The sequence below is a fragment of the Sphingorhabdus sp. M41 genome (assembly GCF_001586275.1).
Lineage (GTDB): Bacteria > Pseudomonadota > Alphaproteobacteria > Sphingomonadales > Sphingomonadaceae > Parasphingorhabdus.
In genome coordinates, this window is record NZ_CP014545.1 from 3,008,999 (window position 1) to 3,124,341 (window position 115,343).

The window sequence follows — 115,343 nt, forward strand, 5'->3', positions numbered from 1 at the left end:
AGAGACAAGGGTTTTGCGGCGATAGGGCTTTGCCAATAGTCCGACGAACAAACCACCGACGATGACCAGAAACAGGGCGATTCCCGCGATCAGCTGGTAAGTTTTGAAGAGCGCGGGGCCGTGGCCCTTGTGCAATTCCATCATCGCATATTGGAATCCCGGCTTGTGCAGGGAAGCTTCGAAGCCGTCAGGTGTCTGGTTGATCCGCGCAAAGGTACGGGAGGTCGGCCGGGTGGTCATCTTGCCCCCGCGGCTGCGCACGCTTTCGATATCCAGATGGATATTCTGCGCGGCGAGAATAGTGCCGATATCCTGTTTCAGGGTGGGACTGTCCGGATTGATCTGCGTATCCGCCGGCAATACGATCGGGATATCCTCGATCGCCGGATCGACGCCGGCCAGCTTGAGCGCGCCGGTGATGCCGACCATCAGGAAGGACGGGGCCAGAAAGGCGGCAAGAAACAGATGAACCAATATCAGCAGGTTCCTGGTTTTGACTTTATTCACGCAAATTTTCCTTAACGCTTGAACCGACTGGTAAATTTGGTGAAGCCAAGATGCAGTTTCTGCCGGTCCGACCGACCGATCATTTCGCCGAGCAGGCCATGGAAATGATCGGGTTCGCGCTGTATCGCTGCCGTGGTGAGATCCAGCATCAGCATCTCGTCATAGCTTGTCTGCTGGCAACAGGGGCGGTGCACGGCCATCGCTTCGGGCCAGCAATCGCTCATCAGTTCGATGATATGGACAAAATGGCGAGCGGCGATTTCATCCCCCAATTGCCTGACCAGATAGGGTTTCGGATCCTGGCGTTTTCTCCACGCCAAAACGGCAATCCGCATAGCCACAACTATCCGCATCTGCGCAGGCGGCAAGGCCGAAATCTTGGGGGTCGCGGCCAGCGATTGCGCAAATGCGGATATCGGCTCCGCCATCAATATTCTGCTGATGCCGGAGCTGTCTGGGCAGCGGTTTGAACGGGTCGCTTGCTCGTGGCGTCCCGTATCAGCAACCGCGCTTCGTCGACCGCAGCAGTCTCGGTCAACTTGCCATCGGAAATTTCCGTGCCCATGGTCAACAGACGCCCGCTGATCACGGTTCCGGTTTGCGCCTCTTCCTCGACGGTCACGCCGCCATTGGCAGCGATTGCAGCATCCCATTCGGCCCGCACCTGTTCCCAGTAGCTACTGGTTTTCGTCCAATAGTCGTCGGCGGCGCTGACACTATAGCCGCCGAATTTTGTGTAGGTGTTGAGCACCGATTCCTGGACATAAGGCACGGCCTTTCCCTCGACCGTCTTCATCTTGGTGTTATCCTGCCAATGGATCCAGCCGCCGGGCATCGGCTGGTGCCGGTTGATCGCCTGATAATGGTCATAGACGGGATCGCGAACCGCATCGCGGCGGGCCAGTGGCCGGGCGGTCCAGTCGCTGGTCCAGCTGCGGATGCCGTTGACCGTCTGCCATTTGCCGACACCGCCGTAACGGGGGCTGTCGTCGACCTGCCAGACGGTTTGCGACCAGCGGCCCTGCCTTTCTGATGCCTCGACATCCCTGTTCACCCATTTGCCGGGTCCGGCATAGACCAGCACTTTTGCCGGTTCATAGACCCAGTCCTGACGCCAGTGTTTGATGATGAAGGTTTCGCCTTCATGTTCCGCGACCAGCAGATGCTGCAGGATGATCTCCCTGCCCGTATCCTTGATGACCCGAACGCTTTCATGACCGCCGGAGATCTTGGCCTCGATCGGTTCGTAATCGGCCCGCCATGACGTCGTTTCCCTCATGTCGAACCGGACCTTATAGTCCCCGGCCATCGCCAATATGTCGGCGCGATCCTGTTCGAAGGACGCCTGCGCAGCGGTTGCCGCAAGCTGCGGCTGGTCCCCAGCGGCCAGCGCCGGTGATGTCGCCATTGCCAGAGCGAACAGAGCCGCCCCCAGTCGCGTTGTCAGTTTCATCTTCATGTTAGTTTCTCCCCCAAGGATTAGAATGACAGGCTGATCGAGACACTGGCGTTGCGGCCCGGCTGGGTGAATGCGTCGAGGATGCTGGACGTCGCCGCCAGTCCCCTAACGTCGCTCCACAGCGCATATTTCTGGTCGGTGATATTGAATATGCCCGCCCGGATCTTCGCATTTTCGCTGATCCGGACAAAGGCGGTCGCATCGAGGATCGCTGATTCTTCCGGACGAAAACAGGTGGCGGAACAGACGCCGACGGTCTCGTTGAATTCCTTCTGGGCATTATAGCTCAGGATCAGTTCGCCACCGAATGCTCCTGTCGGCTCGCGATAGCCGAGACCCAGAATCGCGTTGATCGGATCGATCGTCGACAGCGATGCTGGCCGGCTGTTGGGCGATTTTACCGTGCCGTCGGCGAAGGCGATGGCAAAGCGGGCGCGGAAACCATTGTCGGCTTCGTAGCTGGCCTTGGCTTCGACGCCCTTGACGGTCACATTATCGAGATTGACGAACTGGTACAGGGCAGGATCACTGGGCGTGAAACTGCCGGAAACCTGTTCCTGACTGATAAAGTCGGAATAGTCGGCGGTAAAGGCGGTCAGCGATAGGCTGACAGCATCGGTGGCGTAGCGAATGCCTGCCTCGAAACTGTCGCTGGTTTCCGGGCCAAGGTCCGGATTGGCCAGCGATGAATAGCCAAAGGCGAGATTCTCGAAGAAATTATTGACCTGGCTCGGTGTCGGTGCCCGGAAGCCACGCGCATAATTGCCGAACAGGCGGACATCGCCCAGCTTGAGCACAGCGCCCAGCTTGGGGGATAATTGCGAACCGTCCTGACTGCTCGGCGTGAAACTCGGCAGCAGTGGGTCGATGGTCGGGTTCAGATCATAGAAATCGTAACGAATGGCAGGATAGAGAGTGAACATGCCGTCTGCGAATTCTATCGCGTCGCCGAGATAGAAACCGCCCAGGGTGAAGTCGGTCTTCGGAAAAGCACGGGTCGGGAAGACTTCTCCGAAGGGCGGCTCGGTACCATCGCGCAGACCGGCTTGCTCGGTCTTGCTGATGTCGCCACCGAAGGTCAGCGTGTGCCTGACCGAGCCGGTTGCAAAGCTGGACCGGAAGTCGGCGACCGCGCCGATGACCTCATTGTCGAACGTGTTCAGCCGTTCCCGGTCCGGGCGAGGAGTGGCCGAGGTTGGCGTCCGCTCTTCCAGGGCAAATTGCCGATCCTGTCCATCCTGCCAATATGCGGCGAGATGGGCATAATCGATAAAACCGGAGCCTTCTTCGCCCGCATCATAGGTATAATCGAGCGATACCCGGCTGCGTTTGGTTTCATCCAGCGCAGTGAGATTATCGACGATCCAGCTGGGGGTTGGCCCGAACAGAAATACGGGTCCGCGCCCTGACAAGATGTCGGAAGCCAGTTCCCGTTCGAGATATTCGCCGGTTAGGCGCACTTTGTGCGAGCCATTGCTCCAGACCAGCTTGCCGAGAAACGCATTGGACTCGCCATCCTGCGGATTGGGCGTGGTGCGGGTGGCGTCTTCGGTGTCGATCGCGCCCTTGTTGTCGAGCTCTTGAAAATCGCGGCGGGAATAAGCCAGCATCGCCGAGAAATCGCCGGCCTGTCCAGCCAGCGCTAAGGTCTCGGAAAATTCCTGGTCAGAGGAGCTATATTGCGCCCGGGCAAAGCCGCCAAAGCTGTTGCCCGCTTTGATAAAGTCGACCGGATCGGCAGTGATGAAGCTGACCGCACCGGACAGGCCGTCGCTGCCATAAAGCGCCGAAGCCGGACCACGGAGGATTTCGACCGCCTTGATCAGTCCGACATCGGTGGCATTGCCGCGCCCGACTTCCTGCGCGCCAAAGGTAAAGCCCTGGGGAGAGCGGATGCCGTCAACCTGAATCAACACCCGGTTGCCGCCGATACCGCGAATGTTGAAATCTTCGTTGCCCGCCCGACCGGTGGTGCCCAAAGCCGCGCCAAAACGTGCCGGTGCCCGGCGAACCGACACACCCGGTTCGAACCGCACGATGTCGCGAATATCGGTCGCCATTTCATCGGCAATCTGTTCCTGGTCGATCACGGTAACGGTAGCAGGAGCATCGATCACCTCCACGGGTGCCCGGGTGGCCGTGACGGTGATGGTATTGTCATCCTCGAAACCGGCTACACTGTCACTCGCGGCCAAGGCCGCCTGGGAAAAGCCTAGTGCCAGAAGACTGCAAGAAAGGGCCATTCCCCGCCGACAGAAATTCGAGTTCATATATAAGTCCCTGTTTAATGATAATGAGAATGATTCTCATTCTTAATTAGGGATTTTGAATGCGGAGTGTCAAACAATAATTGGAAATTCCGTAAAAAGGGCGAATTCTGGCGCGACAAAGCCTAAGCATAATGCCTTGCCGTCGGCCTTGCCGCTGATGCTACGACATCAGTTTAGTGATCCCGATGACTATCTCGGCGGACAAATGCTCATGCCGATCTGCCGGAAGTCAAAAACCCCCTACCAGAAACAAGCAATCCGGAAGCGCCCGCGCAATTGCGAATGTTAGGCCGGCACGAATTTGGGCCGCGTCCGGTTGGCAAAGGCGACCAGCGACAGCATCACCGGTACTTCCACCAATACGCCGACCACGGTGGCGAGGGCAGCGCCGCTGCCCAGCCCGAACACGCCGATGGCCACGGCCACGGCCAGTTCGAAGAAATTGGAGGTGCCGATCAGGGCACAGGGAGCCGCGACATTATGCGGCACTTTCCAGGCCCAGGCGGCGGCATAGGTGACGAAGAATATGCCATAGCTCTGGATAATGATCGGAACGGCGATCAGCGCGATCAGCAGCGGCTGGGTCACGATCGTCTGCGCCTGGAATGCGAATAGCAGCACCACCGTGAACAGCAGCCCGAGAATGGAAAGCGGTTTGACCCGCCCGGTAAAGGCGGTGATGGCCGCTTCCCCGTCACTTGACCGGGCGAGCAATGTCCGGCGAGTCAGCGCGCCGGCGACCAGCGGGATCACAACATAAAGCACGACCGACAGCAGTAAGGTTTCCCATGGCACGGCGATATCGGTGACGCCGAGCAGCAGCGCGACAATCGGCGCGAAGGCAAAGATCATGATGATATCATTCACCGACACCTGCACCAGCGTATAGGCGGGATCGCCTCTGGTCATTTGCGACCAGACAAAGACCATCGCCGTACAGGGCGCGGCGCCCAGCAGGATCAGCCCGGCGATATATTGCTGCGCATCATCGGCGGACATCAGCCCGGCGAATATATATTGGAAAAAGAGTACCGCCAGCGCCGCCATGGTGAACGGCTTGACCAGCCAGTTGACGACTATGGTGATGAACAGGCCTTTCGGCTTTTCGCCAATATGCTTCAAGCTGGCAAAGTCGACGCCGACCATCATCGGATAAATCATTGCCCAGATCAGCACCGCCACCACCAGATTGACCGAGGCATATTCCAGCCGGGCAAGACTGGCGACCGCATCGGGCGCGATATTGCCGATCAGCAGGCCAAGCAGGATCGCCGCAGTGACCCAGGCTGACAGCCATTTTTCAAACAGGCCCAGTCCGGCATCGGCCGGGGTTTCAAGCGGTTGCGTTGCCATTTTTCAAACCTCGGCTTTTTCTGCGCCAATTTCCCTGAGCCGGTTCTGCAGGCTCATTTGGTCGATGCTTTCCAGCGGCAGGGCCAGAAACAGGCTGATCCGGTTGAACATCATTCGATAGGCTTCGGCGAAGGCGGCGCGCTTTTCTGCTTCGCTGCCGGTTACCGCCGCCGGATCGGCTATGCCCCAATGGGCGGTCATCGGCTGGCCCGGCCAGACCGGACAGGTTTCGCCGGCGGCATTGTCGCAAACGGTGAAGACAAAATCGAGCCGGGGTGCTTCGGCTCCCGAAAATTCGTCCCAGTTCTTGGAACGCAGGCCTTCAATGGGGTGGCCCATTATCTTGAGCAGATCGAGAGAATAGGGATGAACCTTGCCAGCCGGATTGCTGCCAGCGCTATAGGCCCTGAAACGCCCCTGGCCTTCGCTCTGCAATATCGCTTCCGCCAATATCGACCGGGCAGAATTGCCGGTGCAGAGAAACAGGGCATTATAGACCCGGTCGCTCATGACAGGGCTGCTTTTGACGGCGCGCAGCAGCTGGTTTCGGACGCATTTTCCGATACGGCGGAAAGTTCGGGTGCATCGCCATAGACCACGGATTCGCCATTGGTGTAAAAGGCTTCCCAGACGACACCATCCGGATCGGATATCCAGCTCTTCTCGGACTGTGCATAGCAGCAGGTGGTCTGTCCCTCTTCCAGCAGCGGTGCATCGGCCTTGCGCAGACGGGTGAAAACCTGTTGCAATTCTTCCGGATTTTCGGCCTGGATGCCGAGATGTTCAATGCCCTTGGTCGCGTGATTTTCCGATGAAATGGCAAAATTGACGCGCGGATCGTCGAGCATCCATTTGGCATAATCATCTTTTGTCACCGTTGGTGCGGCATCAAAAAGCGTCGAGTAAAATTCTATCGAGGCGTCGAGATTGTCGACGCCGACATGAATGTGCATCCGTTTCATTGGCAGAGCCTTTCAAGTTGATTGGTAATGGGCGCGCAATCGTCACCGGAACAGCAATTTTCCAGCAGGAAGGCGATCAGGCCGTTCATCGCAGCAAGATTGGCGCGGTAGATGATCAGGCGGCTGTCGCGCTTTGAGGAGACAAGGTCCGCGCGCGACAGGGTCGACAGATGGGAAGACATGGTATTTTGCGGAACATCCAGCCGCTTGGCGATCTCCCCCGCTGGCAAGCCCGTCGGCTCATGGCGCACCAGCAGCTTGAAAACATCCAGCCGGGTATTTTGCGCGAGGGCGCCAAGCGCCTCTATTGCTTTAATCGAATCCATATATCGGTATATGTAGATATATGGATGGTTTGTAAAGAGGGATATTGGATTTATCTGTTGTCGCCCCGGTCTCCCGGATGAAATGAAGATTGTGCGCCCTCTGCCTTGACAGATGCTTGTCGAACCCCGCTGCGCCGATTAGAGGTAGAACTTAAATCTCCCTTTCCCGATGGAAACCCCGATGACCCTGAACGGCCCCGCCTCGCACAGCTATTTCTCCCAGCGACTAAAGCTCCATTATGCCGACTGGGGCAATGAGGACAAGCCGCCGCTGATCCTGCTCCACGGCGGCCGGGATCATTGCCGCAACTGGGACTGGACCGCGCAGGCGCTGCGCGATGACTGGCATATCATCTGCCCCGACGTCCGCGGTCATGGCGACAGCCAGTGGAGCACCGATGGCCATTATGCGACGATGGCGATGGTCACCGATCTGGCGCAGCTGATCCATCAGCTCGACCTGTCGCCGGTGACGATTGTCGCGCACAGCATGGGCGGCAATATCGCGCTGCGCTATACAGGCCTCTATCCCGACACGGTGCGCAAGCTGGTCGCAATCGAGGGGCTTGGCCCCAGCCCCGATATGCTCGCCGAGCGGGATAAGGTCGGTCAGGTACAACGGGTGCGTGACAGCATTGAAGAAAAGCGCAAGGCCGCCGGTCGTCAGGTCAAACGCTACCCGACATTCGAGGACGCCCTGAAACGCATGCAGGAAGCCAACCAGCATCTCTCCGACGAGCAGGCCCGGCACCTGACCACGCACGCGGTGATCCGCAACGAGGATGGCAGCTATAGCTGGAAGTTCGATCCCTATGTGCAGCACTGGGACAGCATCGATCTGTCACAGAAGACTATTCACGAATTGTGGGGCAATATCAGCTGCCCGACCCAGCTTCATTATGGTGCCGACAGCTGGGCCAGCAATCCGGAGAAAGACGGCCGGATGCAATATTTCGGCGACAATGTGTCGGTGAAGGAATTTGCCGATGCCGGCCACTGGCTGCACCATGACCAGTTCGCGCTGTTCGTCGAGACTTTAAACGAATTTTTGTGATTATTCGATCGATGTCTCGATCATTCCTCATGGTTACAGTGGCCTAATTTTTCTCATCGCCTGAAATCAAGTGCGCTGTCACCGCGCGTCTTTGGCTATTTCAATCAGACGTCACCGTAATTGACCTTAATTGCGTATTTGCAGCATGTTTGCAGTATAGGGTGAGGAGGCGATGAATAGTGAACGGCGCGATATTTTACGCAACCCGATATGGCAGCACGGCGCAATATGCCGACTGGATTTCCGATGCGACCGGGATTCCAGCGTTTGACGCGAACAAGACTGACGCCGATCCATCCCTTTACGACTTCGTCGTCATCGGCGCCCCGGTGATTTACCACAAGCTACCAATCCGGCACTGGGTCATGCAAAAAATGCTGTCCTTGGAAACCAGACCTGTCTTGTTCTTCACCGTTTCCGGCGCCCCGGCAGGGGCAAAGCTCGACCGCTGGATCGCCAACAGCCTGCCCGAGGCCCTGATTCAGCAAATGACCCATTTTGCCCTCCGTGGCCGTCAAAATCCCAGAGACCTCTCCTGGTTTGATCGCATCATGCTCGTCATCGGTGGTCTGACAAACCCGGATCGCGGCGCAGGCCGAGAGGAGTTGAAGGGCTTTGACTTTATGGACAAGTCTAGCATTGAGCCGATGGTACAGGCGATTCAGCACCTGCAATCGCGTGATGCGGTACGGCTGGAGATTGATAATGATCAACCACGAGAGATAAGAGGACAGATATGACTGCCACCCAAGCCCATGCGCGCTACGCCCGCCTTTCGATTTTTCTCCACTGGGCGATGCTGCTGCTGATCACGGCAGTCTATAGCTGCATCCTGTTGCGCGAATCATTTCCCCGGGGCAGCGACCTGCGCGAAGGCCTTAAGATGTGGCATTTCATGCTCGGTCTGTCGGTGCTGGCGCTGGTGATCATCCGGATCGTCGCCCGGCTGCTGACCACCAAGCCGCCGATCAAGCCCGAACCGCCTGCGTGGCAAATGCTGTTGGCCAAGGTAACGCATCTTGCGCTTTATGCTTTCATGCTGGCAATGCCGATTGCCGGCTGGCTGATCCTCAGCAGCGCTGACAAGACCATCCCATTCTTCGGTCTCGAGCTCCCCGCGCTGGTGGCACCGGACAAGGCGCTGGCCGAACAAATCGAGGAGTTGCACGAAACGGTAGGAACCATCGGGTATTTTCTGATCGGACTGCACGCGCTGGCGGCACTGTTCCATCATTATGTGGTCAAGGATAATACGCTCAAGCGGATGCTTCCCGGCAAGCGCTAGGCGTGGCAGCAAGACAACGATTTCTGTCTGATCTGCTAGAGTTCAGGAAATCATCCCCCGCAATGTAACAATCCTGTCCGCCTCTTCCGCCGGCTTGTCCTTGCGGATGCGGTGGATGCGCGGGAAGCGCATGGCGAGGCCGGATTTGTGGCGGCCGCTTTCGTGGATGGAATCGAACGCGACTTCCAGCACCAGCGATTTCTTCACCTCGCGGACCGGCCCGAAGCGGTTCAACGTGTTCTGGCGGACGAAGCGGTCGAGCCATTTCAGCTCTTCGTCGGTGAAACCGGAATAGGCCTTGCCGACCGGCAACAGTTCGCCATCCTCGGTCCAGCAGCCAAATGTATAGTCGGAATAGAAGGACGCCCGCCGCCCGTTGCCGCGCTGCGCGTACATCATCACGCAGTCGGCGTTCAGCGGGTCGCGTTTCCATTTATACCAGTGACCGGTAACCCGGCCGGCCAGATAGGGGCTCTCCCTCCGCTTCAGCATCACGCCCTCGATCGCCGCGTCGCGAGCCCCGGCGCGCATGACTTCCAGCGCGGCGAAATCGTCGACATCGACCACCGCCGACAGATCGAAATGATCCGCGTTGAGTGTGGGGACAAAGCGCTCGAGCCGCTGGCGCCGCTCGTGCCAGGGCGACAGGCGCAGGTCGTCTTCCCCGTCCATCAGCAGATCATAGACCCGGACAAAGGCGGGAAACTCCTGCCGCATTTTCTTCGAGACGGTCTTGCGCCCCAGGCGCTTCTGCAGCGCATTGAAACTTGCCGCCTCGCCGCCCTGATCGGTGCCGCGAACCAGCAGTTCGCCGTCGATCACACCGTCACGGTCGAATGCCTCGACTATATCGGGAAAAGACGCGCTGATATCATCGCCGCCGCGGCTGTAGAGCCGGGTTTCACCGCCGAGATGCACCGCCTGCACGCGGATGCCGTCCCATTTCCACTCAACCGCATATTGCCCAAGATCGAGACTGTCGCCTTCAAATGGATGGGAAAGCATGAACGGACGAAAGAAAGGCGTCGCCGAAAGATCCGGGCGATCACCACCCTGCTCCGCCCATTTAAACAGCGCCTCATAAGGCGGGTCGAGCGCGTGCCAGAGCTCCTCGACATCGTCGAGCGCCACGTCAAAGGCCTGCGCGAAAGCGGTCTTGGCTAACCGTGCCGAGACACCGACCCGCATCCCGCCGACCGCCAGCTTGAGCATTGCATAGCGGCTGTTGCTATCCATGCTGTCGAGCAGGTCCGCGACGATATCGGGAGCGGTCGCGCGATTGGCGGCTGACAGCGCCTGCACCACTTCGTCGATGGTCGGGTCGCTCTGCTCCCGCCCCTCCGCTTCCGGCCAGACCAGCGCCACGGTTTCGGCGGTATCACCGACATGATGGCGCGACAGGCGGAACAGTTCCGGATCGATCCGCGTTCCGGCCAGATTGCGGATGGTGGCGGATTTGACCGCCGGAAAGTCGAGGCTGTCGGTCAGCGCCGCCAGTGCCCAGCCGCGATCGGGGTCGGGCGTCTCGCGCAAATTGGTTGAGATCGCCGCCAGCTTGGCGTTGCGCGATCTGGTGTAGATCAGACTGTCGATCAGGGCGGCAAAGCGGCGCATCAACCGTCATCCCCTTCTTCGCGTCCGACCATCGCCAGCGCCCGCGCCCTGATCTGGTGCAGCTCGCACCAGCGCAGCAGGCCGTCCTCGCTGCCATGGGTGATCCAGGTTTCCTTCGGCGCCAGTTCGCGGATGGTTTCGGTCAGCTCGTCCCAGTCGGCATGATCGGAGATGACCAGAGGAATCTCGACCCCGCGCTGCCGCGCCCGCCCGCGCACCCGCATCCAGCCGGACGCCATGGCGGTCACGGGATTGGGCAGCCGGCGGCTCCATTTGTCGGTCAGCGCCGAGGGCGGAGCGATGATGATCTGGCCGCGCATCTCGTCCTTCGGCGTGTCCATCACCAGCCGCAATTCGCCCAGCGACACGCCAAGCTCTTCATAAAGTTCACACATCCGGACCTGCGCCCCGTGCAAATAGATCGGTTTGTCCCAACCGGCCCGGCGCAGCTCGGCAATCACCCGCTGCGCCTTGCCCAGCGCATAGGCGCCGATCAATATGCTGCTGTCCGGCTCGGCTTCCAGCCGCGCGAAGATCTTGGCGATCTCGCCCGCAATCGGGGGATGCTGGAACACCGGCAAACCAAAGGTCGCTTCGGTAATGAATATATCGCACGGCACCAGCTCGAACGGCGCGCAGGTCGGGTCGGGGCGGCGCTTGTAATCGCCGGTGACGACCACCCGCTCGCCCTGATATTCCATCAGCACCTGCGCCGAGCCCAGCACATGGCCGGCCGAATGCAGGCTGAACCGCACGCCGCCGCGCTCGAACCCCTCGCCATAAGCAATCGGCGTCCCCGCCTCGGTCCCATAGCGCAAGCCCATGATCGCCAGCGTCTCCGGCGTCGCCCAGACATCGCCATGACCACCGCGCGCGTGATCGGCATGGCCATGGGTCACCACCGCATTTTCCTTCGACACGGACGGATCGATCCAGACTTCGGCAGGCCGCACATAAATGCCCTGCGGATGGGGTTCGATCCAGTGTTTCGCTTTTGCCATGGTGTAAAAGCGTATTGGGTCGGGAAAGGTTCCGGTCAAGGGGAAGGGGGGAAGCAGGCCGCAATCAGCCCCTCCTCTTCAGAGGAGGGGTTGGGGTGGTGGCGATGCGCCAGCATCGCTCGCGCCAGCGAACATTTCTGGCCCCGACAGCAACGGAATCGGAAGGAAGGCTTTCCGACGAGAGAAACCACCCCAACCCCTCCTTTAAAAAGGAGGGGCTTGAAAGAAGTGCACTGTCACCGCGATAAATAATTACAAACCCTCGTTTCTATGGGCCAGCTTAGTAATATCAGGGAGTTTTAACCACCGACTGAGGGCGTTATCAGGCATGGAATCTCTTGCAATATTCCAATATTGTTCTTCATCTGAATCGTTTTTTTCAATTAACGAAACATACAGCTGGCAATAGGCTTTAACATACCGAACATTTTCGTCCATACCAGCAAGTTCGGGTTTGCTCAGATGATCAATAACGATATTGAACTGCTCTTTTGCACAGCCGCTTTTGCCATCTAAGATCAACAAAGTTCCCAAAAACGCACGATGCATCGAACTGAGTTCGGGAATTTTACCAAGCGAGTTCAACGCAGCGTTGACGTTTCCCTTATCACAAAAGGATTGAGCTCTCGTCCAGTGAAATGCTGTCGCAATTTTCTTTTTCATCAAAAGCCTATTAAATCACCTTTTCGCCAAGCGTCAAAGAATTGAGGTGACTTTGAAATTTGGGAATCTCGACACCAACCCTACCCGCCCCAAACAACAAACCCCCGCTTTCCTACATCACCCCAACAATGCTAAAACCCGAATATGAACAAAACACCTCATATCCGCCCCAAAACCGGCCAATGGCCGCTTTTATCAACCAGCAGATTTTCAATTCTATAACCCTGTAAAGTGTGTAAAGTTTGAAATATAATTTCGCACTCCGCCTCCCAGCATGTGACCCCAATGTGATATTCTCCCTAGACCAATCACATTGCAATGTGATAGTCGATTCGCAACATCACATTGAAAAGGCAAGTCCATGAGCAAGCTTCTTATAGATCAACTGATCGAACTGATCGATTCCGGCGAAGAAACCCGTGCGGGCCTCGCCCGTGCTGCCGGCCTCCATGCCAACAGCCTGCGCAGCCTGGGGCAGGATGACTGGAACCCGACGGCGGAAACGCTGGGCAAGCTGGAGGCTTATCTGGCGCGCGGCGGTAACAGTGTCATGGCGACGGCGGAAGAGATTATCAACGAGGCGCGCAACGGCCGCATGTATATCCTGGTCGACGACGAGGATCGCGAGAATGAAGGCGACCTGATCATCCCGGCGCAGATGGCGACCCCCGATGCGATCAATTTCATGGCCAAATATGGCCGCGGGCTGATCTGCCTGGCGATGTCGCGCGACCGGGTCGAGGAACTCGGCCTCGACATGATGAGCGCGAACAATCGCGGTGCCTATGAAACCGCCTTCACCACCTCGATCGAGGCGCGCGACGGCGTCACCACCGGGATCAGCGCCGCCGACCGCGCGCGCACGGTCGCCGTGGCAATCGACCGGACCAAAGGCAAGGACGAGATTGTCACCCCCGGCCATGTCTTCCCCTTGCAGGCCCGCAACGGCGGTGTGCTGGTCCGCGCCGGCCATACCGAAGCGGCGGTCGATGTGTCGCGGCTGGCTGGCCTCAATCCGGCTGGCGTGATCTGCGAGATCATGAAGGATGACGGCGAGATGGCGCGGCTCGACGATCTGATCGAATTTGCCCAGCATCACGGCATGAGAATTGGCACGATCCGCGACCTGATCGCCTATCGCCTGCGCCACGACCATCTGACCGAGCGCCGCGAAGAAGCGCGCTTCACCAGCCAATGGGGCGGAGAATGGAATGCAATGACATTCTATAATAGCGCAACCGAGAGCGAGCAGATCGTCCTGCAGAAGGGTCATATCGATCCGGACAAGCCAACATTGGTGCGGATGCATGCGACGGCGATCTTTCCCGACCTGTTCGGACAGGAAACCGGCCGCGCCAATATGATCCAGGAATCGATGAAGATCATCGGGGAAGAAGGCGCCGGCATCATCGTATTCATCAGCCCGCGGGTACCCGACCTCTATTCGCGGCAGGTCCGCACGCTCGGCGGCGGCAAGCCAGCGCCAATGGATCAGCTGCGTGACTATGGTGTCGGCGCGCAGATTCTCAGCGAACTGGGCGTGCATGATATGGAACTGCTGACCAATACCAGCCATGATATGGTCGGGCTGGACGCTTACGGACTACGGATTGTCGGTCAGCGCGCTGTACCGGCCGAGAATGCCGGCAAAGACAGCAAGCAGTTGGAGACGGCATAGCCATCAACACCCCCTCCTCTTCAGAGGAGGGGATCAAGGGGTGGTGGCGATGCGCAAGCATCGCTCGCGTAAGCGACCAACCATGGTGCCGCCGGAAATGAATGGAAAAACGAAGACCTGGTCTTTGACGAGAGAAACCACCCCAACCCCTCCTTTGAAAAGGAGGGGCTCTAGAAACAGAAAGACACATAAAATGGCAAAATTCCTGATCGTCGAAGCGCGTTTTTACGACCATCTCAACGACATGCTGATCGAGGGTGCGACCGAGGCGCTGAAAGCAGCGGGCCACGAACATGAGCTCCTCACCGTACCCGGTGCGCTGGAAATTCCCGGTGCTATCTCCATGGCGATCGACAGCGATCTCTATGATGGCTTTGTCGCGATCGGCGTCGTGATCCGCGGCGAAACCTATCATTTCGAGATTGTTGCCGGCGAAAGCGCCCGCGGGCTCATGGCCCTGTCAATGGATGGCGCAGCGATCGGCAATGGCATCATTACCGTCGAAAACGAAGAACAGGCGCTGGCCCGTGCCGACAAGACCCGCAAGAACAAGGGCGGCGAGGCCGCTCAGGCAGCGATTGCAATGTATGAATTGGCTTTGAAGTTTACGAACTGATGCGGCAGCGGGCACGATCACTCGTGCCCGCGACCACTATAGACAGAAGGCGTTATTGTGTGCCGGCGATTGCCGCTTTGAATTCGTCTTCGGTCATCGTGATGGAAACCTCGCCATCGGCCTGAGCCATGAAGGCAGCGACGGGCAATTTTACGGCCTGGCCGCCATGATCGACGGTCACATATTCGGCATCTTTCGCCTCAATGGTACCAATCACCGCAGCTCCGGTTACGGATTTGACTTCGGTACCCGGCGTCAGGCTGGCCAGCAATTGCGCCTTGGCGTCGGCAGCCGCTTTTTCTATCGCTGCATCCAGATCAGCCTTCGTCATCATGATCGACAGGCCAGTGTCTGTTTTCGCGAAGGCATTGGTCGCAAGCGCAGCCTTGTTCTTGCCGGTATCCACGACAACTGCGCCATCGCTTACCGAATCCACTGTACCAACGGCATCACCATTGGGACCGACAACCTTCATACCAACCTGGGCTTCGACAGCCGGAGCGGCTTCTTGTGCCATGGCCGGTGTCGCGGCGAGCAATGCTGCGCCTGTCATGAGGGTTAGAAAATTCTTCATATTTTATTCCTTAAAATTATAAAAATCGCATTATCCAATACAGGCTGATCGCTAAAAAACGGCGGCCAGCTTTGTTAAGGCGATTGAGGCAGGTTGAGCCATGGGCAGGACAAAAGGCGAGTGCGCCGCGATCGGCCACAAAAGGCCGGCTCCGCGAGAGCCGGCCCCTGCGTCAATCCCCGGACCGATCAGGCCGCTTTTTGTGTCCGCTTGTGGAGACCTTCCCGAACCTCCTCGATGATCTTGGCGCTGAACGCATCCAGATCACCGGGATCGCGGGAGGTGATCAGGCCGTTGTCGACCACTACTTCGCTATCCTCGAACCTGGCCCCGGCATTGATCAGATCGGTCTTGATCGATTTATAGCCAGTGACATTGCGCCCTTGCACCAGATCCGCCTCGATCAGCAGCCATGGGGCATGACAGATGGCGGCAATCGGTTTGCCAGCGTTGAAAAAGGCTTTCACGAAGTCGACTGCCTTGTCTTCCGCCCGCAATATGTCCGGGTTCATCTGTCCGCCGGGCAGGACCAGCGCGTCGAAATCGCTTTCGCTGGCCTTGTCCAAAGTCATGTCGACCGCGATGCTCTCGCCCCAGTCTTTCTCGTCCCAGCTTTTGATCGAGCCGGATTCCAGCGACACGATGGTGATCTCGGCACCCGCCTCACTAAGTTGTTTCCGTGGTTCGAAAAGCTCCGATTTCTCAAAACCGTCCGTCGCCAGGATTGCTATTTTTGCGTTTGAAATGTTCGTCATTTCTGTCGTCCTTTCGTTGGGGGTTACAACAAGTCTACGCAGCGGCGAGAGAATTGGTTCCGCTAAAATTGAAAGCCGGTGCCGGTGCTTCTTCCCCTTTCCTGCCTTCCCTGCTGGCTGCCGGATATTTCTGGCGAGCGGGCTGGTGACGCTCGTTTGGCGTGGCCTGAACGATGGCCCGCAAGGAACCAAATGAAGGTCGACGCGTAATCATTCTCAGGAACCGCGCTCCGCCAGTTCGTCGAGCGCATCAGAGAGAAAGGAAGACCATATGACTATTCAAACTGGAGATCTTCGCGAAATGAAGACCGACATTAAAAAGGTGGACCGGGCCGAAATGGCCGAGAAACTGGGGAAAGCCCTGGCGTCCAGCTATGTGCTCTATCATAAGACCCAGTCGGTTCACTGGAATGTTACCGGCCCTCAGTTTCTTGGTATCCACAAGCTGACCGAAGGCCAGTATGAAGACCTTGCCGCATCAATCGATGAAATCGCCGAAAGGATTCGGGCTCTTGGCGCGAAGACGCCGGTTGGCCTTTCCACCTATATCGAGAATAGCGCGATCGAAGACAAAGTGGAATGCGGCGATGTCAAAGCCATGCTCAAGCAGCTGTCAGGCGATGCGATCACCGTGGCCAACCAGATGCGGGAATTTGTAAAAACCGCCGAAGAGGCCGACGATGTTTTTACCGCGGATCTGCTGACCGCACGGATCGGCGTGCTGGAAGAATCATCATGGATGCTGTCGGCCAGCATCTAGCCAGCGCGCAATTCATCCCCGGCAAATATAAAATCAGGAACATTCTATGAAAAAACAGTTGGACAAGACCAGCGCCCGTCAGGGCTTTACCACCCGCCACATGATCATCGTGCTGGGCCTATCAACCCTGTTCGCGATCGTAGCGCTAGCCGCTGTCACCGGCTTTTTCTAACCGCGATCCCACGCGTTACCAAGTGCGCCTGCCCGCTCCTGCCTCGCGCCGGGGCGGGCCTTTTTCTAGCCCTCATTTCCCCGCATTATCCTGTTGTCCGGCACTTCTAGTGAACAATTCTCTACGCAGAGATTCTCGCAGCCGTGGAATCACTTGACCCTGCAACGTTCTTCTATAATTTAGAACAAATCATGAACAATATCGATTCGGATTCGGGGCAGGCTTTCAGGTCTCCGCCGGCCAACCCCTCTGCTGTGCCTCCGGCAACACCGGCAAAAGCTTCTGTCTTGCGGGCGCGTCTCGCCAAGATATTGGCGGCCTCCGGCGTAAAGCCGGCGGAGGATGACGGTATGCCGTCCCACTTCAGCTTTGGCGTCGACAGGATTGATGCGGCCTTGCGCGGCAATGCCGGAGTGGATGGCCTGCCGCGCGCGGCGCTGCATGAACTGCACGCGGCAAGCAAGGATGACCGGACCAGTGCAGCGGCGATGGCGCTGCTGATGGCGCAGCGCTGTCAGGATGACCGACCGATATTGTGGATCAGCGAAAGCGGCGAGGCCAGACGGCAGGGACGGCTCTATCCGCCGGGGCTGGCGGAACTGGGAATTGATCCGGACAATATCATCCATGTCGATGCGCCGGACAGTATCGCGGCACTGCGCGCAGCGGCCGACGGCCTGCGGTCTTCGGCCATGGGTGCGGTGATTATCGAATTGTCGGGCAAGAGGCCCAAAGGTCTCGACCTGACCGCCACAAGGCGCCTGTCGCTGTCAGCGCAAAAATCGGGCGTTCTCAGCCTGTGCCTGCGCACCGGCAGCGATGCAGAAAATCCCTTGCCGACCGCTGCCTTCAGTCGCTGGTCAGTGGCCGCTGCGCCTTCCATCGCGCTGGAGGCCAATGCTCCGGGCCATCCTGCTTTCGATATCAAATTGCTGCGTCATCGCAGCGGTCTTTACGGGCTGAGCGCCCGACTGGAGTGGAACCGTGACGATCAAGTCTTCCGCGAGCAACAGAGCGAGCAGAGAGCGCCGGACACTGGCTCTGTCCCTGCCCTGGCTGCCGTCCGAGCGGATCATCAGGGCACACGGGCCGCCTGACCATCCCTTTGCGCTGACCGAGAAAATCCGCGGCGCGATGGTGATCATGGCGGCGGACCGGCAGGCGGTGTCTTTGGGCCTGGGTCCCGGCATGAAGCTCGCCGACGCGCGGGCGCGGGTGCCCGACCTGCTCGCCTTTGACCATCAGCCGCTGGCCGATGCGGATCTGCTGTCGCGGCTGGCGGAAGCTTGCGAGCGCTATACGCCGATGGTGGCGGTAGAGCCGCCTTATGCCTTGATCCTCGACATCACCGGTGCGGCGCATCTGCACGGCAATGAGGAAAGGCTGGCGCAGGATGCCGAGGACCGGCTCGATGCGGTCGGCTATAGCGCCTGCTGGGCGCTGGCCGGAACCGCCGACGCGGCGCTGGCACTGGCGCGGCACGGTCTGAAGGAAGGTGCGGAGGCGCAGCTGCCAGTGTCGGCGCTGGCCATGGACGCAAAGACCCACCAGTCGCTGGAACGGGCCGGGCTCTATCATATTGGCGATCTGGCCGAACGGCCGCGCGCCAATCTGGCGGCGCGGTTCGGGATGGAGCTAACGGTGCGGCTGGACCGGATTCTCGGACTGGAAGATCGGCCGATCGACCCGCTGCGCCGGATTGGCAATGTGGTCACCGAGCGCCGCTTTGCCGAGCCTTTGACCCATATTGATGCTGCGCTGACATGCCTGTCCGAACTGTTCGCGGAAGCCTCCGAACGGCTCAACGAGCGCGGCCAGGGCGCGCGGATGATCCGGATGATGCTGTTCCGCTGCGATGGCGATGTCGCGCGGCTCGGTCTGGAGACGGGCACGCCGACCCGCGATGCAGCCCTTTTCCAACGCCTGCTGCGCGAACGGATCGAAGCGCTCAACGACGAACTCAATCCGGGCTTCGGCTATGATCTGATCCGGCTGAGCATTGTCGCGTCGGAAGCGCTGGCCCCGCAGCAGTTGCGGCTCGAGGGCGGCGAGGACCGGCGCGGCGATGAAGTCGCTCTGGTCAGCCAATTGAGCACAAGGCTGGGCCGCGACCGGGTGCAGAAATTTGCCCCCGCCAACAGCCATATTCCCGAACAGGGCCTGCTCGCCCTGCCCGCGCTCAACGCCCCCGCACCCGTCCCGTGGAAAGCAGAGTCTCCCGACAATCCGCCTATGCGCCCTTTGCACATGTTCGACCCGCCGCAGCGCGTGCAGGTGATTGCCGAAGTCCCCGACGGCCCGCCCTATCGCTTCACCTGGCGGCGCAGGACCCATCAGGTGATCCGCTATGAAGGGCCGGAGCGGATTGCCTCGGAATGGTGGCAACGCAAGGACGGTCAACAGCCCGGCAGGGGCGGACTGACCCGCGACTATTATCGCGTCGAGGATGCCCGCGGCCGGCGCTACTGGCTGTTCCGCCACGGGCTTTACGGCGAGGAGAAAGCGAACCCGGACTGGTATGTGCATGGGCTGTTTGCTTGATGGAGAATATCTGCTTTCCCAAATCCGTTCGTGTCGAGCGCAGTCGAGACACGGCTAGCGGCCTCTCGACTTCGCTCGAGGCGAACGGACGCAGCTCCTCGCAATGACGGCCTTCGCCGAACTCGCGGCCTCCAGCCATTACAGTTTCCTGCGCGGCGCCTCTTCCCCCGCCGACATGGTGATGCAGGCGATGGCTCTCGGCATGACCGGCATCGGCATTGCCGACCGCAACAGCGTTGCCGGGGTTGTCCGCGCGCATGGTGCCCTGCGCCGGGCGCGCGAGGATGCTACGGAGGAGGGGCTGGTGCTGCCGGATTTCAAGCTGATCGTCGGGTCGCGGCTGGTCTTTGCCGATGATACGCCGGAGGTGATTGTCTATCCGCTGGGCCGGCGCGGCTGGGGGCGGCTGACCCGGCTGCTCTCGGCCGGCAATTTGCGGGCGGAGAAGGGGGATTGTTTTCTCTATGCGGCGGATTTGCTGGAATGGTGCAGCGAGGACTGGGCGCTGATCATTTTAGCCCCTCCTCTTCAGAGGAGGGGTTGGGGTGGTGGCGAGGCGAAAGCCGAGCTTCGGCATCGAGCCGAACCTCGGCTATCCCACCCCAACCCCTCCCTTGAAAGGGAGGGGCTTATTCGGCAGCTTCACTCCCACACCCCCCATATCTGGCTGGGCGCCGCCATGCCGCGCTCCGGTCCCGACAAGCGCCATCTCGCCAGACTCCACAGTCTCTCCGAAGCAACCGGCATCCCCATCCTCGCCACAAACAACCCACTCTATGCAACACCCGAACAGCGCCCGCTCCACGATATCCTGACCTGCATTGCCGAGAAGACCACGATCGACAAAGCCGGCCGCCTGCTCGCCGCCAATGCCGAACGATTTCTCAAAGGCCCGGCAGAAATGGCGCGCCTGTTCCGCGACCATCCCGAAGCGCTGGCCGAGACGCAGAAGCTGCTCGATCTGGTCACCTTCACGCTCGACGAGCTCAGCTATCATTATCCCGAAGAACCGGTGCCCGCAGGCTGGACCCCGCAGGGCTGGCTCGCACATCTGACATGGACCGCCGCCCATGAACGGCATGGCGAGACGCTTCCCGAACGGTTGCGCGCCAAGGTCGAGGAGGAATTGCGGCTGATCGAGAAGATGGAATATGCGCCCTATTTCCTGACCGTCCACGATATTGTCAAATTTGCCCAGGATCAGGGCATTCTCTGCCAGGGACGCGGATCGGCGGCGAACAGCGCGGTCTGCTATCTGCTCGGCATCACCTCGGCCGACCCGATGGAACATGATCTGCTCTTCTCGCGCTTCATCTCCGAGGAACGGCGCGAACCGCCGGATATTGATGTCGATTTCGAACATGAACGGCGCGAAGAGGTGATCCAGTATATCTATGCGCGCTATGGCCGCCACCGCGCCGGGATTGCTGCCACGGTGGTCCATTATCGCTCGCGCAGCGCGATCCGCGAGGTCGGCAAGGCACTTGGCCTGTCGGAGGATATCACCAGCCGCCTGTCGAGCACCGTCTGGGGCAGCCATGGCGGCAAGAAGCCTGGCAAGCGCTTTGCCGAGACCGGTCTCGACCCGGACAATCCGGAAATCCGGCGGCTGGGTGATCTGGTGCAGCAGATACTGCAATTCCCCCGCCACCTGTCGCAGCATGTCGGCGGCTTTGTCCTGACCCAGGACCGGCTCGACGAGACCGTGCCGATCCACAATGCCGCGATGGACGACCGCACGTTCATCGAGTGGGACAAGGATGATATCGACACGCTCGGCCTGATGAAGGTCGATATATTGGCGCTCGGCATGCTGACCTGCATCCGCAAGGCGTTTGATATGCTGGAGAGCATCAACATCCTCCCTGAAGCGTCAGCTTCGGGGAGGGGGACCACGCGAAGCGTGGTGGAGGGGTCCCGGCTTCGACCAGATGCCCCTCCGTCACGCCTTCGGCGCGCCACCTCCCAAAAGCTGCTCTTCGGGGAGGAAAAATGGACCCTCCAGAACGTCCCCCACGAAGACTCCGCCACCTATGACATGCTGTGCAAGGGCGACAGTATCGGCGTGTTCCAGGTCGAGAGCCGGGCCCAGATCAACATGCTGCCGCGGCTGAAGCCGCGCGAATTTTATGATCTGGTGATTCAGGTGGCTATTGTCCGGCCCGGCCCGATCGAGGGCGATATGGTCCATCCCTATCTGCGACGGCGCAGCAGGATAGAGAAGGTAACGCTGCCCTCACCGAAACCGCCACATGATCCGGATGAACTGAAGTCCGTGCTCGGTCGGACATTCGGCGTGCCTTTGTTTCAGGAACAGGCGATGAAACTGGCGATCGTCGCCGCCGATTTCTCTCCCGCCGATGCCAACCGGTTGCGCCGCGCGATGGCGACCTTTCGCAATGTCGGCACGATCCACCATTTCGAAGCGAAGATGATCGAGGGCATGACTGCCAAGGGCTATGACCGGGATTTCGCCGAGCGCTGCTACAAGCAGATTCAGGGCTTTGGCAGCTATGGCTTTCCCGAAAGCCACGCGATCAGCTTTGCCCGACTGGTCTATGTCTCGAGCTGGATCAAGTGCCACCACCCGGCGGTGTTCGCGGCGGCTTTGCTCAACTCGCAGCCGATGGGCTTTTACGCGCCGGCGCAGCTTGTCCGGGACGCGCGCGAACACGGGGTGGAGGTGCGGGAACCGGATGTGAATTTCAGTGGCTGGGATAATCGGGTGGAGAGGAATACTCCCCTCCCGCTTGCGGGAGGGGTCGGGGGTGGGCCCGAGATCCAAGACAAACCCACCCCTAGCCCCTCCCGCAAGCGGGAGGGGGACGTCTCCCTCCGCATCGGGCTGCGCCAGATCGACGGTTTCCGCGAAACATGGGCCAGCCAGATCCTCGCCGCGCGGCCGTTCCGGACGATCGAGGAACTCGCCCATAAAGCCAATCTCCCGGCCCGCGCGCTGCGCCTGCTCGCCGATGCCGATGCCTGCCGGTCGCTGGGACTCGATCGTCGTCAGGCGCTGTGGGAAGTGCGCCGGACTCCGGTCAACACCCTGCCGCTGTTCGAGGCCGCGCAGGCGAAGGAACTGGGACAGGAAGCGGATGCGCATCTGCCCGCCATGACCAAGGGCGAACATGTCGTCGCCGATTACCAGAGCGTCCGCCTGTCGCTGAAAGGTCATCCGATGGAGTTTCTGCGCGCACGCTTGCGGGAGATGGGCGTGCTCAGCTGTGCAGAACTTGCGCAGGCCAAGAACGGTTCGCAGGCAAAGGTCGCCGGTGTCGTGCTGATCCGCCAGCGGCCCGGCAAGGGCAATGCGGTGTTCATCACGCTCGAGGATGAAAGCGGAGTCGCCAACCTTTTGCTCTGGGCCAGCCGCTTTGAAAAAATGCGCCGGCCGGTGATGGCGGCCCGGCTGATGCTCGCCACCGGAGAGGTGCAGCGCAGCGTCGAGGGTGTGACCCATTTGATGACCACGCGCGTGGAGGATTATACGTTCATGCTGGACGACATTTCCGACCGCGACCGACCGGACATGCCGATGGCCCGCGCCGACGAGGTCAGGCGGCCGGTCTATCGCAACGAGGACCGGCAGGCGGCAAGAGCCGCTGGATCAGCGCCGTCGCATGTTGCCAGCTCCAATGGCGGTCATCCGCGCAATGTCCGGATATTGCCCAAGTCGCGTGATTTTCATTGATCGGAATGATCGGCATCCCGCCAATTTAAATGGCAGCTCAAACGGCAGCTCAGCCGATGAGCGCGCCACGCCCAATATATGTTTCTGCCACCATATTTTGCTCTTCAATCTGTAACAGCAGATCGCTTGCGGTCATCGGCACTCCGAAAAGATATCCCTGAACCATATGCGTTCCCACCCGTTTCGCAATGATCAGCTGAAGTTCGTCTTCAACCCCTTCGAGGAGGCACTCCACGCCCAGTGTTTTGGCCATTCCGACCAGTGAATGGAGAAGCTTCTCTGTCATTGGATCCGCGACATTCTTCATGAAGGAGCGGTCGACCTTGAGCTTGCTGATCGGCAGCGTACGAAGATAGCTGAAGTTGGAATAACCGGTCCCGAAATCGTCAAGTGCCAGCGGATGTCCAAGGGCGGACAAGCGGAGCATATTGCGGCTGGCTTTGCTCGTATCCGCCATCATCGCCGTTTCGGTAACTTCAAATTCGAGCAAGGCCGGATTCAATCCGCTGACTTCGACCTGTTCGACAATCTGATCGATGATCGGATCGGAAATCAGATCATGTCCCGAGAGATTTATCGAAAGCGGAATCAGGTCATCCCGATCTTTGAGGAGAGCGATCGCCTGTTTCAGCACGGCAAGTGTAATATTGGCAATCAGGCCGCTTTCCTCGGCAACCTCGATGAAGCGGGCGGGCATTATGTCGCCAATGATCGGACTGCTCCATCGTGCGAGCGCTTCAGCGCGAACAATCCGGTTTTGTCCCAGATCAAATTGCGGCTGGAAGAGCAGTTCAATTTCGCTATCAAAATCGGCAACGCGCAGGGCTTGTTCTATCTTGAACCGTTCTGCAGCGACCCGCGCATGTTCCTCGCGGAAAACAATCACTCTATTCTTGCCGTGTTTTTTTGCATGTAAAAGTGCGTAATCAGCGTCTCGAATAAGCTGTGAGTCGCTTTCTTCAGGGTCGATCTGCTGACAACCGATAGAAGCGGAAATCTGAATAAGCCTGTCTTCGATCAGATATACGCGAGCGACATATTCCAGCAGTCCCTGGCACCAGGCGTCGACAATGGTCTCTTCCGCGCTGTGGGGAAGAATAATATTGAATTCATCCCCTCCCATACGGCTAACATGCGCCTCGTCGCCGCAATAGTCCTGCATCCGGGTCGCGACCATCTTCAACAGTTCGTCACCGATCAAATGACCGTAACCGTCATTCACCGCTTTGAAGCCGTCCAGATCGAGCAAGACAAGCCAGATAGAGCCGCCTGACTCCGCATCCTTTTTAATCTGCTGGAAAGATTCAAAAAAGGCCCGGCGATTTGGCAAGCCGGTCAGACTGTCCGACAGGGATAAATGGCGCATCTCCTCGCTAAGCAGTTGCGCTTCTTGAAGTCTTTTTTCCGCTTCGTTTCTCGCGAAAGCGGTTCGGCCGACCGCCCGGCGCAAGAAAAAGGTGATGGCAATCGCACTCATCGCCGCAGAAGATACGACGAAACTATAGTTGGTCACCTGCTCTGGCGCATTCTTCAGAAGCACATAAAATAATCCGGCAATTACCGCTACGATAGAGATGAGTGCCTGGTTCAGGCTGCTGCAGGCCAATGCGAAGACCATCACCATGATGATGAAATAGACGAGATTGGCCTGAGAAAAATCAATCTCCATCGCCACCATGACATTTGTAAGCATGAGCAGATTGGCAATGGTTGTAACAACATGAAGCCTTGCGATGGCGATAGGATTGCGAAGTCTGTACCAAAATATGGCGAGCGTTATGCAGGCAATGGTCGACACCGAAACAATGGCCAGTAGATTTGTTCCGCTGTGCACAAAGAGATGCATCACCGTCATCACCGCATAATAAGCGCCAGCAACTCCGAAATAGCCTCGGAGCATCGGCCGGTAAATTTTGGCAACGAACGGATTGAAATCCGCACTGGTCGAGATGGATGCAACGGTCATAATTTGCGGCTGTAAGCGTGTTCCCGACAATGTTGTTATCTTGTTATGCTGTAATTACGTCATTATCCTGCAAAAATTAATATGCGGTCTTCCAGCGAAACGCCCGCGTTCAACGGCCTTTGCAAGGGCTTCGGAAACGAGCCATATGAACGGAACAGATTACCAGCGAGCCGGATCCTCCGAAACGGACCGCCAACCCGCAACTGAAACTTGCAAAGCCGGCCACAACAGCCTATAGTATCTTTTGAAACTATATCGCGACTCCGCGCATATTATCTCGAGGAAATATTGTGGCTGATCTGTTTGAAAATCCCGTGGGCCTGGACGGCTTTGAATTTGTCGAATTTTGCGCGCCCGAACGCGACGTGCTCGAACCGGTATTCGCGGTCATGGGCTTTACCGAAATTGCCCAGCACCGCAGCAAGGATGTCCATCTCTGGCGGCAGGGCGGCATCAATCTGATCATCAACTATGAGCCCAAATCGGCGGCCTGGTATTTTGCCCGCGAGCACGGCCCCTCGGCCTGCGGCATGGCCTTCCGGGTCAAGGACGCGCGCAAGGCTTATGCCTATCTGCTCGAAAAAGGCGCGGAACCCGTCAACGTGCAAACCGGACCGATGGAATTGCATATCCCGGCGATCCGCGGCATCGGCGGCGCTATTCTCTATCTGGTCGACCGCTATGACGGCGGCGAGCGCGGCGAGAACCTGTCCATCTACGATATCGATTTCGAATATCTGCCGGGAGTGGACCGCAATCCCGTTGGCGCCGGTTTCCACACGATCGATCACCTGACCCACAATGTCTACGGCGGCCGGATGAAATATTGGGCGGATTATTACGAGACCCTGTTCAACTTCCGCGAAATCCGCTTCTTCGACATCAAGGGCGAATATACCGGCCTGACCTCCAAGGCGCTGACTGCGCCCGATGGCAAGATTCGCATCCCGCTGAACGAGGAAGGCGAAGGCGGCAAGGGCCAGATCGAAGAATTTCTGCGCGAGTTCAACGGCGAAGGCATCCAGCATATCGCGCTGATCTGTGATGATCTGATCGGCTGCTGGGACCGGCTCAAGAAACTCGGCGTCCCCTTCATGACCGCGCCGCCGAACACCTATTATGAAATGCTCGACGGACGCCTGCCCGGTCATGGCGAGGACGTGAACGCACTGCAGACCCGCGGCATATTGCTCGACGGGACCACAGAAGGCGGCGAGCCGCGTCTGTTGCTGCAGATTTTCGCCGAAGCGCAAGTCGGACCGGTTTTCTTTGAATTCATCCAGAGAAAGGGCGATGATGGCTTTGGCGAGGGCAATTTCAAGGCCCTGTTCGAGAGCATCGAACGCGATCAGGTTGCGCGCGGGGTGCTGAATGTAGAGGAGCCGGTATAATGGCCGCACCAAAGATCGATGGCATCCACCATGTCGCCTATCGCTGCAAGGACGCGAAAGAGACGGTCGACTTCTACCAGCGGGTGATGGGCATGGATTTCCAGCTCGCCTTTGCCGAAAATGAAGTCCCGTCGACCGGCGAACATGATCCCTATATGCACATCTTTCTCGATGCCGGTGGCGGCAATGTCCTCGCCTTTTTCGAGCTGCCCGAGCAACCGGACATGGACCGCGACCAGAATACCCCGGCCTGGGTCCAGCATATTGCCTTCAAGGTGGATACGCTCGACGATCTGATGGCGGCCAAGGCCAATGCCGAAGCCGAAGGGCTGGAAGTGCTCGGCCCCACCCATCACGGCATTTTCAAGTCGATCTATTTCTTCGATCCCAACGGCCACCGGCTGGAACTGGCCTGCGATATCGGCACCGAGGAAGAGATGGCCGAATTGCGCCGCGTTGCTCCCGCGATGCTCGAGGAATGGAGCCGGACGAAGAAGGCACCGCAACATGCCGCCTGGCTGCACGAAAAAGCGCGCGACGAGCATTAGCTTGCCTTGCGCCGCATAAGCTCCTTTATTACCGTTCGTGTCGAGCATAGTCGAGACACTGAGCCCACACGCACCGGTCTCTCGAATCCTGAGCTTGACGAAGGACTCGAGACGAACGGCAGACAGACCGAGGAACGCACATGAAACTCGCCACCCTGAAGAACGACACCCGCGACGGCCGTCTGGTCGTGGTCTCGAAAGATCTCACCCGCTGCTGCGAAGCGAGCAATATCGCCCCGACCCTGCAGGCGGCACTCGACGACTGGGAGCGATGCGCGCCCAAGCTCGAAGCGCTCTACCGCGACGTCGAACATGAGACGGTGCCCTGCGAACGCTTTCACGAGCGACTGGCCGAATCCCCCCTGCCCCGCGCCTATCAATGGGCCGACGGCAGCGCCTATATCAATCATGTCGAACTGGTCCGAAAGGCGCGCGGCGCGGAAGTGCCGGAGAGCTTCTACAGCGATCCCCTGATGTATCAGGGCGGCAGCGACGCCTTCCTCGGCCCGCGCGACGATATTCCGCTCGGCGATCCCAAATGGGGCTGCGACATGGAAGGCGAAGTCGCGGTCATCACCGATGATGTGCCGCCTGGCGTCAGTGCCGAGGACGCAGCCGACCACATCAAACTGGTCATGCTGTGCAACGATGTGTCCTTGCGCGGCCTGATCCCCGGCGAGCTGGCCAAGGGCTTCGGCTTCTTCCAGTCGAAACCGCCCTCGGCTTTCTCCCCGGTCTGCGTCACCTCCGATGAACTGGGCGACGCGTGGAAGGGCTCGGTCATCCATCTGCCGCTGCAGGTCGACTATAACCGCGAACCCTTTGGCCGCGCCAATGCCGGCAAGGACGCGACCTTCAGCCTCGCCGATCTGGTCGCCCATGCCGCCAAGACCCGGCCCCTGTCAGCCGGCACGATCATCGGCTCCGGCACCGTATCCAACCAGGGACCCGACGGCGATCCCGGCAAGCCGGTCAGCGAAGGCGGCCTCGGCTATAGCTGTATCGCCGAAATCCGGATGATCGAGACAATCAACGACGGTGCGCCCAAGACACCGTTCATGAGTGCAGGCGACACGGTCAAAATCCAGATGCTGGATGCGGATGGTCACTCGATATTTGGCGCGATCCGGCAGGATGTTGTGGCGGTTTGATCACATTAATCCAATGAACTGTCGCCACAAATTGGGCACCTCTTTCTGACAAATGGAGCGAAAAATCCACTACTCCACTGCAATAAGGAGCTATGCCCGCAATTCTTCTTTTTCGTCAAAACATAAACATAAAAACCAAAGCCCACGGTAAAATATATTGTTGAAAGAATAGCGAAAATGGAAACTTCGGGTTTTGTAAAGAGAAGGAAAATTACAATTGAAAAATATGAGTTAAGCAATAACAAGTTAGTTGCTTTCCTACCCAAATGCATTTCTCGATCCATATTTTTCACCGCTCTCTGATGGGTCGGGTTACCAAACTTTATTCTACGTTAAAAGATCCGGTTTTGCGACCAAATCTGCTCTAGCGTTGCGGATCACGTTCAAACCGGCACCGCAGTCTCATATTTGATCCGCTCCATCGCGAAGCTCGCCGACACATCGGACAAAGGCACCGCCTTGATCAGTTTCTTGTACACCCGGTCATAGTCGGCAACATCGCGGACCAGCAGCTTGAGCATATAGTCGACCTCGCCCGCCATCCGGTAGAATTCGACCACTTCCTCAATCGCCGACGCCGCTGCGGCGAATTTTTCGAGCCATTTGTCGCTATGGTCGCTGGTCCGCACGGCGACGAACACGGTCATATTCAGGCCGACCGCTTCCGGATCGACGATCACCACACGCCGGGCGATGATGCCGTCCGCCTCCATCCGCTTGATCCGCCGCCAGCAGGCATTGGTCGAAAGGCTGAGCTGCGCCGCGAGATTTTCCAGCGACAGGCTGGCATCGCGCTGCAAGGCTTTCAGAATATTACGGTCATTATCATCAATATTTTTGATTTCTTTGGTCATATCCAAAATATTATCACAACATCCGTGCAATAGCACCAATAATTGACAGGGATTTCCCACCCGTCTCGCTTCATATGCAGATGCAGATGATGACAAGGGAAAATATGATGCTGGATTTTGTAGGCCGGGCGCGCGAGGACAAGCTGCAGTCGCTGTCGGCATTGATCGGCAATACGCCGATGATCAGGATCCTGGCGCGCTGCGAGGGGCAAGATGTGACCGTCTATGCCAAGGCGGAGATGTTCAACCTGTCCGGCAGCATCAAGGACCGCATGGCGCTGGCGATTTTGCAGGATGCGATGCGGCGCGGCGATCTGCTGCCCGGCCAGACGATTGTCGAAGCGACCAGCGGCAATAGCGGCATCTCCTTTGCCGCCATCGGCTGCGCCCTCGGCCATCCCGTCACCATTTTCATGCCCGACTGGGTCAGCGCCGAACGGCGCGCGATGCTGGCTATCTATGGCGCGGATGTGCGTCTGGTCTCCCGCGAAGAAGGCGGCTTTCTCGGCTGCATGGCGGCGGCGAAAGAACTGGGCCGGCAGGGTGCCTATATGCCGCGCCAGTTTTCCAACCCGGTCAACGCGGACGAACATGCCGAAGGCACCGGCCCCGAACTCTGGCAGCAGGTAACTGCCGACGGCGGCACGCTGGGCGGCTTTGTCGCTGGCGTCGGCACCGGCGGCACCGTCATGGGCATGGGCCGCTATCTCAAGAGCCGCGACGCCAGCATCGCCGTGCATCCGGTCGAGCCGATTGAATCCCCCACCCTGTCGGTCGGCCACAAATGCGGCCAGCACCGGGTGCAGGGCCTGTCGGATGAATTCATCCCCGCCATCCTCAACCTGTCCGCGCTTGACGGGGTGATTGGCGTGCATGACGGCGACGCGATTCTGATGGCGCAGAAGCTCGGCCGCCAGTTCGGGCTCGGTGTCGGCATTTCCAGCGGCTTCAATCTCGTCGCCGCGATCCGCGTCGCCCTGCAGCAGCCGGTAGAAGCCGACGGCACGCGCAAGGCCGTCGCGACGATCTTCGCCGACAGCAACAGCAAATATCTGTCAACCGACCTGGCGAAGGAAGAGCCCTGCCGCGAGGCCTATCTGACGCCGCAAGTCGAATTTCTCGATATGCAGATTATCCGCTGAGCTTGGCGATATTGCGCTCATCCACGGCCGTTACGTCCACCGCCAGACCAATCAGGTCGGTATCTTCCGGCGCATCGGGCAGCACGCCAATGGCGGGCAGGCCTTGTTCGTCCTGCAGCCACAAGCTGGCCTCCCCACGGCTCGCCTTGCCATAAGGCATGGCATAGCTTTTGATCACCGCCTTGCCGGTGAAATAATGGTCTTCCTTGATATGGGCGGGTTTGAGGATCCGGTTGGGCTCGGCAATCCGGTCCGGTGACCATTGGTCCGCAACCGGCTGAGCCGCATAAATGCCGACCGATTCCTTGTTGATCACGCCGCCATTGGCCGAGATCATCCCCGGCTTGCTGCCGTCCTTGCGCAAGGCCTGAACCAGCGCGACCATGCCATGCGCGCTATAGCTGTTGCCGGGTCCGCCGAAAAAGCTGAGGCCGCCGGTCAGCGTATAGGAGGATAAAGACCGATCTGGTGAACCGAGCGCATCCATCGCCAGCGAAACAGCGACCGGGAAACAGCTGTAAATGTCGATCGGCCCGAGGTCGCCGGCCTCCACTTCCGCCAGTTCCAGTGCCTTCGGAAAGGCCGATTCCATGGCGGGAGAAATCGACAGGTCCGCCTGATGGCTCATCAGCGGCACGCTCGCGTCGGCGCCGCTGTGCAGATAGATTATCTTGTCTTCGGCGATGCCCAGTTCCTCGGCATGGCCCGCCGTCGTCAATATCACCGCTGCGCCCAGTTCGACCGCATCCTGCGCCACCATCCAGCGGCGATAAGGGTCGTTGAGCCGGTAATTGCCATGATCATCGGCGAGCAATTCTTCCGCCGTCCATTTCCGGGCAAATTGTGCATGTTCGCGAGTCAGCGACACTTCGGCAAAGGCCTCCCACAGCTCAGCCATGCTTTGCGCATAGCTGTCGCGATCCATCCCGAGCCGTGCGCGCCGGGCATTTTCGACAATGCCATAGGCCATCGGCATGTTGATGATGCCCTGCCGCCATTCATAGGCGGTGAGCATCTTGTCCTGATCGGTCTTGAGATCGATCATGTCGCGGGTTGCCGGCTGGCTCCAGTCGAGCTTGTGGCCGCTGCGCCGCGCGCGCTTGACGGTGCCGACATTTTCCGCGCTGGACAGGACTACCGCTTTATATTCACCGTCATGAACCTGACAGGCGAGCTTGTTGAGATGTTTCTGCGGGCTCTGGCCGCCGACATCACCATAGAGCAGAGTGGCGGGGTTGAGGCCCGATGCCGTCGCCACCGCTTCCGGGTGATTCTCCGGCGAACCGCAATCATGCGGCAGGCCGCTGTCATGGAACAGGCGAATCGATAGCAGGCAATCAATCGACGCGGCCAGCTTTGCCGCCGCGCCGCTGTCAGCCAAGGCTTCCCTGATCGCATCCGACGCCAGATCGACCGTCGAGGGCCATTCCAGCCCCTGCGATTCCTTCAGTTTCCGACCACTTGTCTCGCCAACGCCGATCAGGACCGGCGCCTTCTTGTCTGCCAAAGCCAATGGTAATTCCCTCAAAATAAACAGTTCATCAATCGATTAAACATGATAACAGACAGGGTGATCAATGCACCTAATAATTTGAGGACTAGTGAATGAGCGGATGGCCAGAGCTGAAATGGGAAACGGAACCGACAGGTCCACTCAAGGGACTCAAGATCGTCGACATGTCGACGGTTGTGCTGGGTCCCTTTGCAACGGTCAATTTTGCGGACATGGGCGCAGACGTCATCAAGATTGAAAATGGCGACGGTAAATTTGCCGGCGACATGATGCGCCATGCCGGGGACAGCCCGACCGGCGATCTCGGTCCGATATTCGCTTCGCTCAACCGCAACAAGAAATCGGTCACCCTCAATGGCAAGAATGCAGACGACAAGGCCGTCATCCTCGAGCTGCTGAAACATGCCGATGTATTTTTCCACAATGTGCGACTGGCCGGCATGGAACGGCTGGGGCTGGATTATGAAAGCATCAAGGCGATCAACCCCGGCATCGTCTATGTCCATTGCGCAGGCTTCGGCCAGGGTGGTGAATATGCCCACCGTCAGGCCTATGACGACCTGATCCAGGGCGCTTCCGGATTTGCATCGCTGTTCGAAATGCGCGGTGACAGCGGCCGGCCCTTATATATGCCGTCGCTGGTTGCCGACAAGACCATCGGGCTGTTCGCGGTCAATGCAACGCTTGCCGCCATGTATCACAAGGAAAAAACCGGCGAGGGACAATTTGTCCAGGTGCCGATGTTCGAAGCCTTCACCTGGTTCAACATGGTCGAGAATCTCTGGGGCGAAACCTATTTGCCCGGCAATGGCAAGCTTGCCTACAGCCGGTCGATCAACAAGAATCGCAAGCCCTATCCGACCAAGGACGGCTATATCGGACTGGTTCCCTATAATGATGCACAGTGGGAGAAATTTTTCGAACTGGGTGGCAAGCCCGGCGTGTTCGAGGAACCGCGCTTCGCCACCTATCAGGAACGCACGAAAAACATCACCGCTCTCTATGGCCTGATCGAGGAAATTGCCTCGACCAAGACATCTGAAGAATGGCTGAAGCTGCTCGACGAGCATAATATTCCGGCGATGCGCTATAATAGCATGGCCGATGTACTGGACGATCCGCATCTCCAGCAGGTCGGTTTCTGGGAGCAGCGGGAAAGCGAAAAAACCGGGAAATACCGGTCGATCAAGCACCCGGTTCTCTATTCCGCCAGCCCTGCCAATTTCTATGCCCATCCACCGACACTGGGCGCGGATAATGACGAAATACGCGGCGCACTGAATATGCCCGCCAACGACGAATGATAATGAAAAAAAGGACGAGGTTTGAACCATGAATTTTGATTTCTCTGACGACCAGAAATTTCTCCGCGACGAAGCGCGCAAATTTCTCGAAGCCCAATGCACCAGCGCCCATGTTCGCGAAGTGCTGGATGATGACAGCAAGAGCCACAATGAAGGCGTGTGGAAACAGATCATCGAAATGGGCTGGCTCGGCGCCGCCATTCCCGAAGAATATGGCGGGCTTGGCCTCGGCATGCTCGAGCTTTGCGTGATTGCCGAAGAACTCGGGCGCGTGCTGGCGCCCGTACCGTTCGGGTCCTCCGCCTATTTCTTTGCCGAAGCGCTGAAGCTTGCGGGCAGCGAAGACCAGAAACAGGCGCTGCTGCCGAAAGTGGCAGACGGCAGCCTGGTCGGCTGCATCGCGATCAGCGAAGGGCCGGGCGAAATCAAGGCCGGCAATATTGCGACGCGGCTGAAGGACGGCAGCATCACGGGCAAGAAAATCCCGGTGACCGATGGCGATATTGCCAGCCATGCGATCGTGCTGGTGAAAGACGGCAGCGGCGAAAGCCTCGTCATTGTCGATCTCAACGAGAGCGGCGTTTCGCGGGAACCGATCAAGACGCTCGAACCGACGCGCAGCCACGCGACGATCAGCTTCGATGGCGCGAAGGCGGAACTGCTCGGCGAAGCGGGCAATGGCATGGCGCTGCTCGACCAGATCAACGACCGGGCAGCCGTGCTGATCGCCTTCGAACAATTGGGCGGCGCTTCCCGCTGTCTCGAAATGGCCAATGCCTATGCCAAGGAACGGGTCGCATTCGGCCGCGCGATTGGCGGCAATCAGGCGATCAAGCACAAGCTTGCCGACATGTATGTGAAGAATGAGGTCGCTCGTTCCAACGCTTATTATGGTGCCTGGGCGCTTTCGAGCAACGCAGCGGAACTGCCGGAAGCGGCAGCTGCTGCGCGGGTCGCGGCATCGGAAGCCTTCTGGTTTGCCTCCAAGGAAAATATCCAGACCCACGGCGGCATGGGCTTCACCTGGGAGGTGGATTGCCACCTCTTCTACCGCCGCGCCAAATTGCTCTCCGTACAGGCGGGCAGTCCGGCGGTGTGGAAAGAGAAGCTGGTTAGCGCGCTCGAAGCGAAAAATGACTGAATCTTGGGCCCGTGCGCGGGTCAAAAAAGTGAAGGAATAGACTATGGATTTCAACGACACAGCAGAAGAAGCAGAATTTCGCGCCGAGGCGCAAGCTTTTCTATCACAGCATCTGAACGCCAAGACGCCGGGCGCGCTGCGCTCCGGTGGCCGCGAGGATTTTCTCGCCCGCGCCAAGGCCTGGCAGAAGACAAAGGCGGAAGGTGGCTTTGCACAGATCACCTGGCCCAAGGAAATGGGCGGTCGCGGCGGCACCGTGATGCAACAGGTGATCTGGGGACAGGAAGAGGCCAAATTTGACGCGCCGACCGGCCCCTTTGCCATCGGCCTCGGCATGTGCGTCCCGACCGTCATTGCCTTCGGATCGGACGAGCATAAGAAACGCTATGTCCAGAAAGCGCTGATGGGCGAAGAAGTCTGGTGCCAGCTCTTCTCCGAACCGGCTGCCGGGTCGGATGTTGCCGGTCTCAAGACAAAAGCGGTCAAAGATGGCGACGAATGGGTTATAAATGGTCAGAAAGTGTGGACTTCCGGAGCCCATTATTCCGATTTTGGTATCCTTTTGGTCCGCACCGATCCGAATGTGCCCAAGCACAAGGGCCTGACCATGTTCATCGTCGACATGAAACAGCAGGGCGTCGATGTCCGGCCGATCCATCAGGCATCGGGTGGCAGCGAGTTTAACGAAGTCTATTTCACCGATGTCCGTATTCCCGACAGCGATCGTCTCGGCGAACCCGGCATGGGCTGGAAAGTGGCGCTGGTCACGCTGATGAATGAACGGCTCGCGGTTGGCGGCTCCCCGGGACCCGACTGGAAGGAAATCATGGATTATGCGCGGTCCGCCGGCACCCTGTCCGATCAGGCCTTCCGGGCAAAGCTGGCCGACTGGTATGTCGCGGCTCAGGGTTACAAGCTGACCAAATTCCGTACCCAGACCGCCTTGTCCCGCGGCGAGACGCCGGGTCCGGAAAATGCGATCGGCAAGATCATTAACGCCAATCATCTGCAGGACATTTGCAACAGCGCGATCGAGATGCAGGATCATTTCGGCCTGATCGTCGACAAGGACGAAGCGCCATCGGACGCGATTTTCCAGGAAAGCTTCATGTGGGCTCCCGGTCTGCGGATTGCCGGCGGCACCGATGAGATCCTGAAGAATATCATCGCCGAACGGGTATTGGGTCTGCCGCAGGATGTGCGGGTCGACAAGGACAAGACCTTCGCGGAAATGAACTAGGACCAATAGAATGACTGACCTTCCCGTCCATGTTGTCGCCAATTTCACCGTGCAGGACGCGGCGAAATATCGCGAATATGAAAAGGGCTTTTTCCCGATTCTGAAAAAACATGGCGGGGAGTTCATCACCTTTGACGATAGCAGCGTCACCTTCGAAGGCGCTGCTCCGCCCGAAGGCCGGATCGTATTGCTCAAATTTCCGAGCCAGCAAGCAGCCACGGCCTGGTATGACGACCCTGATTATCAGGCGCTGTCCGAGCATCGCCGGGCCGGCACGACGCTGAATTTCCTGACCATGGTGCACAGCATCGCACCCCGAAATTAGCCGCCGCTCATAAATCGGCTTGCAGCGGACGCAGAAAAACTTGCGTGATCGAGACGGTTGCAACTGTTATCGATTGCGCAACGCATAGATAAGGAAATATCCCATGACCGCAGAGCTGCCCGCCTATACACCACCAAAAGTCTGGACTTGGGACAAGGAAAACGGTGGCCGCTTCGCCAATATCAACCGGCCGATATCGGGAGCCACTCACGAAAAGGAGCTGCCGATCGGCAAGCATCCGATGCAGCTCTACTCACTGGGCACGCCCAATGGCATGAAGGTCACCATCATGCTCGAAGAACTGCTGGCCCTCGGCCATGAAGGCGCAGAATATGATGCCTGGCTGATCAATATCGGCGAAGGCGCGCAATTTGGCAGCGATTTTGTCGCGATCAATCCGAACAGCAAAATCCCGGCGATGATGGATCACAGCACCAATCCCCCGACCCGCCTGTTTGAATCGGGATCCATCCTCATGCACCTGGCAGAAAAATTCGATGCCTTCCTGCCGCAGGAAGGAAAGGCCCGGGCCGAAACGTTCAACTGGCTGTTCTGGCAAATGGGCAGCACGCCATTTCTTGGCGGCGGCTTTGGCCATTTTTACGCCTATGCACCGGAGAAATTCGAATATCCGATCAATCGCTATGCGATGGAAGTGAAGCGCCAGCTTGATGTGCTCGACAAGCATTTTGCGGATAACAAGTTTTTCGCCGGTGACGAATATACGATCGCCGATATGGCGACCGCACCCTGGTATGGTTCTCTCGTGAAGGGTCTGGTCTATGATGCGGCCGAATTTCTGCAGGTGCAGGACTATAAAAATGTTCTGCGCTGGGCCGACGAGATTTTCGCGCGGCCGGCGGTCAAGCGCGGCATCATGGTCAACCGGACCTCGGGCCCGCCGGAAAAGCAATTGCGCGAACGGCACGACGACAGCGATTTTGATTTGCGCACCCAGGACAAGCTGGAACCGAAAGAAGAAGCGGCGGAGTAGAGGCCGCTATTAGCGGGTCAGGCTCGCATAAACGCGGCTGAGGAAGCTGGGCAGCATCATTTCATTGGCCTGAAATTCACTATCGAATTCCGCCGTTGGTTTCGCCGCCATGATGTCCTGCAATGACTTGCCGTCATCGATCAGCGCCTGCACGCGGCCCTGGATGATGGTCAGCACTTCGATATAGCGCGCCAGCTTCGCACGGTCGGTAACGGGGCCATGGCCTGGGATAACCGTCGTTTGATCGTCAATCGCATCGTGGACGGCCTGACAGAAAGCGATCATCCCGGCAAGGTCTCCGCCATTGTCTGCATCGATGAACGGGTAGCCGCTATTGTTAAACACATCGCCGAGATGGACGGCGTTCGTCCCGCGGAAGAGGACCGCCGTATCACCATTGGTGTGCGCCGGGCCGACGTGCAGCAGATCGATCTTCTGACCGTTGATATGAAACTGCATGGTCCGGTCAAAGGTGATATCGGACAGGGCATGTTCGGGATAAGCTTTCTGCTCGCCGGCAAAAGGCCCGAAATTGACGATATGATCGTCCAGCATCATCGCTCTGCTATTGGACTGGCTGACGATCCAGCTGCCTTCCTTGCCGAGCACTTGGTTGCCGTCGGCATGATCGAAATGCCAGTGGGTGTTGACCACGAAGTCAACGTCTTCGCTGCCGATATCTTTCAGTGCCGCCTTGATTTTGGGCATCAGCTGCGGGAACTGGTCATCGACAATCAGCGTTCCGTCCTTGCCGACCGACACCGCGATATTGCCGCCCAGTCCGAACAGGACATAGAGGCCATCGGCAATTTTCTGGGTCTTGATTTCCGCCTTGTCGAAATCCCAGCCAAAAGCGGCATAGACCTGATCCGGGTTCATTACCGGACCGTGCGAGGCGGCTTCCGGGCCCGTGCTGCCATGAGCGAGCAGTGGAGAAGCGATTGCGACGGTTAGGACCAATGCCAAACTTCCAAACGTCTTTTTCATAAGCTCGCCTCGCTCCGGATGGACTGTTACTTCAATATGCCCGCCATGATCAGGTCGACCGTCTGCTCGCGATAGGCATCGCGCATCCGCTCGTCAAAATCCTCCCGGCCATAGCAATATTTCCAGACCAGCTTGCCGGTAAAGAAGCGGTCGGCCGCGCCGGTGACGGCGGAATAGAAGAGGTCCGGATCGACGGTGCGGAATACGCCCGACTTGATTCCTTCTCCGACGAAAGTCTTGTAGGCTTCGGACAAAGGTTTGAGATATTTATCCGCTATTTTTCGAGCGCCTTCTGGCGGCAGTTCGCGAATCAACCGCATCGTCAGCCGGTTGAGATAGGGAAATTCATAATAAGTATCGATGACTGCGCCGATATGATGGCGCAGCTTGTCTTCCGGTGGCATGTCCTTTTTGATCAGCAAGCCGACCTGGACCAGAATATTGTCCATATCGCGCTCGAGAATTGCTTCGAGCAAGCCGTCCTTGTTGCCGAAATAATATTTGACGAGGGCGCTGTTGAGGCCGGAAAGGACCGATAGCTCGCTGAAGGAAATATCGATTGTATCGCCCTTGCGCATGATCTGGCTGGCGGTCTCGATCAGCTTGTCCCGCGCCCCTGCTTCACTCTCTTTGGCCACCAATTTATCGACGGTCATTTTTCTTCCCCTATACGCACAACGTCACATTTTTGTCACTTATAAGCAGGTTCTTCCCACCATGGAAAGCTGTCTGGCAAGTCGCTGGACACTTTATCCGGATAGACGGGACTGCGCTTCTCCAGAAAGCTTGCAATACCCTCTTTCGCGTCGGCGGATTTCGCCCGATTGTAGATTATCCGACTATCGACCTTATGCGCTTCCATCGGATGCGCGGCAGCGGGCAATTGCCACAGCATCTGGCGGGTTACCGCTATCGATACCGGCGCTGTATTATCGACAATTTCCCGCGCCAGAGCATAAGCCGCCGGAAGCAGGTCTTCGGGTTTGTGCAGCGAACGGACCAACCCGCCCTTGAGCGCTTCCTCTGCGTCGAAAACGCGGCCGGTCATGCACCATTCCAGTGCCTGGGCCCGGCCGACCAGATTGGGCAGGAACCAGCTTGCCGCGCCATCGGGAGCTATGCCGCGCCGGGCGAAGACAAAGCCGAAGCGCGCGGTTTCGCTGGCCAGCCGCATGTCCATTGGCAGCAACATGGTCGCGCCAACGCCCACGGCAACGCCGTTGACTGCGCCGATCACCGGCTTCAGGCATTGATAGATACGCAGGATCAGCAGGCCACCGCCATCGCGGACCCGGGGATCGGAATAATCTTCCACCGGATCTTCACTGGCAAAAGGCCCTCCCCCGTCTTCCGGAGTGAGATCGGCGCCGGCGCAAAAGGCACGGTCGCCGGCTCCGGTAACCACCACCGCACGCACATCATCGTCCGCATCGATACGGTCGAAGGCATCGGTCATTTCCCGGATGATCGTCCCGGTAAAGGCATTCATCTTTTCCGGACGATTGATCGTGATGGTCGCGATATTGTCAGCGACGTCATAGAGGATCTGCGTATAATCGGTCATCGACTTCTCCTGACGATAGAAAAAGGGCCGCGAGTTTCTCGCAGCCCTTCCCTGTTCAATTTTTAGCGCGGTGCCATCCGGATGCCGCCGTCGAGACGAACATCTTCACCATTGAAATATTGCGTTTCAATCATGCACATGGCGAGCGCTGCATATTCGTCCGGTTGTCCCAGCCGCGGAGGATGCGGAACCATGGCGCCCAGAGCGTCGCGCACATTTTGCGGCGCACCGGCGAGCAATGGCGTATCGAAGATGCCGGGCAGGATGGTGTTGACCCGAATGCCTTCGCGGGACAGGTCGCGCGCGATCGGCAAGGTCATGCCGACAACGCCGCCCTTGGAAGCGGAATAAGCCGCCTGACCAATCTGGCCGTCTTCTGCAGCCACCGAAGCGGTATTGACCATCGCACCGCGATCGCCATCTTCGAGCGGATCGAGGGTCAGCATGCCGGCCGCCGATTTGGCGATGCAGCGGAAGGTACCAACCAGATTCACCTGAATGATGAAGTTGAAGGCATCCATCGGGAAATGCTTGATCGAGCCATCTTCCTTGGAACGGCTGACGGTCTTGATCGCGTTGCCAATACCGGCGCAGTTGACGAGGATACGTTCCTGACCATTGGCGGCGCGGGCTTTTTCGAAGCCAGCGTCGACGCTGTCGTCTTCGGTGACATTGACCTTGCAGAAAACGCCGCCGAGTTCGGCTGCGAGCGCTTCGCCCTTTTCCTCGTTGAGGTCGAAAAGGGCGACCTTGACGCCCTTGGCTGCCAGACGGCGAGCGGTTGCCGCGCCGAGGCCGGATGCGCCACCGGTAATGACGGCTGAAATATTGCTGTTGAGTTCCATATTCTTGTCTTTCTTCTAATGATCGTCATGCTGAACCCAGTCCAGCATGACGATCTATGTTGATTAACCGAGACGTTCGATGATCGTTACGTTCGCCTGACCGCCACCTTCGCACATCGTCTGCAGACCATATTTCGATCCGCGGGATTCCATAGCGTTGAGCAGGGTCGCCATCAATTTGGTGCCGGAAGCGCCAAGCGGATGACCCAGAGCAATCGCGCCGCCGTTGACGTTGATCTTGTCACGATCGGCACCGACATGCTTCAGCCATGCGAGCGGGACAGGAGCGAAAGCTTCGTTCACTTCGTACAGATCGATGTCACCGATATTCATGCCGGCACGCTGCAATGCGCGGTCGGTCGCGAACAATGGTTCTTCGAGCATGATCACCGGGTCGCCAGCAGTAACCGTCAGGTTCACGATCCGTGCACGCGGGGTCAGGCCATGGTCTTTCAAAGCCTGCTCCGAGCAGACCAGAACCGCGCTCGAACCGTCGCAGATCTGGCTGGCGTTGGCAGCGGTAATCGCGCCGCCTTCCTGCAGCAGCTTCACCGCACCGATGCTTTCCCGGGTTGCGTCAAAGCGAATGCCTTCGTCCACCTTGTGCTGTTCCTTGCCTTCGGCGGTTTCGATTTCGATCGCGACGATTTCATTGTCAAAGGCACCGGATTCGACAGCCTTGATAGCCTTCTGGTGGCTTTCCAGCGCGAACTGGTCGAGGTCGTCACGGGTAAAGCCGTGCTTCTTGACCAGCATTTCAGCGCCCATGAACTGGCTGAACTGGATGCCGGGATAGGCCGCCTGCAGCCCTTCCGACATATTGGTGCCCAGACCGGCGTCCTTGAACAATTTGAACGTCGAGCCCATGGGTACGCGGGTCATGCTTTCGATGCCGTGCGCCAGAACCATGTCCTGGGTACCGGACATAACGCCCTGCGCAGCAAACTGGATCGACTGCTGCGAGGAACCGCACTGGCGATCGATCGAAACCGAAGGAATGCTGTCCGGCAGATTGGACGCGAGAACCGCGTTCCGGCCGACGTCGCCGGCCTGCTCTCCGCCCTGCATGACGCAGCCGGTGATTACGTCTTCAATCGCGCTCGCGTCGAAATCATTGCGGTCGGCAATCGCGTTCAGCGTGGCAGCACCCAGATCCACCGGATGAATGCCAGCCAGACGGCCGCCGCGACGACCACCAGCGGTACGAACCGCGTCAACAATATAGGCCTCTGCCATAATCTTATTCCTTTAATTGGTTGAGAGTCGAAAATTTAACTGACCGGTTAAACCGCGTAGCCGCCAGCGTCAAATGAAAAAGCCGACCATCACGAGAGCGATGGCCGGCTTGATCAAATCACATCAGTGGCGGTCAGGCAGCCACTTTGTCTTTCTTGACCGTGATCACCTGCGGATAGGTGAATTCAAGCAGGCCTTCCTTGCCATATTCGGCGCCAAATCCGGACTGTTTATGCCCGCCGAAGGGAGCAAAAGGCGACAGGTGGAGGAATTCATTGACCCACACCGTGCCGGTTTCCAGCTGTTCGGCAACGCGAACACCTTCATCGGCATTGGAGGTCCAGACAGCGCCGGCAAGACCATATTCACTGTCATTGGCACGGGCGATGGCTTCATCGGTGGTGCTGAATTTCATCAGTGGCATGACCGGGCCGAATTGTTCCTCGGCAACAATCCGGGCGTCTTCCGGCGGGTTGTCGAGGATCGTGATCGGCACATAATAGCCCGGAATGCTGTCGTCCTTCGCATCACCGCCGACAAGGAATTTATAGTCATTATCCTTGGCGTCCTGGATCAGCTCCAGCACCCGCTCATATTGTTTCTTGTTCTGGATCGGACCGACCGCCGTGCCCTGTTGCGCGCCGTCGCCGACCTTTACATTTTTGGCGAATTCGGCAATTGCCGCGCTGAGCTCGTCATAAATATCTTCGTGGATATAGATGCGTTTCGCAGCGACACAGATTTGACCGGCATTGGTGAAGCTCGACCAGAACAGCTGTTCGGCAACCTTTGCGACATCGGCATCGGGCAGAACGATCGAGGCGTCATTGCCGCCCAGTTCCAATGTGATCCGCTTGAGATCCTTGGAAGCGCCTTCCATGATCTTCTTGCCGGTCGCGGTCGAGCCGGTGAAGGTGATCTTGTCGATGTCAGGATGCGACGTCATCAACGGACCGAGGCTGTCTTCACCGGTGATGATATTGACGACGCCGGGAGGGGCGACATCCTTGATCAGTTCCGCAAGACGCAAGGTCGTCAATGGCGTGAACGGCGATGGCTTGAGCACGATCGTGCAACCGGACAACAGAGCCGGCGCGATTTTCTGCACTGCCATCATCACCGGGAAATTCCATGGCACGATGCCGGCAACCACACCGACCGGCACGCGGCGGGTGCGGCTGAAGCGCTCGTCCGAATCCTCGTTGATCTCGTCTTCGAGATCCAGCGTTGCCTGAGCCCCGGAGATATAGGCCGCGCCCATGATCTCACCCTGCGCCTGTGCATGCGGCTTGCCCTGCTCTGCAGTAAGCAGGCGAAACAGCTCGTCATTATTCTCGTTGATCACGGCAGAAATCGCCTGAACCACCTTGCGGCGTTCTTCGATCGGCTTCTTCGACCAGGTCTTGAAGGCAGCGCGGGCTGCGGAGACGGCTGTGTCGAGCTCGGCTTCCCCACAAGCGGGAACCTGACCGATCACTTCTTCATTGGCCGGATTGACGACGTCCAGCATTTGCGAGGTGCTGACCATCTCGCCATTGATCAAATTCTTGTATTGGGTAACCATTTCGCTCTCCTTTGGGGTCTGCCGTTCATTCTATTTGAGTCGCATATACTGCATTACAAGGCCTTGCGCGCCATTCATTTTGATAGACTATAGCGGATCGGCAGGGTCTTGAGCCCGCCGACAAAAGTCGATTTTGCGCGCACCGGTTCGCCGGCCAGTTCAAGCGTCTCGATCCGGTCGAGCAGCTCGTTGAACAGGATCTTCATTTCCATCCGCGCCATGTGCAAGCCCAGACATTGATGCGCGCCGGCACCAAAAGCTAGATGCCGGTTGGGCGATCGTGACGCATCAAACTTGCGCGGGTCGGGAAAGATGCTGGGATCGTGATTGGCGGCGATATAGCTGATCATCAGCCAGTCATCCTTGGCAATCTTCTGTCCGCCAAGCTCGGTATCCTCGGCAGCCGTGCGCATGAAATGCTGCACCGGGGTGGTCCAGCGGATCGCTTCCTCGACAATTCCGGAGAGCAGATCGCGGTCGGCCTTGAGCCGCGCAAATTGTTCGGGATCCTGGGCCAGCGCCATCATCGCACCCGCAGTCGATGCCGATGTCGTGTCATGGCCGGCGGCGGCCAGGATGATATAATAGCCAGCCATGTCGCGGTCGCTGAGATGCGCGCCATCGACTTTTGCATTGGCGATCACGCTCGCCACATCGTCGGTAGGATTGGCGCGTTTTTCCGCCGTCAGCTTTGCAAAATAGGCCTCGAAGTCGGCAACAGCGCCGACCACCAGCTGCATGATCTGCTCCGGTGTCATATTGGCCATGCCGGACTTGTTGAGATCTTCATCCTGTCCGCCAAACATCTGCTGGGTGAGAAACAGCATGCGCTGCTCGTCCGCTTCCGGCACGCCCAGGATCTGCATCACCACATGAAGCGGGTAAGGCGCGGACACCAGAGGTACAAAATCGGCTTCACCGCCTGCATCGACCAGCCGGTCGACGGTGACCTTGGCCAGCGCGCTGATCTCGTCTTCCATCTGGCGGATATTCTTGGGCATGAACCAGTCTTGCGTCAGCCGGCGATATGCCGGATGGGTCGGCGCATCGAGCGCGACCAGCGAACGAACCAGATTGGGATCGCCACCGGTGATCGACTTGACGAAGGCGCCGCTGTTCTTGTCGCTAAAGGTGACGCTGCGCGGACTGTTCAGGAACAGCTTGTTATCCTTGCTGATGCGCATGACGTCGTCATAGCTAGTGACCAGCCAGAAGGGATCGTGGATCTCGTCATTGACCACGCGCACCACCGGTGCCTCGCTACGAAGCCGGTCAAACCGGTCGAGCAATTGATCCCAATCGACATAATTCGCCGGATCAATGATTGCCAGCGCATCCTCGCCGACCAAATTTGCTTCTGCTTGCGTTGCCATCAGACTGTCCCGCTTTCCTGCTTGTTCCAATATTCGTCACGCAACAGCCGTTTGTAGAGCTTGCCTGTGGCATGGCGCGGCAATTCCGGACGGAAATCTATCCGCCGCGGGACCTTCACCCCGGACAGCGACTGGCGGAGATAGGCTTCCAGCTCCTGCGCCAGTTCCTCTCCCGCTTCCGCCATATCCATGGGCTGCACGACCGCTACGACCTTCTCGCCCATATCCTCGTCCGGCGCGCCGATGACGGCGGCATCCGCAACCTTGGGATGGGTGACCAGCAGATTTTCTATTTCCTGCGGATAGATGTTCACCCCGCCGGAAATGATCATGAAGCTCTTGCGGTCGGTCAGATAGAGGAAACCATCTTCGTCCAGCTTCCCGACATCGCCCAGCGAAGTCCAGCCCTTGGCGTGGGTGGCCGCCTTGGTTTTCTCCGGATCATTGTGATATTCGAACTTCGAGCCGCTCTCGAAATAGATCTGGCCTTCTTCACCAACGGGGACTTCTTCGCCATTTTCGTCGCAGATGTGGACCTCGCAATTGATCGGCTGTCCCACCGAACCCTTGTGCGCCAGCCAGCCCTCGCTGTTACAGAATACAAAGCCATTGCCTTCGGTTCCGGCATAATATTCATTGAGCACCGGACCCCACCATTCGATCATCGCTTCCTTGATCGGAATCGGCACCGGCGCCGCGGCATGAACCGCGCTCTTGATCGACGACACGTCATATTTGCTGCGAACCTCTTCCGGCAATTTCAGCATCCGGACGAAATGGGTCGGCACCCACTGGCCGACGTCGCATTTATATTTCTCGATCAGCTGCAAGGCATGTTCAGGATCAAATTTTTCCATCACAATGCTGGTACCGCCGAGCGCCTGGACGGCGATGTTCCAGCGCAGCGGCGCTGCATGATAAAGCGGCGCGGGGGAGAGATAGACGCAATCCTCGTGGAAACCGAAAATCATCTGGGCCAGTCCCGCAATGCCATTGGGTCCAGCGATATCTTCGTCCAGCGGCAAGGGAAGTTTTACACCCTTGGGCTGGCCGGTTGTTCCCGACGAATAGAGCATGTCGATGCCAGCCCGTTCGTCGGCAATCGGCGTCATCGGCATCGATTCGAGCGCCGCTTCGATATTCCGCTCGTCTTCCGCGCCATAGATCAACTGCTCGACATCGGGATTCAGCTTGCGCACCTGATCGATGACCGGCAGCATTTTCTGCGAACTGATCAGCAGCTTGGCCCCGGAGTCCTTCAGGATATAGCTGACTTCTTCGGGTGTCAGTCGGCTGGAAATGGCGACCTGAAACAGGCCGGAGCGCTGCGATCCCCAAGTGACCGGAAAAAATTGCGGATGGTTTTCCATGCAGACCGCGACCGTATCACCAATCTGCAGGCCGCGGCTGCGATAGAGCTGGGCGACCTGATTGGACAGCCTGTCCAACTCGCCATAAGTGATGATCTTTCCCGAGCTCGCCATGATCACGGCTGGCTTGTCAGGATTTTCCTTTGCGTGGACAGAAGGATGCATAATCTGGCGTTCTCCAAGATACCGATCGCCTGATTCGACGACTCGCTTTCCCGGCACCATGGTTTAATCGCACAGTTAAATCAATCGATAGTCACATCAATCGGCGATAGAAATGCGCAATAATCCCTCAATTCTCCACATAGATATCCACAGGCACGGCCAAATCGGCAAATATCCGGCCGATCGGGGCCATGCTGGTCGCGCCCTGTTCGATCTCGTTTTCGAGCATCGTCTGGCTGGCGGCACCCTTCAGCAGAACCACCACGGTCCGCGCTTCGCAAATCGCGGCCTTGGTGATCGTCACCAGCGGCGTGTCGCCATCATCGGGGAGCAGGCCAACGGCGATTTTCTCCGGCGGTCCGTCGAGCGCCTCTTCCATGTCGGCGCTTTCCATGATCCCGGCGGTGCTGCCGCTGGGGCCCATGCCGAGCATAACCAGATCCGGTGGCCATTTCGTGTCGCGCAGCCGTGCATCAGCAGCGGCTCCCGCCATGTGATAATCTTCATGCTCCGGTGCCAGTGGCAGCACGCGCGCACCCCGGGTCAGAAACAGTTGCGCCAGTTTCTTCACATGGCTGCGCGGGTCATCGAGCGGCACCAGCAGATCGTCAGTCGGGATGATCGTGACATATTTCCACTTGATCTGCTTTTCAGCCAGCGCTTCGAGCACCGGCATGGCTTCCTCACTGGCGGGCAAGGCCAGCAACGCATCGCCGCGCGCATCAAGAGCGCTCTCGATGATGAACTGGATATCGCCAGCGACGGCATCGACCATCTCGGCGCGATCATCAAAATCCCACCATTCCAGCATGGACTCTTCCTCTTCCGGAAGGTCTTCCATGTCGAAATCTTCTAATGCGTCTTCGAGTTTGCTCATTTTTCTGTCCGTCAGCCAAATTTTCTCGTGCTTCTAACCCGTGTTCCGGTCGAAACAAAGGTCAAACATAAGATTTTTCCTTACGCTTCGCTAGTTCGCAGGTGGCCCGGCCGGTGGCTCGTCGAGCAACAGTGCCGATGGCCGCAATATGGTCAGCGAGGCGGGGGCCCCGCTCCCTTCCTCGCGCGCGCTGATATCGACCTGGATGAAACTCTGGTCTTCGGTCAGCTTGGCATCCTGCGCCCATTGCCACTGCCAGCCGCCATTTTCGACCGATCCGCTCTGTTCACCCAGCGCTGGCGGGCGCGGATCGGTGAGGATCTCGACAGCGCGGTTGCGCACCACCGATTGCGCGACAACGCGCATTTCCAATTCGGCAGCATTGTGAGTCGTAAAGGCCTGCAGCCGGATCAGGGCGAGCGCAGCGAGGCTGAAAACCGACAGCGCGACCAGCATCTCGATCAGCGTGAATCCGCGCTCCCCGGATCCGGCAACACGGCATTTCCGCAATCTGATCATGGTGCCGCTCCAGCCAGCTTCACATCGCCCATCGGTGCAATCAGGATGCGACGGATTTGCTCATTGCCCCGCAAGACAAGCTCGGCCTGCTCGCTCGGCAGCCCCGTGCTTTCAAAGCTGATCATCATCGGCCCGGTCTCACCGGTTGCCGCAGTCACCCCGCTGGACCAGTCGGTCGACACAAACGGCTTGTCCTCGATCACCGCCCAATTGCCCTTGCGCCTTTCCAGAAAGCTGTAGCCGGAGGGCGTGACCTGCATCGCCATCGGCCGCGACTGCAAAATAGCATTGTCGCGCAGCGCTGCCGTGCGCGCCGCAAATCGCTGGGCATCTTCTTCAAGCGCGCTGCTTCCGCCCGGAAAGGAAAAGACGACAACCGACGCCATCAGTCCGATGATCAGCAGCACGACCATCAGTTCCACCAGAGTGAAGCCGGCTGTATGCTGAAATCCGGTTGGAGTTTTCTGTCGGATCATTTTCGTTCATTTAGCGAGTTGATCGGAGCGAGTCTTGCAGAATCCATTGTCGCCTGCAATGACAGTGGGATAAGAAAAGAAACGCTGGGAAAAGGAAATCTTGATGTCTGATGTCGCTCTCTACGAGAAAAATGACCGCATCGTTACAATCACGCTGAACAAGCCGGAAACGCGCAACGCGCTGTCAAAAGATCTGTGCGAGGCCTTGGTCGATGCGATCAACAGGGCGGATGCGGATGAAGGGGTTAGTTGCGTCGTGCTCGCTGCCAACGGCAAGAGCTTCTCCTCCGGCGGCAATCTCCACGAGATCAAGGCGATGACGGCTGAACAGAAAATGACGCCGCTGGAAATCGAGAATTGGTACAAGACCGGCATTCAGCGTATTCCGCTGGCTTTCTCGCAAATTTCCGTTCCGGTGATCGCCGCGGTCAACGGCCATGCCATTGGCGCCGGCAATGACCTGACCACCATGTGCGATATCCGTATTGCCGGTGAAGACGCGATATTTGCCGAAAGTTTCCTGCGCGTCGGCCTGATCCCCGGCGATGGCGGTGCATGGTTATTGCCCCGGATTATCGGGCAGGCGCGCGCCAATCAGATGCTGTTTACCGGCGAATTTATCGATGCTGCCAAGGCGCTGAATTATGGCTTGGTGTCGGAAGTCGTGCCCAACGAGACTTTGCTGAAACGCGCCTATGAACTGGCCGAAATGGTTGTCGGCCTGCCACCGCTGGCGATCCGCAAGACCAAGGAGCTGGTCCGCACCGCGCAAAGCGTGACGCTGAAGGAAAATCTCGATCAGGCCGCCTTGTTCCAGGGCGTTTTGCAGCAGCTCGACGATCACCAGGAAGCGATTGACGCCATACTCGAGAAGCGGAAGCCTGTATTCAAGGGGGCATGATATGAAGAAAATTGCTATTTCAATATTGGCCCTTGCCTCGGCCAATGCAGCGCAAGCCCAACCAGTCGCGGGGATCGCGACGGACTCTACCAGGGCTGCCAATGCCGAAGTCGCTGCAAGTCTGCCGATCGCCGACCAGACAGATTTTGAAAATGCCAAGCGCGGCTTTCTGGCCAAGATCGCGGAAGACAAGATTCTCAACGAAGACGGTTCCGTTGCCTGGGATTCGCGCCAGTTTGATTTTATCAAGGGCGCCGCCCCCGACACCGTGAACCCCTCGCTCTGGCGACAGGCGAAGCTCAACAGCATTCACGGCCTGTTCGAGGTCGTGCCCGGAATTTACCAGATTCGCGGCTATGATCTCGCGCAGATGACATTGATTGCGGGCAAGAGCGGCTGGATCATCGTCGACCCGCTGACCACGCCTGCACCGGCCAAGGCTGGTCTGGCGCTCGCGAACAAGACATTGGGCGAACGGCCCGTTGTCGCCGTGATCTTCACCCATAGCCATGGCGACCATTTTGGCGGTGTTGCCGGGGTCGCATCTGCCGAGGATATCCAGTCGGGCAAGATCGAGATCATTGCGCCGCATGGCTGGCTGGCCGAATCGATCGGCGAAAGCGTGATTGCCGGAACCGCGATGAACCGGCGGGTGCAATTTCAATTCGGAACCGCCTTGCCGGTTGGTACGACCGGCCATGTCGGCGGCGGTCTGGGCCAGAAATTGTCGAGCGGGGACGTTGCCCTTATGCCGCCAACCCGATCAATCAGCAAGAATGGCGAGACGCTGACGATCGACGGGATCAGCTTTGACTTCATGGACGCGAGCGAGACCGAAGCGCCGGCAGAGCTGGTCTTCTACCTGCCGCAATATAAGGCGCTGCACACCGCAGAAGTGGTGACCCGCACTTTCCACAATGTCCTGACTCCACGCGGCGCACTGGTCCGCGATACGCTGAAATGGAGCAAGGTGATCGATAATATGCTCGCCAAATATGGCGCAAGTTCGGACACCATGCTGGCCTCCCATCACTGGCCGACATGGGGTAGCGACAATGTCCAGCAAGCGCTGAAGAACCAGCGCGGCATCTATCGCTATGTCCATGACCAGACCATGCGTCAGGCCAATCAGGGCGCCACGATGCACGAGATTGCCGAGAATATCGGCGAACCGGATTTCGCCAGGACCGATTTTGGCGTGCGCGACTATTACGGGACGCTCAACCACAACAGCAAGGCGGTCTATCAACGCTATTTCGGCTGGTGGGATGCGGTGCCGGCCCATTATCATGAACTGCCGCCGGTGGAAGCCTCGAAAAAATATGTCGCGGCGATGGGCGGAGCCAGGAAGGCGCTGGCGGTCGGCAAGAAAGCCTTTGCCGCCGGTGACTATCGCTGGGCGGCCACCGTCTTCAACCATCTGGTCTTCGCCGATTCGGCGGATGAAACGGCTAGAAAATGGCTGGCCTCTACCTATGAACAGCTTGGTTTTCAAACCGAAGCCGGAACTTGGCGGAACATCTATCTGGTCGGCGCAAAGGAGCTGCGCGAAGGCAATAACGTCAAGAATCCGATCAGCACGGCCAATGCCAAGGTGCTCAGCGGCATCCCGGCAGTGGACCTGTTCGACGCCATGGCCACCCGCTTCAATCCGGCCAAGATGCAGGGCGATGGCGGCATCATCCGCTTCTGGTTCCCGGACCGGAAAGAGGCGGTCAGCATCGACCTCAGCAAGAGTGTGATGTTCCCGCGCGGCGAAAATTATGACATCACGGCAGTCGGATCAGATACGCAGATCACGATCAGCAGGGCCCTGTTCACCAAATTGCTGATGCGCCAGGCCAAGCCGCTGGAACTGATCCAGAATAAGGAAATGACAATCAGTGGCAATGCGGCCTTAATGGCAGCTATGTTCGGTGCGCTGGATGAGGTAAGTTCGCAATTTGATATTGTGACGCCGTGACCATCGGGGGACAGACCATATCCGTTTGTGCTGAGCCTGTCGAAGCACCTTGCCAGGTGCCCTTCAACAGGCTCAGGGCGAACGGCAAGAGTAACAAAGGCCCAAGACATGCAAAGATTTAACTTTCCCGTTGTCCAGCCCGATCCGGCGCTCGAAGAGTTGCGCAGCGAATTGCAGGCCTTCCTGAAAGAAGAGCGCGAAGCCGGGAATTATCGGCCGGAACCGGAATGCTGGATGGCTTCTGCCGATCCGGAATTCTCGAAAAAAATGGGCAAGCGCGGCTGGATCGGCCTGACCTGGTCGAGCCAATATGGCGGTCACGACAAGAGCGCGCTCGAACGCTATATCGTCACCGAGGAAACCTTGCGTTCCGGCGCGCCCGTGGGTGCCCACTGGATCGCCGATCGCCAGCACGCGCCGATGCTGCTCGCCCACGGTACCGAGGAACAGAAGCTCGATATCCTGCCGCGCATTGCTGCGGGGGAATGTTATTTCGCCATCGGCCTCAGCGAGCCGGGCGCGGGTTCCGATCTTGCCAATGTCAAAACCAGAGCCGAGAAAGTCGCTGACGGCTGGAAGATAAACGGTCAGAAAATCTGGTCGTCCGGCGCGCATATCTCGCATTATATGGTCGCTCTGCTGCGCACCTCACCAGCCGATGGCCGCAACCGCCATGTCGGCCTGTCGCAGATCATGATCGATCTCAGCCTGCCCGGCGTCACGATCAAGCCGATTGTCGACCTGTCGGGCGATGCCCATTTCAACGAAGTCTATTTCGAGGATGTGATCGTTCCCGACGACTGCCTGCTCGGCGAAGAGGGCGGCGGCTGGGCGCAGGTGACCGGCGAACTGGCGATGGAACGATCCGGGCCGGAACGATTCCTGTCGAGCTATATCACGCTGGAAACCGCGCTGTGGCAGTTGAGCGACAAGATGGGATCGGATTCCCATGCCCGCCTCGGCAAGCTGATCGCCAATCTGAGCACGCTGAAGGGCATGTCCTGGGGCATTGCCAATCTGCTCAGCCAGGGCGTATCGCCGGAAACAGAGGCCGCACTGGTCAAGGATCTTGGCAACCGGCTGGAAAATGACCTGACCCAGCAGGTCCGCGCGATGCTCAACGACCTGCCCGCCGAAGACTGGAGCCCGGACATGCGCCGGATCATGAATATCGGCGTGCTACGCTCCCCGCCCAACACCTTGCGCGGCGGCACCACCGAGGTCATGCGCGGGATCACCGCGCGGCAATTGGGGCTGAGATGATGTCAGAGCCCATGCATATCACACCGTTCGTCCTGAGCCTGTCGAAGGACCACCACCGGCAAGAGCCGCACTTCGACAAGCTCAGTGCGAACGGTTCTATTCAAGGCAAGCTGTTACCATGATAAACACCGAAGGCATGGTCGCCGAAACGGCCACGAAAATCTACACCGATCTGTGCGCACGCGAAGTCCCACACGAAGCCGAAGCGGGGAAATATCCGCAGGCATTGTGGGACGCGCTGACCGAAAATGGCCTGCCGCTGGCGTGGGTCAGCGAAGCCAATGGCGGCTTTGGCGCGGATTATGACGAGACATTCGGTGCGATCTGGGCTTCGGCGCAGGCGGCGTCTCCGGTGCCTTTCGCCGAGACGCTGATCGCCAACTGGATGCTCGACCGGGCGGGACTGGCACCGGCCGATGGCAGCGCCAGCTTTGCGCTTAGCGGCCACACGCCGAGCGCCGACATTCCTTTTGGCATGCACGCCGACAAGATTGTCCTGTTCGACGAGGCGCATCACGAAATTTCGCTGTTCGACAACCGCGCCGCCGTCCGCTCGCCGGAAGAATCCTTGTCACCCGATGGCATGACGCAGTTCATATTTTCCGGCCATGTGGTGGAGCAATCGGCCAAGACCGATATTTCCCGCCGGGCGATAGAAGCGCTGATCCTGACGGTACGTGCCGTGCAAATGGCAGCGGCGATGGAGACGGCCCTCAACCTTTCCATCGATTATGTTTGCCAGCGCGAGCAATTCGGCAGGCCCCTGTCGAAATTCCAGGCGATCCAGCAGCAACTGGCGGTCGCGGCTTCCGAATGCGCGGCTGCAACCATGGCCGCCACACAGGCGGCCAGCGCTATCGCCCGCCACGCCGATGATCCGGAACAGGCCTGGCACGAGGCGGTCATCGCCAAGGTTCAGATCGGCCATAGCGTCGAAGCGGTCACCGAGCCCTTCCATCAGGTGCACGGTGCGATGGGCTATACGCAGGAATATGATCTGCACCATTATACCCGCCGTCTGTGGGCGTGGCGCGACGCGCTGGGCAATGAATTTCACTGGTCAAAGCGACTGGGTGAAGAGCTTGCCCTAACGTCACCCGATCAAATCTGGAAAGGCGTCACAACAGGCGACTGGACGGGCGGCAAAGTGGTTGCTAGTTAATCGCGCAATTAAGATGATTCCCGGATGGAGCAACTATGCTTCCAATCCTTCCAAAGACAGGAGCATATTCCATGAAAACACGCATCACTGAGCTTTTCGGCATCGAACATCCGATCATCCAGGGCGGCATGCATTATGTGGGATTTGCCGAACTGGCCGCAGCCGTGTCCAACGCCGGCGGACTCGGTATCATTACCGCATTGACCCAGCCTTCTGCTGCGGCTCTGGCCGATGAAATCGCCAAATGCCGGGATATGACCGACAAGCCATTCGGCGTGAACCTGACCTTCCTGCCGGTCGTCAACGCGCCCGACTATGAGGGCATGGTCAAGGCGATCATCGAAGGCGGCGTCAAGGTCGTGGAAACCGCCGGCAACAATCCGGTCCAGGTGCTTCCTGCGTTGCATGATGCAGGGATCAAGGTAATTCATAAATGTACCGCTGTTCGCCACGCGCTGAAAGCCCAGAGCATCGGCTGTGACGCGGTTTCCGTCGACGGTTTCGAATGCGGTGGCCACCCCGGCGAAGACGATATTCCGAACATGATTCTACTGCCGCGTGCTGCCGATGAACTGGATATTCCATTCGTTTCCTCCGGCGGTCAGGCCGATGGCCGCAGCCTGGTTGCCTCGCTCGCGATGGGCGCAGAAGGCATGAATATGGGCACGCGCTTCATCGCCACCAAGGAAGCACCGGTGCACCAGAATGTGAAGGATGCGATCGTCGCCGCCAGCGAACTGGACACCCGTCTCGTGATGCGGCCCCTGCGCAACACCGAACGGGTGCTGACCAACCCGGCGGTCGAACGGCTGCTCGAAATCGAGAAAGAGAAAGGCGCCGACCTGCAATTCTCCGACGTTATCGAGCAAGTCGCGGGCGTCTATCCGAAGATTATGATGGAAGGCACAATGGATGCCGGTGCCTGGAGCTGCGGCATGGTCGCCGGCCTGATCAACGATATCCCGACCTGTCAGGAACTGATCGACCGGATCATGGCCGAAGCCGACCAGATCATCAATCAGCGGCTCAAGCGCTTCATAGCCAATTGATCTTGGAGCCATATCAGGTTCTCAGCCGCTCCATCGCCGGCAGGGTCGCCATCATCACCGGTGCGGCCAGAGGCATGGGACGGGCCACTGCCCATCTCTTCGCATCAGAAGGCGCGCATGTCGCGGTCACCGATCTCGATCAGGCAAAATGCGATGCCGTGGTCAGGGAAATCGCCGCAGCGGGATATGGCGGCAGCGCCAGTGCCTGGCCGCTGGATGTCAGTGATCCGGACGCGATCAAACGGGTCGTCGGTGCCATCGCCGACAATTTTGGCGCGATTGATATTCTCGTCAACAATGCCGGCTTCGCGATCCCCGCCGACATCGCGGCGGAAAGTTATGAAGACAGCTGGGCGCCAACAATGGCGGTCATGCTTACAGCGCACCAGCGGATGATACGGGCGGCATTGCCCCATCTTCGCAAGGCGGAACATCCCCGGATCGTCAACATCGCGTCCACCGAGGGCCTCGGAGCGACACCGGGCAACAGCCCTTATGCTGCTGCCAAACACGGCGTGATCGGCTTGACCCGTGGCCTTGCCGTAGACCTCGGCCGAGATGGCATCACCGTCAACTGCGTCTGCCCCGGACCGGTCCGCACCGGTATCACCGATGCGATTTCCGAAGAGCACAAGACCATTTATGCCAAGCGACGCGTGCCGCTGCGGCGCTATGCCATTCCGGAAGAGGTCGCGCATATAACATTATCCTGTGTCCTGCCCTCGGCAAGTTTTCTGACCGGTGCGGTCATCCCGGTCGATGGCGGATTAACCATCAAGAACGCCTGAAACCAAAAGCCCCCGAAATCACTTCCGGGGGCTCATGTTCACAGGGGAATGGTTGATCCTAACGAGAAATCGCGTTGCCGATAACCGCTCCGATAATACCGCTGGTGATCCCGATCAGCACGGCGTCATTGCCGGAACGGACCCATTGATAGCCACGCGGCGCGCTGGACAAGCGATAATCGCGGGGGTTGTTGATCACCCGGTAATTGGTTGCATAACGCCGGTCAAAACGCTGGCCCTTGGCCCAGTTCCGCTGACTGTGGTTCACTGCAGATCGCTTGTTGTTATAGCGTGCAGGAGCCGCCTTTTGCACCGTCACGGTCTTTGTCACAACGCGCTTGCCCTGCCGGTTGTCCACCGTCTTCTTCGCTGTCCGCTGAGTCGATTTCTGCACGGTCCTATAGTCGGATCGTTCGACATTGTTGCGCGGCGCGGCCTGAGCCTGAGCGGTTACCATCGGAGACACCGCCATGGTTGTCACTGCCATAGCCATCAGAAACTTTTTCATATTCAATTCCCTTTTCTATCTGGCGCCAACTGCGGCGTCAGAAACAGAAATAGGGGAGACCTGTCGCAGGCCTTTGTCAGATCGGCGGTTTTTTGTACTAGATTGTCGCAGAAACCCTGTCTGGTTCATCTGGCGATCAGCTAGCGGGTCATTATTCTCCCCAGAGCGCCAATACCGACCTTAGGGCCGTCACCAGAGCCAGCGGCTGGTCGAGCATCAGATGATGTTCCGCCTCCGGTATGGCGATCATCGGAATATGGCTGCCGCCGAGCTCGCGGAGATAAGCGGCGCTATCGCTGTCGAACAGCTTGCTCTTCTCACCATAGATGATCGCCAGCCGATGCTGCAGATCAGCGAGCCTCTGCGGCGCCTGCAGCCATTTTGCCTGATCACTCACGCTGCGATGGAAAACCATCGGATCAAATTTCCACGACCAGCCGCCGTCGACCCGCTTCATCGAATGATAGGCCATATATTCAAGCAGAAACGGTGCTTGCGCTTCCTGCGGCGGCGACAGGACAAAGCGTCCGCGCGCGGTTTCATAGTCCGGGTAAATATTATTCGGCTTGTCCGACTTGCCGGATCCGGGCGGGCCATTGGAACCCTGGAAATGGGCCTTCAGCTTTTCCGGTCGCATGATCATGAAGTCGCAGATGATCAGGCCGCCAAACCGCTCTGCCGCCAGCTCCATTGCGGTGAGGGCAACGCCGGAACCAAAGCTGTGCGCGATGATCTTTGGCTTTACCGGTCCGGAGAACAGGTCAAGCGCTTCGGCCAGGGCGACCATGCCAGCGGCGCGCGTATCACCATCATTGTCCGGCACCATTTCGCTTTCGCCCATGCCAGCCAGATCATAAGCGATGATATCATGTTCCTCGGCCAGAAACGGTGCGATAAAGGCAAAACAGCGCGCGTGGGCGAGAAAGCCGTGGGTCATCAACAGCGGTGGCTTGCCGCGCTTGCCCCAGCGGAAATAATGGACCTTGTGCCCGTCCACTTCGACAAAGGCTTCTTCGCGCGGCACAGCCATTGCCTGCACGAACCAGGCGGGCAGGTCTTGCGACGCTGCCCACTGGTCTACAATATCTGTGCTTGCCATAGGTTCGGCTTATTCACCCTTCCAGTCGGGCTTGCGCTTCTGGGCGAAGGCCAGTGAGCCTTCCTGCGCATCCTTGGAACTGAACACCGGCATGGTGATTTCGGCCTGTTTCTTCCACGCTTCTTCGCTGGTCCAGTCATAGCTTTCGTTGATGATCTTCTTGGTCGCCTTGAGCGCCAGCGGGCCGTTCGCCGCTACCGTTGTTGCCAATTCGATTGCTGCTTCCAGAGCCGCGCCCTCAGTGACGCGATTGACGAAACCGACTTCATAGGCGCGCTGGGCGGTGAAAAAATCACCAGTCAGCGCCCATTCCATGGCGATCCGTTTACCAACCAGTTGCTGGAGCTTGATGACTCCGCCAGCGGCTGCCACCAGACTGCGTTTTACTTCAGGGATGCCGAATTTCGCATTGACGTTGGCAACGCACAGATCGCAGGCCAGAGCCAGTTCGAGACCGCCGGCCAACGCATAGCCTTCGACCGCAGCGATCAGCGGCTTTTCCGGACCCTTTTCGGTGATACCGCCAAAGCCATAGCCTTTTACGGACGGAGTCTCTCCGCGCAAAAAGCCCTTGAGATCCATGCCCGAACAGAACGTGCCACCAGCACCGGTGATGATGCCCGCGTTTAGACTATTGTCATTGTCGAGCTGTTCCATCGCCGCACGAATGCCTTCGGCCGCAGCCTTGGTCATCGCATTCTTGGCATCGGGCCGGTTGATGGTTACGATGATGAAACCGTCCTGGATATCGGTAAGCACTTCAGACATTTTATTTCTCCTTGTTTTATCCGTTCGCACTGAGCATGTCGGAGGACGAACGGTAATTTTAATCCCTAGTCAAACAACAGGCTGGCCAGTTTTGACCGCTGGTAAGCCGCATCACCGATCAGGGCACCTGACAAAATCGCCTTGCGCCGGTGCAGTTGCGCGTCGCAATCATGGGTGAAGCCAAAGCCACCGTGGAACTGGATCGCCCGGTCTGCTGATGTGGAATAGCTCGAATGGGACTGGGCCGCCGCCATGCGGACAGCAACCTCGCCGCGTCCCTGCTCGCCCCAGCTATGGGCCGCGCTGTAGAGATGAGTGCGCGCTTTTTCATATTCGACATAATTGTTCACGGTGGGGTGTTTCAGCGCCTGATAGCTGCCGATAATCTTGCCGAACTGCTTGCGGGTCTTGAGATATTCCAGCGTATAGTCGATCACCGACTGCGCGCCGCCAGTCATTTCCGCGGCATGGATCAGGCCAGCGGCGAGTTCGATCTTCTCCAGCGTTTCACGCGTCCGACCAGCGTCGAACAGGGCATCGGCCGACACAATTACACCGTCAAGATTCACTTCGTAGCTGCGCGCTGTTTCGTCGATCACCGTCTCGCGGCGTAATGCATCATCACCGAGCGCCGAGCGTTCGATCAGGGCAAAGCGAACCGCCCCGTCGATCTTTATCGAAGCGATGATCAGTTCGGCGCTGTCGGCCCAGAGCACCAGCAGCTTCTTGCCGGACAGGGTCACCTTGCCACCGCTTTCCACGCCGGTTGCGTCGATGTTGGCCATATCCCAGTCGCCATTGGCTTCGCGCAAGGCGAGTGTTGCCGCTGCGCCTGCCGCAATCTTCGGCAACCATGCGGCTTGCTGCGCTTCGCTGCCGCCCGCCAGCAAGGCCTGTGCCGCCAGCGTGGTCGATCCGAAAGGCGTGCTCATCAGATTGCGGCCCATCTGCTCGGCAATCGGCACGACTTCGGCCATCGACAGGCCAACCCCGTCATGCGCTTCCGGTATCGCGATCGCCAGCCAGCCAAGCTCGCCGATTTCACGCCAGATGCCGGGATCATAGCCGAGATCATCGTCGATCAGTGCGCGGACCTTGTCGATCGGACTCTTGTCGCGGCAGAAATTGGTCGCCACATCCATCAGTTCGATCTGCTCTTCGGTTGTCCCGATTGTGCCTAGATTATCCATATATATCCTCAATTCCCAAATTGGTCGCAAGACCGTTCGTGGTGAGCCTGTCGAACCCCATCTCTCGTCGCAACAGGTCCTTCGACAAGCTCAGGACGAACGGCAGTTCACGGCTCCAGATTTATCTTGTTTTCGGCAATCCGAGCGCATGTTCTGCGACAATATTGCGCTGAATTTCCGAGGTCCCCCCGCCAATCGTGGCAGAGAAACTGTTGAGATAGCTGCGATGCCAATAGCCATCGTCAACCGCATTCTCATCGCCGACATAATAGCCCGCTTTTGTACCCTGAAACGCGAGCGAAAATTCGGTCAGCTCGCGGATCAGTTCGGTGCGTGCCAGCTTGTTCATCAACGGCAATCCCATCGGCCGATCCTGCATCAGCTGCGGCATCCGGCGGCGCGTGTTGTTCAGATTGAGCGCCTGGATATCGATCATATATTGCGTCATCTTGTCGCGCATCACCGGATCGTCGAGCAAGGGCTTGCCGTTGCGGACCGAATTTTTGGCCAGCTCGACAATCTCCATCACGTCCAGTTCTTTGACGAAGAAACCGCCGACCGGCTTGACCTTGGCACCGCGCTCATATTCCAGCGTCTTCATCGCCATCGACCAGCCATTGCCTTCGCCGCCGAACAGGCAGTCGGCGGAAATGCGGGCGTCGGTGAAGAACGTCTGGACGAAGCCATATTCGCCGGTCAGCTTCTTGATCCGGCTGGTGGTGATGCCGTCGATCTTCATCGGATTGAGGAAGAAGCTGAGGCCGGCATATTTGTTCGGCGCATCGAAATCGGTGCGCGCGAGCAGGATCATATATTTGGCGCGGTCGCCCAGCGAGGTCCAGATTTTCGAGCCGTTGAGCACATATTCATCGCCGTCTTTCACGGCCTTCAATTGCGCATTGCCGAGATCCGATCCGTTTTCCGGTTCGGAAAAGCCCTGGCACCAGATATCCTCGGCGCTGAGCATCGGCTTGATATATTTCTGCTTCTGCTCCTCGGTGCCGAGATCGAGGATCAGCGGCCCGGCCCAACCATTGCCGATCGCGTTGAGCATGATCGGCGCATCATATTTCTTCATCGCCCGGGTGGCGACTCGCTGAAATTCGCTGTGCAGACCACCGCCGCCATATTCCTTTGGCCAGCTGGCGCCGAGATAGCCCGCTTCATAGACCTTGCGCTGCCAGTCGCGGAGGAAATCAAATTGCTCGTCGGTCGACACTTCCATGAAGGTCAGCGGCAGCATGAAGCCCGGATCACGGACGGTATTTTCCTTGAACCAGGCGTCCGCCTGTTCGGCATAATCCTTGAGTTCGGCTGCACTCGGTTTGTCGGCCATAGGTCTTGCTCCCGTTTTCTTATCAATAGGGCCAGTGGCACGGTCCCATTGCCTGCGATATTGCTTGAATCACTAGCGGGTTAATTGAACGATTAAATTGCAAAAAGCAATGGTCGGGACCCGCTAATTTTAGCCTGTGGAGAGAAATATGGTCACCGAAGCATTTACCGGACAGAAACATGTGATGTGCCGGGCCTGCCACGCCCATTGCGGACTGATCGTCGATTTCGAGGACGGCGTTCCGGTGAAGACCCATGGCGACAAGGATAATCCCGAATTCGAAGGCTATAGCTGCATCAAGGGACGCCAGCTGGCCAATTACCACGCTTTCGATACGCGGCTGCTGACCAGCTATAGCGGCATGAAGCATGGCGAGAAACAGCCAGTGCACTGGCGCGATGCGGCGCGCGATATCGCCGCGCGGCTCGAGCGGATCGTCGAGGAACATGGCCCCGACAGCGTGGCCTCCTATGTTGGCACTTTCGGTTACAATAACGTCAACGCCCATGCCTTCATGCTGGCGCTGATGGAATCAATCGGCTCGACCTCGGTCTATGACAGCGTCACCATCGACCAGCCCGGCAAAGGCATTGCCCGCGCCCTGATCGGGCCGTGGCTTGCCGGCGCGCCACGGGTTGGAGACTGGGACGGGCTGATGCTGATCGGCACCAATCCGGTGGTATCGATGAACGGCGGCCTCGGTATGAACCCGGCAAAGAAGCTGCACGACGCGAAGAAGCGTGGAATGCAGCTGATCGTGATCGACCCGCGGGTGACCGACAGCGCGCGTCAGGCTGACATCCACCTGCAATGCCGCCCCGGTCAGGACCCGATCCTGCTCGGCGCCATTGCCAAGATCGTCATCAACGAGGAATTGTACGACAAGGATTTCGTCGCCGGCGATGTCGACGGCTTCGAGGCGCTGAAAAAAGCCGTGCAGCCCTTTGACGCCGGACCGGCCGCTGACCGCGCGGGCGTGGCGGCAGAAGATATCGTCCGCGCGGCGCGCATGTACGGCAGCTGGAAAAAGGCAAGCATCAGCGGCGGCACCGGCACCAATATGTCGGGCGGCGGCAATATCACCGAATATCTCAATCTCGCACTCACCTCGATCATGGGCCACTGGCTGCGCGAAGGCGATCTCAACCGCCGTACCGGCGTGTTCACCAAACCCGCCCCGCCGATTGCCGCAACGCCCGGCCCGATCCCCGCCTGGGGTTTCGGCCGCAAGTTGCACAGCCGCGATCTCGAGCAGAGCATTTCCGGCATGCCGACCTCGGCCCTGCCCGACGAAATACTGACTCCCGGCGACAAGCAGGTGAAGGCGCTAATCTGTCTGGGCGGCAATCCGATGCTCGCCTGGCCCGACCAGCTAAAGACGTTCGAGGCGATGAAGAAACTCGATCTGCTGGTCTGCATCGACCCGCGCATGTCGAAGACCGCCGAACTGGCCGACTATGTCATCGCGCCCAAACTGCATTATGAAGTGCACGGCAACACCGCGGCGCCCGAAATCTACGGTGGCTTCGGCGCCGGCTGGGGATTCGAGAATAATTACGCGCAGGCGAGCCCGCCGATCATGCAATCCCCTGAAGGATCCGACCTGTGCGAGGAATATCAGTTCATTCACGCCCTCGCTTCGGAAATGGGCAAGACGATCAAGGTCAAGTCCTGGGCGTTGCTCGCCCATCCCGACGAGCGCGAGGAAAAGGCCACGGCCTTCCCGCCCGGCGAAACCCCCGATCCGATCAGCGCGTGGAGCGCTTCGCTCAACGGCTGTCCCGCCGATATCGCCAGTCTCTACGAAGATGAAGAGGTGCAGAGGGGCAAGATCGTCGACGCCCAGGCGCTGCTGGTGCAACCCAAACCGGCCGACTGGGAAGGCAAGCTGTCGGTCGGCAACAGCGCTATGATGGAAGAGCTTTCCGAATATGCCGCCAGGCTGGGCGAGCCGGTCGAGGATGGCGAATTCCCCTTCCGGATGATCGGACGGCGGATGACCGAAATCCACAACAGCAACTGGCACGAGGATCCGGTCCAGCGCAAACGCGTGCCGCATCACCCCGCCTTCATGAACCCCGCCGATATGGAAGCGCTCGGCCTGTCCGAGAACCAGCCGGTCGAACTGGAATCGGCCCGCGCCTTCATCAGCTGCGTTGCCAAGGCCGACAAGACCGTGCGTGCTGGCTGCGTGTCCACGCCGCATAGCTGGGGCACCAACCCTGACGAGAAAGAAGACCCGCTGGGCGCTGGCGGAAATACCGGGCGCCTGTCGTTCAACGACCGCGACTTTGACAAGCGCACCGGTATTCCTCTGATGAGCGCTATTCCCATACGGGTTAGAGCGAAGCAGGTGGAACTAGAAGCGGCGGAGTAGTATATTTTCCTCTCCCGTGGGGAGAGGCAAGTGAAGCTTGCCAGCTTGCTGGCTAGCGAAACCAGGTGAGGGGTTGGACCAGCCGAGAGGGTAAACCCCTCACCGATTGCGCCTAAGGCAATGAATTGCCAAGGCTTGTTGCATCTCCCCACGGGAGAGGAAAACGTTGAGTTCCCGAGATAACAATGCCGGTCGGCGCTGATATCAACACTGGCACCATCAGTGGTCATCAGATTGACCTCCCGCAATTAGCCGTACCCCGCCAAAACTTGATGTCGGGAAGGATTTGTTGCACTCTGCGCGGATATTTCCATGGGGAGGAGATGTCATGAGCACAGGCGAACAGGCACAGATCGCGCCGGTCGCGGTCGCAAGCGATCTCACAATCAGTGATCTTCGCGGCGCACTGGCAGCGGGCTGGCGCGATTTCAGAGCCTATCCGGCATTCGGGCTGTTTTTCGCGGCCATCTACGTGAGCGCCGGAATATTCATCTATTTTGCCCTTTTCGTCCAGGGCGAGGTCGCCTGGCTGGTCCCGGCTGCAGCGGGATTTCCACTGCTGGCCCCCTTTATCGCCGTCGGGCTTTATGAAGTGAGCCGCCGCCGCGAAGCCGGTATAGCGATGAGCTGGCGCGCAGTCCTCGGGGCATTGCGCGGGCGCGGCGACGAGCAGATATTGAGCATGGGCGTTATCCTCTTTGTTGCATTCGGCTTCTGGCTGATGGTTGCGCACGGCATTTTCGCCATTTTTCTGGCGGAATCCGGCATAGGGTCAGAATCGATCGCACTGCTCGCCACCGGCGCAGGGCTGATGATGTTGCTGGTCGGCGGTGTCGTCGGCGGGCTGATGGCGCTGGCCTTTTACGCGATCACGGTTGTCAGCCTGCCGATGCTGGTCGATCGCAATGTCGATTTTATAACAGCGATCATTGTCAGCCTGGCATCGGTGCGATCGAACAAATTTGTGCTGCTGGTCTGGGCCATATTTATTGCGACTGCCCTGTTTGTCGCGATGCTCCCGCTGTTCCTCGGGCTGCTCGTCGTGCTGCCGGTCCTCGGCCATGCAACATGGCACCTGTATCGCCGCCTGACCGGTACACCCGGCGAGAAACATCAGCCAGCGCTTGAGCAGGAACTGGCCGGAATAGCTGGATGATCTTCCGCACGGGGGCACGCTGTCCCCGGATTTGCAATTTTGATCAAGCAACCGGTTGCTATATGCCGACGGCAAGCCGGTCATTTTTTGCCAGAACGGCAAGCGCCGAAATTTATCCCAACCGCTATATTATGTTGTATATGGCATTGATCGCATATGTTCGGCCCGCGGTCAGACGATCCGGTTGGAATTTGCAATATTCCGGCAGATAGGCAGATCATGAACGCCGAATGAAGCCGTACAGCCTTGGTTCATTGACGCAATGTCACCCGCTTCTTGCCATCACCTGACCGTGGCATTGTGGCCACTCTAGTTGAAGTATTCCAATTTATGTCCAGCTTTTTCAAACTCCAGTCTCATGATCTGGCGATCGACCTCGGTACCGCCAATACGCTTATCTATGTGCGGGATCGCGGCATCTTGCTCGATGAGCCGTCCGTTGTCGCGCTCGAGACCAACAATGGTGTGACCAAGGTGCTTGCGGTTGGCAGCGATGCCAAGCTGATGATGGGAAAAACGCCGAGTAATATCAAGGTCTTGCGGCCCCTGAAAGACGGGGTCATCGCTGATCTCGATGTCGCGGAGCAGATGATCAAACATTTCATTCATAAAGTACATCAGAAAAAGACCGGGATGTTCCGGCGTTTCGATATTGCCGTATGTATTCCTTCCGGATCCACCAATGTGCAGCGCCGCGCCTTGCGCGATGCTGCCTCCAATGCCGGCGGCTCCGGCGTGTTCTTCATAGAGGAACCGATGGCGGCGGCGATCGGCGCCGGGATAGCGGTTACCGAGCCGATCGGCGCGATGGTGGTCGATATCGGCGGCGGAACAACCGAGGTCGCGATCTTGTCCCTGCAGGGGCTGGCCTACAGCACATCTGCCCGCATGGGCGGCGACAAGATTGATGACGCCATTGCGTCCCATATTCGCCGCAAGCATAATCTGGCGATTGGCGAAACCACCACGGAACTGGTCAAACATGGTATAGCCAGTGCAGTGAGCCCGGTCGACAACGGGCGGACCATCCATATCAAGGGCCGCGACCTGGTCAGCGGCATGCCAAAGAAAATTGCGATCACCGAAGCCGAAATTGCCCATGCCATTGCCGAGCAAGTGGGGCAGATAGCCGAAGCCGTGCTCAATGCACTGGAGAATACCAAGCCGGAACTCGCGGCCGATATCATGGATCAGGGCATTGTCATGACCGGCGGCGGCGCTCTATTGGGGCGCATTGATGAATTTATTGCCGAAAAAACGGGGCTGGCAGTCACAATAGCCGATGATCCTCTGACCTGCGTCGCCATTGGTGCAGGCCGGGCGCTTGAAGATCCGGATTATCGCAACATGCTGGTGCCCGCCTAAACCCGGTGACAGGCGCCGGTAGAGGACAGAAGCATCTGTCTTTCCACGAGCCCGGCTGACCATCGCTGCGATGGTCACAGCATTGCTATCATCACTGATGCATATAAACGGCGCGTTCGTGGGAGAAGGCCTTGAACCCGAAATAGCCGTGATAGCTGCCCATGCCGCTCTGGTTGACGCCGCCAAATGGCAGGTTGTTTTCCAGATAATGCGAGAATACGCCGTTCACGGTCACGCCGCCGGATGAGGTTCTGTTCAGCACCTTTTCAACATTGGCCTCATTGTCGCTGAACATGTAGAGAGCCAGCGGCTTGTCGTGGGCCTCGATATAGCCGATCGCCTGATCCAGCGTTTCATAGGTCATCACCGGCAGCAGCGGCGCAAAAATCTCTTCCTGCAATATCGTCATCTGCGGCGTGACATCGGTCAGCATGGTTGGATGGACCGTCAGGTCGGCTTCATCGAACGTGCCGCCAACGGCGACGGTCGCGCCTTTTGCCACCGCATCGTCAAACAGGCCCTTCACCCGCTTGAAATTGCCCTCGTTGACGATCTGCGCGATCGCTTCCTTGTTGAACGTGCCGTCCTCGGCATAGAGATTCTGCTGGACATTGCTCCTGAAGGATTCGACCAGCTGCTGTTTCTGCTCTTCCTTCACGAACACGTAATCCGGGCAAATGCAGGCCTGACCGCCGTTGAACTGCTTGGCTCCGGCGAGGGCCGCACCGATCTTGTCGACATCCGCGCCTTCATCGATGATGACCGGCGACTTGCCACCCAGTTCCAGAGTGACAGACGACAAATGTTTGGCCGCTGCCGCCATAACCAGCTTGCCGACACGGGTGCTGCCGGTGAAGAAAATATGGCTGAACGGCAACTCGAGCAGATTCGTGGCGACACTGACATCACCCTCGAACAGCGCCACTTCATTTTCGTCAAACGCATCGCGAATGATACGACCGGCAATCGCGGCAGTCGCCGGGCATAGATCCGTCAGCTTGACCATGCAGCAATTTCCCGCAGCAATGGCTGCCGCGAGCGGACCGAAGGTCAGGCCGAGCGGAAAATTCCAGGGTCCGAGGATCAAACACACGCCGCGCGCTTCATAGACGATTTTCGCCTTGTCATCTGGGTTCATGGACGGAACGACATCGGTGGGCGTCATCCATTGATCGAGATTGTCGATGTTGCGCTGGATATTGGCGGTCACGTTCATGACTTCAGTCACCCGAATCTCCTGCTCGGGCTTGCGGGTATCTTGTTGCACCGCTTTGACAATATCGTCGGCATGCGCCTCGACTGCGGCTTTCAGTTTCTCAAGCTTGGCCTTGCGCTGCGCTGCCGTTGTCGCCTTTACATCCCATTGGTGGGCGCTCTGCAACGCAAATACCCGCGCGACTTCCTTCGATATATCTTGTCTATTTTGAGCGGGGCCGGCCATGATATCTCCTGTCTAAAATTAAATGGTGCTTATCTATTTTCTGTAAGCTCTACATACAATAATACATGAATTGAAAGAGATGCCAATCTTTAATCCGGCAGTGAAACTGTAAACATTCTGAGCCAATCCGCTACGATGGCGGAAATCTTGCGAACCTCGGTTTCTGTTCCGGTTGCTCGACCGGAAAACTGCCATCTTCCCGAAGGTGCTCGCCCGCGATTGACCATAGACATGGCGCGCCCTGAACAGCTTCTGGAATCCATCAATGTGTCGCTGGGGGAAAGCGCGCCTTCCCGAACCGATCTACGGCCGCGAAATCATGCCGCCGTCCAGCACGAGCGTCTGGCCAATCATCCAGGACGATGCCCGCGAGCACAGGTAAAGCGCGGTGCCGGCAATATCTTCCGGTGCCCCCATCCGGCCACGCGGTATCTGCGAAATCGCCATTTTGGTCATGCCGTCATTCTCGACAATCTGCTTGGTCATGTTGCTCGGGAAAAAGCCGGGGGCGATCGCGTTGACGTTGATATTATAAGGCGCGAGATCGGTGGCCAGATGTTCGGTCAGCTTGATCACGCCGGATTTGCTGGCGGTATAGGCATAGGTCGGCATGCCCGAATTGCGGATGCCGTTGATCGACGCGATATTGATGACCCGCGCCGGATCGTCCGCGGTACCTGAAGCTTTCAGCAACGGCAGGAATTTCTGGGTGGCGAAGAAGATCGACTTGATGTTGATGTCCATCACCTTGTCCCAGCCCTTTTCCGGGAAATCCTCGATCGAGGCGCTCCAGTTCGCACCGGCATTGTTGATCAATATGTCGATCTTCTCTTCGCGCTCGCTGATCGCCGCGACCAGCGCGTCAATGCCCTCGACATGGGACAGGTCGGCGGGGATGGCGATGCACTCGCCGAGTTCGGACAGTTCGGCGGCTTTCGCCATCAGTCGCTCTTCCTTGCGGGCGGTAATGTAGACCTTCGCACCATTTTCGATCAGGCCGCGCGCCATCATCGCGCCGATGCCACTGGAGCCGCCGGTCACCACGGCAATTTTACCCCGGACATCAAATAAGCTTTTCATCGACACGCTGCTTCTCCCGTTTGCATATTATCGGGCCCTCCTTTCACATCGGCTCGGCAAAGTCCACGCGCGATCGGATCAGTGGCGCCGACCATATCTTCCGGCACAAAATGGGATGTCCGTTCCTGCGTTCACGACAGACCGCAACAATCGCAAAAAAAGGGCCCCGGAAACGGTCCGGAGCCCCTTCATTCAAAATCAGATTCTTCGGCTTAGCCGACCACGATCATCACCAGTGATGTCGCGATCAGGGCCGGCGTCTCGATACCGTCAATCTCGACAACAACATTGTACGTCAGCAACCAGCGACCCGGCTGCTTTTCGACCGCATCAACCAATGTATGGCGTCCGCGAACCTTTGATCCGGCGCGTACCGGGTTGAGGAAGCGGACCTTGTCGAAGCCATAGTTGATACCCATCACCGTGCCTTCGAGGCCCAGGGTCGTGCCGGCCGACAGTTTCGGCAGCAAGGAGAGCGTCAGCAGACCATGAGCGATGGTACCGCCAAAGGGTGTGGCCTTGGCTTTTTCCTCATCAATGTGGATGAACTGATGATCCTCGGTGCAGTCGGCAAATGTGTTGATCCGGTCCTGACCGACTTCAACCCAGTCGGACACGCCGACTTCCTTGCCCTTCCAGGATTCCAGTTCGCTTGGTTTGATAGTTGGCATATTATTTCTCCTGTTCGCGGGTCTTTTAGCCCTTCATGACTTCCTGCATCCGGCGGAAGAATTTGCCGCCCTGACCGCCGCCATTGGCATATTCCTGCATCCCGGTTTCGTCGAGAATCTGGTCGATATTTTCGGCGATTCCTTCAGCGTTGCGCTGGTCTTCAGGCAACCAGATGCCTTCGGTTTCAAAAATTTTCGCCGCAGCAAAACCGCCGGCACCCGCTGTCAAGATGGTCTTCGACGGCGCGCCATCGCTGCACAGATAGACCACCGCCGGTGTCACGGCTTCCGGAACCAGCAATTTCAGCGCTTCTTCCGGCATGATGTCTTCGGTCATGCGGGTCGCGGCGACGGGCGAAATACAGTTGGTGTGAATGCCCTTGCCCGCGCCTTCCTGGTGCAGGCTGTTCATCATGCCGACCAGCGCCAGCTTGGCAGCGCCGTAATTGACCTGACCGAAATTGCCGTAGAGGCCGGTGGAAGAGGTCGTCATCACGATCCGGCCATATTGGCGTTCGCGCATATGGTCCCAGACCGCCTTGGTGCAGTTGGCGCTGCCGGTGAGATGGACATCCATGACAAACTGGAAATCTTCCATGGTCATCTTGTGGAAGCTCTTGTCGCGCAGCACGCCCGCGTTGTTCACAAGAATGTCGACATGGCCCCATTTGGCAATCGCGTCGGCGACCATTTTTTCGACCGCTGGCATGTCGGTGACGCTGCAGCCCGCTGCCATGGCTTCGCCGCCCTCGGCTTCGATTTCGGCAACCACTTGCTCGGCAACCGTAGCCGACCCGCCGGTGCCATCGCGTGCACCGCCAAAATCATTGACGACAACCTTCACGCCGCGCCGCGCCAGTTCCTTGGCATGTTCGCGGCCAAGACCAGCACCGGCCCCGGTGACGATGGCAACGCGGTCATTAAATTCTACTTTGCTCATGGAGAGTCCTTCTTTAATTGAACGATTAACGGAAGCGAATGCGCAATCAGGACCGGCGAGTCAAGCGGCAAGGCGGCTATTTTGAGGTCGATTTCATCCGGGCCCTGCCGGCCGTAGCGGCAGAGGATGCAACCCGCTTTTTCGGTTTTTTCGGTTGCTTGCTCTTCTTGGCCTTGGCCTTTTTCGCAGCCGAGGCTTTTTCCTTGGACGCCGCCCCCATCAGGTCGGCAAAGCTCCGGGAAATGCAGGTTGCGTAAAATTCCGGATCGGGCATGATATTGCGATCCGCCAGGAAGGTCAGGATGACGTTGCCGTTATAGCTGGTCACAACATGGAACAGCCCCTGCCCTTCGGCCAATATTCCCATACCAAAGCTTTTGACCAGCTTGGCCCCGGCAAAATACATGGGAACCATCGGTCCCGGAACATTGGTGACAACCGTATTCACCGCCGGATTGAGCCGTTCGACCAGACCGGCGCGAACCATCATCTTGGTGCCCGCCGCGGTCAGACCGGCCGGCATCGCGCCGGACAATTCCATCAGCGTCTTCGCACCCAGTGCCTGAGTCATGGCCTTGGACCGCCGGGTTTCCTCCATGATGAATTTCAGCCGCTCGCCCGCATCTGCGAGATGGGTACCAACGCCGACCTGCATCATCGTCACCTGATTGCCGGCGGCGTCCTTGTCATCATCGGTCCGGACGGACACCGGCGCGCCGATTTTCAGCGTCTTGTCCGGAAGATCATCCTTGGCTTTCAGATATCCGCGCATCGATCCGCTGACCACCGCGATCATCACGTCGTTGACCGTCGCGCCGGGAAAGGCTTCGCGGATCGTCTTGATGTCGGACAGGGAAAATTCACGCCCGTCAAAGACCCGGTGCGGACTCAGCTTCTTGTTGAAGCGCGTCTTGGGGATGCCTCCCTTTGCGTCATCACGCTGCCGATATTCGCGCTGCACGTCGAACAATCGCTTTGGCATCGGAATCAGCTTTTGCAGATTCTGCAAACCCCGCACCGGATTGGCGATATTGTTGAATTGCGCCTTGGCGAGCAAGGCAATCGGATTGGGATCCTTTTCCGGTTCGAACTGCATGTCGAACGTCCGCGGCTTCATCTCGGCGTCGAGATCGTGCAAGGCCAGAGTCATTTGCAGCCCGGACTGGCCGTCGATCGCGGCATGGTGCATCTTGTGCAGGACCGCAAAGCTGCCCTTGGGTACGCCCTCGACATTGTCCAGCCCTTCGATCACCGTATATTCCCAGAGCGGCTTGTTCATATCCATCGGCCGGGCGTAGATGCGCGCTGCCTGGATACACAATTGCCGCCAGTCACCGGGCTTGGGCAGGGCAATATGGCGGACGTGAAACTCGAGATCGAAATTGGCGTCGTCGACCCAATAGGGATGATCGAGATCAAGCGGCACCCGCACCAGCTTCTGCCGGAAAATCCGCGCCCCATCGAGGCGGCCTTCGATATAACGCAATATATCCTTGAACCCGACCTTGCCACCGGGCGCAGTGGACGGATCATAAATCAGCAATTGCCCGATATGCATCGGCGTGTTCGCGGTTTCGGTATAGGCAAACATCGCATCCAGTGCGCTTAGCTGTTTCATCGCAATTCCCTCAAGAGGTCCTGTTGGCTCTCAACATAATTGAAATTTGCCCAATAAGCGAATCAGTTAAGCATCGCGCACGCAGGGCAGCAACCGGCGGTTCCGGGATTGCCCCACGCCGGTCCGGTTTTATCAACAATATCCCAATAATATGGCTTAGACCTGCTGGCGCTTGCTATTGCAGCCTAAGCGCACAGGCCCTGCGCAGCACTTGAATCACCGCGCCATTTGCGATCAAAAACCGCGCCAGTGCTTGACCAGATATTGCGGTGGCATGGCGCGGCCCCAGTAAAATCCCTGTCCCTGATCGGCGCCAAGCAGACGTGCTTTTTCCAGATGCAAGGACGTCTCGATCCCCTCGACCACAGTCTTGGCACCCCGCATATGACAAAAATCAATGATCGAACCCAGCACCGTGATCGGCACGCGATCATTGCAAAAGGCCCAGAATATTTCCTTGTCCAATTTCAGTTCGGCAAAGGGAATTTCTGCGATCCGGTCGAGATTGCTGTGGCCGGTGCCATAATCATCGATCGACACGGTAAGGCCATAGCGGCCGAGCATCTGGCAAATTTCTGCTACGACCTTGATGTTGGCGACCCGGTTCTCCTCGGTAATCTCCATGATAACCAAGCCGCGCAAATTCCGGGACTTTTGCAACCGGGCAAAAAGCGCATCGACAAATTCACTTTGCGTTAGCAATATCGCGCTGCAATTGAAGGATACAGGCACGGTTTTGCGCGCTGCTCAAGGTCGTCCTGTAAAAAACGCGTAAACGCGCTTTCTTCGTCAATGACGAGGACCCGTTTTTTTGGCATGACGAGGGCTTTCGATTAATGAAGATCCGAACGCGTATCTTCAGGCAATTGCAACCCTGTCCGCTCGAGCTTTTCCTGCCTTGCCCGATCCTCAGTACGATATTTGGATAAATAGCTTATTCGCAACCCGGCCAGTCCAGACTTATCAATGGATTCTTGCCATGATAGAAATTCTTCAAACAAGAGATCATAGCGGTCGCATGCTTCCTCAAGGCTCAGCAAACCCCCATTTACAGCGGCGACGACTTCGGCTTTGCGCCTGATCACCCATCTGGTAGTGGTATTTTTCGGCAAGTCCTTGAGGCTCAGCGCCTCACCGAAAGGTCCGATAACTTTCTCCGGTTTTCTTTGCCGACCAATTTCCATATAATCTCCTACACATAGCGGCTTTACCGCTGATGCAACGTGCATAAGGAGCAACCGGAAAGTTGCTCCCCGTTACAATCATTTACATATGAGGCTCGAAATATTAACATTGGCTTTGAATATATGGTTAATATGCTAGAAATACTTGCACTATAAATAGACTATTACTATAAATTAATCACTTTCTTCTTCTATATTGTATTTGGAATTTATTTTTAAACAATACATGAAATATCGTTTTCATTACTTGTTTAAAAATCAGAGCGGATTCATCCAAAAAATAACCCCGGTGTAAGGGACACCGAGGTTTTCGAAAGGCTGGTTCGGCCAAAGTGCGGCCGCTTATTGGGGGTTTGCGGCTCTTGGAATCGTGCTTTAGTTGCTGATCACCATCGCAGTTTTTACGGGCGCGCCCGATTTTGCCGCAGCCATGATCGTCACGCTGGCACGCTGGGCCGAGGCATTTGCCTCATTCATGCAGACGCTGTGATCCTGCATATCGACCAGGCTTTTGGCATCATAGCTTCCACAAACCTTGCGAACGGCACCTTTCAGGCGGCCCTGCAGAGTTGATTGACCATCTTCGCTATTCAGATCGAGATCGGCATAGTCGACGACGGCTGTACGCACGACCCGGCTCTGGGCACTGGCGCTGGCGGAAAATCCAGTTGCGGTCACGGCGATCGCAGCAGCAGCACAAAGGGTTTTGGTAAAAATTGAATTCGACATTTTTTCACTCCTCAAAATATTCTTGGGGCGATGCCGGAATTGGGGGGACCAGCACTACCCGTTAGGGGGTGAGGTCGGGAGCGGAATATCCATCGGGCCGGGGAAGGGCTGTCTGGAGAGACGTAGGGTTATGCTCCCGCCTCGCATTCCTAGGTAGCTGAGTGATGCCGGACGAGCATCCCGCGTTCGATAAACCGCCATTTTGATCGGCAAACGGCAGCGAGCTTCGACCAACGACAATTGCTGATCGACGAATCTAACATCATGTAACTTTTGTTACGAATCAACTGGTTACAGATGACACCATATCATGCTGTATTAGAGTACTAAATCAGCCCGGACAGCGGACTCGAGGGGTCCGCGTACATCCGGCGCCCCATCCGGCCCGACAAATAAGCCTCCCTCCCGGCCTCGACCGCAAGCCTCATTGCCCGCGCCATCCGCACCGGCTCTCTGGCCTCGGCAATGGCAGTGTTCATCAGCACACCGTCACAGCCGAGCTCCATCGCGACCGCCGCGTCGCTTGCGGTTCCGACGCCGGCATCGACCAGTACCGGCACATTGGCGCCTTCGACGATCAGCCGGATCGTTACCCGGTTCTGTATACCAAGCCCGGAACCGATCGGCGCGCCCAACGGCATGATCGCGACGGCACCAGCATCTTCCAGTTGCTTCGCCCCGATCGGATCATCGACACAATAGACCATCGGCTTGAACCCTTCCTTGGCCAGCACCTCGGTCGCCTCGAGCGTTTCGCGCATATTGGGATATAATGTCTTCGCCTCACCGAGCACTTCCAGCTTGACCAGGTCCCAGCCACCGGCCTCGCGCGCCAGCCGCAGCGTCCGGATTGCGTCCTCGGCGTTAAAACAGCCGGCGGTGTTCGGAAGATAGGTGATTTTCTTCGGATCAATATAGTCCATCAGCACCGGCTGGTTGCGGTCCATGACATTGACGCGCCGGACGGCCACGGTAACAATCTCCGCGCCGGATGCTTCGACGGCTGCGGCATTTTCGGCGAAGTCCTTATATTTGCCGGTACCGACGATCAGGCGCGACTTGAATGTCCGCCCCGCCACCGTCCAGCTGTCGTCACCGGAACCGCCGCCTACGAAATGGACGATTTCCAGTTCATCGCCCTGCTCGACCATGACATCTTCGAGAATCGACCGCGTGACAATTTCGCGATTGCGCTCGACCGCCACCTTGGCCGGATCAAGGTCGAGCGAACGCACCAGATCGGCAATCGAGCAACCCGCAGCAATCTTGTGGTCATCGCCGTTCAACCGGATCTGAATTTCAGCCATTTCGGTAACTTTCATGTCTTTGATCTCGCTTTTCAAAAACGAGCCATATAAAGAGGTCGCTCCAGTCGCAACCAAAAGCCTGTGGGAAGGACCAATATCTTGGCGGCCAAGACCATCTTTGTATTGAACGGACCCAATCTCAACCTGCTCGGCATGCGCGAACCGGAAATCTACGGTTCGGAAACGCTCGACGAGATAGCAGGGCAGATTGAGGACCATGCACAGACGCTGGGCTTTGCCGTCGATATTCGCCAGAGCAACCATGAAGGCCATCTGGTCGACTGGCTGCATGAAGCTTCGGCCGAAGACGCGCATGCCGTGATCCTCAACGCCGGCGCGCTGACCCATACATCCGTTTCACTGTTCGATGCGATCAAGGCGATTTCCACGCCGGTCATCGAGGTGCATCTTTCCAATCCCGCCGCGCGCGAGGAATTTCGCCACAAGAGTTTCATCGCACCGGTTGCAAAAGGAAGCATTTGCGGCTTTGGTGCTTTCGGCTATCAGCTGGCGCTGGACGCGGCGAGCAAATTTTAACCACTGCATAGGGACACAATATGTCTGCAAAAAAAGAAACGGGCGAAGGCATGAATGTTGACATCAAGCTGGTCCGTGATCTGGCCGCCATTCTGGAAAAGGCCGGCCTGACCGAGATTGAAGTCGAGGATGGTGACCGCAAGATCAAGGTTGCGCGCGGCGGTGGGACATATGTCTCCGCTCCTGTCGCCATGGCCCCTGCAGCTGCCCCCGCCGCAGCCGCCCCGGTTGCAGAAGCTGCTGCCCCAGCGGACGATCACGCTGGCGCACAAAAATCACCGATGGTTGGCACCGCATATCTGGCTGCCGAACCCGGTGCAGCCAATTTTATCAGCATCGGCGACAAGGTTGCCGTAGGCGACACCTTGCTGATAGTCGAAGCAATGAAGGTGATGAACCCGATTACCTCCGAAAAAGCCGGCACGGTAAAGGCAATCCTGGTAGAAAATGGCCAGCCCATAGAATTTGACCAGCCTCTGGTCGTGATCGCTTGAGGCTCGCAGCGTGACCATTGAAAAAATCCTGATTGCCAATCGCGGGGAAATCGCTCTGCGGATACTTCGCGCGGCGAAAGAACTCGGCATCGAAACCGTTGCCGTCCACAGTACCGCCGATGCCGACGCGATGCATGTGCGGCTTGCTGATCAGGCGGTCTGCATTGGTCCGCCGCCAGCAGCCGACAGCTATCTTTCGATCCCGGCGATCATTTCCGCTGCCGAGATCAGCGGTGCGGATGCGATCCACCCGGGCTACGGCTTCCTCTCCGAAAACGCGCATTTTGCCGAAGTCGTCGAGGCGCATGGCATCAAGTGGATCGGCCCCAAGCCGGAACATATTAAAATCATGGGCGACAAGGTTGCCGCCAAGAAGACGGCCGGCGATCTGGGCATCCCGCTCGTCCCCGGTTCCGATGGTGCGGTCAGCGAGATCGAAGAAGCCAAGCAGGTTGCCAGGCAGGTCGGCTATCCGGTGATCATCAAGGCGGCATCCGGCGGCGGTGGTCGCGGCATGAAAGTGGTCAACAGCGAGACCGAGCTGGAAACCCAGATGAAACAGGCTGGCACGGAAGCCAAGGCGGCCTTTGGTGACGCGACGGTCTATATCGAGAAATATCTCGGCGATCCGCGCCATATCGAATTTCAGGTGTTTGGCGACGGCCGCGGCAATGCCATCCATCTCGGCGAGCGCGACTGTTCGCTGCAGCGCCGTCACCAGAAAGTGCTCGAAGAAGCGCCTTCACCGGTGATCAGCGCCGAGCAGCGCGAGAAAATGGGCAAGGTCTGCGTCGACGCGATGAAGGGCATGTCCTATCGCGGCGCCGGCACCATCGAGTTTCTTTACGAGAACAATGAATTCTACTTCATCGAAATGAATACCCGCCTGCAGGTCGAGCATCCGGTCACCGAGATGATCACCGGTTTCGATCTGGTGCGCGAACAGATCCGCATCGCCGACGGCCGCGACCTTTCGGTCACGCAGGACGAACTGGAGTTCAAGGGCCACGCCATTGAATGCCGGATCAATGCGGAGAATCCGAAAACCTGGGCCCCCTCGCCCGGCAAGGTCACCAGCTATCACGCGCCCGGCGGCATGCATGTGCGCGTCGATAGCGGCCTCTATGCCGGCTATTCGATCCCGCCTTATTACGACAGCATGATCGCCAAGCTGATCGTCTATGGCCGCACCCGCGACGGCTGCATGATGCGACTCGCCCGCGCGCTCGACGAATTTGTCATCGAAGGCGTCCAGACCACGATCCCGCTCCACCAGAAACTCGTCTATGACGAGGAATTCCAGTCCGGCGAATATACGATCAAATGGCTGGAAGAATGGCTGGAGAAGGATAATCTGAAGGATTAGGCTTTTGCCTGTGCATGGGCGAAGGCCGCAGTCCATCTCCCGACCTCTGAGAATCACGAGCGTTACAATCGAACACCCTACTTGTGGAACGATGCCAAACTCAGGCTTTGCTTGCTGTATATTAGAGGGGTCCCCGCCTGCGCGGGCATGGCATGCACAGGAGTCTTGTTCAGGTTAACTCCACCTTTCCTGAATATAACAAGTCAGTTCAGGAGTCTGACAGGGTTAATAAACTATGACCTGTTGCACAGATGCGGCAAATGGAGTCGCCAGCAACAGGAGTAAGCCATGCGTATATTTTTAATCACCGGCCTGATGGCGGCCACTATGTTGACGCCCGCTGCGGCATCAGCCGCCGAAATCGCCCCGAATCTCAATAGCGCGCCGGGACTGGTTCAGATTGATCTCACCGGCACCGCCGCCTTGCAGCGCGATGGCCTGAGCGAACGCCGCGGCAACCGCGGTGAGCGCAGCAACAATCGCGGCAGTGGCCAGCGTCAGGCACAGCGGGCCGAAAATCGCAACAACCGGGGACAGGCGCAGGTAAATCCGCAGACCCGCGGTGATCGCGCCGAAACCCGGCAGAACCGTCGAGTGGACCGTTCTGATCGCGATTTCAGCAACAGAAATGCGCAGCGCCCCGCGCGTCAGGACCGCAACGTGAATCTCGCAACCGAGCGAAATCAGCGGGTGGACCGGCAACGCGATAGCAATCGCAGGGTGACGCAAAACCGGCAAGTTACCCAGCAACGCGCTGCTCGCCGCGGCGACAGCAACCGGGATGGCCGGGTAGACCGGCGTTTCGATCGTAACCGCGATGGCCGAATTGACCGGCGCTATGATCGCAACAATAATGGACGCGTCGATCGCCGGGTAGACCGTAACCGCGACGGACGGATTGACCGGCGCTATGATCGCAACGACAATGGCCGGGTCGATCGCCGTTATCGGGATAACCGCAATGCTGCGCGCAGCAGCCGCAACTGGAACCGCAGCTGGCGCAACGACCGGCGCTATGACTGGCAGCGCTACCGCCAGACCCACCGCAATCATTACCGCTTGGGGCGCTATTATTCCCCCTATCGGGATTATCGCTACCGCCGCCTGAATATCGGTATCTATCTGGGATCTGCCTTCTACGGCTCGCGCTACTGGATCAACAACCCGAGCTATTATCGCCTGCCTGCGGCTTATCCGGGAACACGCTGGGTCCGCTATTATGACGATGTCCTGCTGATCGACACGTACACAGGCGAAGTCATCGACGTGATCTACGACTTCTTCTGGTAATACCGGATAAGGAAAACAAGAAACCCGCTGCCTTGCGAAGGCGGCGGGTTTCTTGCAATACAATATTAAGCCGTGTTCCGCCTGATCAGTTCTTTTCAAAGGCGACGTGAATTTCCAGTTCGACGACATCCGACACCAACGGAATGGCCGTATCTATGCCAAAATCGCTGCGCTCGATCGTCGTGGTCGCGGAAAAGCCCAGAGTGAGCTTCTTGTTGTACGGATTATTCCCTGCACCGGTAAATTCGGCATCCAGCGTCACCGGTTTTGTGATGCCATTCAACGTCAGATTGCCGTCGATTTTTGCGCTGTTGCCGGATGCGCTGACGCTGGTCGATACGAAGCGCGCATCGCTGGGATCGGGGCCGAAGAAATCGGGCTTCGCGCCGTCCTTGCCCGCACGCAACAGGTGATCGGTCAGTCCGGCACTCGCAGTCGTCACCTTGCCAACCGGTATCGTCACATCGACGCTGGCTGCGGAAAGATCTGCCGGATCTATCGTCAAGGTCCCTGCCACATCGCCGAACAGTCCGATATAATCGCTAAAGCCGAAATGATTGACCTCCCACGCGATCAGCGAATGGGCAGGGTCGGCAGTATAGCTTCCGGCGACGACGCGGGTCGCATCCATTTGTCCCGGTACCTGGGGGGCAGACTGCGCAAGCAGGGGTGCCGTCGCGGCTAATGCAATTAGAGCAAGGGGGAGGCGCATGATATAATTCCTCAAAATGAAAGGGCCAGGGATACAATCAGTGAAATCATCGTTGAGCCAACGGCTTTTGTCAATTGGCGGCCCATCGAGTCCGCATCGGCTTTGGCTCTCTTGGTCTACAATGATGCCCCCGACAAAAAGTTGCTGACCATGTAACCCTTTCCTGTTGCAACTTGGCGAACGGCCAAGCAAAAGCGCATCAAAGAACAGGAGAAACTGGATGATACGCGCACTCGGGCTGACAATATCGACTCTGGCACTCGGAATGTTGCCGGCCGGGGCCATCGCCCAGGACCAGATCATCCGGGTCGGCAATCTGCTGACCGATGCCGCCTCATCGCTGAGCGGGCCAGCCACCATCATCGTCCGCGATGGGAAGATCGTCGAAATCCGGCGCGGATCGGATGCAGTGACCGATGCTGACGCCACCATCATCGATCTGAGCACCAAGACCGTGATGCCCGGCCTGATCGACCTGCACGTTCACCTGACCGGCGATCCCGGCGGCGATTTCTGGAAGGAAACCACCGAGCCGACCGAATGGGGCGTGGTCGTCGGTGCCAAAAATGCGCTGATTACGGCAAAAGCCGGCTTCACCACCGTGCGCGAGGCCGGCTCCTCGCAATATTCGGCCTTCTCGCTGCGCCGCGGTACCGCCGAGGGCATCATCCCCGGTCCCCGCATCATCGCCGCCGGACCGGCGCTGGCGATCGTCGGCGGCCATGGTGACGTGTCCGGCTTTACCGAGGATGTGAACGACCTGCTGACCAGCGGCTATAGCTGCACCGGTGCGGTTGAATGTGCGGAGAAAGTGCGCAAGGCAAGCCGCGCGGGCTCCGATATCATCAAGATTACCGCGACCGGCGGTGTCCTGTCGCAACAGGGTCGCGGACTGGACGCACAATTTACCAGCGAGGAAATGCAGTCCATCGCCGACACCGCCCATTCGCTCGGCCTGAAAGTCATGGCCCATGCCCACGGCGCGCGCGGCATCGAGGCAGCGGCGCGGGCCGGTATCGATACGATCGAGCACGGAACCTTCGCTGACGAAGCTGCGCTGAAAGTCATGAAAGCCGGCGGCACGGCGATGGTGCCGACGCTGATGGCATTCAAGGGAGTGAGCGAGCGGCTCGGCAAGGGCATTTATACACCAGTGGTCGAAGACAAGATCCGCATGACCATGGGCCGCGTCGGCAAGGCTGTCACCCAGGCAAAGCAAATGGGCGTGCCGATTGCCTTTGGCACCGACGCCGGTGTCTTTGACCATGGCCGCAATGCCGAGGAACTGCAGCTGATGGTCGATGCCGGCCTGACTCGGCGCGAAGCCATCGCCAGCGCCACCACTGTCGCGGCGAAAACGCTCGATATGGAGAATGAAATTGGCCGGATCGCGGTTGGCTATTCCGCCGATCTGATCGCCATCGACGGCAACCCGCTGGACGATGTCCGCACACTCGAAAAGGTCGACTGGGTGATGGTGCGCGGTCGCATCATCGACTAGGTTCCGGCCATGGCCAGGGTCTTTTCCAAAAAGCAGATTGAGCGTTATACCAGCCCCCGCCGGATGGCCGCGCTTGGCCAGCAGGTCACCGATACGCTCAACGCCCATCCCCGGGTGCAGTGGCTGGAAAGTCCGTTTGTGCAGCTCTACGTCTACCAGAATTTTCTCAGCGAGGCTGACTGCGACCTGCTGATCACGATGATCGACAGCAACAGCCAGCCTTCGACCCTCTACGAGGGTACGGAGCGCGAGGGCTATCGCACCAGCTACAGCTGCAATGTCGATCCCGCCGATCCCGATATCCGCCGCATCGACAAATCAATCTGCGACCTGATGGGCCTGCCGCAAACGCACAGCGAAATATTGCAAGGCCAGCGCTATCAACCGGGACAACAGTTCAAGGACCATCACGACTATTTTCACGAAAGCGAGAAATATTGGCAATATGAAGGCCCCAATGGTGGCCAGCGCAGCTGGACCGCCATGGCCTATCTCAACCAGCCGGAACAGGGCGGTGCCACTGCCTTCCCGCAATTGCAATATGAGGTCGAACCACGCCGCGGGATGCTGCTGATCTGGAACAATATGAAGCTCGACGGGACCCCCAATATCGACACGCTGCACGCAGGAAAGCCGGTCGAGCAAGGCACTAAATATATCATCACCAAATGGTTCCGGCTCAACCAGTGGCAGAAAGCCTGACCCCCGGAACGGCGCGTTCTCCGATCAACCGCCAACCGGTTTCGACCAACGACGTCACAGGTCCGGCGAAGTCGTTGCGAGCGATACTTTACCGTGTTAGCTGGGCATAACAGTTTTTGGATAGGAATAGAAAATGATCAAGAAATCGCTCGCCCTTCTTCTCGGCACCAGCCTGCTCGCCACCGGCAGCATCGCGATCGCCCAGCCGCTGGCCGTGACCAGCGCAGCAGCGATGGAACATCACGAAGAAGCGAAGATGACCGAGGGCCAGAAGATGAAGGCCCTGTTCGCCAAGAGCGATGAGGAAAATCTCAAGCGCAATCCGATCGGCGCGCTGTTCCGCGGTGACGAACGCTATGCCGATCAGCTCGGCGACTATATTTCGGATGAATATTTCGCCAAGGAAAAAGCCGCCGAGACCGCAGAACTGGCGGCGCTGTTGAAGCTCGATCGCAGCAAGCTGAGCGCCACCGACAAAATCGCTTATGACGTTTTCAAGCGCGACAAGGAGCAGGCGCTCAAGGGCTATTCCGACGAAATCATGGCCCTCACCGTCGTCCGTCCGGTCAATCATTTCAGCGGCTTTCACACATTCTATCCCAATTTTGCTTCCGGCAAGGGCGGCGCGCCGTTCAAGACGGTGAAAAATTACGAAGATAATCTGAAGCGCCACAAGCAGTTCATCACCATCGGTGACCGTTCGATCGGCCGTTTCCGCGAAGGCATGGAAAGCGGCGTCGTCGAGACCAAGCTGACGATCACCAATGTCATCGAACAGCTCGCCACCCAGATCGGCCTCGGTCTGGAAAACAGCCCGTTCATGGCCCCAACCAAGAATTTCCCCGAGGATTTCAGCGACGCCGACAAAAAGCGCCTGACCAAGGAATATGCTGCGGCGACCACCGATATTTTTGCCGGCTATCAGCGGATGCATGATTTCCTGAAAGACGAATATCTCGCCGTAGCGCGCGACGAAGTCGGCCTGTCGGGCATGAAGGGCGGCGCGCTTCTCTACGAGAATATGATCGAAAATACGACCACCCTGCCGCTCAAGGCCGACTATATCCACAATCTCGGCCTCAGCGAAGTCACCCGGATCAAGACCGAAATGGAAGCGATCAAGGCCGAGGTTGGCTTTGACGGCACCTTGTCCGAATTTTTCGAATTTCTGCGCACCGACGAACAATTCCACCCCGAATCCCGCGAAGCGCTGACCCAGGCCTATTATGACATGGGCAAGACGGTCGACGCGAAAATTGGCGAGCAGTTCAAGGTGCTGCCGAAATCGCCGCTGGAAATTCGTCCCTATGAAGAATCGATCGAGAAATTCCAGGCTGGCGGTTCCTATCAGAGCGGCACGCCCGACGGCTCGCGTGCCGGCGTCTTCTATTTCAACGCCTATGACCTGCCGTCGCGCAATACCTCGGGCATCACCACCCTCTATCTGCACGAAGGCGCGCCAGGCCATCACTTCCAGATTTCCCTCGCTCAGGAAAATACCGACCTGCCGAACTTCATGCGCTTTGGTGGCAACACCGCCTTTGTCGAAGGCTGGGCGCTCTATGCAGAGAAGCTGGGCTTCCCGATGGACCTCTATAACGATCCCTATCAGCGCTTCGGCCATCTCGACGACGAAATGCTCCGCGCAATGCGTCTGGTCGTCGACACCGGCCTGCACAGCAAGGGCTGGACCCGCGAACAGGCGATCAAATATATGCTCGACAACAGCAGCATGGGCGAAACCGATGCCACCGCCGAAGTCGAACGCTATATCGCTATCCCCTCGCAGGCTTTGGCCTACAAGATCGGCGCGCTGACCATCCAGCGTCTGAAGAAAGAAGCCCAGGATACGCTCGGCGACAAGTTCGACCCGCGCGAATTCCACGATCAGGTACTCAACACCGGCGCGCTGCCGATGACCGTACTGGAAAGCAAGATCCGCGACTGGATCAAGTCGCAGGCGTAGATTTTTTGCTGCACCTTCTCCCGTGAGGGAGAAGGATACAAAGCCTTATCGCTTTAGCGATTAGGCGGCGTTGGATGAGGGCATTCTGCGTGCGAGATTGTACACCCTCATCCAGCTCCGACTAGCGAACAAGTTCGCAAGTCTGCACAACCTTCTCCCTCACGGGAGAAGGCCCCTCACCCTGTCATTGCGAGCGTAGCGAATAAGCCTCGCCAAATCCCACCCCCGCCCCCTCCCTTGAAAGGCAGGGGCTTGATAAATTTTCCTGTCCTACATCGCGCATAATATGATAGTCGTGCCCCATGGCAAATCCGAAATCCTCATCCAAAAAACCGCCAATTTACGCCAATTTGAGGCCAGTCCGCCTTTTTTCCTTTAACACTGTAAAGTTTGTAAAGTTCGGAGCCCCATGACCAACGCCCTTGTCCCCACCGCCCGCGATATTCTTGCCAGGTTGATCGCCTTCGACACCACGTCGCGGAACAGCAATTTGCAACTGATTGCATGGGTCGAGGATTATCTGGGCCAGCACGGCGTCACATCAACCCGGGTCGTCAATGACGATGCCTCCAAGGCCAATCTCTATGCGAGCGTTGGCCCTGCGGTCGAGGGCGGGATCATCTTGTCGGGCCATAGCGATGTCGTGCCAGTCGACGGGCAGGACTGGCAAAGCGATCCGTGGACGGTGACCGAGCGTGACGGGCTGCTGCACGGCCGCGGGACCTGCGACATGAAGGGGTTTATCGCGCTGGCGCTGGCCGCCGTGCCCCTGTTCAAAAATGGCGCGAAGCCGGTGCATCTGGCCTTCAGCTATGACGAGGAAATCGGCTGTCTCGGCGCGCCGGCGATGATCGACGATATGGCGGCGAAACTGCCGAAACCGGCGCTGGCGATTATCGGCGAGCCTACGATGATGAAGGTCATCACCGGGCACAAGGGGATCACGGTCCACGAAGTCGAGATATTGGGTCATGAAGCCCATAGCAGCCTGACCCATCTCGGTCTGTCCGCCAATATGGTCGCTGTGGAGCTGATGCATGATCTCGCGGAACTGGCCCGCAATCTGTGGGAGAATGCCGACCCGGCCTCTCCTTTCATCCCGCCGCACGCGACGCTGACCATCGGCAGGATGGAAGGCGGCACCGCCGCCAATATTCTCGCGCGCCGGGCCCATTTTGTCTTTGATCTGCGCTGCCCGCCGGGAGTCGATCCCGAGGTCATATTGGCCCCGTTCAAGACCAAAATAGCGGCTCTCGACGGTGAAATGCGCGGCGCCTTTCCCGAAGCAGGCGTCACCGTCACCCGCCTGTCCAACGCGCCGCCGATGACACCGGCCGGCTCCGCGGAAGCCGAAGCCTTTGTCCGCCGTCTGACCGGCGACAATGGCCCGTCGGGGGTGGTCTCTTATGCCGCCGAGGCCGGACAGTTCCAGCAGGCGGGCTTTGCCACCGTGATCTGCGGCCCCGGATCGATCGAACAGGCGCACCAGCCGAATGAATATCTGGCGCTCGAGCAATTTGCGCGCGGCGCGGATTTCATGGTCCGGCTGGCAGAAGCGCTGGCCTAGTGCGGGAATAATTGTCCGCACTTCGGGATAACGCTACGGCATCGCCAACATTTGTAAAATCCGCAGAAAACAGCTATATTGAAGGGAGAAAAGGATCGCATCATGCCCGCCGTAAAAGCCGCCAGACCCAATGACATATTCACCCGTGAACAGTGGAAGGCGCTGACCAGTGTTTCGCGCTGGCACGGCCTGTGGCTATCGCTCCACGCCTGGCTGATGGTGGCGCTGGTCACCGGTTGCACGGCGCTGCTCTGGCAATGGCACTGGCTGGCCGGGCTGGTCGCGACGCCGCTGGCGCTGGTGCTGGTTGGCGGACGGCAACTGGGCCTGTCGATCCTGATGCACGAAGGCGCGCACGGCCTGCTCCACCCGAAGCGCAAGACCAACAATTTCGTCGGCCAGTGGCTGACCGGCGCAGCGACCGGCAGCGACCTGCACAGCTATCGCGCCTATCATCTGACCCATCACCGCTTCACCCAGCAGAGTGAAGATCCCGATCTCGGCTTGTCCGCGGCTTTCCCGACCACGCCCGCCAGCATGAAGCGCAAGGTCATCCGCGACCTGACCGGACAGACATTTTTCAAGCAGCGCGGCAACCAGTTCGCAGTCGCGTGGAAGGGCCTGAAGGCTATGCTGTCGGGCACGAGTGACACCACCCCAGCGGCCAAGCGCGACACATCGGCGGGAACCCCGATGAACCGCAACGGCGCGGCGGGCGTGGCCGCTCCGGTGGTCGATCTCGACGGCGCCAAACGGACGACACGCACGGTGGGTCGCTTCCTGCTCATCCAGCTGGTGGTGCTGCTGGTCAGCCTAGCGACGCTCGGCATCATTCCCTTCCTGATCTGGCTGGTCGCGCTGGCAACCACCTTCCAGCTGATCCTGCGGATCCGCAATATCGCCGAACATGCCTGCACCACCACCGGCGGCGATGACCCGTTCAGCCACGCGCGCACCACAAAAGCCAATATGCTGATGCGGATGACGCTGGCGCCCTACTGGGTCAATTTTCACAGCGAGCATCATCTGTTCATGGGCGTGCCCTGCTATAATCTGCCCGAGGCACATGATCTGCTGATCGCCAAGGGCTATGGCCCGCGGATGACAATCGCCAACAGCTATGGCGAGGTCTTGCGGACGGTGACCCGGCCGGTTGCGGCCCAGGTCTAGCGGCAGGAAAATCAGCCGGCGCGTTTTACCGCTGCCTTGATCTCGACCAGATCGGCTTCGATGCCGGTGACCTTCTCGAGCATCAGCAGGTCCATTTTCTCGTGCAGGCGAATGATATCGATTTCCGCCCGCAGATTGACTTCATAATCGTGCGCCGCCGCTATCCGGTCCTTGTTCGCTGCCCGGTTCTGACTCATCATGATAATCGGCGCCTGGATCGCGGCCAGCGTCGACAATATCAGATTGAGGAAAATGAAGGGATAGGGATCAAAGGCGGCATCGAACCGGGCCAGGACTTCCGAGTTCAAAACCATCCAGCCGAAGAGGACAAGCGCAAAGGCAATGATGAAGCCCCATGAACCGCCAATGGCAGCGACCCGGTCGGAAAGCCGTTCGCCGAAACTGGTCTGCTCGTCCGCCAATATGCCGGCATCGTCGGCAACGATCTGCCGGGAGACAATCGCTTCGAGAACGCCCCGCTCTTCGGGGGAAAGCGCCGCCAGTGGCTTGTCGAGCAATTGCTCGCTCAGTTGTTCAACCGTCCGCCTTGCCATTCCAACCTCCCGTTGCCGCGGTCCTGTATCTGACCCGATCCTAGTCGCTGAGAAACCGGTGCGCCGCACGATCCTTGTGCGTTTTCGCCGGATCGAAGACTTCGCCATTCATCGCAATATAGACGCCATGCGGCAGGGTCTGGGTCGCGGCGAGAGCAAAGCCGACGTTGAACTGGGCATCGCTGATCCGCAGCGACGCCGGCTGCATCGCGCCGGTCAGCACGATCGCCTTGCCGCTGATGTCGGAAAGCACCCGCGCCGTGTCGACCATCGTGTCGGTGCCATGGGTCACGAGTATCTTGTCGGCATCGCTTGCCGCGACCGCCTCGTGGATCGCCACCCGGTCCGCATCGGTCAGTTCCAGACTGTCCTTGCGCATCAGCTGTGTCACCCGGTGCGCGACAAAGACATTATTCTCCTGCAACATATCGGGCAGCGCCGTCGCACCGATCTGATATTCGGACAGGGCGTCGAAATAGACCTTGTCGATCGTGCCGCCGGTGGTGAAAATATCGATCATTACAAAGCAAGCGCTTCGGCGATCAGTTTGCGGCTATTGGACACACCGTAGAGGGCAATGAAGCTGCCCATACGCGGTCCCTGCGACGAGCCGAGCAACGTCTCGTACAGCGCCTTGAACCAGTCGCGTAGGTTGTCGAAACCGCCTTCCTTGCCGATGGCATAGATGATATTCTGGATGTCCTCTGCCGCAGCATCCTCGGCCAGTGCGCCCAGTTCACTGTCCAGCCGCTCCAGCGCCGCCACTTCGACGCCTTCCGGTTTCCGCCGGTGCAGCGTCGGGGCAATGAAGTCCTTGTGATAGGCCATGGCATTGCCGATAAGTTCGTCGAGATCGGGGTAGCGTTCCGGCGTGGCGTCCGGCGCATATTGCCGCAAATAGCCCCAGATCTGCTCGCGATCGGCATCGCCCATCACACCGACGAGGTTAAGCAGCAAGCCAAAGGTGACCGGAATCGTATCTTTTGGCACATCGCCATTATGGACATGGTGCACCGCATTGCCGAGTCGCTTTTCCGGTGTCTGCTCATGCCAGAGGGCACGGGACTGGAAATATTCGTCGACCGCTTTGGGAATTACGCCCATGTGCAGCTGCTTGGCCGATTTGGGTTCGCGGAAAATATAGAAAGCGAGGCTGTTCTCGGAACCATAGCGCAGCCATTCCTCGAGACTGAGGCCATTGCCCTTGGACTTGGAAATTTTCTCGCCCTTCTCGTCGAGAAACATCTCGTAGATCAGCCCTTCCGGCTTGCGCGCGCCCAGAACCTTGGCGATCTTGCCCGACTGCACGCCACTGTCTGTCAGGTCCTTGCCGTACATTTCATAGTCGACGCCGAGCGCGGTCCAGCGCATCGCCCAGTCGACTTTCCACTGCAGCTTGGCGCCGCCGGTCAGAGCATTATGTTCGATCATCTCGCCGTCATCCTCGAACCGGACGATTCCGGCTTCGGCATCAACGATCTCGACAGGCACCTGCAAGACATGGCCGGTCTTGGGGCTGATCGGCAATATCGGCGAATAGGTCGCCTGCCGCTCCTTGCCCAGGGTCGGCAGCATGATGTCCAGTATCTGCTGGTTGCGGGCGAGGACGAGCTTCAGCGTCTCGTCAAAGGCGCCGCTCTGATATTGCTCGGTCGAAGAGATAAATTCATAGTCGAAGCCGAACTGGTCGAGAAAATCCCGCAGCATCGCATTGTTATGCGCGGCAAAGCTCTCGAACTTTTCGAACGGGTCGGGAACCTGGGTCAGCGGCTTGTGCAGATGTTCGGCCAGCATCTCCTGATTGGGGACATTGGTCGGCACCTTGCGAAAGCCGTCCATGTCGTCGCTGAACGCGATCAACCGGGTCGGATTGCCGGTCAGCGTTTCATAGGCATGGCGCACCATAGTCGTCCGCAAGACCTCGTTGAAGGTGCCGATATGCGGCAGGCCCGAAGGACCATAGCCGGTTTCGAACAGCATCGGTTCGCCACCGGGCTTTGACGCCGGCGCGCCGCGCTCGCCGCGATAGCGTTTGAGCAGCTTGCGGGCTTCCTCGAACGGCCACGCTTTGGAATTTTCAGCTGCTTCACGATAATCGGTCACAATTTGTCCTTCTCAGTCAATGCTGCGCAAATAGTAGCCTTAGCCTATATGGCAAGGTAGAACGCAACAAAAGCGGGAGATTGAACATGGCAATGCTGATCACGGGGGTTCTGCTGTGGAGCCTGGTACATTTGATGAAGTCGGTCACCCCGGCACTGCGCGCCGCGATCCAGGGCGCTGTCGGCGAAGGCCCGCACAAGGGCCTGGTCGCGCTGTTGTTGCTGGTTTCGCTGGCCCTGATGATCTTCGGCTGGCGCACGACTCCGGCAGAATTTGTCTATGATCCGCCCGCATGGGGTCGCCATGCCAATATGGCACTGATGTTCGTCGCGATCCTGCTGCTCGGCGCGGCGCAAGGGGCCTCGCGGATACGGCAGTGGCTCCGCCATCCGATGCTGACCGGTGTATTGATCTGGGCGATCGGTCATCTGCTCGCCAATGGCGACAACAAGTCGCTGGTACTCTTCGGCGGGCTCGGTCTGTGGGCGCTGATCTCGATCATCACCGTGTCGCGCAACGAAGGCGCGTGGGTGAAACCCGCCAAGGTCGCAACCGCCGGTCGCGAGCTGTTGAGTCTGGTGATCACTGCCATATTATATGCCATTCTGATGTTCCTCCATCCATGGTTCGCCGGCGTACCGGTAATCGCTGGCTAAATGACCAAGCCGCTCCCCTATCCCGCGCTTCATGCCAGTCATAGCGGCATCTGGATCTGCAGCAGCGATGGCGAAACCCGTGCGATCGGCAAGGGCGAGGCGATTGGCCGTGTGGCCGAAACGCCGCATATCCTGCTCAACGCTCCGCTTCTGGGACAAAGGCTGGGCTATCCGGATCTGTCCGGCCTCGATCTGCTGGAGCTGTTCGCTTTCATCCATCCGGCCCAATTTGTGGTTCCGACACCATCTGGCCTCGCCAAGACGCTCGGCCTGAGCCCGCCCGATCAGGAAGCCGATATTGCGGCTCTTTATCGGCAAGCCGCAAGCTTGCTATTGGATGGATTGTCAGCGCCCTACTGGAAAGAGCGGGAAGGCGCGTGGAGCAGCGCGCAGGCGCTGTACCGACTGCGCTGGCCCTGGGCGCAGGAAGTGGGACAGAAACTGGAAAAGCCGGTCCAGGCCGAACGCTGGCTGTTTTCAAAACTGGATGAATGGGAGGAGGAGGTGCCGCGCCCCGCTCCCAGATCAATCACCGTGAACAAGGACGAAACACTCGCCACACTGGACGTCCTGACCGGCGAAGGCTCGGAAGAACGTCAGGGCCAGAAAAACTATGCTGCAGCGGTGACCCAGATTTTCAATCCGCGAAAGATCAAGGGTGCGCCCAATATGTTGCTGGCCGAAGCGGGTACCGGCATCGGCAAGACGCTCGGCTATCTCGCGCCTGCTTCTCTATGGTCGCGTCAGGCCGGCGGTGCGGTGTGGATTTCAACCTTTACCAAGGCGCTACAAAGGCAACTCGACCGGGAAACCCGGCGCATCTATCCGGACGAAGCGACCTTTCGCAAGAAAGTCGTCGTCCGCAAGGGGCGGGAAAATTATCTCTGCCTGCTCAATCTGGAAGATGCGCTGCAGGGCGGATTTACCGGACGGGCGGCAATCCTTGCCCATCTGGTTGCGCGCTGGGCCGCCTATAGCAAGGATGGCGACATGGTTGGCGGCGACCTGCCCGGGTGGCTGACCACTCTGTTCCGCCGCAATGGCGCGACGGCGCTGACCGACCGCCGCGGCGAATGCGTCTATGCCGGTTGCCCGCATTATCGCAAATGCTTCATCGAGAAAGCCGCCCGGGCCAGTCAGCAGGCCGACATTGTCATCGCCAATCATGCGCTGGTCATGGTCAACGCGGCGCGGGGACGCGAACAGCAGAACCGTCCGACGAGACTGATTTTCGACGAAGGCCATCATCTGTTCGACGCCGCCGATTCGATGTTTGCCGCCCGACTTTCCGGACAGGAAGCAATCGAAATACGGCGCTGGGTGATCGGACCGGAATCAAAAAACCGGGGTCGCCGTCGCGGACTCGCGGCGCGGCTCGCCGATCTCGCATCCTATGATGAAGAAGGCGGCCGGGCGATTGAAAGCGCCCGCCATGCTGCCGAGGCACTGCCGGGAGACGGCTGGCTCCAGCGGATCGGTGAAGGCGAGCCCTTTGGTCCGATCGAGGCCCTGCTCCACGAGGTCCGCGCCATGGTCTTCGCGCGCGACGAAAGCCAGAGCGCCGACGCCGGCTATGGGCTGGAAACCGAGTTGACCGATGTCGAGGGTCCGATGATCGATGCCGTCGCCACCGCGGCAGAGGCGATGGACGCACTGCTCCGGCCTCTGGTCCGCCTCGGGCAGCGGATCGAACATCTGATCGAGGAAGGCCCCGACTGGATGGACGCTCCGGCCCGGGCGCGGATGGAAGGTGCCCTGTCGAGCCTTGGCTGGCGCTGCGATACTCTGACCGGCTGGTTGTCGCTGCTATCGCGCATCGGCGGGCCAGCAGATCCCGACTTCGTCGACTGGCTGATGATCGACCGGTTCGAGGGCCGCGAATATGATATCGGCATCTGCCGTCACTGGCTCGATCCGACCATCCCGGTCACCGAAGTTGTAACCAAGCCTGCCCATGGGGTGATGATCACTTCTGCGACGCTGAAAGGCGGTGGCGGCTGGGAGACTGCCAGAGCCCGCAGTGGAGCGGTGCATCTTGCGCATGCTCCCCAGGAATTCGAAGTCGCCAGTCCGTTTGACTATCCCAATCAGGCGAAAGTCATCATCGTCACCGACGTGAAACGCGGCGATATGGCGGGGCTTGCCGGTGCCTATGCGCAACTGATCGAAGCATCCGGCGGTGGAACGCTCGGCCTGTTTACCGCGATCAGACGCTTGCGCACCGTCTACGCCCGCATCGCCGACCGGATGGCGCAAAGCGGACTGCCCATCTATGCCCAGCATGTCGATCCGATCGATACCGGCACCTTGGTCGATATTTTCCGTGATGACCCGAAAGCCAGCCTGCTCGGCACCGATGCGCTGCGCGATGGTGTCGATGTTCCCGGCCAGAGCCTGCGGCTTGTGGTGATGGAGTCGGTCCCCTGGCCACGCCCCAATATCCTTCACCGCGCCCGGCGGCTGGCCGGCGGCGGTACCGCCTATGACGACCGCATCATTCGCGCGCGGCTGGCGCAGGCCTTTGGCCGGATCATCCGCCGCGCCGATGACCATGGTCATTTTGTGATACTTTCGTCCGCCTTCCCCTCGCGGCTGCTTTCTGCCTTCCCCGAAGGGACCCCGGTCGAACGCATGCCGCTCGATCAGGCGCTGGCGGAAATCCGCAAGGCAAAATCCGAAATGCCACAATCCGGTCTTCCAACTGAAACAAGTTTGATGCATGACAATCCGCAATGAAAAAACTCACGCTCCTGCGCCACGCCAAATCCAGCTGGGATGATCCGGTCGATCGCGATTTTGATCGCCCCCTCAACGAAAAGGGCAAACGCGCGGCAGCGGTTATGGGCCGCTTCATCCAGCGCAATGGATTGACCTTCGATCAAATCCTTGCCTCTCCTGCCGTGCGGGTAATCGAGACATTGGAAAATGTCGAGGAAGCAAGCGGACTGGCGATGGAACCGACCTGGGACCGGAAAATCTATCTCGCCTCTTCAGCGACCCTGCTTGACGTCTTGCGCGGTGCCAATGCGGATGCAGGTCATGTTCTGATGGTTGGCCATAATCCGGGTCTGGAAGACCTGATTTTCGATCTCGTTCCCGATGATGGAAGTTCGCCAGCCCGCGACGAGGTTGAAACCAAATATCCGACGGCGACGCTGGCGGAAATGACGCTCGCTATCGACAACTGGGCTGACATTACCGAGAAATGCGGCACGCTCGACCGCTTCACCCGGCCGCGCGATCTCGATCCGGCACTGGGACCGAATTACGACTAGCCATGATTGTCCGACGTCGCGGAGAGACTATGCCTCGTTCAATGCGTGCGACAGCTGATCGCGGATCGATTTGAGTTCCGCCATGATCCGACCATTATCCTCAGGCTTATGCTCCGCCAATGGCAGCGCATCAGCGACGGATTGCGGTGCATCCTCGGCCATATCCGGACGCTTGCGCCGCGAGGCCAGAAACTTGCGGGCCCCCTTGATTGTATAGCCTTCTTCGTTGAGCAGGCGGTTGATCGTCTTGACGATCTCGACGTCTTCGGGGCGATAATGGCGCCGCGCACCGGCGCGTTTTAGCGGGGTCAGCATTGCGAACTGGTCTTCCCAATAGCGCAAAATATGAGGTTTGATGCTAAGCTCTTTAGACAGCTCTCCGATGGTCCGGAAAGCCCCTTGTTCCTTGGTCATACTCTACTCTCCCGGTTCGCCGGGTCCATTAACCTGCGGCGATAATCCTGTCACGCATCGTTTGGCTGGCGCGGAAGGTTAATACCCGGCGCGGTGCAATAGGCACTTCAATCCCGGTCTTGGGATTGCGGCCGGTGCGTTCGCCCTTGTCCCGCAATACGAAGGTTCCGAATCCCGAAATCTTGACATTTTCCCCATTGACCAGCGCCTCGATCATATGGTCCAGAATCGATTCCACCATGACAGCGCTATCGGCACGCGAAAGGCCAACCTGCCGGTTCATTGTATCTGCAAGATCAGCGCGAGTCAGGGTGTTGGTATAGCTCATCACAATATCTTTCACTAAGAGATTGAAAATTCAACAAAGCTATAGAGCAAATCCTTGCTTTTGTAAATGTCGGCCGCAAACTTACCAGTAGATTTCAGTCGACTAGCCCGATAAGCCGAACGGATGACCGATAAACATACTCAGCCCGTCGCCCTTTCCGAACTGCTCGATCAATGCGGGCCCGGTGGCCCCGATCATCCTGTCGTCCTGCCGCAGAGCTGGACTCAGGGCCGCACCGCTTTCGGTGGCTTGTCCGGCGCGCTTGCCTATCATGCCGCCAGCCATATCGAAGAGGATCTGCCGCCCCTGCGTTCGGCGCAAATTGCCTTCACCGGCCCGCTATTCGGCACTTTGACGGCGGAAACCGCCATGCTGCGCCGCGGCAAAAGCACGGCATTTGTGCAGTCGGAGATATTTGGTGACAAGGGCCTCGGACTGCATTGCAATTTCATTTTTGCAGCGCCCCGGGCCACTGAAATAAAGACATCAGACATTGGCCAGCCCGACTTTCCCCCATTACCCGGTGAAGCGGACCTGCACAGCGGCCCACCGCAATTTTTCACTTCGAACATGGAATATGTCGGCAAGCGGATCGACACCAGCAGCAAAACCAACCGTCTGACCCGCTGGATGCGGCTGAAAAAGCGTACCGCCCTCGACCCGATGGCAGAAATAATCTGCATGTGCGACAGCTTGCCGCCTTCGGTCATGGGACTGCTTGATCAGAACGCGATGGTCAGTTCGATGAACTGGCAGATCAATATCATTGCCGAAGAGCTGACAACCCAGGACGGCTGGTGGCTGATCGATTCCCATACCCACCATGCCGATCACGGTGCGAGCAGCCAATATATGAGCATCTGGAACAGCCGCCGCGAATTGATAGCAACCGCGATGCAAAGCGTGGCCTATTACGCTTGATGGACCCGGACGCAAACCACCGGCACAAGCCCAGCCTCGCCGTCATTGGCACGGGTATCGCCGGTCTGTCTGCGGCCTATCTGCTGAAGGAAAAATTTCGGGTCACGGTTTTCGAAAGCCAGAAGCGCGCCGGGATGGGCGCGCATAGTGTCGATTATGTCAGCAACGGCATCACCCGGAAAATCGATATCCCGCTGCGCATATTCTGCCGCGGCTATTATGAAAATCTGTTGGCGCTTTATGATCATATCGGCGTCGAGATAGTGACCAGCGACCATAGCGGAATATTCTCCGATGAGACGGACCGTGTCATGCTGCATTATGGCAATGTCCATTGGGGGCCGGCGCATTTCTCTCATCCGAAGGGCCGGAGCTGGCTAAGCCCGAAGGCCTGGGCGATCGGCTTGCAGAGCCGGCGTTTTTTCACCCGCGCGAAGCGGGATATGGGTCAGTTAAATCTGGCAGACCTGTCGTTCGGCGAATATTTGCAACAATCCGGGGCGGGCCGCGACTTTGTCGAGACCGTCCTCCTGCCGATGATGTCGGTAACCTGTACCTGCGATTATCAGGCAGTGCGCGCCTATCCCGCCGATATCATGCTCGAATATCTGACTTGCGGAGTCCGCGAAATCGGGATCATGAGCGCCGCAAAGGGAGTGGACGATATTGTTCCGCGCATGCTGGTCGAAGCAAACCTGAGAACAGATTGTCCGGTCGCCCTGATCGAACCGCATGGCCAGCAGCTTCGGGTGGTGACAAAAGACGGCGCGGACGAGCGCTTTGACCATGTTGTCATCGCGGCCCAGGCGCAACAGGCCGCCGCCATGATATCCGGGTTTGATGAACGCCGGGCCCTGCTCGACCGCATTCCGTTTGAAGCTTCGAGCATGAGCGTGCACACCGATCAGACCATTCTGCCGGCACCGGCGCAAGGCCTCTCCCCGGTCAGCTATCATATCCCGCAGGGCAGCAGCCGTGCCGAAGTGTCGGTCGACCTGACCAAGGCCATTGCCCGCCTGGCCGGTCAGGAAACCATATTCCAGACTTGGAACCCGATGCGCAGAATTGCCCCCAACCGCGAACTGGCGAGAGTAGATTTCACCCGCCCGACAGTGACCCGGGACAGCCGCAAGGCGGTAAACGCTCTGCGCGAAAGCCAGGATCAGGCCGGCAACAGGCTTTGGCTCTGCGGCTCCTATATGGCCGAAAAAATTCCGCTGCTCGAAGCGGCGGTCGATTCTTCGGTTGCTGTGGCCGAACAACTGGGCGCTGCCATCCCCTGGAAAGCCAGCGCCGCCACTGCGGCCTGAGCGATGGCCGAATTTCACGATCTGGCAGAACTGGCGCTCAACCGCGACGGAGAATCCTGGGGTAATCTCGGATATTGGAAAAGCGAGACAGACTATTCGGATGCCTGCCGCGCGCTCGCGCTTCTGCTTGGGGAACAGGCCGGACTGGATGACCAGGCGGTCGTTTTTGACGCCGGCTTTGGCTGTGGTGACCAGTTGCATCTCTGGCTCGAGCATTTTCGCGTGGCGCAGCTTCATGGCGCCAATCTGTCACGGATCCAGACTGACCATGCCAAAGCCAGGCTGGCAGAATCCGGTTTCCCGGCTGCCGCGACTGCCATCGTGCAGGGGGATGTCAATGACCCGAAAGTCTGGACTACCGCGCTGGGCAGCAACCAACCCAGCCATGTGCTGGCGCTGGACTGCGCCTATCATTTCACCAGCCGGGTCGACTTTTTCAGACTGGCGCGGCAAAATCTCGCACCGGCGGGCCGGCTTGCGTTGACCGACTTCATGCTTGCCGAGCCGCATGGCAGCGGTTCCCTGGTCTACTGGCTGTTGCGCTGGATGCTGAAGCGCTCGCATATCGCGGAAGCCAATATCGTGCCCCGGGACCGCTATCTGTGCCAGTTGGCAGAAAGCGGTTTTGGCGAGTCGCAAATCGTCGATATCAGTGAGCATGTCATGCCCGGCTTCGCGCGCTCGATCCGAAGATTGCGGCAGCAGAATGCCGTCACCGGCAGCAGGAAGATATTGGGGTGGTCCGGACTGGTCAAATATACGGTGACCGGCCGGTTTCTCGAATGGGCCCATCGTCGGTCGATTCTGCGCTACTGCGTCATCAGCGCCACCAAAACCGGCTGACTCCCCCGCCGGGCGATCCGGATCAAATTTTTCACGCTATGGCTTGCGAAACGGCGATCTGCCAGCCATCCTCCCTGATGACAGCAGCCGGGATTGGACGACAGCAACAGCACCACAGCGGGGCCTGGCTGCAGGAAAGGAAAAACGCGCGATGAGTGAAGAAGAGCTGCTCGAAAATTATCGCCGCGCCTATAACGTAAAAGTCGGCTTTGGTCAGCGACCAGCCCTGATCCTGATCGACTTTTGCCAGGGCTATTTCGACCCTGATTGCGATCTATATTCCGACGTAGAGGATGCGCTATCCTCGGCCCTGCGCGTACGGGAAGCCGCCCGGCTAGCCAGAATACCCGTGATCCTGACGAATGTATCCTATCATGTCAGCGGCATCGACGGTGGCCGCTTCTTCGAAAAAGCCGCGCCTCTCCGCTATTTCATCGAGGGTCACCCAATGGGTGCCTTCGCCGAAGGGCTGGAACCACGGGAGGATGAGCTGGTCATCAGCAAACAATATCCCAGCGCGTTTTTCGGCACGTCACTCGCCTCGACTCTCACGGCAATGGGCATCGACAGCGTGCTTTTGACCGGCCTGACCACCAGCGGCTGCGTCCGCGCAAGCTGCGTCGATGCCATGTCGCACGGCTTTCGCACAGCGGTTGTCGCCGATGCCTGCGGCGACCGTCACGACGCGCCGCATCAAGCCAATCTGTTCGACATGAACGCCAAATATGCCGATGTCGTCAGCGAGGAAGAAATATTGCTTTTCCTGCAGCGGCTTGGAAATGAGCAGCCTGCCCTGGATAATTGAGGTGCCGTGAGTATAAATGATTCCAGCGGCACGCCCCAAGACGTTGGTGCGGCAATGGCCGCGAAACGCTCTATGGTGCCAGAAGAGGACTCGAAAGCCCTACCTAAGTTAATGAAATAATTTACATTATATTATTCGACTTCAAAACTGGCCCCCAATATGGCCCCCAGATGATAATGCTGGGGAAGAATCCGTAGCCAATGAATACGAACCGTCCGCAGGCAAAACCGCGATTAAATCTGCCCACCGGCATTCTTAAATTTTGCAACAAATTCTGACACTCGTTGAAATACCACATCCTTCTTTGTCAAATACTCAGGATTCAGTGGGCTCATCTTAGGTAGAGTTTGGTTCAGGTCATTCCCATTGTCACTAGCGAATTCTCGTCTAATCGAATTGCTGACATAACGCCGGGTCGCTTCCCGATTAAGGCCCTCTGTTTCCACAAGCTCATCAAATTCCCGGCGCTGTTCCTCTCGTGCAAAGTTATAGAAGCTCTCGATTACTCCCTCTTTGCCATCAATCTCATCCAAGTTGGTTTGATTGATAAAATCGACGATTAAATTTTCCTTTGCCCGATTGCCTAAACTCGCTCGAATGACACGACGTGCTTCGTCGATCAGATCGCTCTTGTCCTCGGTGCTACGATTCTTCTCGAAAATGAGCTCAAGAATATAGTCTAGATTGATCTCTTGAGATTTCAGGAGGTCGACCTCAAAAACTACATCATCCCAATCAAGCATGGATTCATCAGTTTCAGTCGCTGTCTTCTCTCGCCTTAACCAGTCACGAATGTCGTTGTAGGTAGATTTATAATCCTGTATCTTGCGTTCGGATGGTAGCTGTATGGCCGCCAGTTCTTCAACTTCAGTGTCGCCTAGATGGTGAACATGCTTGAACGCTTCGACAGCCGCTTCATCAGTCTGGTCAATATCTTGGAAGGCCTTCAGGGCGACGAACTCGTCGAAGTTCTGCAGGATATTTTCAGCCCTTAGATACTCACCAAATAGCTTTGCAAATTCCTTCTTGTCCGCCTCCTTGACGATTTCGCCCGGATCAGGGAAATTCTGCTCTAGCTCATCAAGGATGGTCACGAACCCTCGACGGGCTGAACCTGAGGCTATATCAGAGAAGCCTTCCATGTATTCCTGGTAGCTCTTCTCAATCACGACGTTTTTCGTGTTGCTGTCACCGAACAACGTAATCGCATCGATGGTTGCTTGTTCTAGATCGCGAAAAGCAACGATGTTCCCAAAGGTCTTGGTCGCATCGAAAATTCGATTGGTGCGAGAATAAGCCTGTATGAGGCCGTGGAAGCGCAGGTTCTTATCGACGAAAAGCGTGTTAAGCGAAGGAGCATCAAAGCCGGTCAGGAACATCCCGACTACGATCAGGAGATCGACTTCCTTTGACTTCACCCGATTGGCGAGGTCGCGATAATAGTTCTGAAAACCGTTGCCGTCCGTGGTGAAGCTCGTGCCAAACATGGAATTATAGTCACGGATAGCCGCGTTCAGAAACTCTTTGCCGCTGCTTTCCAGCGCGGAAACATCAAAGGATTCGTCCCGGATTTCACCAATAGCATTCTGCTCTTCATTCGCGGCGAACGAAAAGATGGTAGCAATTTTGAGCGGCTTCACGCTGCCCCGCTGGAGCTCGTTCAATGCCTCGTAGTAAAGCTTGGCAGCATCCACACTGCTTACTGCGAACATCCCATTAAAGCCACCGCCGCCCGGATTTGTGCGATGGGTCTTCTGGCGAAAGTTGCCCAGAATATACTGAGACACTTCACGTATCCGCTCGGGGTGAAGCAATGCCTTCTTGTTTTCGGCAGCACTGAGTTTCGCCTCATCCTGCTCGGTCTCAATGGCCCTGAACTTCGGTCGAACATCATTATAGTCAACTTTGAACTTGAGAACTTTCTCGTCGCGAATAGCGTCGGTAATCACGTATGAGTGTAATTCACGGCCAAAGACGCTGGCGGTCGTCTCTGACCCAGAAGCGTTCTGCTGGAAGATGGGCGTGCCTGTGAATCCGAACTGATAGAAGCGCTTGAACTTCTTTTTCAGGTTCTTCTGCGCTTCACCAAACTGGCTGCGGTGGCACTCGTCGAAAATGAAAACCACCTGCTGACCATAAACTGAAAGGTCGCCTTCCCTCTTCATTAAATTGTTCAGCTTCTGGATCGTGGTGACGACGATCTTGTTATCGTCTTTGGCCAGATTGCGTTTGAGAGCAGCCGTGTTTTCAGAGCCGTTCACGCTATCTGGCGAGAACCGCTGGTATTCCTTCATCGTCTGGTAGTCGAGGTCTTTGCGGTCGACGACGAAAAACACCTTGTGGATGAAATCCAATTCAGTTGCCAGCCGCGCGGCCTTGAAGCTTGTCAGCGTCTTTCCTGATCCGGTGGTGTGCCAGATATAGCCGCCACTCTCTGGCTTGCTCCAGCTCTTCGTATTATAGGAGCTCTTGATTTTCCACATGATCCGCTCGGTCGCCGCAATCTGGTAGGGCCGCATGACCAGCAAGGTGTCGCTGACGTCGAAGACCGAATAGTGCAGCAACACGTTCAGAAGCGTGCGCCTCTCCAAGAAGGTGGCGGTAAAGTCTTTCAGATCCTTGATCAGTCCGTTATCGGCCTTCGCCCAGTTCATGGTGAAATCGAAGCTGTTCTTGTCGCGCTTGGTTGTGTTGGCGAAATAGCGCGTGTCGGTGCCGTTTGAGATTACGAAGAGCTGAAGGAACTTGTAGAGCGAATTGTCGCTGTTGAAGCTCTCTTTGCTGTAGCGGTGGATTTGGTTGAACGCCTCGCGAATGGCCACACCGCGCTTCTTCAGCTCGATCTGCACCAATGGCAGGCCGTTGACGAGAATTGTCACGTCATAGCGATTAGCGTGCAGCCCAGCCTGCTCGAATTGCTTGATGACTTGCAGTTTGTTGCGCGCGATGTTTGCCTTGTCGAAGAGGTAGATGTTCTGAATGCGCCCGTCGTCGAACACAAAGTCGTTGATGTAGTCATCGTGGACCTTGCGGGTCTTGTCGATGATCCCGTCGCTAGGGCTGTCCAGATAGGTCATAACGAAGCGCTGCCACTCCTCATCGGAGAAGCGCACGCTGTTTAGGTCTTCCAGCCGCACACGAACATTGGCCAGCATGGCTTCGGGTGAGGTCAGGTCAGGCAGGAATTCATAGCCCTGATTACTCAGGTCCTTGATCAGCTCGCGCTCGAGTTCGGCCTCGCTCTGGTAGTGGTCCGCAGCGGTCCAGTCGCTGGTGTATTTGTCGAGAACGATGAAGTTCTTCGATTCCGCTATCGGCTTTGTCTGCTCAACCATCTTGCGCTTCCTGCTGCCAATAGCCGTAGTTGTTTATGAGGTTTTGCAGCAAAATCGCCACATCCTCCTTTTGTTGCTCCGTTGGTTCTGCAATTTCTTCTGCTGAAAGCTCTCGGTGACTGTAGTGATTTATGACCTTTTTTAGATAATCGGTCCGCTCATCTGGCGCAGTTTTGAGCAAGTCGGTCCAATGTTTATAACCGAGGAAGTTTGCAGTCTTTTCATAGAGATTGCGCAAAAGGCTGAAATGGAACTTCTCAACCGAGCCTTCTGCGATTGCGTTCTCCAATATGCCTTTGAGATGGTGGTGGTATGAAAAGCTCTTATTGGCCGCACCGTCCTTAGGAACCAGGTCCAGAAGCCCATCTTGATTGCGCTTCAATAAGTAACAGGCAGCACCGCTTAGCTCTTTACAAAGGACATTATAAAAAAGCGGGTTGTGGGTTGTGATGACAAACTTCACACCTTGGCCGTTTTGGAAGCGACTTCTGGCAATCAAGCCCGCCAAGTCGACGGCCAGCTCGATCAGATGGTTCTCATCTAGCGAACTGACCGGATCGTCGATGAAAACATATGTGAGGTTGTCATACTCGTTGTCGTCGCGCTTAGTTGGGTCAGCTTCGCTCAATAGGTCCACCACCTCCTGAAGCAAGGTGAAGAAAATGCTCCAGATCAGGTTGCTTTCTTCGCCCTTAGATATTTTAATCCCCTGACTGCTTTCTGTGCCTCGGTCATGGGAGAAAGTGATCGCAGGGTATTTGGTCTTGTTCTCCCTCTTACCGTCCCGGTTGGTGACCTGTTCGACCTCTGGAACAAAGGCCGGGGTCAGCTTGTCATCGGTGTAGCGCTGAAAATTGGCGATGATGTTTTGATCTTGGCCGCGCACACCCAATATCCAGTCGGTGAAGCTATTTGCCTTGATTTCTAGACGGTATTCTTCATCATTCTCTAGGTCGTTATCCCAAGAAAACAGGTCTTCGGTGAAGGCGTTGTAGTAGAGAATTTTATTTCGCGATGGCTCCGCCGCTGCATGATCCTCAGGTTTCGGAGCAATCTCATTCTTCAATGCTCTGGAAAGTCGAGTCTTGCCTATGCCGTTGAAGGCGTAGATCAATTGGACTTTCTTATCCGCAGCGGTCAGCTCTTTGGCCTTAGCAGCGAGATTGTCATCTTGCTCGCTCATGCCTCAACCGCCTGGGCAGCTTTGGGGAAACTCAGGAGTAGGTGACGGTAATATTCATATTGCTGTTGCCGCAGCGCGATTTCGCGCGGCAGGCCTTCGCTGAGCGAGGTTGTGAGCGTGTCGAATTTGTCGAGTATTACTACGATGCGTTCCTGCTCACCCTCCTTGTGTGGGACCGGGATTTCTATTTTCGCTAGGCTATCGGCATTGACTCGTCTTACCTTCGTGCCGGTGATGTATGCTCGCTTCTGCTTTTGGAATTGTTCGGTTTGAAAGAAATACGAAACGTATTTTGGGTTAAGATTGTGCGAGTAGAAACAGGCATCGCTACTTACGGCGATGTCCTCTTCGCCAAGCCAAGCGACGGCTTTGCAGACGTCATCATCGTTCTCGCTCGTTGTGGCGATAACCAAGTCCCCTTTTTTGGCTTTGCGCGCCTTTTTCGCAAAATCGTCCGAGACATAGCTTTTGGTTGAGCGCGCAAAAGTACCGTAATGGGTATAAATCTGGCCGTAGTGAATGCAACCAACGCCCTGCTCGACAAAGTCCTTCTTCTGCAACCCGCCACCTCGAGTGAATGAACCAATTCGCTCATCGCCAAGCGCCAAGAATTCGGCCTCACTATCATCAAAGCAAAAAAGCTCTTCGCGGTAGTGGTTGTATTGTTTCTTGCGCGCTGCCAGCTCAGCGGTCAGCTCAGCGGTCAGCTCAGTGAAGCTTTCCAGTATCCGAACAATCTCCGCCTGTATCGCCAGCGACTTCTCCGGCTCCTTCGGGCAGGGGATTGGGACTTCCAACGCTTGAATAAGCTGAGAATTGAGATTGCTAACGGAGCCGCTGTTGATCTTGGTTAACCAGTAACTCTGGACGGCGTGAGATGAGAGATAGTGATACAAAAAATCGGAATTGAGCGCATCCTGATAATCGCTTACCGATGCCCAGCCATCGTGAATCGCGCCATCAAGAGCCAATATGTAAGGACGCCCAAAACTCATCGAGTTTGAGATGATAAAGTCGCCCTTACTCAGCCTGCGCGATTTTTCCGCACCGCCGGCGGTAATCTTTTGAGCAGTTTTCGTAACATATTTTGAGCCGGGCTCGGTATCCCCAATCTTTATCCAAGGCACGCCATCTGGATCGTCAGTGATAAACTTCGAAATTGGTCGAGGGGATGCGCCACGCTGCACTTTGGCTACATCGCCGAGCGGCTTCCACTCGACCTCCGCACCGTCCAGTAGATTATTAAGAAAGCTCAGATCGCTCACGCCTCGATCTCCGCGACAATCGCATCAATATCGCTGCGCAGCCGGTCAATCTTGGCGACAGTAGTTTTCAGTTCGGCGTTGAGTTCTACGATGTTGGTCTCAACCCGATTATCCTTCGGCTCAACGAAGGCGCTGACCGAAAGGTTATAGTCCGCATCGATCACTCGCTGCTGCTCCACCGTCTCAGACACGTTCTCGACATTCTCCTTGCTGGCGAACATCTCGATGATCCGGGCCACGTGATCGTCGCTCATCTCATTGGTGTTGGTCTTCTTGGCGAAGAACTCCTCTCCGCTCGCATCGATGAACTGAATCTTTGTGTCGGTCTTGTTCTTCGCGAGCACCAGAATGTGGACCGCAATCGTCGTGCCGAAAAACAGATTGGGCGCGAGCGAAACCACCGTTTCCACGACATTGCTGTCGACCAGAAATTTGCGGATTTTCTGCTCTGCCCCGCCGCGATAGAAAATGCCCGGAAAGCACACAATCGCCGCGCGTCCCTTGGCCGAAAGATAGTGCAGCGCGTGCAGCACAAAGGCGAAGTCTGCCTTTGATTTTGGGGCAAGCACGCCAGCGGGCGCAAACCGGTCATCATTGATCAGCGTCGGGTCTTCATCCCCCTTCCACCGGACCGAATAGGGTGGGTTGGAGACGATGGCATCGAAGGGCCTTTCATCAAGAAAATGCGGATTTTCGAGCGTGTTGCCGTTCTGGATGTTGAACTTGTCATAGTTCACATTGTGCAAGAACATATTCATGCGGGCGAGGTTGTAGGTGGTGTAGTTGATTTCCTGCCCGAAGAATCCCTCTTCGATGAAATGATCGCCGCAATGCTTCTTGGCCTGCAACAGCAAGGACCCAGACCCGGCGGCTGGATCGTAAATCTTGTTGATGCTGCTTCGCCCGTGAACAGCCAGTTGCGCGATCAGCTTTGATACGTGTTGCGGCGTGAAGAACTCGCCGCCCGATTTTCCTGCATTGGCCGCGTAGTTCGAGATCAGGAACTCATAGGCATCACCAAAGAGATCGTTTTCGTTCTCCTCGAACTTGAGCGGCAGGCTTTCGACACCCTTCAGCACCTTGGCCAGCCGGGCGTTCTTGTCCTTCACCATATTACCCAGCCGGTTGCTGGTAGTGTCAAAGTCTGAGAACAGGCCCTTGATGTCCTCTTCGGAAGGATATCCGCTGGCAGAGCCTTCGATTTCCTTGAAGATTGTCGCCAAGTCGGTGTTCAGACTCTCATTGTTGTTGGCGCTGGCCGCGACATTGGCAAAGAGCTGGCTAGGGTAGATGAAGTAGCCCTTGGTCTTCACTGCATCGATTTTCGCCGCGTCTGGAATGGCGCTGTCATCCAAGCTGGCGTAGTTGATGCTATCATCATCGGCTTCGATGTAGTTGGTGAAGTTTTCGCTGATAAATCGGTAAAACAACGCGCCCAGCACGAACTGCTTGAAATCCCAGCCATCAACCGCGCCTCTGACATCGTTAGCGATGGCCCAGATTTGGCGGCGCAATTCATCACGTTGTTGTTGGCCTGTCATTCTTGGTCCTCTTCACCCTGCATATTAGCGCATGATGTATCCTTTATTCTGAATTGAGGTTCAATCAACCTTAGTCCATGATTTAATAGAACTATCTTACGAAGCTGTGTGTTGCTTTTTCTCGCGTTCTTTTTGTCCCTTTTTCACCAATTTGTCATCAATTTGACGGAGCGATTTATTTTCGAACTTTCCGCTGGATTGTAAGAGCAGGATCGCCAAGCAAAATCGTTCATAGCGCTCACTCGGTGAGTTCCCCGGGTTAGTTACTTTGGGCAATCTCCCCTCAATTTTCGCCTTGACGCCCAATTCGGCCAGACTGTCCAATATCGGAAAGATATCCGGGCGATGGAAATGTAGGTATTTGGAAACAAATGATGCGCGTGAATGCACCTTCCTATGTCCTCCCGCTTCCGCGAGCTGCTTACAAAGATGCTGATCGAGCTTACCATGGACTTCGACAATCTGGGCAAGATTCGCTCTGGAAAATGACAGCCCGTCTAAGCCTGCAAGCAAGCGGTCCAACGCCAGTTTTTTGTTACAAAGCGCTTTTGCCACCAAATCCCAGTCCTTGCCCAGATTGCGGCTGACTTCGTAAACTTTTGCAATCATTCGCGCTTTGCTGTGCACTATATTTTTATCAGTATGCGATGGCTCTTGAGCGCACATGATATATAGAATTTTGTTTCCGTAACCGCCCGCCGCGTCATTACATTTTGTCTCATTCCCCATTGTTCTGACGTAGGCCCCACAGCCAGCGAGCGCAAAGACTAATAGCGTCTCTGAAACTCTCGAACGGTTTTCGCCAAAATGGTGGCTAATTCCTGATCACCATCTGTTGCTTTCGATTGGCTAAGCCCCTTTATCAATTCCGCCTGCTCTTCGGGAGGAACATCACCGTAGCTCGAAAATGTCGTCATCATGTTGCTGTGACCCAGATTTTTTGACCAAGCCTTGTAAGCCCGGATAGACAGGCCAAGTTTCTGACCAAACCGTGCCAATGTTTTCCTCACCGAATGTGGGCTGTGATATTTTAAGCCAGCAGCTTCGAAAGCCTCTCTAAAAATCGTTCGGACCGGTCCGGCGTTGCTCCAACATTTTGGGTCTACCCCACTCGCTTCAAATCCATTGTTGCCGACCTTTACCCTTGTCTGGGGAAATAGCGGATCATCGTCTCCAAAAAGCAGGTCTTCGCGCAAATGACGGACCCAATCTGCAATGATCTCGGCTGCGTCTCCGCCAACCGGGAAAAACCATGTCTGGAAAGTCTTGGAAAATTTGGTTTGCACTTCACGGGCATCCTGATCCAGCCGCTGCTCGGCAACATCAATATGTTTCAGCTTTAGCGAAACAAGAGCGCCATCGCGCACACCGGTCAGAAAGATCAATGCAACAATTGCACGATTGCGTTGTTCTATGTCACTTGTGGCTGGCATCGATGAGATCACATGATGCATTTGCTCCATTGACGGCACAGGCTGCTCGCGCGTGGCACGACTGATCCGCAAATCCTTTTCCGAGACGCTGAAATAGTGAGAATCTGAATAATTGAGCTTTGATTTGTAGTGCGGCTGGCCAGCAAGCCATTCAAAGAATTTCTGCAATGCCCGCATTGTGGAGGCAATCGTTGCCTTACTGAGCGGCTTGCCAGTTTGTTCGTTGATCTGTTCAACCAACCGACTTTTGAAAGCCATTGCCTGCGCCTTGTTAAACAGTTTAAAATCCCGGAACTTGGTCGAGACCTCAAAGCGGTTGATCGCCTTGGCTACGACATCTAGCGACTTTTCATCGCGGCCTTTTGCTTCCTTCAAATAAAGGAAATATTCGCGCTTGATCCGTTCGTTCGCTGCATTGTGTTTTGCCATTGTTTCTTATCCCTGCTTCAAGTCACAGTTTGAGGGGAGTTCGGCCCGCCCACTTATGCTTGATTGACACTCCACAAACTGGATAGCGATTCCTGGCATAGTGGCAGACAGATGTGCGACGGTGGCATTGCGGTTGATTGGCCGTTCGCACGTCTCACATAATGCTTTTAGGCATCCGCTGCGGTCAGTTTTAGGGACATAATCCACCATGCCCATGGCAGGACGCCTCGGCTCTCTGCATTTGAGGCAGTAAAACTCACCGGGGCCGCATGGACGTTTTGCCGATTTGCGCTTTTCGGCGAGCCAGCTTTTCAAATCACTGCCCAAAACCAACATTGGTTTGCAGTCATCGATCACAGGAAGGCCTTTTGCAATCCAGTCGCGAACGGTGTTTTTGTGAACGCCAAGGAGGCGAGCGATTTCATCCACCGTATAGTTGCGATACTGCTTTACCAGCCGATAATTGATCCGTTTTCCGGACATCGTTGGTCGAGTTACGCCCCGTCAATCAAGCGGCGGATAGATTCGGTTTTGATCAAATGCCGCCGCCCGAACTTGACCGTTTCCAGCCGACCTTCCTTGATAAGCACATAAATTGAAGTACGGCCTAAGCCCAAAGCTTTCGCCGCGCCGGTAATTGAGATTGTAACCGGTTCCATAACCTTTTCTCCAGTTTGACCGCTCACGTTCAAGCGGGTTCTGGAGTCAGTTTCTACGGACGGCGCGAATAGTTTTCCGCCGATAAGAGGCGATAAGGGGCGGAAACTAGTTTTCAGCCACTTCCAGCCGTTGCCAAAGCAATCTAGCGCGTTTTCGAACAGTACTATCTGCCGCTGAATGTCCGTTACTTTCCAACCAATCCATCATGGCCTTTTCGATATCGGCCTGTCGTTTTGGATTAAGATCGCCTTCGTAAAGCAACGTGGCAATCGTAGCCCACATTTCATCCCAGTGCTCGGCGGCTGGCCTGCCACCCTTGTTTTTTGTCACTTCGTTTTTCGGCATCAAAGCCGACCGTTTTTCAGATAGGCCAAAGCTAGCCATGTCAATTGGTTCGGGCCTAGTGAAACTATATCGCCGCAAATCTTTAAGGCGCTTTAGTTGGCCCTCAACTGATAAGAATTGGAGATTGATGGCGTTAGCAACGGCGGAATTGGGATTACCCGTAGTACAAACCCCGTAAATATTGTCGTCTTTCAAGTTTCGCCTCATCATTGTCGAAAGCTGCATATGGCCTTCTTCGTATATAGCAAAAGCTTCCATTTCCATCGATACGTCAGCAATTGCATCCAGCGTGCTAGACACATAACTTTGGCCGACTGTATCAAAAATCTCGACGTGTCGCTTTAGGGTAGCGCCGCTATTCAAACAGCCTTTCGCCGCATGATCAGTGTGAAGATGGCGGACTTTTTCCCGGATATCCTTTTCCGCACGCAACAAAGCATCGGCAAGAATTAATCGTATCTGTTGGCGTTGTTCAGAGTTCACCAGATATTGATATTAAATTGTCGACTAGAAAGCCAGTCGTTTCAATTGTGATTTACACTCGGAAATTGAACAACCTCCCCGCCGTCCCGCAGAGTTTCTAGATAGTCACTCCACCATTGCGCCATTTGCACTCGCTCATCCCAATGCTGGCCGCGATGGTATGCGCCGCGCGTTGCATTCCCATCCTTATGGGCCAAAGCACGCTCGATAGCATCGGCACTCCATTTCCCACTTTCGTTTAACAGTGTGCTGGCCATGGAGCGAAAGCCATGCGCCGTCATTTCTTTGCCTGAATATCCCAGCCGCCGGAGCGAAGCATTGATTGTATTTTCGGACATCGGACGATTGCCCGGATAGAGCGACGAGAACACATATTGTTGCCCTTCGCTGATGACTTTTGCTGATTCCAGCAATTCCAATGCCTGCAATGAAAGCGGAACAACGTGCGGGTCACGCATTTTCATTTTTTCGGCTGGTATCGTCCAGATTGCCTTTTCCAAATCAAACTCTTGCCATTCGGCGCGTCGCAATTCACCCGGACGCACGAACACATGGGGGGTCAGCTTTAGGGCAATGCATGTGAGCGGTTGGCCTTGATAGCCGTCGATGGCGCGCAACAATTCGCCAACCGCCTTCGGTTCCAATATTGCGCTATGATGCGTCACTTTGGGGGCCACCAATGCGCCTCTCAGCAAATTGGAAGGATCGGCGGTCGCGCGTGATGTTGCCACCGCATATCGAAATACTCTGCCCGCAAATGATCTCATCCGGCGGGCTGTTTCCAAATGTCCTTTGGCTTCAACCTTTTGCAGAGCTTCGAGCAAGTCGGCTGGTGTGATATCGGTTATCGGTCGATTTCCAATAGCGTTTTCAAGCAGCGACAACAGCCAGCGCGTTTTCTTGATGGTAACAGCCGCACGGCCTTCCTTTGCCGATTTGTCGATATATTCGTCGGCGATTGCCTTGAACGTGTTCGCTGCATTTCGTTTGGCTGACTTTGCCTGTTCAAGTTTGACGCTTGCAGGGTCCGCTCCGTTTGCCAGCAACGTCCTTGCTTCGTCGCGCCTTTTCCGGGCCTCTTTCAATGTAACATCTGGATAGACGCCCAACGAAAGCTTCTTTTCCTTACCCAATATCCGGTATTTCAGCCGCCAAAGCTTTCCGCCACTAGGCTGAAGCAACAGGAACAACCCTCTTTCATCAAAAAGCTTGATCGGTTTCGGGCCATGTTTAGCTCCTTTAATTGCTGTATCAGTCAATGCCATCTGGGGGCCACTCCTATTGGTTCAAATACCAATGGCCCCCAACGTGGCCCCCAAAAGATCGTGATTGCTCACGAACACGGGCGGACGCCAACGGTCATTTAGGAAGAGTTTTTAGCAGTTTTACGGGAGTTTAGCAAGCTTTGACGAACACTTGCGAACGTATATCTGGTGCCCAGAAGAGGACTCGAACCTCCACATCCTTGCGAATACATGCACCTGAAGCATGCGCGTCTACCAATTCCGCCATCTGGGCCCATGCAGGCGGTGATCATGTCGATACCACCTGATAGAGGCGGGCGATTAGCCGCTTGGTGGTTCTGCTGTCAATGATTCATATGGGGTTTCATATCCATAAAAGCAGATCGTCCCGGCTCGCTGTGGCTCGGCGAAGTCGAAACCGCGGGGACACGGCATAAATTATGCTATGCCAAGCAGGGAATCGGCTGTTGCTTCACCCGCCCGCCTGAGGCAGAGGCAAAAAGATCAACCTAGGCACGAGTGGAAGATGGACATGGATCTCGACGGACAATTGATTTGCATATTTGGCGGCGGCGGTTTTCTCGGCCGCTATATCGCGCAGGCCCTGCTGGAACGCGGCGCGCGTCTGCGTATTGCCGAGCGCAATATCAAGAATGCCATGCACATCAAGCCACTCGGTAACCTCGGACAGACGCAATTTGCCAGCGCCGATGTGACCAAGGCGGAAAGCGTTGCCCGCGCGGTCCATGGCTGCGACGGAGTGATCAATCTGGTCGGCATATTGAACGGCAATTTTGAACGCGTGCATGTCGAAGGCGCGCGCAATGTTGCCGAAGCCGCAGCAGCGGCGGGATGCCGCACGTTGCTGCACCTTTCGGCCATTGGCGCGGATAGCGCCTCCCCTTCCCGCTATGGCCGGAGCAAAGGCGACGGCGAACAGGCGGTTCTACAGGCCTTTCCCGGCGCAATCATTCTCAGGCCGTCGATCATATTCGGCCGGGAAGACCAGTTCATCAATCGCTTTGCCGCGATGATCGCGATGATGCCGGTCGTGCCGGTAATCGGTAGCACTACCAAATTCCAGCCGGTGTTCGTCGGCGATGTTGCCGATGTCGTCGCCCGGGCAATGAGCCAGCCGGAGCTTTATGCCGGCCAGACATTTGAGCTGGGCGGTCCGGAAGTGATCAGCATGGGTGATCTCAACCGGCGCATTGCGGGGCTGACAGGCCGCGAACGGACTTTTATCGACGTCCCGGATTTCGCTGCCAGAATATTGGCGATGCTCCCCGCTTCTCCGATCACATCGGATCAGTACAAGATGTTGCAGAAAGACAATGTCGTGGCGCAGGGAGCCAGGGGACTGGACGCCTTCGGCGTCGCGCCGACCCCGCTCGCTGCGGTCGCCAGCGGCTGGATGGAGAAATATACCGCTCATGGCCGCTTTGGGGCTCGCGCCAAGGCTAGCTAGCAACGCCTGAAAAAGCGGGCCTAGAAAAGGGCGAGCAGAGCAATGCCCATGGCGACGCGGTAAACGACAAACACCATCATCGACGCCTTGCGCAGAAATTGCATCAGGAAGGTCATCGTCGCCAGTGCCGCGATAAAGGTCAGCACGCCGGTGATCAGCGCTTCCTTGAGCAATTCGCTGCTGGCACCCATCAGATCAGGAATGATCAGCACGCCGGCGCCAGCCACCGCCGGGATCGACAGCAGGAAGGAAAAGCGGGCTGCCTCGACCCTTGTATAACCGAGGAAGCGGGCCGCGGTCATGGTGACACCGGAACGGCTGGTACCGGGGATCAGCGCCATCGCTTGCGCCAGACCGACGATCAGCCCGTCTTTCAGGGTCAGGTCCTCGAACGACTTGACCTGCCGTCCGAACCGGTCGGCGATGCCCAGCAATATACCGTAAACGATGAGGTTGACGGCGACCAGCGTGGTGCTGCGGAAACCGTCGAGATAGCCACCGGTCTTCAGGAACAGGCCGACGATGACGGCCGGAATCGTGCCGATGATGATCCACCAGAACAGCCGTCGCTCGGCTGGCGCCTGGCCAATGCCGATCGTGGCGAGGCCGCCTTTTCCCAGCGACCAGACATCCCTGAAGAAATAGGTGATGATCGCGAGCAGCGAACCGACATGCACGGCAATGTCGATCATCGGCCCCTGATCGGCATAACCGGTGAACACCGGCAGCAGGATCAGATGACCCGACGAGGATATCGGCAGAAATTCGGTAACGCCCTGCACGATCGCGAGGAGCAGCATTTGAATGAAGGTCATGGGCAGCCTGTATTATGGTTTGTCGCGCAATAGCGTTTCATCTTCAGATTGTCGTGAGGAAAATATAGGTCCGATAAATTACTATATAGCCTTGAAACTGCGCACCCTTCCGAATTGAGCGCGTCGCAGAACAGGTATTAGGACAATGTAACTGTCCTATAATGCAGATTTTGCGTGACTCCTGCCGTTTATGTGGCTATTTCTGTCGCCATAACTGACCGGAAAGGTCATTGGTTACAATCATAAATCACTGGAAACGAGTATCTGGCATGGCAAAAAGCCCGCAGAAATTGGAAATGCTGAAATTTGTCGAGGAGGGCCAGGCCTATCCCGAAAAACGCGCACCCAGCCTGCGCGCCGAGGATTTTCAGGAAATCGCCAACCGATACGCGCCCGAGAAAGCCGCCGAACAGGCTGCCCGCTGCTCGCAATGCGGTGTGCCTTATTGTTCGGTCCATTGCCCCCTGCACAATCATATCCCCGACTGGCTGCGGCTGACCGCCGAGGGCCGGCTGCGCGAAGCCTATGAAATGTCCAATCTGACCTCGACCATGCCGGAAATCTGTGGCCGCATCTGCCCGCAGGACCGTCTGTGCGAGGGCAATTGCGTGATCGAATTTTCCGGCCATGGCGCGGTCACGATCGGTTCGGTCGAGAAATATATCACCGACACCGCCTGGGAAGAAGGCTGGGTCGAACCGCTGCAGCCGGGACGCCCCAAGGGCCAGTCGGTCGGCATCATCGGCGCCGGACCTGCCGGCCTGACCGCCGCCGAATATCTGAGGGTCGCCGGATACGAAGTGCATGTCTATGACCGCCACGACCGCGCCGGCGGATTGCTGACTTACGGCATTCCCGGCTTCAAGCTGGAAAAACATGTCATCATGCGGCGGGTGCAGCGGCTGAAGGATGGCGGCATCCAGTTTCACGAGAATTTCGAAGTCGGCCGGGACGCGACACTGGAAGAATTGCGCAACCAGCATGACGCGATCCTGATCGCTACCGGCGTCTACAAGGCGCGCGCAATCCAGATGCCGGGCGTCGGCGCACCGGGGGTCGAGGAGGCGCTCGATTTCCTGATCGCCTCGAACCGCAAGAGTTTCGGCGATGATGTACCTGAGTTCGACAGCGGCCGCTATAACGCCCACGGCAAGAATGTCGTCGTCATCGGCGGCGGCGACACCGCGATGGATTGCGTCCGGACATCCATCCGGCAAGGCGCGAAATCGGTAAAATGCCTCTATCGCCGCGACCGCGCCAATATGCCCGGTTCGCAAAATGAAGTGCGCAACGCCGAGGAAGAGGGTGTCGAATTTGTCTGGCTCACTGCCCCCAAGGCGATCGAGGGTGCCGATCATGTGACAGCGGTCAGAGCAAACAGGATGCGGCTCGGCGCGCCCGATGCCAGTGGCCGACGTTCGCCGGAAGTCGAACCGGACAGCGACTTTACCGTCGACGCCGATCTGGTGATCAAGGCCTTGGGTTTCGACGCAGAAGATCTGCCAGGCCTCTTTGGTTCGCCCGATCTCTCGGTCACCCGCTGGGGCACGTTGCGGGTCGATCACAAGTCGATGATGACCAATCTGGAAGGCGTGTTCGCCGCTGGTGATATCGTCCGCGGTGCCAGCCTGGTCGTCTGGGGCATCAGGGATGGGCGCGATGTCACCGAGCATATGCATCGGTTCTTGCGGGAAAAGAAATTGGCCGAAAAGGTGGCGGCATAGGCCGCAGACGGAGCATGAACATGAAGCTATTATTTTCAACATTTGCAGCAGCTTTGGCGCTTGTCTCAAGCGTTCCCGCAGCGGCGCAAGATACAAGGGCTACAGCAAGCGACAGTGAGCAAGCGGTTATCGATCCCGCCCGTCTCGCCGCTGCCGTGGTCACGGTCGACTATCTGTTCCCGCTCGGCACCTATAAGCGGATGATGAAGGGCACGATGGATCAGATGATGGACAGCATCATCAGCCAGAGTTTCGACCGTCCGATGGCAGAGACCATGAAAGGCTATGGCGTAGATGATGCGGCGATAGCGGAAATGGGCAATGCTTCGCTCAATGACATGATGCTGGAACGGGACCCGCATTTTAAAGAGCGGATGCAAATATCGACCAAAGTCATGACCAATGAAATGGTCGACCTGATGACGGCGATGGAACCTGCCATTCGCGAAACACTTGCGAATATCTATGCCCGAAAGTTTACGACTGACCAACTGGCCGAAATGAACGCCTTTTTTGCTACGGAAACCGGCAGCGCCTTCGCCCGCGACTATATGATGGTTTTTGTCGATCCGGAAATGATGCAGTCGATGATGAGCTTCGTGCCGGAGATGATGCAGGCGATGCCGGCGATCATGAAAAAAGTCGAGGAAGCGACCGCGCATCTGCCGCCGCTCAAAACCGGGCCCGAGGCGCAACCGCCGAAAGAAGACGAATGACCCACCATTATCCCACCCCCGAACATGAACGGCTCGCTCGCGAGGGCATGTACCGTCCCGAATTTGAATCCGATGCCTGCGGCGTCGGACTGGTCGCCGCAACCGACGGCAAGCCTTCACGGCGCGTCGTGTCCTCGGCGATTGATGCGCTGAAAGCGGTCTGGCACCGGGGCGCGGTCGACGCCGATGGCAAGACCGGCGACGGCGCCGGCCTGCACGTCGATCTGCCCGAGCGATTCTTCGACGATGCGATTGCCGACAGCGGGCACAAGGTCCGCCCGAACCGGCTGGCCGTGGGCATGATCTTCCTGCCGCGCACCGATCTCAATGCGCAGGAAAGCTGCCGCACCATTGTCGAGGCGGAAATCATCGAATCCGGCTATACCATCTATGGCTGGCGTCAGGTGCCGGTGGATGTCTCCGTAATCGGTCCGAAAGCGCAGAACACCCGCCCGGAGATCGAGCAGATCATGATTGCCGGGCCAATGCCGGACAAGCAGGACGCGCGCGAATTCGAGAAGAATCTCTATCTCATCCGCCGCCGGATCGAAAAAAAGGTGATCGCCGCGCAGATCCAGGACTTCTACATCTGTAGCCTGTCCTGCCGCTCGATCATCTACAAGGGCCTGTTTCTCGCCGAATCCTTGTCGGTTTTCTATCCCGACCTGACCGACGACCGGTTCGAGAGCCGGGTGGCGATTTTCCACCAGCGCTATTCGACCAACACCTTCCCGCAATGGTGGCTGGCACAGCCGTTCCGCTGTCTCGCTCACAATGGCGAAATCAACACCATTCGCGGCAATAAGAACTGGATGAGAAGCCACGAGATCAAGATGGCGAGTCTCGCCTTTGGCGATCACAGCGAGGACATCAAGCCGGTGATCCCGGCCGGTTCTTCCGACACGGCGGCGCTGGATGCGGTGTTCGAGACCATCTGCCGCTCCGGCCGCGATGCGCCGACGGCCAAGATCATGCTGGTCCCGCAGGCCTGGCAGAATGACCCGGATATCGATCCGGCGCACCAGGCAATGTATGAATATATGGCGAGCGTGATGGAGCCGTGGGACGGCCCTGCGGCGCTGGCGATGACCGATGGCCACTGGGCCGTTGCCGGCGTCGACCGCAACGCGTTGCGGCCGCTGCGCTATTCGATCACCGCCGACAATCTGCTGATCATCGGCAGCGAATCCGGACTGGTTGTCGTGCCCGAAAGCCAGGTCATCGAGAAAGGCCGACTTGGCCCCGGACAGATGATCGCGGTCAATCTTGATGACGGAATCCTGTTCAAGGATCGCGAGCTCAAGGACCGGATCGCATCGGAAGAACCTTATGCCGATCTGGTAAAGGGTTTCCAGACCGTCGATGATCTGCCGCCTGCACCGGAAGTTTCCGGCATGGGCTATTCCAGGGAGGAGCTGATCCGCCGCCAGACCGCTGCCGGTCATACGCTGGAGGATATGGAAATGATCCTCGCGCCGATGGTCGAGGATGCCAAGGAAGCGATCGGCTCGATGGGCGACGATACCCCGCTGGCAGTGATCAGCGTCAAGCCGCGCCAGATCAGCCACTTCTTCAAGCAGAATTTTTCCCAGGTCACCAATCCGCCGATCGACAGCCTGCGCGAGCGCCATGTGATGAGCCTGCGCACGCGCTTCTCCAATCTGGCCAATATCCTCGAACAGGACAGCCAGAATGAAGATGTCATGGTGCTGGAAAGCCCGGTGCTCAGTTGCGCCCTGTGGGAAAGACTGAAACTGGGTTTTGGCGATGCGGTGGCCGAAATTGATTGCACGATGAGCACGACTGGCGCCGCCATCGAGCTCCGCGATGCGCTGTCCCGTATCCGTTCGGAAGCGGAGCAGGCAGTTCGCGCAGGCAAGACCGAAATTTTCCTCACCGACGAGGATATCGACGAGGACCGGATGGCGATCTCGATGATAATCGCGACCGCGGCAGTCCACACGCATCTCGTCCGCAAAGGGCTGCGCTCCTACGCCTCGATCAACGTGCGGGCGGCGGAATGTCTCGACACCCATTGCTATGCCGTGCTGATCGGTGTCGGCGCGACCACGGTCAATGCCTATATGGCGGAAGCAGCCATTGCCGACCGCCATGCGCGCGGCCTGTTCGGCGAGCTGACGCTGGACGAATGTCTGGCGCGGCACAAGAAAGCGGTCGACGATGGCCTGCTCAAGATCCTGTCGAAAATGGGCATCGCCGTCATCTCCAGCTATCGCGGCGGCTATAATTTCGAAGCCGTCGGCCTGTCCCGCGCGCTGTGCAACGACCTCTTCCCCGGCATGCCGACCAAGATATCCGGCGAAGGCTATGCCTCTTTGTTCATCAACGCCCAGGAAAAGCACGAGGCAGCATTCGAACCGGCGGTCGTGCGTCTGCCGGTCGGCGGCTTCTACAAGCAGCGCGATGGCGGCGAGGCTCATGCCTATGGCGCCCATATGATGCA

Annotated in this window: 106 protein-coding genes and 1 tRNA gene (2 of these 107 running past the window's edge); 48 read left to right on the forward strand and 59 right to left on the reverse strand. The window is 57.6% G+C overall.

Annotated elements, in window-relative coordinates; genetic code table 11:
* The 8 genes from AZE99_RS14360 to AZE99_RS14395 all read right to left on the reverse strand — a co-directional run.
* On the reverse strand, nt 1-507 hold the 5' portion of the coding sequence (locus AZE99_RS14360) for a hypothetical protein (RefSeq protein ID WP_067202502.1). 48 nt of this gene lie to the left of the window's left edge; only the first 507 of its 555 coding nucleotides appear in the window; its start codon is at nt 505-507; the stop codon falls past the left edge of the window.
* Nucleotides 508-518: 11 nt separating this feature from the next.
* Nucleotides 519-935 (reverse strand): hypothetical protein, encoded by a 417-nt coding sequence (locus AZE99_RS14365; protein WP_067202505.1) that lies wholly within the window; start codon nt 933-935, stop codon nt 519-521.
* Nucleotides 935-1,966 carry a DUF6607 family protein gene (locus tag AZE99_RS14370; protein WP_067202508.1) on the reverse strand — a complete coding sequence of 344 codons (1,032 nt, stop codon included), beginning with the start codon at nt 1,964-1,966 and terminating at the stop codon, nt 935-937. Before AZE99_RS14370 ends, AZE99_RS14365 begins: the two co-directional genes overlap by 1 nt.
* Before the next feature lie 20 nt (nt 1,967-1,986).
* Nucleotides 1,987-4,209, reverse strand: coding sequence for a TonB-dependent hemoglobin/transferrin/lactoferrin family receptor (locus tag AZE99_RS14375; protein ID WP_231862631.1), 2,223 nt, complete (start codon nt 4,207-4,209; stop codon nt 1,987-1,989).
* 312 nt (nt 4,210-4,521) lie between these two features.
* Nucleotides 4,522-5,589, reverse strand: coding sequence for an ACR3 family arsenite efflux transporter (gene arsB / locus AZE99_RS14380; RefSeq protein ID WP_067202514.1), 1,068 nt, complete (start codon nt 5,587-5,589; stop codon nt 4,522-4,524).
* A gap of 3 nt (nt 5,590-5,592) precedes the next feature.
* Entirely contained in the window at nt 5,593-6,099 is a 507-nt protein-coding gene (locus AZE99_RS14385; protein WP_067202517.1) for an arsenate reductase ArsC, read from the reverse strand.
* Nucleotides 6,096-6,551 (reverse strand): ArsI/CadI family heavy metal resistance metalloenzyme, encoded by a 456-nt coding sequence (locus AZE99_RS14390; protein WP_067202519.1) that lies wholly within the window; start codon nt 6,549-6,551, stop codon nt 6,096-6,098. The genes AZE99_RS14385 and AZE99_RS14390 overlap by 4 nt, the downstream gene beginning before the upstream one ends.
* Nucleotides 6,548-6,877: an ArsR/SmtB family transcription factor gene (locus AZE99_RS14395; protein WP_067202522.1), complete on the reverse strand. Its 330-nt coding sequence runs from the start codon at nt 6,875-6,877 to the stop codon at nt 6,548-6,550. Before AZE99_RS14395 ends, AZE99_RS14390 begins: the two co-directional genes overlap by 4 nt.
* Nucleotides 6,878-7,058: 181 nt before the next feature.
* Between AZE99_RS14395 and AZE99_RS14400 the strand changes: the two genes are divergently transcribed.
* The 3 genes from AZE99_RS14400 (at nt 7,059) to AZE99_RS14410 (ending at nt 9,216) form a co-directional block, all read left to right on the forward strand.
* Nucleotides 7,059-7,931, forward strand: a complete 873-nt coding sequence (locus tag AZE99_RS14400) for an alpha/beta fold hydrolase (RefSeq protein ID WP_067203740.1) — start codon at nt 7,059-7,061, stop codon at nt 7,929-7,931.
* A 179-nt stretch (nt 7,932-8,110) separates the two neighbouring features.
* Complete coding sequence (locus tag AZE99_RS14405) at nt 8,111-8,671, forward strand: flavodoxin domain-containing protein (RefSeq protein ID WP_067202525.1); 561 nt, start codon at nt 8,111-8,113, stop codon at nt 8,669-8,671.
* Nucleotides 8,668-9,216: a cytochrome b gene (locus AZE99_RS14410; RefSeq protein WP_067202529.1), complete on the forward strand. Its 549-nt coding sequence runs from the start codon at nt 8,668-8,670 to the stop codon at nt 9,214-9,216. The genes AZE99_RS14405 and AZE99_RS14410 overlap by 4 nt, the downstream gene beginning before the upstream one ends.
* A gap of 42 nt (nt 9,217-9,258) precedes the next feature.
* Here AZE99_RS14410 and AZE99_RS14415 read toward each other — a convergent pair whose 3' ends face one another.
* The 3 genes from AZE99_RS14415 to AZE99_RS14425 form a co-directional block, all read right to left on the reverse strand.
* The gene (locus tag AZE99_RS14415) at nt 9,259-10,830 is read right to left on the reverse strand and encodes a cisplatin damage response ATP-dependent DNA ligase (RefSeq protein ID WP_067202532.1); all 1,572 of its coding nucleotides are present in this window, start codon (nt 10,828-10,830) and stop codon (nt 9,259-9,261) included.
* Nucleotides 10,830-11,831, reverse strand: a complete 1,002-nt coding sequence (locus AZE99_RS14420; RefSeq protein WP_067202536.1) for a ligase-associated DNA damage response exonuclease — start codon at nt 11,829-11,831, stop codon at nt 10,830-10,832. The genes AZE99_RS14415 and AZE99_RS14420 overlap by 1 nt, the downstream gene beginning before the upstream one ends.
* A gap of 252 nt (nt 11,832-12,083) precedes the next feature.
* Nucleotides 12,084-12,494 (reverse strand): hypothetical protein, encoded by a 411-nt coding sequence (locus AZE99_RS14425; RefSeq protein ID WP_067202539.1) that lies wholly within the window; start codon nt 12,492-12,494, stop codon nt 12,084-12,086.
* 361 nt (nt 12,495-12,855) lie between these two features.
* On the opposite strand from AZE99_RS14425, the gene ribB reads away from it, so the two are divergent.
* Both ribB and ribH read left to right on the forward strand, forming a co-directional pair.
* A complete protein-coding gene (gene ribB / locus AZE99_RS14430) occupies nt 12,856-14,172 on the forward strand; it encodes a 3,4-dihydroxy-2-butanone-4-phosphate synthase (RefSeq protein WP_067202542.1) in 1,317 nt (438 codons plus the stop codon).
* A gap of 193 nt (nt 14,173-14,365) precedes the next feature.
* Nucleotides 14,366-14,788: a 6,7-dimethyl-8-ribityllumazine synthase gene (ribH, locus tag AZE99_RS14435; RefSeq protein WP_067202545.1), complete on the forward strand. Its 423-nt coding sequence runs from the start codon at nt 14,366-14,368 to the stop codon at nt 14,786-14,788.
* A 52-nt stretch (nt 14,789-14,840) separates the two neighbouring features.
* Here the strand turns inward: ribH and AZE99_RS14440 are convergent, their stop codons facing one another.
* Both AZE99_RS14440 and AZE99_RS14445 read right to left on the reverse strand, forming a co-directional pair.
* Nucleotides 14,841-15,362: a hypothetical protein gene (locus tag AZE99_RS14440; RefSeq protein WP_067202549.1), complete on the reverse strand. Its 522-nt coding sequence runs from the start codon at nt 15,360-15,362 to the stop codon at nt 14,841-14,843.
* Between the two features lie 188 nt (nt 15,363-15,550).
* Entirely contained in the window at nt 15,551-16,117 is a 567-nt protein-coding gene (locus tag AZE99_RS14445) for a type 1 glutamine amidotransferase domain-containing protein (protein ID WP_067202551.1), read from the reverse strand.
* A gap of 271 nt (nt 16,118-16,388) precedes the next feature.
* Between AZE99_RS14445 and AZE99_RS14450 the strand changes: the two genes are divergently transcribed.
* The 5 genes from AZE99_RS14450 (at nt 16,389) to AZE99_RS14465 (ending at nt 23,284) form a co-directional block, all read left to right on the forward strand.
* Nucleotides 16,389-16,877 (forward strand): Dps family protein, encoded by a 489-nt coding sequence (locus AZE99_RS14450; RefSeq protein ID WP_067202555.1) that lies wholly within the window; start codon nt 16,389-16,391, stop codon nt 16,875-16,877.
* 46 nt (nt 16,878-16,923) lie between these two features.
* Nucleotides 16,924-17,049: a hypothetical protein gene (locus AZE99_RS16450; RefSeq protein WP_257721887.1), complete on the forward strand. Its 126-nt coding sequence runs from the start codon at nt 16,924-16,926 to the stop codon at nt 17,047-17,049.
* 191 nt (nt 17,050-17,240) lie between these two features.
* Entirely contained in the window at nt 17,241-18,146 is a 906-nt protein-coding gene (locus AZE99_RS14455; protein ID WP_067202558.1) for an ImuA family protein, read from the forward strand.
* Complete coding sequence (locus tag AZE99_RS14460; RefSeq protein WP_231862632.1) at nt 18,034-19,590, forward strand: Y-family DNA polymerase; 1,557 nt, start codon at nt 18,034-18,036, stop codon at nt 19,588-19,590. Before AZE99_RS14455 ends, AZE99_RS14460 begins: the two co-directional genes overlap by 113 nt.
* A 103-nt stretch (nt 19,591-19,693) precedes the next feature.
* Entirely contained in the window at nt 19,694-23,284 is a 3,591-nt protein-coding gene (locus AZE99_RS14465) for an error-prone DNA polymerase (protein ID WP_067202560.1), read from the forward strand.
* Nucleotides 23,285-23,333: 49 nt separating this feature from the next.
* Here AZE99_RS14465 and AZE99_RS14470 read toward each other — a convergent pair whose 3' ends face one another.
* Nucleotides 23,334-25,250 (reverse strand): putative bifunctional diguanylate cyclase/phosphodiesterase, encoded by a 1,917-nt coding sequence (locus tag AZE99_RS14470; protein WP_067202563.1) that lies wholly within the window; start codon nt 25,248-25,250, stop codon nt 23,334-23,336.
* Nucleotides 25,251-25,540: 290 nt separating this feature from the next.
* On the opposite strand from AZE99_RS14470, the gene hppD reads away from it, so the two are divergent.
* The 3 genes from hppD to AZE99_RS14485 all read left to right on the forward strand — a co-directional run bounded on the left by hppD (nt 25,541) and on the right by AZE99_RS14485 (nt 28,340).
* Nucleotides 25,541-26,641 carry a 4-hydroxyphenylpyruvate dioxygenase gene (hppD, locus tag AZE99_RS14475; RefSeq protein ID WP_067202566.1) on the forward strand — a complete coding sequence of 367 codons (1,101 nt, stop codon included), beginning with the start codon at nt 25,541-25,543 and terminating at the stop codon, nt 26,639-26,641.
* On the forward strand, nt 26,641-27,189 hold the full coding sequence (locus tag AZE99_RS14480; RefSeq protein ID WP_067202569.1) for a VOC family protein: 549 nt from the start codon (nt 26,641-26,643) through the stop codon (nt 27,187-27,189). Before hppD ends, AZE99_RS14480 begins: the two co-directional genes overlap by 1 nt.
* 140 nt (nt 27,190-27,329) lie before the next feature.
* Nucleotides 27,330-28,340 carry a fumarylacetoacetate hydrolase family protein gene (locus AZE99_RS14485; protein WP_067202573.1) on the forward strand — a complete coding sequence of 337 codons (1,011 nt, stop codon included), beginning with the start codon at nt 27,330-27,332 and terminating at the stop codon, nt 28,338-28,340.
* Nucleotides 28,341-28,723: 383 nt separating this feature from the next.
* Here AZE99_RS14485 and AZE99_RS14490 read toward each other — a convergent pair whose 3' ends face one another.
* The gene (locus tag AZE99_RS14490) at nt 28,724-29,194 is read right to left on the reverse strand and encodes an Lrp/AsnC family transcriptional regulator (protein WP_067203743.1); all 471 of its coding nucleotides are present in this window, start codon (nt 29,192-29,194) and stop codon (nt 28,724-28,726) included.
* A gap of 104 nt (nt 29,195-29,298) precedes the next feature.
* On the opposite strand from AZE99_RS14490, the gene AZE99_RS14495 reads away from it, so the two are divergent.
* Nucleotides 29,299-30,336 carry a PLP-dependent cysteine synthase family protein gene (locus AZE99_RS14495; RefSeq protein ID WP_197460205.1) on the forward strand — a complete coding sequence of 346 codons (1,038 nt, stop codon included), beginning with the start codon at nt 29,299-29,301 and terminating at the stop codon, nt 30,334-30,336.
* On the opposite strand, the gene AZE99_RS14500 is transcribed toward AZE99_RS14495, so the two are convergent.
* Nucleotides 30,326-31,849: a hypothetical protein gene (locus AZE99_RS14500; RefSeq protein WP_067202576.1), complete on the reverse strand. Its 1,524-nt coding sequence runs from the start codon at nt 31,847-31,849 to the stop codon at nt 30,326-30,328. The genes AZE99_RS14495 and AZE99_RS14500 overlap by 11 nt on opposite strands.
* A 92-nt stretch (nt 31,850-31,941) precedes the next feature.
* Between AZE99_RS14500 and AZE99_RS14505 the strand changes: the two genes are divergently transcribed.
* The 5 genes from AZE99_RS14505 (at nt 31,942) to yghU (ending at nt 36,853) form a co-directional block, all read left to right on the forward strand.
* Complete coding sequence (locus AZE99_RS14505) at nt 31,942-33,153, forward strand: CaiB/BaiF CoA transferase family protein (RefSeq protein WP_067202579.1); 1,212 nt, start codon at nt 31,942-31,944, stop codon at nt 33,151-33,153.
* 28 nt (nt 33,154-33,181) lie between these two features.
* Nucleotides 33,182-34,294 (forward strand): acyl-CoA dehydrogenase family protein, encoded by a 1,113-nt coding sequence (locus AZE99_RS14510; RefSeq protein WP_067202583.1) that lies wholly within the window; start codon nt 33,182-33,184, stop codon nt 34,292-34,294.
* 43 nt (nt 34,295-34,337) lie between these two features.
* Nucleotides 34,338-35,534, forward strand: a complete 1,197-nt coding sequence (locus tag AZE99_RS14515) for an acyl-CoA dehydrogenase family protein (RefSeq protein WP_067202585.1) — start codon at nt 34,338-34,340, stop codon at nt 35,532-35,534.
* A gap of 10 nt (nt 35,535-35,544) precedes the next feature.
* Nucleotides 35,545-35,859, forward strand: a complete 315-nt coding sequence (locus AZE99_RS14520; RefSeq protein WP_067202588.1) for a DUF1330 domain-containing protein — start codon at nt 35,545-35,547, stop codon at nt 35,857-35,859.
* Nucleotides 35,860-35,962: 103 nt separating this feature from the next.
* A complete protein-coding gene (gene yghU, locus AZE99_RS14525) occupies nt 35,963-36,853 on the forward strand; it encodes a glutathione-dependent disulfide-bond oxidoreductase (RefSeq protein ID WP_067202591.1) in 891 nt (296 codons plus the stop codon).
* 9 nt (nt 36,854-36,862) lie between these two features.
* Here the strand turns inward: yghU and AZE99_RS14530 are convergent, their stop codons facing one another.
* From AZE99_RS14530 to gspH, 11 genes are all read right to left on the reverse strand, one after another.
* On the reverse strand, nt 36,863-37,840 hold the full coding sequence (locus tag AZE99_RS14530) for an MBL fold metallo-hydrolase (protein ID WP_067202594.1): 978 nt from the start codon (nt 37,838-37,840) through the stop codon (nt 36,863-36,865).
* A 26-nt stretch (nt 37,841-37,866) separates the two neighbouring features.
* A complete protein-coding gene (locus AZE99_RS14535; RefSeq protein ID WP_067202597.1) occupies nt 37,867-38,496 on the reverse strand; it encodes a TetR family transcriptional regulator in 630 nt (209 codons plus the stop codon).
* A 35-nt stretch (nt 38,497-38,531) separates the two neighbouring features.
* Complete coding sequence (locus AZE99_RS14540; RefSeq protein ID WP_067202600.1) at nt 38,532-39,404, reverse strand: crotonase/enoyl-CoA hydratase family protein; 873 nt, start codon at nt 39,402-39,404, stop codon at nt 38,532-38,534.
* Nucleotides 39,405-39,466: 62 nt separating this feature from the next.
* The gene (locus tag AZE99_RS14545) at nt 39,467-40,249 is read right to left on the reverse strand and encodes an SDR family NAD(P)-dependent oxidoreductase (protein WP_067202602.1); all 783 of its coding nucleotides are present in this window, start codon (nt 40,247-40,249) and stop codon (nt 39,467-39,469) included.
* A gap of 63 nt (nt 40,250-40,312) precedes the next feature.
* Complete coding sequence (locus AZE99_RS14550; protein ID WP_067202604.1) at nt 40,313-41,485, reverse strand: acetyl-CoA C-acetyltransferase; 1,173 nt, start codon at nt 41,483-41,485, stop codon at nt 40,313-40,315.
* Between the two features lie 133 nt (nt 41,486-41,618).
* On the reverse strand, nt 41,619-43,049 hold the full coding sequence (locus tag AZE99_RS14555) for an aldehyde dehydrogenase family protein (protein WP_067202606.1): 1,431 nt from the start codon (nt 43,047-43,049) through the stop codon (nt 41,619-41,621).
* A 74-nt stretch (nt 43,050-43,123) separates the two neighbouring features.
* Nucleotides 43,124-44,422, reverse strand: a complete 1,299-nt coding sequence (locus AZE99_RS14560; protein ID WP_067202609.1) for a cytochrome P450 — start codon at nt 44,420-44,422, stop codon at nt 43,124-43,126.
* Nucleotides 44,422-45,957, reverse strand: a complete 1,536-nt coding sequence (locus AZE99_RS14565) for an acyl-CoA synthetase (protein WP_067202612.1) — start codon at nt 45,955-45,957, stop codon at nt 44,422-44,424. The genes AZE99_RS14560 and AZE99_RS14565 overlap by 1 nt, the downstream gene beginning before the upstream one ends.
* A 127-nt stretch (nt 45,958-46,084) precedes the next feature.
* Nucleotides 46,085-46,834 (reverse strand): 6-phosphogluconolactonase, encoded by a 750-nt coding sequence (locus tag AZE99_RS14570; protein WP_231862633.1) that lies wholly within the window; start codon nt 46,832-46,834, stop codon nt 46,085-46,087.
* 90 nt (nt 46,835-46,924) lie between these two features.
* Entirely contained in the window at nt 46,925-47,353 is a 429-nt protein-coding gene (gene gspI / locus AZE99_RS14575) for a type II secretion system minor pseudopilin GspI (protein ID WP_067202615.1), read from the reverse strand.
* Nucleotides 47,350-47,829: a type II secretion system minor pseudopilin GspH gene (gspH, locus tag AZE99_RS14580; RefSeq protein ID WP_067202618.1), complete on the reverse strand. Its 480-nt coding sequence runs from the start codon at nt 47,827-47,829 to the stop codon at nt 47,350-47,352. Before gspH ends, gspI begins: the two co-directional genes overlap by 4 nt.
* Before the next feature lie 103 nt (nt 47,830-47,932).
* Between gspH and AZE99_RS14585 the strand changes: the two genes are divergently transcribed.
* The 6 genes from AZE99_RS14585 to AZE99_RS14610 all read left to right on the forward strand — a co-directional run bounded on the left by AZE99_RS14585 (nt 47,933) and on the right by AZE99_RS14610 (nt 54,955).
* Nucleotides 47,933-48,730, forward strand: a complete 798-nt coding sequence (locus AZE99_RS14585) for an enoyl-CoA hydratase-related protein (protein WP_067202621.1) — start codon at nt 47,933-47,935, stop codon at nt 48,728-48,730.
* Nucleotide 48,731: 1 nt separating this feature from the next.
* On the forward strand, nt 48,732-50,693 hold the full coding sequence (locus AZE99_RS14590; RefSeq protein WP_067202624.1) for an alkyl/aryl-sulfatase: 1,962 nt from the start codon (nt 48,732-48,734) through the stop codon (nt 50,691-50,693).
* Between the two features lie 108 nt (nt 50,694-50,801).
* The gene (locus AZE99_RS14595) at nt 50,802-51,956 is read left to right on the forward strand and encodes an acyl-CoA dehydrogenase family protein (RefSeq protein WP_067202627.1); all 1,155 of its coding nucleotides are present in this window, start codon (nt 50,802-50,804) and stop codon (nt 51,954-51,956) included.
* Between the two features lie 118 nt (nt 51,957-52,074).
* The gene (locus AZE99_RS14600) at nt 52,075-53,118 is read left to right on the forward strand and encodes an acyl-CoA dehydrogenase family protein (RefSeq protein WP_067202630.1); all 1,044 of its coding nucleotides are present in this window, start codon (nt 52,075-52,077) and stop codon (nt 53,116-53,118) included.
* A gap of 71 nt (nt 53,119-53,189) precedes the next feature.
* The gene (locus AZE99_RS14605) at nt 53,190-54,167 is read left to right on the forward strand and encodes an NAD(P)H-dependent flavin oxidoreductase (RefSeq protein ID WP_067202633.1); all 978 of its coding nucleotides are present in this window, start codon (nt 53,190-53,192) and stop codon (nt 54,165-54,167) included.
* Complete coding sequence (locus AZE99_RS14610; protein ID WP_231862634.1) at nt 54,164-54,955, forward strand: SDR family NAD(P)-dependent oxidoreductase; 792 nt, start codon at nt 54,164-54,166, stop codon at nt 54,953-54,955. The genes AZE99_RS14605 and AZE99_RS14610 overlap by 4 nt, the downstream gene beginning before the upstream one ends.
* Nucleotides 54,956-55,013: 58 nt before the next feature.
* Here the strand turns inward: AZE99_RS14610 and AZE99_RS14615 are convergent, their stop codons facing one another.
* The 5 genes from AZE99_RS14615 to AZE99_RS14635 form a co-directional block, all read right to left on the reverse strand.
* Nucleotides 55,014-55,463, reverse strand: coding sequence for an RcnB family protein (locus AZE99_RS14615; RefSeq protein WP_067202639.1), 450 nt, complete (start codon nt 55,461-55,463; stop codon nt 55,014-55,016).
* Between the two features lie 151 nt (nt 55,464-55,614).
* Nucleotides 55,615-56,562, reverse strand: coding sequence for an alpha/beta fold hydrolase (locus AZE99_RS14620; protein WP_067202642.1), 948 nt, complete (start codon nt 56,560-56,562; stop codon nt 55,615-55,617).
* A 9-nt stretch (nt 56,563-56,571) separates the two neighbouring features.
* Complete coding sequence (locus AZE99_RS14625; RefSeq protein WP_067202645.1) at nt 56,572-57,330, reverse strand: crotonase/enoyl-CoA hydratase family protein; 759 nt, start codon at nt 57,328-57,330, stop codon at nt 56,572-56,574.
* A gap of 65 nt (nt 57,331-57,395) precedes the next feature.
* Entirely contained in the window at nt 57,396-58,520 is a 1,125-nt protein-coding gene (locus tag AZE99_RS14630; RefSeq protein WP_067202647.1) for an acyl-CoA dehydrogenase family protein, read from the reverse strand.
* Nucleotides 58,521-58,641: 121 nt separating this feature from the next.
* The gene (locus AZE99_RS14635; protein WP_067202650.1) at nt 58,642-59,856 is read right to left on the reverse strand and encodes an acyl-CoA dehydrogenase family protein; all 1,215 of its coding nucleotides are present in this window, start codon (nt 59,854-59,856) and stop codon (nt 58,642-58,644) included.
* Nucleotides 59,857-60,004: 148 nt separating this feature from the next.
* Between AZE99_RS14635 and AZE99_RS14640 the strand changes: the two genes are divergently transcribed.
* The 3 genes from AZE99_RS14640 (at nt 60,005) to AZE99_RS14655 (ending at nt 64,754) form a co-directional block, all read left to right on the forward strand.
* A complete protein-coding gene (locus AZE99_RS14640) occupies nt 60,005-62,233 on the forward strand; it encodes a molybdopterin-containing oxidoreductase family protein (protein ID WP_067202653.1) in 2,229 nt (742 codons plus the stop codon).
* Between the two features lie 328 nt (nt 62,234-62,561).
* On the forward strand, nt 62,562-63,389 hold the full coding sequence (locus tag AZE99_RS14645; RefSeq protein ID WP_082788404.1) for a DUF2189 domain-containing protein: 828 nt from the start codon (nt 62,562-62,564) through the stop codon (nt 63,387-63,389).
* A gap of 330 nt (nt 63,390-63,719) precedes the next feature.
* On the forward strand, nt 63,720-64,754 hold the full coding sequence (locus AZE99_RS14655) for a rod shape-determining protein (protein WP_067202658.1): 1,035 nt from the start codon (nt 63,720-63,722) through the stop codon (nt 64,752-64,754).
* A 91-nt stretch (nt 64,755-64,845) separates the two neighbouring features.
* Here the strand turns inward: AZE99_RS14655 and AZE99_RS14660 are convergent, their stop codons facing one another.
* The 9 genes from AZE99_RS14660 to thiS all read right to left on the reverse strand — a co-directional run bounded on the left by AZE99_RS14660 (nt 64,846) and on the right by thiS (nt 73,724).
* Complete coding sequence (locus AZE99_RS14660) at nt 64,846-66,195, reverse strand: aldehyde dehydrogenase family protein (RefSeq protein ID WP_067202660.1); 1,350 nt, start codon at nt 66,193-66,195, stop codon at nt 64,846-64,848.
* A gap of 303 nt (nt 66,196-66,498) precedes the next feature.
* The gene (locus tag AZE99_RS14665; protein WP_067202663.1) at nt 66,499-67,275 is read right to left on the reverse strand and encodes a glucose 1-dehydrogenase; all 777 of its coding nucleotides are present in this window, start codon (nt 67,273-67,275) and stop codon (nt 66,499-66,501) included.
* A gap of 212 nt (nt 67,276-67,487) precedes the next feature.
* Nucleotides 67,488-67,946 (reverse strand): MaoC family dehydratase, encoded by a 459-nt coding sequence (locus AZE99_RS14670; protein ID WP_067202666.1) that lies wholly within the window; start codon nt 67,944-67,946, stop codon nt 67,488-67,490.
* Between the two features lie 25 nt (nt 67,947-67,971).
* Nucleotides 67,972-68,886, reverse strand: a complete 915-nt coding sequence (locus AZE99_RS14675; RefSeq protein ID WP_067202669.1) for an SDR family NAD(P)-dependent oxidoreductase — start codon at nt 68,884-68,886, stop codon at nt 67,972-67,974.
* Nucleotides 68,887-68,962: 76 nt separating this feature from the next.
* On the reverse strand, nt 68,963-70,504 hold the full coding sequence (locus AZE99_RS14680) for a WS/DGAT/MGAT family O-acyltransferase (RefSeq protein ID WP_231862635.1): 1,542 nt from the start codon (nt 70,502-70,504) through the stop codon (nt 68,963-68,965).
* Between the two features lie 234 nt (nt 70,505-70,738).
* Nucleotides 70,739-71,236, reverse strand: a complete 498-nt coding sequence (locus AZE99_RS14685) for an EAL domain-containing protein (RefSeq protein WP_067202671.1) — start codon at nt 71,234-71,236, stop codon at nt 70,739-70,741.
* Between the two features lie 101 nt (nt 71,237-71,337).
* Nucleotides 71,338-71,688: a CtrA inhibitor SciP gene (sciP, locus tag AZE99_RS14690; RefSeq protein WP_067202674.1), complete on the reverse strand. Its 351-nt coding sequence runs from the start codon at nt 71,686-71,688 to the stop codon at nt 71,338-71,340.
* 375 nt (nt 71,689-72,063) lie between these two features.
* Nucleotides 72,064-72,417 (reverse strand): UrcA family protein, encoded by a 354-nt coding sequence (locus AZE99_RS14695; RefSeq protein ID WP_067202676.1) that lies wholly within the window; start codon nt 72,415-72,417, stop codon nt 72,064-72,066.
* 326 nt (nt 72,418-72,743) lie between these two features.
* Nucleotides 72,744-73,724, reverse strand: coding sequence for a sulfur carrier protein ThiS (gene thiS, locus AZE99_RS14700; RefSeq protein WP_082788520.1), 981 nt, complete (start codon nt 73,722-73,724; stop codon nt 72,744-72,746).
* 99 nt (nt 73,725-73,823) lie between these two features.
* Here thiS and aroQ point away from each other — a divergent pair, with 99 nt between their 5' ends.
* From aroQ to AZE99_RS14720, 4 genes are all read left to right on the forward strand, one after another.
* Nucleotides 73,824-74,261, forward strand: a complete 438-nt coding sequence (gene aroQ, locus AZE99_RS14705) for a type II 3-dehydroquinate dehydratase (protein ID WP_082788521.1) — start codon at nt 73,824-73,826, stop codon at nt 74,259-74,261.
* Between the two features lie 20 nt (nt 74,262-74,281).
* Complete coding sequence (gene accB, locus AZE99_RS14710) at nt 74,282-74,755, forward strand: acetyl-CoA carboxylase biotin carboxyl carrier protein (protein ID WP_067202678.1); 474 nt, start codon at nt 74,282-74,284, stop codon at nt 74,753-74,755.
* A 10-nt stretch (nt 74,756-74,765) separates the two neighbouring features.
* Nucleotides 74,766-76,121, forward strand: coding sequence for an acetyl-CoA carboxylase biotin carboxylase subunit (gene accC / locus AZE99_RS14715; protein WP_067202680.1), 1,356 nt, complete (start codon nt 74,766-74,768; stop codon nt 76,119-76,121).
* 288 nt (nt 76,122-76,409) lie between these two features.
* Nucleotides 76,410-77,411 carry an RcnB family protein gene (locus AZE99_RS14720; RefSeq protein ID WP_067202682.1) on the forward strand — a complete coding sequence of 334 codons (1,002 nt, stop codon included), beginning with the start codon at nt 76,410-76,412 and terminating at the stop codon, nt 77,409-77,411.
* 85 nt (nt 77,412-77,496) lie between these two features.
* On the opposite strand, the gene AZE99_RS14725 is transcribed toward AZE99_RS14720, so the two are convergent.
* Entirely contained in the window at nt 77,497-78,123 is a 627-nt protein-coding gene (locus AZE99_RS14725) for a YceI family protein (RefSeq protein WP_067202685.1), read from the reverse strand.
* 220 nt (nt 78,124-78,343) lie between these two features.
* Between AZE99_RS14725 and AZE99_RS14730 the strand changes: the two genes are divergently transcribed.
* From AZE99_RS14730 to AZE99_RS14750, 5 genes are all read left to right on the forward strand, one after another.
* Nucleotides 78,344-79,624, forward strand: coding sequence for a metal-dependent hydrolase family protein (locus AZE99_RS14730; RefSeq protein WP_067202687.1), 1,281 nt, complete (start codon nt 78,344-78,346; stop codon nt 79,622-79,624).
* 9 nt (nt 79,625-79,633) lie between these two features.
* Nucleotides 79,634-80,326, forward strand: coding sequence for a prolyl hydroxylase family protein (locus AZE99_RS14735; RefSeq protein WP_082788405.1), 693 nt, complete (start codon nt 79,634-79,636; stop codon nt 80,324-80,326).
* A 133-nt stretch (nt 80,327-80,459) separates the two neighbouring features.
* Complete coding sequence (locus AZE99_RS14740) at nt 80,460-82,292, forward strand: DUF885 domain-containing protein (RefSeq protein WP_067202689.1); 1,833 nt, start codon at nt 80,460-80,462, stop codon at nt 82,290-82,292.
* A gap of 409 nt (nt 82,293-82,701) precedes the next feature.
* Entirely contained in the window at nt 82,702-83,859 is a 1,158-nt protein-coding gene (argE, locus tag AZE99_RS14745; RefSeq protein ID WP_067202692.1) for an acetylornithine deacetylase, read from the forward strand.
* 102 nt (nt 83,860-83,961) lie between these two features.
* Entirely contained in the window at nt 83,962-85,029 is a 1,068-nt protein-coding gene (locus AZE99_RS14750) for a fatty acid desaturase family protein (protein ID WP_067202695.1), read from the forward strand.
* 11 nt (nt 85,030-85,040) lie between these two features.
* Here the strand turns inward: AZE99_RS14750 and AZE99_RS14755 are convergent, their stop codons facing one another.
* From AZE99_RS14755 to AZE99_RS14765, 3 genes are read right to left on the reverse strand one after another with little or no spacing between them, the layout of a single operon-like run.
* Nucleotides 85,041-85,583, reverse strand: coding sequence for a DUF1003 domain-containing protein (locus AZE99_RS14755; protein WP_067202697.1), 543 nt, complete (start codon nt 85,581-85,583; stop codon nt 85,041-85,043).
* 40 nt (nt 85,584-85,623) lie between these two features.
* Nucleotides 85,624-86,103 carry an asparaginase domain-containing protein gene (locus AZE99_RS14760; RefSeq protein ID WP_067202700.1) on the reverse strand — a complete coding sequence of 160 codons (480 nt, stop codon included), beginning with the start codon at nt 86,101-86,103 and terminating at the stop codon, nt 85,624-85,626.
* Nucleotides 86,103-87,686, reverse strand: a complete 1,584-nt coding sequence (locus AZE99_RS14765; RefSeq protein ID WP_082788406.1) for a lysine--tRNA ligase — start codon at nt 87,684-87,686, stop codon at nt 86,103-86,105. Before AZE99_RS14765 ends, AZE99_RS14760 begins: the two co-directional genes overlap by 1 nt.
* A gap of 86 nt (nt 87,687-87,772) precedes the next feature.
* Between AZE99_RS14765 and AZE99_RS14770 the strand changes: the two genes are divergently transcribed.
* Genes AZE99_RS14770 through AZE99_RS14780 form a run of 3 tightly spaced genes read left to right on the forward strand, consistent with a single transcriptional unit; the run spans nt 87,773 to nt 91,617 of the window.
* Nucleotides 87,773-88,342: an NnrU family protein gene (locus AZE99_RS14770; protein WP_067202705.1), complete on the forward strand. Its 570-nt coding sequence runs from the start codon at nt 87,773-87,775 to the stop codon at nt 88,340-88,342.
* Complete coding sequence (locus AZE99_RS14775) at nt 88,343-91,078, forward strand: ATP-dependent DNA helicase (RefSeq protein WP_067202708.1); 2,736 nt, start codon at nt 88,343-88,345, stop codon at nt 91,076-91,078.
* Nucleotides 91,075-91,617 carry a SixA phosphatase family protein gene (locus AZE99_RS14780; protein WP_067202711.1) on the forward strand — a complete coding sequence of 181 codons (543 nt, stop codon included), beginning with the start codon at nt 91,075-91,077 and terminating at the stop codon, nt 91,615-91,617. Before AZE99_RS14775 ends, AZE99_RS14780 begins: the two co-directional genes overlap by 4 nt.
* Nucleotides 91,618-91,644: 27 nt before the next feature.
* On the opposite strand, the gene AZE99_RS14785 is transcribed toward AZE99_RS14780, so the two are convergent.
* A complete protein-coding gene (locus tag AZE99_RS14785) occupies nt 91,645-92,031 on the reverse strand; it encodes a MerR family transcriptional regulator (protein ID WP_067202713.1) in 387 nt (128 codons plus the stop codon).
* 28 nt (nt 92,032-92,059) lie between these two features.
* The gene (locus AZE99_RS14790; RefSeq protein WP_067202716.1) at nt 92,060-92,359 is read right to left on the reverse strand and encodes an integration host factor subunit alpha; all 300 of its coding nucleotides are present in this window, start codon (nt 92,357-92,359) and stop codon (nt 92,060-92,062) included.
* A gap of 123 nt (nt 92,360-92,482) precedes the next feature.
* Here AZE99_RS14790 and AZE99_RS14795 point away from each other — a divergent pair, with 123 nt between their 5' ends.
* The 4 genes from AZE99_RS14795 (at nt 92,483) to AZE99_RS14810 (ending at nt 96,238) form a co-directional block, all read left to right on the forward strand.
* On the forward strand, nt 92,483-93,280 hold the full coding sequence (locus tag AZE99_RS14795; protein ID WP_067202719.1) for a thioesterase family protein: 798 nt from the start codon (nt 92,483-92,485) through the stop codon (nt 93,278-93,280).
* Nucleotides 93,280-94,590 (forward strand): FAD-dependent oxidoreductase, encoded by a 1,311-nt coding sequence (locus tag AZE99_RS14800; RefSeq protein ID WP_067202721.1) that lies wholly within the window; start codon nt 93,280-93,282, stop codon nt 94,588-94,590. Before AZE99_RS14795 ends, AZE99_RS14800 begins: the two co-directional genes overlap by 1 nt.
* 3 nt (nt 94,591-94,593) lie before the next feature.
* Nucleotides 94,594-95,433, forward strand: a complete 840-nt coding sequence (locus AZE99_RS14805) for an SAM-dependent methyltransferase (protein WP_067202724.1) — start codon at nt 94,594-94,596, stop codon at nt 95,431-95,433.
* Nucleotides 95,434-95,584: 151 nt separating this feature from the next.
* Entirely contained in the window at nt 95,585-96,238 is a 654-nt protein-coding gene (locus AZE99_RS14810; RefSeq protein WP_067202727.1) for an isochorismatase family protein, read from the forward strand.
* Nucleotides 96,239-96,471: 233 nt separating this feature from the next.
* Here AZE99_RS14810 and AZE99_RS14815 read toward each other — a convergent pair whose 3' ends face one another.
* The 11 genes from AZE99_RS14815 to AZE99_RS14865 all read right to left on the reverse strand — a co-directional run bounded on the left by AZE99_RS14815 (nt 96,472) and on the right by AZE99_RS14865 (nt 108,430).
* Nucleotides 96,472-99,573: an HsdR family type I site-specific deoxyribonuclease gene (locus tag AZE99_RS14815; protein WP_067202730.1), complete on the reverse strand. Its 3,102-nt coding sequence runs from the start codon at nt 99,571-99,573 to the stop codon at nt 96,472-96,474.
* Nucleotides 99,566-100,756, reverse strand: a complete 1,191-nt coding sequence (locus tag AZE99_RS14820) for an anticodon nuclease (protein WP_067202733.1) — start codon at nt 100,754-100,756, stop codon at nt 99,566-99,568. The genes AZE99_RS14815 and AZE99_RS14820 overlap by 8 nt, the downstream gene beginning before the upstream one ends.
* Nucleotides 100,753-102,021 carry a restriction endonuclease subunit S gene (locus AZE99_RS14825; RefSeq protein WP_067202735.1) on the reverse strand — a complete coding sequence of 423 codons (1,269 nt, stop codon included), beginning with the start codon at nt 102,019-102,021 and terminating at the stop codon, nt 100,753-100,755. The genes AZE99_RS14820 and AZE99_RS14825 overlap by 4 nt, the downstream gene beginning before the upstream one ends.
* Nucleotides 102,018-103,562: a type I restriction-modification system subunit M gene (locus AZE99_RS14830; protein WP_067202737.1), complete on the reverse strand. Its 1,545-nt coding sequence runs from the start codon at nt 103,560-103,562 to the stop codon at nt 102,018-102,020. Before AZE99_RS14830 ends, AZE99_RS14825 begins: the two co-directional genes overlap by 4 nt.
* Before the next feature lie 96 nt (nt 103,563-103,658).
* Nucleotides 103,659-104,171 carry a hypothetical protein gene (locus tag AZE99_RS14835; protein ID WP_067202738.1) on the reverse strand — a complete coding sequence of 171 codons (513 nt, stop codon included), beginning with the start codon at nt 104,169-104,171 and terminating at the stop codon, nt 103,659-103,661.
* A 158-nt stretch (nt 104,172-104,329) separates the two neighbouring features.
* Nucleotides 104,330-105,424, reverse strand: a complete 1,095-nt coding sequence (locus AZE99_RS14840; RefSeq protein WP_067202740.1) for a tyrosine-type recombinase/integrase — start codon at nt 105,422-105,424, stop codon at nt 104,330-104,332.
* 6 nt (nt 105,425-105,430) lie between these two features.
* The gene (locus AZE99_RS14845) at nt 105,431-105,907 is read right to left on the reverse strand and encodes a helix-turn-helix domain-containing protein (protein ID WP_067202741.1); all 477 of its coding nucleotides are present in this window, start codon (nt 105,905-105,907) and stop codon (nt 105,431-105,433) included.
* Between the two features lie 11 nt (nt 105,908-105,918).
* On the reverse strand, nt 105,919-106,083 hold the full coding sequence (locus AZE99_RS14850; RefSeq protein WP_067202744.1) for a helix-turn-helix domain-containing protein: 165 nt from the start codon (nt 106,081-106,083) through the stop codon (nt 105,919-105,921).
* Nucleotides 106,084-106,189: 106 nt separating this feature from the next.
* On the reverse strand, nt 106,190-106,912 hold the full coding sequence (locus AZE99_RS14855) for a hypothetical protein (RefSeq protein ID WP_156472291.1): 723 nt from the start codon (nt 106,910-106,912) through the stop codon (nt 106,190-106,192).
* A 41-nt stretch (nt 106,913-106,953) separates the two neighbouring features.
* A complete protein-coding gene (locus AZE99_RS14860; RefSeq protein WP_067202750.1) occupies nt 106,954-108,177 on the reverse strand; it encodes a tyrosine-type recombinase/integrase in 1,224 nt (407 codons plus the stop codon).
* A 166-nt stretch (nt 108,178-108,343) separates the two neighbouring features.
* Nucleotides 108,344-108,430: transfer RNA gene (locus tag AZE99_RS14865), tRNA-Leu, on the reverse strand.
* Between the two features lie 252 nt (nt 108,431-108,682).
* Here AZE99_RS14865 and AZE99_RS14870 point away from each other — a divergent pair.
* Entirely contained in the window at nt 108,683-109,624 is a 942-nt protein-coding gene (locus AZE99_RS14870; protein ID WP_067202753.1) for a complex I NDUFA9 subunit family protein, read from the forward strand.
* A 20-nt stretch (nt 109,625-109,644) separates the two neighbouring features.
* On the opposite strand, the gene AZE99_RS14875 is transcribed toward AZE99_RS14870, so the two are convergent.
* On the reverse strand, nt 109,645-110,439 hold the full coding sequence (locus AZE99_RS14875; protein WP_067202757.1) for an undecaprenyl-diphosphate phosphatase: 795 nt from the start codon (nt 110,437-110,439) through the stop codon (nt 109,645-109,647).
* Nucleotides 110,440-110,708: 269 nt separating this feature from the next.
* On the opposite strand from AZE99_RS14875, the gene AZE99_RS14880 reads away from it, so the two are divergent.
* The 3 genes in view from AZE99_RS14880 to gltB are tightly spaced (at most 20 nt apart) and all read left to right on the forward strand, a layout consistent with a single transcriptional unit that may run on beyond the window.
* Nucleotides 110,709-112,163, forward strand: coding sequence for an NAD(P)-dependent oxidoreductase (locus AZE99_RS14880; protein ID WP_067202760.1), 1,455 nt, complete (start codon nt 110,709-110,711; stop codon nt 112,161-112,163).
* 20 nt (nt 112,164-112,183) lie between these two features.
* Nucleotides 112,184-112,879, forward strand: a complete 696-nt coding sequence (locus tag AZE99_RS14885) for a DUF2059 domain-containing protein (RefSeq protein ID WP_067202762.1) — start codon at nt 112,184-112,186, stop codon at nt 112,877-112,879.
* Nucleotides 112,876-115,343, forward strand: partial view of a glutamate synthase large subunit gene (gene gltB / locus AZE99_RS14890; RefSeq protein WP_067202765.1) — the 5' portion only. 2,059 nt of this gene lie beyond the right edge of the window; only the first 2,468 of its 4,527 coding nucleotides appear in the window; the start codon lies at nt 112,876-112,878; its stop codon lies beyond the right edge, outside the window. The genes AZE99_RS14885 and gltB overlap by 4 nt, the downstream gene beginning before the upstream one ends.

Bases quoted from the DNA above. Each gene is read 5' to 3' on its own strand.
- AZE99_RS14655 (WP_067202658.1), top strand. From the start codon at position 63,720: ATGTCCAGCTTTTTCAAACTCCAGTCTCATGATCTGGCGATCGACCTC.
- AZE99_RS14670 (WP_067202666.1), bottom strand. From the start codon at position 67,946: ATGCCAACTATCAAACCAAGCGAACTGGAATCCTGGAAGGGCAAGGAA.
- gspH (WP_067202618.1), bottom strand. From the start codon at position 47,829: ATGATCCGACAGAAAACTCCAACCGGATTTCAGCATACAGCCGGCTTC.
- AZE99_RS14805 (WP_067202724.1), top strand. From the start codon at position 94,594: ATGGCCGAATTTCACGATCTGGCAGAACTGGCGCTCAACCGCGACGGA.
- AZE99_RS16450 (WP_257721887.1), top strand. From the start codon at position 16,924: ATGAAAAAACAGTTGGACAAGACCAGCGCCCGTCAGGGCTTTACCACC.
- AZE99_RS14530 (WP_067202594.1), bottom strand. From the start codon at position 37,840: ATGAAAAAGACGTTTGGAAGTTTGGCATTGGTCCTAACCGTCGCAATC.
- AZE99_RS14415 (WP_067202532.1), bottom strand. From the start codon at position 10,830: ATGCGCCGCTTTGCCGCCCTGATCGACAGTCTGATCTACACCAGATCG.
- AZE99_RS14795 (WP_067202719.1), top strand. From the start codon at position 92,483: ATGACCGATAAACATACTCAGCCCGTCGCCCTTTCCGAACTGCTCGAT.
- AZE99_RS14780 (WP_067202711.1), top strand. From the start codon at position 91,075: ATGAAAAAACTCACGCTCCTGCGCCACGCCAAATCCAGCTGGGATGAT.
- AZE99_RS14725 (WP_067202685.1), bottom strand. From the start codon at position 78,123: ATGCGCCTCCCCCTTGCTCTAATTGCATTAGCCGCGACGGCACCCCTG.
- AZE99_RS14365 (WP_067202505.1), bottom strand. From the start codon at position 935: ATGGCGGAGCCGATATCCGCATTTGCGCAATCGCTGGCCGCGACCCCC.
- arsB (WP_067202514.1), bottom strand. From the start codon at position 5,589: ATGGCAACGCAACCGCTTGAAACCCCGGCCGATGCCGGACTGGGCCTG.
- AZE99_RS14635 (WP_067202650.1), bottom strand. From the start codon at position 59,856: ATGGCCGACAAACCGAGTGCAGCCGAACTCAAGGATTATGCCGAACAG.
- AZE99_RS14790 (WP_067202716.1), bottom strand. From the start codon at position 92,359: ATGAGCTATACCAACACCCTGACTCGCGCTGATCTTGCAGATACAATG.
- AZE99_RS14485 (WP_067202573.1), top strand. From the start codon at position 27,330: ATGAAACTCGCCACCCTGAAGAACGACACCCGCGACGGCCGTCTGGTC.
- AZE99_RS14560 (WP_067202609.1), bottom strand. From the start codon at position 44,422: ATGGCAACGCAAGCAGAAGCAAATTTGGTCGGCGAGGATGCGCTGGCA.
- AZE99_RS14490 (WP_067203743.1), bottom strand. From the start codon at position 29,194: ATGACCAAAGAAATCAAAAATATTGATGATAATGACCGTAATATTCTG.
- AZE99_RS14370 (WP_067202508.1), bottom strand. From the start codon at position 1,966: ATGAAGATGAAACTGACAACGCGACTGGGGGCGGCTCTGTTCGCTCTG.
- AZE99_RS14605 (WP_067202633.1), top strand. From the start codon at position 53,190: ATGAAAACACGCATCACTGAGCTTTTCGGCATCGAACATCCGATCATC.
- AZE99_RS14520 (WP_067202588.1), top strand. From the start codon at position 35,545: ATGACTGACCTTCCCGTCCATGTTGTCGCCAATTTCACCGTGCAGGAC.
- AZE99_RS14535 (WP_067202597.1), bottom strand. From the start codon at position 38,496: ATGACCGTCGATAAATTGGTGGCCAAAGAGAGTGAAGCAGGGGCGCGG.
- AZE99_RS14695 (WP_067202676.1), bottom strand. From the start codon at position 72,417: ATGTCGAATTCAATTTTTACCAAAACCCTTTGTGCTGCTGCTGCGATC.
- AZE99_RS14620 (WP_067202642.1), bottom strand. From the start codon at position 56,562: ATGGCAAGCACAGATATTGTAGACCAGTGGGCAGCGTCGCAAGACCTG.
- AZE99_RS14585 (WP_067202621.1), top strand. From the start codon at position 47,933: ATGTCTGATGTCGCTCTCTACGAGAAAAATGACCGCATCGTTACAATC.
- AZE99_RS14660 (WP_067202660.1), bottom strand. From the start codon at position 66,195: ATGGCCGGCCCCGCTCAAAATAGACAAGATATATCGAAGGAAGTCGCG.
- AZE99_RS14885 (WP_067202762.1), top strand. From the start codon at position 112,184: ATGAAGCTATTATTTTCAACATTTGCAGCAGCTTTGGCGCTTGTCTCA.
- AZE99_RS14835 (WP_067202738.1), bottom strand. From the start codon at position 104,171: ATGATTGCAAAAGTTTACGAAGTCAGCCGCAATCTGGGCAAGGACTGG.
- AZE99_RS14800 (WP_067202721.1), top strand. From the start codon at position 93,280: ATGGACCCGGACGCAAACCACCGGCACAAGCCCAGCCTCGCCGTCATT.
- AZE99_RS14830 (WP_067202737.1), bottom strand. From the start codon at position 103,562: ATGACAGGCCAACAACAACGTGATGAATTGCGCCGCCAAATCTGGGCC.
- argE (WP_067202692.1), top strand. From the start codon at position 82,702: ATGACCAACGCCCTTGTCCCCACCGCCCGCGATATTCTTGCCAGGTTG.
- AZE99_RS14880 (WP_067202760.1), top strand. From the start codon at position 110,709: ATGGCAAAAAGCCCGCAGAAATTGGAAATGCTGAAATTTGTCGAGGAG.
- AZE99_RS14845 (WP_067202741.1), bottom strand. From the start codon at position 105,907: ATGTCCGGAAAACGGATCAATTATCGGCTGGTAAAGCAGTATCGCAAC.
- AZE99_RS14420 (WP_067202536.1), bottom strand. From the start codon at position 11,831: ATGGCAAAAGCGAAACACTGGATCGAACCCCATCCGCAGGGCATTTAT.
- ribH (WP_067202545.1), top strand. From the start codon at position 14,366: ATGGCAAAATTCCTGATCGTCGAAGCGCGTTTTTACGACCATCTCAAC.
- AZE99_RS14750 (WP_067202695.1), top strand. From the start codon at position 83,962: ATGCCCGCCGTAAAAGCCGCCAGACCCAATGACATATTCACCCGTGAA.
- AZE99_RS14755 (WP_067202697.1), bottom strand. From the start codon at position 85,583: ATGGCAAGGCGGACGGTTGAACAACTGAGCGAGCAATTGCTCGACAAG.
- AZE99_RS14455 (WP_067202558.1), top strand. From the start codon at position 17,241: ATGAACAATATCGATTCGGATTCGGGGCAGGCTTTCAGGTCTCCGCCG.
- AZE99_RS14565 (WP_067202612.1), bottom strand. From the start codon at position 45,957: ATGCATCCTTCTGTCCACGCAAAGGAAAATCCTGACAAGCCAGCCGTG.
- AZE99_RS14625 (WP_067202645.1), bottom strand. From the start codon at position 57,330: ATGTCTGAAGTGCTTACCGATATCCAGGACGGTTTCATCATCGTAACC.
- AZE99_RS14440 (WP_067202549.1), bottom strand. From the start codon at position 15,362: ATGAAGAATTTTCTAACCCTCATGACAGGCGCAGCATTGCTCGCCGCG.
- AZE99_RS14400 (WP_067203740.1), top strand. From the start codon at position 7,059: ATGACCCTGAACGGCCCCGCCTCGCACAGCTATTTCTCCCAGCGACTA.
- AZE99_RS14495 (WP_197460205.1), top strand. From the start codon at position 29,299: ATGATGCTGGATTTTGTAGGCCGGGCGCGCGAGGACAAGCTGCAGTCG.
- accB (WP_067202678.1), top strand. From the start codon at position 74,282: ATGTCTGCAAAAAAAGAAACGGGCGAAGGCATGAATGTTGACATCAAG.
- AZE99_RS14590 (WP_067202624.1), top strand. From the start codon at position 48,732: ATGAAGAAAATTGCTATTTCAATATTGGCCCTTGCCTCGGCCAATGCA.
- AZE99_RS14515 (WP_067202585.1), top strand. From the start codon at position 34,338: ATGGATTTCAACGACACAGCAGAAGAAGCAGAATTTCGCGCCGAGGCG.
- AZE99_RS14860 (WP_067202750.1), bottom strand. From the start codon at position 108,177: ATGGCATTGACTGATACAGCAATTAAAGGAGCTAAACATGGCCCGAAA.
- AZE99_RS14870 (WP_067202753.1), top strand. From the start codon at position 108,683: ATGGACATGGATCTCGACGGACAATTGATTTGCATATTTGGCGGCGGC.
- thiS (WP_082788520.1), bottom strand. From the start codon at position 73,724: ATGGCTGAAATTCAGATCCGGTTGAACGGCGATGACCACAAGATTGCT.
- ribB (WP_067202542.1), top strand. From the start codon at position 12,856: ATGAGCAAGCTTCTTATAGATCAACTGATCGAACTGATCGATTCCGGC.
- AZE99_RS14395 (WP_067202522.1), bottom strand. From the start codon at position 6,877: ATGGATTCGATTAAAGCAATAGAGGCGCTTGGCGCCCTCGCGCAAAAT.
- AZE99_RS14775 (WP_067202708.1), top strand. From the start codon at position 88,343: ATGACCAAGCCGCTCCCCTATCCCGCGCTTCATGCCAGTCATAGCGGC.
- AZE99_RS14570 (WP_231862633.1), bottom strand. From the start codon at position 46,834: ATGAGCAAACTCGAAGACGCATTAGAAGATTTCGACATGGAAGACCTT.
- gspI (WP_067202615.1), bottom strand. From the start codon at position 47,353: ATGATCAGATTGCGGAAATGCCGTGTTGCCGGATCCGGGGAGCGCGGA.
- AZE99_RS14630 (WP_067202647.1), bottom strand. From the start codon at position 58,520: ATGGATAATCTAGGCACAATCGGGACAACCGAAGAGCAGATCGAACTG.
- AZE99_RS14375 (WP_231862631.1), bottom strand. From the start codon at position 4,209: ATGGCCCTTTCTTGCAGTCTTCTGGCACTAGGCTTTTCCCAGGCGGCC.
- AZE99_RS14770 (WP_067202705.1), top strand. From the start codon at position 87,773: ATGGCAATGCTGATCACGGGGGTTCTGCTGTGGAGCCTGGTACATTTG.
- AZE99_RS14545 (WP_067202602.1), bottom strand. From the start codon at position 40,249: ATGGAACTCAACAGCAATATTTCAGCCGTCATTACCGGTGGCGCATCC.
- AZE99_RS14470 (WP_067202563.1), bottom strand. From the start codon at position 25,250: ATGACCGTTGCATCCATCTCGACCAGTGCGGATTTCAATCCGTTCGTT.
- AZE99_RS14510 (WP_067202583.1), top strand. From the start codon at position 33,182: ATGAATTTTGATTTCTCTGACGACCAGAAATTTCTCCGCGACGAAGCG.
- yghU (WP_067202591.1), top strand. From the start codon at position 35,963: ATGACCGCAGAGCTGCCCGCCTATACACCACCAAAAGTCTGGACTTGG.
- AZE99_RS14850 (WP_067202744.1), bottom strand. From the start codon at position 106,083: ATGGAACCGGTTACAATCTCAATTACCGGCGCGGCGAAAGCTTTGGGC.
- AZE99_RS14735 (WP_082788405.1), top strand. From the start codon at position 79,634: ATGGCCAGGGTCTTTTCCAAAAAGCAGATTGAGCGTTATACCAGCCCC.
- AZE99_RS14600 (WP_067202630.1), top strand. From the start codon at position 52,075: ATGATAAACACCGAAGGCATGGTCGCCGAAACGGCCACGAAAATCTAC.
- AZE99_RS14445 (WP_067202551.1), bottom strand. From the start codon at position 16,117: ATGACGAACATTTCAAACGCAAAAATAGCAATCCTGGCGACGGACGGT.
- AZE99_RS14390 (WP_067202519.1), bottom strand. From the start codon at position 6,551: ATGAAACGGATGCACATTCATGTCGGCGTCGACAATCTCGACGCCTCG.
- AZE99_RS14450 (WP_067202555.1), top strand. From the start codon at position 16,389: ATGACTATTCAAACTGGAGATCTTCGCGAAATGAAGACCGACATTAAA.
- AZE99_RS14555 (WP_067202606.1), bottom strand. From the start codon at position 43,049: ATGGTTACCCAATACAAGAATTTGATCAATGGCGAGATGGTCAGCACC.
- AZE99_RS14815 (WP_067202730.1), bottom strand. From the start codon at position 99,573: ATGGTTGAGCAGACAAAGCCGATAGCGGAATCGAAGAACTTCATCGTT.
- AZE99_RS14465 (WP_067202560.1), top strand. From the start codon at position 19,694: ATGACGGCCTTCGCCGAACTCGCGGCCTCCAGCCATTACAGTTTCCTG.
- AZE99_RS14665 (WP_067202663.1), bottom strand. From the start codon at position 67,275: ATGAAAAGCTTATTTGATGTCCGGGGTAAAATTGCCGTGGTGACCGGC.
- AZE99_RS14820 (WP_067202733.1), bottom strand. From the start codon at position 100,756: ATGAGCGAGCAAGATGACAATCTCGCTGCTAAGGCCAAAGAGCTGACC.
- AZE99_RS14730 (WP_067202687.1), top strand. From the start codon at position 78,344: ATGATACGCGCACTCGGGCTGACAATATCGACTCTGGCACTCGGAATG.
- AZE99_RS14540 (WP_067202600.1), bottom strand. From the start codon at position 39,404: ATGACCGATTATACGCAGATCCTCTATGACGTCGCTGACAATATCGCG.
- AZE99_RS14810 (WP_067202727.1), top strand. From the start codon at position 95,585: ATGAGTGAAGAAGAGCTGCTCGAAAATTATCGCCGCGCCTATAACGTA.
- AZE99_RS14740 (WP_067202689.1), top strand. From the start codon at position 80,460: ATGATCAAGAAATCGCTCGCCCTTCTTCTCGGCACCAGCCTGCTCGCC.
- AZE99_RS14785 (WP_067202713.1), bottom strand. From the start codon at position 92,031: ATGACCAAGGAACAAGGGGCTTTCCGGACCATCGGAGAGCTGTCTAAA.
- AZE99_RS14760 (WP_067202700.1), bottom strand. From the start codon at position 86,103: ATGATCGATATTTTCACCACCGGCGGCACGATCGACAAGGTCTATTTC.
- AZE99_RS14595 (WP_067202627.1), top strand. From the start codon at position 50,802: ATGCAAAGATTTAACTTTCCCGTTGTCCAGCCCGATCCGGCGCTCGAA.
- AZE99_RS14505 (WP_067202579.1), top strand. From the start codon at position 31,942: ATGAGCGGATGGCCAGAGCTGAAATGGGAAACGGAACCGACAGGTCCA.
- AZE99_RS14640 (WP_067202653.1), top strand. From the start codon at position 60,005: ATGGTCACCGAAGCATTTACCGGACAGAAACATGTGATGTGCCGGGCC.
- AZE99_RS14840 (WP_067202740.1), bottom strand. From the start codon at position 105,424: ATGGCAAAACACAATGCAGCGAACGAACGGATCAAGCGCGAATATTTC.
- AZE99_RS14615 (WP_067202639.1), bottom strand. From the start codon at position 55,463: ATGAAAAAGTTTCTGATGGCTATGGCAGTGACAACCATGGCGGTGTCT.
- AZE99_RS14675 (WP_067202669.1), bottom strand. From the start codon at position 68,886: ATGAGCAAAGTAGAATTTAATGACCGCGTTGCCATCGTCACCGGGGCC.
- AZE99_RS14410 (WP_067202529.1), top strand. From the start codon at position 8,668: ATGACTGCCACCCAAGCCCATGCGCGCTACGCCCGCCTTTCGATTTTT.
- AZE99_RS14480 (WP_067202569.1), top strand. From the start codon at position 26,641: ATGGCCGCACCAAAGATCGATGGCATCCACCATGTCGCCTATCGCTGC.
- AZE99_RS14425 (WP_067202539.1), bottom strand. From the start codon at position 12,494: ATGAAAAAGAAAATTGCGACAGCATTTCACTGGACGAGAGCTCAATCC.
- AZE99_RS14875 (WP_067202757.1), bottom strand. From the start codon at position 110,439: ATGACCTTCATTCAAATGCTGCTCCTCGCGATCGTGCAGGGCGTTACC.
- AZE99_RS14550 (WP_067202604.1), bottom strand. From the start codon at position 41,485: ATGGCAGAGGCCTATATTGTTGACGCGGTTCGTACCGCTGGTGGTCGT.
- AZE99_RS14645 (WP_082788404.1), top strand. From the start codon at position 62,562: ATGAGCACAGGCGAACAGGCACAGATCGCGCCGGTCGCGGTCGCAAGC.
- AZE99_RS14680 (WP_231862635.1), bottom strand. From the start codon at position 70,504: ATGAAACAGCTAAGCGCACTGGATGCGATGTTTGCCTATACCGAAACC.
- sciP (WP_067202674.1), bottom strand. From the start codon at position 71,688: ATGGAAATTGGTCGGCAAAGAAAACCGGAGAAAGTTATCGGACCTTTC.
- AZE99_RS14720 (WP_067202682.1), top strand. From the start codon at position 76,410: ATGCGTATATTTTTAATCACCGGCCTGATGGCGGCCACTATGTTGACG.
- AZE99_RS14385 (WP_067202517.1), bottom strand. From the start codon at position 6,099: ATGAGCGACCGGGTCTATAATGCCCTGTTTCTCTGCACCGGCAATTCT.